Here is a 99,520-nt window from a genome sequence, read left to right on the forward strand (position 1 = left end):
AGATGAAGCCTTCCAACACCACAATGCGGAAGCTGCCATCCTCAATCGCCTGCTCGGGCACAATCACGCGGCTGGTGACAAAACCGGCATTGCGGTAACGCAGTTCGATATCGTTGGCGATCTTGAAAGCATCGGCAACACTGATTTCCTTGCCGATCAGCGCCGCATGGCCAGCCTGCAATTCGCCGGCCGAAAACGCCGTGGCACCCTGGATTTCAACTTTCTTGAGAACAAAATTCACCTTGTCGGCACCGGCCGGCGCTTCCGCTGCCGGGGCTTGCGGCACGGCGATGCGGCCACCCAGGGTGGAGGGCGCCACCATCAGTGGCTGCGGCGCAGCGCGACCGGCTTCGGCACCAGATGGCAATTGCGCCGGCACCTGCTGCGCCTGCACCGGCAGGGCGGCAAGCAACAGCGCCAATCCCGCTGCGCTTAGGGCTGGGCCGGAATGCCGACCAGCACTCAGGATATCAAGGATCCGATAGAGTGCGTCGCTGCGGTTCGGTTGCGCAAATTTCATACTAGCCCCAAGCCCTGAATTCTGCAGCAAGCGCCTTGTGCCACACGGTACGATTTGAAGCACTTCCCCCCGGATAACCCACCCGACCGGCAGAATTGCCTCATCCGCAGCCACGCAGACGCTATGCACGCATCTTTGTCCTTCTGTTTAATCGCATAGCTTCCGGCCCTATACAAGCAAAATGCGTTTTGACAGGCAGCGTCATGTTTTATTAAGCCTTTGATTTTGCTGAACTACGTCACATTTTGGCACAATTCTCAGGTGCTAGTGGCGCCAGAGGCAATACGGCCTTCAGTTGTATGCCGAGCAGTAAAAGACAAAATTAGCGGAAAATTGGGATTTATTTCCAATCCGGCCAAAAGGCCACCAAATAGAGGTAGCAGACATAGCCGGCTTGAGCCGGCTTTCCCTGGCAATATGCCGCAGCCGACAGCTTTGCGAGTGATTATCACTCACTCTATACTCAGCCTGCATAACGACTCAGGGTTCATACCGTTTCGGGGAGAGGCTGCATGGCGCGCCGGTCTGTATTTCGTTTCTTCGCCGGCCTGCTGGCCGTATTGCTGGCCCTGGCCAGCCCGGCCGCTTTCACTCCGGCAAAAGCACAGATCACCGATTCGGATCGCCAGGCGGTACTGAACGGCTATGCCGATATCGCCCAGGCGATGTATGGCGACAGCCTGGCGCAAGCGCGCCGGCTGCTCGGCGCGGTGGAACGGCTGGTGGCAAAACCCTCGGAAGCCACCCTGGCAGCAGCGCGCCAGGCCTGGATCGCCGCCCGCGAACCCTATCAGCAGACCGAAGTGTTCCGTTTCGGCAACCCAATCGTTGACGAATGGGAAGGCCGTGTGAATGCCTGGCCGCTGGATGAAGGGCTGATTGATTACGTCGATGCCGGGCGCTATGGCGAAAGCTCGGATGCCAATCCCTGGTATGCCGCCAATATCATTGCCAATCCAAAGCTGACCATCGGCGGCAAGAAAGTGGATACCAGCCGCATCACCTGGCGCACCCTGCGCGGCCTACAGGAAGCCGGCGGCGTGGAGGCCAATGTGGCCACCGGCTATCATGCCATTGAATTCCTGCTCTGGGGCCAGGATCTGAACGGCACCGGCCCCGGCGCCGGCCAGCGCCCCTGGACCGATTATGCCAGCGGCAGCGCCTGCACCCATCCGCCCTGCGAACGCCGCGCCGCCTATCTGCTCACTGCCAGCCGCCTGCTGGTGGATGACCTGGCCTGGATGCTGCCGCAATGGGCGGCGGACGGCGCTGCCCGGCGCAACTTGCTGGCCGATCCCCAGGCCGGCATCGCCGCCATTGTCACCGGCATCGGCAGCCTGGCCTATGGCGAGCTGGCCGGCGAGCGCATGAAGCTGGGCCTGCTGCTGCACGATCCCGAGGAGGAGCATGACTGCTTCTCGGATAATACCCACAACTCGCATTACTATGACGTGGTGGGCATGGTGGCGGTGTATCATGGCCGCTATGGCAAACTCAGCCTGCCCGGCCTGGGCAGCCTGGTGCAGAAGGCCGCGCCGGCGCTGGATGCCGAGATGCGCGCCAAGCTGGCGGCCAGCCTGGCCGCCCTGAGCAAGCTGAAACAGCGCGCCGAAACCACCGAGCGTTACGACCAGATGCTGGCCGAAGGCAATGCCGAGGGCGCCGCCGTGATTGAGGCCGCCATCGCGGCATTGACCGACCAGACCCGCAGCCTGGAACGGATCAGCGCCGCCTTGCAGCTTGGCAAGGTGAAGTTCGAGGGTTCCGACAGCCTGGATGCGCCCGACAAAGTGGGCAAGAAGCCGTGATCCGATGCCTCACAATTGGCCTTGCCATCGCCCTTCTGCTCGCGCCATCGCTTGCGGCGGCAGATGACGAAACCCGGCCGGGCGGCGCCGCCACCAGCAAGGGGCCGCGCAATCGCAGCGCCTTTTCCAACCCATCCGGCAACATGTCGTTTGAGCGCCAGCTGGATTTCAAGGTGGGTGATGGCGTGTTCCGCAAATTGTGGGTGGCGGCGCCAGCTTCCACCCGCTCGTCGGATGGGCTTGGCCCGCTATTCAATGCCCGCGCCTGCCAGGCCTGTCATCTCAAGGACGGGCGCGGCCGCCCGCCTGCCGCAGGTGAAACGCCGGCCTCGCTGCTCTTTGCCCTGGGCAGCGCCGATGGCAAGCCCGACCCGGTTTATGGCGGCCAGTTGCAGACTTTCGGCATCCAGGGCCATGCCGCCGAGGCCAGCCTGCAGATTGAATATCAGCCGCTGCCGGTAACGCTGGCGGATGGTGAAACCATCACATTGCGCCGGCCGGTTTATCATTTTAGCGATTTCGCCTATGGCGCCATCGACACGGCCACCCGCTTCTCGCCACGTATCGCGCCGCCGATGATCGGTGTTGGCCTGCTGGAACTGATCCTGGAAGCCGATATCCTGGCCCGCGCTGATCCGGATGACCGCGACAATGATGGCATTCGCGGCATAACCCGCAAAGTGTGGAGCGCCGCCGAACAACGCGAAATGCTGGGCCGCTTCGGCTGGAAAAACGGCGCCGCCACCATCGCCGACCAGACCGCCAATGCCTTCTTCAACGATATGGGCCTGTCCACCGACTTGCACCGCGACGGCTTTGGCGATTGCACCCCGGCCCAGGCCGCCTGCCGCAGCGCGCCGCATGGCGTGGAAGCGGCCGACGATGTGGAAGTACCGCGCAAGCTGTTTGACCTCACGGTCTTTTACGCCCGCAATCTGGCAGTGCCGACACGCGAGAATAGCCGCGCCGCCGATGTGCAACGGGGCCAGAAGCTGTTTGGTGGAATCGGCTGTGCCGCCTGCCATGTGCCGCGCCAGGTGACCGGCAGCCATCCCGATCGGCCGGAACTCTCCAACCAGGTGATCTGGCCTTATACCGACCTGCTGCTGCATGACATGGGCGACGACCTGGCTGATGGCGGCAAGGATGGCCGGCTGTGGCGCACACCGCCGCTTTGGGGCCTGGGGCTGACGAAGCGCGTCAATGACCATGAATTCATGCTGCATGATGGCCGCGCCGATGGCATCCTGGAAGCCATCCTGTGGCATGGCGGCGAAGCGGCGGCGGCACGCCAGCGCGTTATCGGCCTGAGCAAGCCGGATCGTGCCGCTTTGCTCAGTTTCCTCAATTCGCTCTGACGCCGGAGGCCATCATGCGCCGCTGCCTGCTTGTTGCCGCCACCCTGTTTGTGATGTTTGCCAGCCCGGCCCGCGCCGCGCCGGATTACACCGCGCTCAACCAGGCGGCCGTGCAGGCGCATATCCTGCCGCGTTATGCCGCGCTCAGCGCCGCCACGGCAAAATTCGCCAGCATTGCGGCCGCCGGCTGTGCCGACCGCCTGGCCTGGCAGGCCGGCTGGGCCGAGGCGATGCGGGCCTGGCAGGGCGTGCAGCATCTGCGTTTTGGCCCGGTGCTGCTGTTCAACCGCTATCAGCGCTTTGCCTTCTGGCCCGATGCGCGCAACAGCATGCCGCGCCAGCTGAATGAAATCTTCGCTACCAAACGCCTGCCGGATTTTGCCATCGGCAGCATCGCCGTGCAGGGCCTTTCGGCGCTGGAACGTAATCTGTTTGACGCCACCGAGGCAGCCAAGCTGAATAGCGACGTGTTCCGCTGCGCCTGGGCGCAGGCAGCGGCACAAAACTTGGCCGAGATGGCCACGGCGATCGAGCAGGATTGGCGCAGCGGCCGGCATTATGCCGCGCAGTTTGTTGCCGCCAAGGGCGATCTGGTGGCCTTTGCCGGGCCGCAGGAAGCAACGCAGGAATTGTTCAAGGCGCTCTATGGTGCCATCGAGCTGGTGGCCGATCACAAGCTGGCTCGGCCGCTGGGCAAGGGTGGCCGCGATGCCCGGCCGATGGCAGCCGAACATTGGCGCAGCGGGCTTTCCGGCGCCGCCATCGGTGCCAATATCGCCGCTGCGCGTGAGCTTTATGCCAGCTTTGCGCCGCAGCTTGCCGATGCCGGCCTGCGCGGCGATTTGCAGCGCCGCTTTGACGATCTGGCGCAGCGTAGCGCCGGGCTTGATCTTGACCGCGACATAACCGATGCGCCGCGCCGCCCGGAACTGGAAAAACTGCGTGCCGATCTGCTGGCGCTGAAAACCCAGCTGGGCGAACGCCTGGCCCCGGCGCTGGGCCTACAGATCGGCTTCAACGCCCTGGATGGTGATTGAGCATGCCAAGCACCAGCCGCCGCCACCTGCTGCTTGGTTTTGCCACGCTGCCGCTCTGGCCCGGCATGGCACAGGCCGCGCCTTCTGCCGCATCGCCCGCCGCATTGCTGGGCTGTGGCCGCGATGCGGCGGGCGATGCCGTATTTGGCCTGGATGCGGCCGGCGAGATTATCTGGCGCCAGGCGCTGCCGGGGCGCGGCCATGGCATGGCGGTGGCACCTGATGGCAGCTTTGCGCTGATCGCGGCACGGCGCCCCGGGCGCTGGCTGCTGCGCATTGATCTGCACCAGCCACAAACGCCGCCGCAACTCTGGCCCTGCGACGACCTGGCCTATGGCGGCCATGTGGTGTTTCTCGATGCAACGCGCGTGGCGCTGAGCGCCAGCGATGCCGAGGGTTATGGCTGCATCGCCGTGCTGGATGCCGCAAGCGGCGGGCGCATCGCCTTGTGGCCAACAGATGGCATTGATCCGCATGAATTGCTGTCGCTGCCAGGCGGCATCCTGGCGCTGGCCAATGGCGGCGATGCTGCCGAGGCCAGTTGCCTGGTGCGGCTGGATGCCACCAGCGGCGCCATCCTGGCCCGCATTGAAGCGCCACCAAAACTGCACCGCCTCAGCCTGCGCCACATGGCGGCTTTGCCTGATGGCAGCATTGCCGTGGCAGCCCAGGATCGCGGCGGCGCCGAAGCCGGCATGCCGCTGCTGGCGCTGTGGCAGCCAGATGAGCGGCTGCACTGGATCGATCTGGGCCAGAGCCAGGGCGATTTGCGCGGCTATTGCGGCGCTATTGCCGCCCAGGATACGCGGCTCTGCCTGACCTCACCGCAGGGCGGCGTGGCCTTGCTGCATCCCGGCTCAAGCCGTATTGACGCCGCCGACCTGTGCGGTGTGGCACCGCTGGGGCCGGGCTTCATGCTCAGCGGCGGGCGCGGCGACCTGATCCTGCCCGATGGCAGCCGGCGGCATCATGCCGTGGCTTGGGACAATCACCTGAAGGCCGTATGATCCGACACAGGCTTTGGCGCCGCCTCGGCCCGGATATCAGCCGCCGTGCGGCCGCGGCCATCCGGCGCCCAACCCGGCGGACCGAACAGATAGCCAAAACGCTCACGCCAATTGCGCGCCTGCGCCAGGTCGCGCCCGATCTCGATCCATTCATGGCAGGCGATGACCAGCGGATTGAAACTGCCGAGATTCTTCACGATGCCATAGCGGCAGGGTTCGTCATCACGCTCGGCGGCAAAAGTGCCGAATAGCCGGTCCCAGATGATGAAGATGCCGGCATAATTGCGATCCAGATAGGCCGGGTTGGTGGCGTGATGCACACGATGATGCGATGGCGTGTTGAACAGCCATTCCAGCCAGCGCGGCAGGCGCCGCAGCTGTTCGGTATGAATCCAGAATTGATAGACCAGGCTGACGCCTTTCTGGAACACGATCAAAGCCGGCGGAAAACCCAGCAAGGCCAGCGGCAGCCAGACAATCCAGGTCAGCGCCAGGTTGCCGGTCCAGGTCTGCCGCAGGGCGGTGGAGAGATTGTAATGCTGCGAGGAATGGTGATTGACATGCGCCGCCCACCAGATGCGGTGTTCATGGCTCAGGCGGTGAAACCAGTAATAGGCCAAATCCTCGGCAAACAGCAAAGCCAGCCAGGTCCAGGCATTAAACGGCAGGTCAAACAGCCGCACGGCATAACAGGCTTGCAACGCCGCCCAGACCAGGCCGGCAAACAGCAACCCCTGCACCAGATTGACCAGCCCCATCAGCAGCGACGCGGCGGTGTCCTTCAACTCATAGGCATCCATGCCGCGCCAGCGCGCCAGCAGCACTTCTAGCGCCGCCAGGGCGATGAAGGCCGGAATCGCCAGCACCACCGGATCAGGCAAGGCGGGATCAGGCAGGGTGGTATTCATGCCGCCAACCTCTGCTGCCAGGATAATGCCACAGCCAGCGGCAGCAGCAGGGCCACCACCTGGCCGCCCGGGCCGCGCGTGGCCAGGTGCAGCCGGGCGCGGCCATCGGGCAGGGTTTCAACATGATACCGGATCACCTCGCCGGGCTTCAGCGGCCGCGCCGCCAGCCGCGCCCCGGCGGGAAAAACCAGTGCCAGCCTTCCGGCCCGATCAACGGCGATGGCGCCAGCGCCATCCTCCGCCACCACAATCTCCGCTGGCGCAAAACCCAGTTCCGGTTGTGCAAGCAGGCGCTGCGCGGTTTCGCCATCGGCCAAGCAGGCGCGGCGCCGCCCGCCGGTCAGCCAAACCAGAACGAGGATCAGCATGATGCCGGCAACCGGCAGGGTGGGATCAAGCGGCAGGTCCATGCTGCAATTATGGCGAAAATTGGATATTTCGTCATCAGGCCGGGCAGCATGGCCAATTCGAATCGGCTCGGCTTGGCTTGCCCGGCCAAAGCTGCTATGCCCAAATCATGCCTCAGCAAGCCACCCGAATCGCGCCCTCGATCCTGTCTGCGGATTTTGCCAAACTTGGCGCCGAAATTGCCGCCATTGATGCCGCCGGCGCGGATTACATCCATATCGACGTGATGGATGGGCATTTTGTGCCCAACCTGACAATCGGCCCGGCCGTGGTGAAAGCCCTTCGCCCGCATAGCGCCAAGGTGTTTGACGCACATCTGATGATTTCGCCGGTGGATGCCTTTGTGCCGCTTTTTGCCGAGGCCGGCGCCGATATCATCACGGTGCATCCCGAAGCCGGCGCACATGTGCATCGCACGCTGCAACTGATCAAGTCGCTGGGCAAGAAGGCCGGCCTGTCGCTCAATCCCGGCACCCCGGTGGAAACCGCGCTGGCGGTGCTGGATATGCTCGACCTGGTGCTGGTGATGAGTGTGAATCCAGGTTTCGGCGGCCAGGCTTTCATCCCGAGCCAGCTTGAGAAGGTGAAGCGGCTGCGCCAGGCCATCGATGCTTCCGGGCGCCAGATCGACCTTGAAATTGATGGCGGCATCAATGAGGAAACGGCGCGCCAGGCGGTGGCGGCCGGTGCCGATGTGCTGGTGGCCGGCACCGCCGGCTTCAAGGGCGGGCCGGAGCATTACGCCGAGAATATCCGCCGCCTGCGCGCAGCCTGACATGACGGCCAAACCGGCCGCAAACCGCCGCAACGATACGCCACGGCCCGGCCTGGTGGAGCGTGCGGCGACAAAGATCGGCGCGCTGTGGTATGGCTCGCCGCTTTACCGCCTGACCCTGCCGCGCCGCGCGCCGCTGGAATTCCCCATCCTGCCGGACGATCCCTGGCCCGGCCTGGCGGCCCGCGCCGACCGGCTGTTTCAGGGCCGCTTTGCCTTTGCCGGGCTTGAGGTGGTGTCGCCCCATGCCGCGCCCTGGGATGCGGATGTGGACAGCCTGAATGCCGAACCGGCCAGCATTGCCGCCTGGGCCGCCGAATTGCATGGCTTTGCCTGGCTGCGTGACTTTGCCGCCCAGGGCGGCGACATGGCGCAGCGCATGAGCCGCAGCCTGGTGCAGCATTGGATCGAGCGCCATACCCAGTGGCAGCCGCGCGCCTGGGCCGCGCCGGTGATCGGCCGGCGCCTGACCGCCTGGCTCAATGCCGGGCATTTCCTGCTGCGCGACAGTGAAGCCAGTTTTGCCCATGACCTGCTGCTCAGCGTGGCGCGCCAGGCGGCACATCTCGGCCGCGTGGCGCCGCGTGTAGCTGATCCGGCGGCGCGTGCCGAAGCGCTGCTGGGCCTGGTCTACGCCGCCGAAAGCCTGCCCGGCGGGGCCGAGCGCTGGCCGCGCGCGCTGGAAAAGCTGATCCTGGCCTGGGAAGCGCAATTACTGCCCGATGGTGGCCATGTTTCGCGCTGCCCAAGCCGGCTTTTTGCCATGTTCCGCGATGTGGTGGCGTTGCAGCGTTATCTCAGCGCCGGCCATCCGGAGCGGCTCAGCCTGATGCCGCTGATGGACCGCATGGCGCCGATGCTGCGCTTTTTCCGCCATGGCGATGGTGGCCTGGCGCTGTTCCATGGCGGCGAGGAAGAAGCGGCCGGGGCGCTCGACCATGCCCTGGCGCTGTCGGAATCGCTGATCCAGGGCAAACATGGCAAGCCGCCCGCCTCCTCGGCCGCTTCCGGCTATGAACGGCTGGCGCCGCGCCGCGCCCTGCTGCTGCTGGATACCGGCGCACCGCCGCCCAGCCATGCCGGCCGGCCACATGCGGCGCCTTTGGCCTTTGAATTCAGCCATGGCAAGGATCGCCTGATCGTCAATTGCGGTGCGGCACGGCGCCTGGGCGGCGATTGGGCCGAGGCTTTGTCCGGCCCGGCCGCGCATGCCACGCTGGGCATTGAACATGCCCGCCCGGCGCCGCATTTCACGGTGCGGCTGCAACGCCATGAACAGGATGGCCATGCCTGGGTGGAAGCCGAGCATGATGGCTGGCAGGCGGCTTTTGGCCTGCTGCATAAACGCCGGCTCTATCTGGCGGCAGCGGGCGACGACCTGCGCGGCGAGGATTTGCTGGAAGGCGGTGCGCCCGATCAACCACGCGGCTTCACTCTGCGCTTCCACCTGCATCCTTCGGTGCATGCCTCGCTGATCGGCGCCGGTGATACCGTGTTGCTCAAGACCGGCTCGGGCCAGGGCTGGCGCTGGCGCGGCCAGGGCGGCCTGGTGCGGCTGGAGGATAGTGTCTATCTCGGCCAAGGCGGCGAATTGCGCCGCAGCCAGCAGATTGTGATGGCCGGCTCTGCCGCCGGGCTGCCGGTGCAGCTCAAATGGGCCTTGTCGAAGATTCCGGCCTGATCCATGCAGATCATCCCGGTGGCGCAGCAACGCTCGATGCCCTGGAAAAACGGCCAGGGCGTAAGCTGGCATATCGCGGTGGATCCCGATGGCGCCGGCTTTGAGGATTTTGCCTGGCGCGTCAGCCGCGCCGCCATCATGCGCGACGCCGCCTTCTCCGCCTTTGCCGATACCGAACGCTGGATCACCCTGATCCAGGGTGAAGGCTGCGCCCTGCGCTTTGGCGATGGCGGCGCGCTGATGCTGCGCAAACCCTTTGTGCCAATGCGTTTTGACGGCGCGCGCGCCGCTACCTGCAAACTCTCGGCCGGGCCCTGCACTGTGCTGAATGTGATGGCGCGGCGTGGCCGCGCTGAGGCCGATGTGGCGGTGGTGGCGGCGCCGGGCGACCTGCCGCCGGAAATCGGCGATGCGGCGCGCGACGGCAATCTGATCCTGGTGCGGCTGGATGCCACCCGGGTGCTCCGGGTGCGTTTTAGTTAGCTCAGCCCATCCGTTTAGAATAAATTCCCGGCATAGATACACCCTTAAAGGGTTTATTCAGTCATGCCAACCATCGATCTCAACGACAAAATCCAGCGCAAGCAAACCCTGCTCGACACTGCAATCAACGATGAAACCGTGCTGATGGATGTTCAGAAGGATGAATATTACGGGCTGGACGACATCGCCTCGGCGGTATGGCATTTGCTGGCGCAGCCAACCACGGCGGCACAGATCATCACCATATTGATCCAGCGTTATGATGGCGAGCCGGAGATCATCCGCCGCGATACCCTGGCCTTGTTGCAAAACATGGCCGAGCGTGACCTGCTGGACCTTGGCTGATTTTATTGATTGCCGCCTTCGATCCAGCGCAGGAAGGCGCCGACATGCAGGCCGCGATTGAGCACGGCGCCATATTCGCCAAAGCCGATGGCTGCCGCATCCGTGGGCCAATCCGCCATCAATCGCTGCATGCGATCCAGGTCCAGCACCCGCGCGGCCAGCGGCGATGCCCGCAGCGCCGCCAGCATTGCCACGCTGTGTTCACGTTGCAAGGTCATGCGGTGCAGAAAGTCGGCGCTTTGCAGGCCGCGCCGGGTTTCGTTCAGCACCTGTGGCGGCAAGCGATCAGCCAGCACACGGCGGGCGAGCCAGCGGCTGGTGCCGTGGCGCAGATACTGCTCGTCCGGCACGGCAAAGCAGTATTCCAGCAGATCGATATCAGCCGTGGGATCGCGTAATTCCAGCCCCAGCATTTCGCCCAGCGGCGCCAGAATCGGCGGCAAAGTCTGGATCCGGCTGAGCCAGCGCCGCCGCATGGTTTCGGTGTCGCCATCATAATCATGCCCCAGCGCCAGGCCGCGCTGATCGATGCCGGTTGCGGCTGCAAAATCCGGGTGGATGGCGCTGTTTTGCCGAGCATCGGGCAGGGGCAGGCCGCGTTGCCGATCCAGCCAGTGCTGTGCGGCGGGCGATAGCAGCGGCCGCAGCGCATGGCGGTAGAGCAACTTGGCCATGCCAATGCCGCTCTGCCGGTGCAGCGCGGCAATCTCACGCCCAAGCCGCAGCCAGCGGCCATTCCGCGCCCAGCCGGCCAAGCCGCTGGTGCCATCCCAAGTCAGCGTCAAGTTGCCGAAATTGCCGGTCAGGATGGCATTGGCACCCAAGGCGCGCGCCTGATCGAATAACGGCCCGAACCAGCCAATATTCATAATGTTGCGCGCCGGCATGCCGAGCGCCAGGAAAAGCTGCTGCGGATTGTGATCCAGCCGGTGCAACGCCGCCGATGTCAGGCCCTGCCAACGCATATTGGGATGCAGCGCGGCAACCGATTGTGCCGCCGGCCGCTCGTCGCTGATCTGATGTGGCGCTTGCCGCCGCGCCACGCCATCCGGCGGCGCCATGGTGAGCACATGCACCGGCTGGCCGGGGCGCAGCCGGGCGGCAGTGGCCGCCACCGCGCCGGAATCCAGCCCGCCACTCAACTGGCAGACCAACGGATCGAGGCCAGTCATCTGCCGCCGCACCGCCTGATCCAGCAGCGCGCGGGCTTCTTCCACATAATCCTGATCCTGCCGATGCCGGATGCGGCGGCGCCAATCCGGCTGCCAGTATTGCTGCACTTTTGTATGGCCCGAGGGATCAACCAGCAGCGCGCAGGCCGCCGGCACGCGGCGGATCGCGGTATAAAGCGTGGCATCGACTTCCGGCACCACATCGCAGAGCAGGGCGGCCAGATAATTTTCGTCCAGGTCACGCTTCAGGCCGGGCAAGGCCAGCAAAGCCCGCAAGCTGGAGGAAAAGACCAGCCCGCCAGCCAGCCGGGCATAAAACACCGTGTTCAGCCCAAGCTGATCGCCGGCCAGCAGCAAGTGTTGCGCGGCCTCATCCCAGCAGGCCAGGGCAAAGCGGCCGCGCAGTTTTGCCAAAGCCGGGATGCCTTGGCGCCGCACCAGTTCAAGCAGCAGGGCAGATTCGTCCGCTGCCAGCGCCGTTGCTTCGTGCCGCCAATCCTCGGCATTGTCGAGGCGGCCCTCCCAGCCGAGCCACGCGCCGCCTGCCTGCCAAAAATTTGCCGCAGAAGATGCCACCGGACCAGCCTGGATAACCCGCCGACCGGTGAAATGACGAGAGAATTGCTGGAATTGCGCGCTGAAACCGGAATCTGCAGTCGCATGTGGCGCGAAATAACCGATAAATCCCTTCACGGCCCGGATTTTGGCATCATCATGCCCACATGCCGCATCAGGAAGACTGGCAGATCACGGTATCATCCCCGCTGCCGCAATTGGTGATCGCGGTATGGCCGGTGATGCCATATTGGCTCAAGCGGGGTGTATGCCATTTGGGTCGCGGCGCGGCACTAAACGGCACGCCAACGGCCTGCCGGGTTTTTTCAGGCATGCTGTCTTGAATGTTTTTAAGCATGGCAGCACCATTAAGTTATACGGTACATACAAATGTATATTAATTATCGATCTTATTCAAGATTATCCGCCTCCAGGTAGCCGAGCCGGCGCATCATGGCGCCCTGGCTTGCTGCCAACAGATCGGCCTGCCGCGGGGTCAGCCAGTCACGCCAGCCGCCGGCACGGCCAGTGCGGAAAAACCGCACGCCTTTTGGCTGGCCGCCATCAAAGCCATGGCGGGCTTCGGCCTGCTGCAAAACACCAAAATCCGTGGCTGCCACGGCCCGTTCAAGATCGGCCTGGTCATGCGGGATGCCGGCATAAAGTGCCGCGCGGCGCAGGCTGCCCAGCGGGTCGGCCAGCATGTCCTCATAGCGCAACAGGCAGCATGGCCGGCCCGGCGCCTCCAGCCAGCTCTGCACATGGCCGCCCCAGGAGGACAGGCGCTGCGGCAGATTGAAGCGCGCCCGGTCTGGCCGCCCCAGCAGCAGGCCAGCCGGATTACACAGGCTGTTCACGGCGGCATCCAGCGGCTGTACGGCAAAATGCGCCCAGGAAACCGCCACGTCACGCGGATCGCGCACGATGTAGAATGTGCCCAGCGTCACCTCGGGCGGAAATAACGGCTCGCCGCCGGCTGTATGCGTCCAGGCATCATGCACCTTGCGGAAAAGCGGCCGCGTTGCCTGCTGCGCCAGCATGCGATAGGCCACGGGGCGCAAAGCCTCCAGTTCCGCCAGGCTGAGATCGCTGCTTTCCACATCCAGGGCTTCTTCCAGATCGTAAAGCTGGCTGGCATTAGGCGCAAAACCGTTATTGGCATCAGACGGCAAGGCCTTGTCCGGATGCAACAGGGCGGCGAGCGCCAGCCGCAGCCAGGTATTGCCGGATTTGGGGTAGGAGGCGATCCAGTAGAAGCCGCTCATGGCGCCATCTGCCGCAGGATGGTGGCTATGCTGCGTTCCATCCCGCCGGCTTCATGCGCGTGCTGAAGCAGCCAGCAGCCGCCCGGCACAGCCGCCAGCGCCGCAAGTGCCGGCAGCAATTGGGCTGAAAGGCCAAACCGCACCATGATGCCATTGCGGTATAAATCCTGCCCCAGCCGTATCACCGCCTCCGCCCCGTGCAGGCGACGCAGGCCGCCATCAGTAGTTTCCGGGCTGAGATGAAAAATCGCCTTGAGCGGCAAAGGCGCCGCCTGAAACGCGGCCTCGACCGGCAGATGGAATTTGTCCAATGCCTGGCGGCTGCGCTCCATGCCATCGGTGGGCGCTGCAATGCGCTGCATGGCATCACGCCACAGCTTCAGGCGCGGAAAGGCCGGCAGCACCTGCGGGCCGCCCTGTGCGGAGAAATCCACCACGGTCACATCATCCGCCAGCACGGCAAAGCCGCGCTGCATCAGGCTGGCAGCCAGTGTGGATTTGCCCATGCCGGACGGGCCGGCAAAGGCCACGGCCGCATCGCCCATCCGCACACAACTGGCATGCAGCGGCAGCAGGCCGCGGCGATAACAGATGATGCCAAATACAGTGCCAAACAGAAACACCCGAATATCCGGCGCGGCGTGGTCGAGCACGGGATCAATGACAACCTGGCGCCCCTGGCCATCGATCAGATAATTGGCCACACCCGGCATCGCGAAACGACAGCTCTTGTCGGCAGCCACTTGCAGAAATGGCCGGTCCAGAATCAGATCGTCCAGTCGCTCGGGCACCGGCCCCAGCGTGATGCGCAGATCCGGCGCCCGGTCATCGCCGCGCCAGGGCCGCAGATCAGGTAGCGGCAACGCACTCGCCACACGCCAGCCACATAGCAGGTAATCGTTTTCCACCGCTTTCATTCACAAGACCGTATCTCAACGATTGAGGAGCGCTCCGATTCTCCATCATCAGTAGCGCCAACGCGGGTATTTCAGAAGGCTTTGCGCTGCGGCAGCGCATGAAGGGATGAATGGGACTGGTAGCTCGCGCCCCCATTTGATTACAACAGTATTCAATGCTTCAGTTTTTATAATTTATTGTATAGATATTAATATTATTGTATTCAATTACATGAATACATATGTAATTATCGCAATGGTTTAAATTAATATTTGCAATACACCAGATTTTTTGCTGTCATTCCCAACACAATACTTAGGGCAGAGCCAAAAAAGGCTGCCTTGTGCGGAGGGGATGACATGACAGATCCATTTATCGGAGAAATCCGGATCAATGCCTTCGACTATGCGCCAAACGGCTGGGCCAGTTGCAACGGGCAATCGCTGCCGATCCGGCAGAACGCAGCCCTATATTCCTTGATCGCCCCCTATTTCGGGCATGACACAAATAACTTCAATTTACCGGACCTGCGCGGCCGTTCGCCGCTGGGCTATGCCACCAATGCCACCACCCTGAACGGATTGACGCAATACGCCATGGGCGCCAAGGGCGGCACCGAAACGGTAACGCTGACAACAGCGCAATTTCCCGCCCACACGCATCAATTGACTGCCAACAAGGCAGCCGGCAACAGCGTGAATCCGGCAGGCTGCGTCTACGCGCAGAGCAGCGTGAATATCTATGCCCCAGCAACATCCAGCAGTGTGGCGGCACTGAACAACGCCACCATATCGAGCGTCGGCGGCAACGCAGCGCATAGCAACATGCAGCCTTACCTAGTGCTCAACTTCTGCATTGCATTGCTCGGCTATTACCCGCCACGCCAATAACGGCCCGGCTTTCACGACCGATGCGAAACACTAACTGACCAAGCGCGGGAGGGATGCGAAATGGATTCCTATATTGGCGAAATCAAACTCTGGCCGATTCCCAGATTGCCTGTAGGCTGGCTCTGGTGTGATGGCAGCAGCCTGGCGATCAGCAGCTATCAAGCGCTGTACGCTTTGCTCGGCGTTCGGTATGGCGGCGATGGCCGCAGCAATTTCAACTTGCCCGATTTACGCAACCGGGTGCCGCTGCATATGGGCACCGGCACGGGTACCAATGGCAGCTTGCCGGCCACAAATTACATCATCGGACAGAATGGCGGCGCAACATCGGTCACTTTGCAAGCCAGCCAGATTCCGACCCATAATCATCAGCTTTTCGCCACCACCAGCAACGCCATCGCCACCATTCCGGGCGATACATTCACCCTGGCGCAATCCGATGCCACGGTCAGCCCTTACGCGCTGGAAAGCGCCACAGGCAAAGCCTTCAGCTTCGCCGATGCGGCGTTGCAAGCAGCGGGCGGCAACCAGCCGCATAACAACATCATGCCCAGCCGCACACTGAATTACATCATCTGCAACCAGGGCACTTTTCCAGTTCGGCCAACCTGATCCGGGAGCAAAAGAATGGACCCCTTTATCGGCGAAATCCGCATTTTTGCTTTCAACTATCCGCCCCAAGACTGGTGCTTTTGCAATGGTGTGCTGCTGAACGGGCAGCAATTCCCGGCGCTTTACTCGCTGATCGGCACGCTCTATGGCGGGGATGCCAAGCAGCAAACCTTCAATGTGCCCAACCTGCAATCGCAACTCGCGATGGGGGCTGCCACGATGTCTAATAGCGGATATTCCAATCTCAACCAGTTTTCGGGCAGTGAATCCGTAACATTGACCCTGGCGCAAACCCCCGTTCATGACCATGCCATGGCCGGCGAAATCCAGGGCCAGGCCGTCAATCAGACCAACAAGCCGGGCGCCAATGTGGTGCCCGGCCTGGTGGTGATCAACAACAAGGCCAGCACGGCCTTTTACAATGCGCAGCCTGATACGCTCCTATCGCCGCAGGCGATTTCGGTTTTCGGCGGCAACAGCCCGCATGAAAACCGGCAGCCTTTCATGGCACTGAACTTCTGCATCTGCACCCAGGGTATTTACCCGGATTTCGAAACCTGAGACTTGCTGGCAGGCATGGTGTTTAACCCATCTGGGCTTGATCTGCTGGGGCTAAATTTTCGGCCGGAAACACCAGCAGATGCCGGCTTCATCCAGCAGCTTTATGCCGAAATGCGCTGGCAGGAACTGGCCCAGGTGGCCTGGCCGAATGAGCACAAGCTGTTATTCCTGGCGCAGCAATGCGCGGCGCAGCGCCAGCATTATGCCCGCGCCTATTACGATGCCGAATTCCTGGTGATCGAGCGTGCCGATACTGCCATCGGCCGGCTTTATCTCTATCGCGGCGCGCCGCAGGATATCAGGATCATCGATATCGGCCTGTTGCTGGCACAGCGCAATCAGGGCCTGGGGCGCCATATCCTGGAAGCCGTGTTTGCTGAGGCACGCGCCACCGGCCGCAGCGTCAGCATACATGTTGAAATCTTCAACCCGGCGCGGCGGCTATATGACCGCCTCGGCTTTGTTGAAACCGGCGAGCATGGGCCATATCGGCTGATGCAGTGGCGCGCCGATCAGTTGAACACCGCCTGATAGCGATAACTGCCATCCGGCTTGTCGCCCACCGGCACAATGAACATCTCCGCCTCCCAGCCGCTGGCGGCATGGCGCAGCAGGTAATTACCCTGTGGGCAAAACACCCCCTGCCCACCTTCAAAAAACAGCGAGAAAGGCTCGCGCAGCTTGCCCGGAAAATCGCGCACCTTCTGCGCCCTAATTTCGGATAGCCGAATTTCCACTGCAGGCTGCTCATCAATTATGATCTGGAAATTGCCGCCCGCCATGGGATGAAATTCGTCAACAGTAAGAATACCCATGTATTCACCCCCTCACGTCCCAATTTCATGCAGTAATTATTATACTATATACTTAATTCTCAAATACAAATCGAAACGGCATCACTGCGCGGCACAATCCGCTTCCAGCCGCGCCGCGCAGAACTTGAATTCCGGAATCTTGCCAAAGGGATCAAGCTGCGGATTGGTCAGCATGTTGGCCGGCGCCTCGTGGAAGGCAAACGGGATGAACAGATTGCCCGGCGCAATATCGCGGTCGGCGCGGGCCTTGAGGCTAATCGTGCCACGCCTTGTGCTCACCTTCACCCGGGCTCCCGGCGCCAGGCCAAGCTGTTGCAGGTCGTGCGGGTTGACCAGCGCCACCGGTTCCGGCTCCAGCGCATCCAGCGTGTTGGCGCGGCGCGTCATGGCGCCGGTATGCCAATGTTCCAGCAACCGCCCGGTGGAGAGCACCATGGGGTATTCCGCATCGGGCAATTCAGCCGGCGGCGTCACCTTGGCCGGCACCAGGCGGGCGCGCCCGCTGGCAGTGGGGAAACCCTCGCCGAACAGAATGTCCTGGCCCAGCGGATAGGTGATGGCGCCCTGTGCCTCCAGCCCCGCCCAGGTGATGCCGGCCAGCGACGGCATGGCGGCGGCCATCTCGGCGTAAATCTCGCTAGGCTGGGTATAGCGCCAATCCAGCCCCAGGCGTCGCGCCAGTTCCTGGATCAGGTGCCAATCCTGCCGCGCCTGGCCGGGCGGATCGAGCGCAGCGCGGGCCATCTGTACGCGGCGATCTGTGTTGGTGAAACTGCCGGTCTTTTCCGGCAGCGCGCTGGCCGGCAGGATAACATCGGCAAACATCGCCGTTTCGGTGAGGAAGATATCCTGCACCACCAGATGCTGGAGCTGCGCCAAAGCCTCACGCGCATGGCCCAGATCGGGATCGGACATGGCCGGGTTTTCACCCATGATATACATGCCGGAAATCTGCCCGGCGCGGATGGCGTTGATGATCTCCACCACCGTCAGGCCGCGCTTCGGATCAAGTGCCACGCCCCAGAGCTGCTCGAACCGCGCCCGGATAGCCGGGTCTTCCACCGATTGGTAATCCGGCAGCACCATTGGTATCAGGCCGGCATCGGAAGCGCCCTGCACGTTATTCTGGCCGCGCAGCGGATGCAGCCCGGCGCCGGGCCGGCCGACCTGGCCGGTGATCAGCGCCAGCGCAATCAGGCAGCGCGCATTATCGGTGCCATGTACATGCTGCGACACGCCCATGCCCCAGAAGATCAGCGAGCCTTTCGCCTTGGCATAAAGCCGCGCCACAGCGCGCAAGGTTTCCGGCGTTATGCCGCAAAGTGGCGCCATGGCTTCAGGCGTTGCCGCGCGCACCGCCTCGGCCAGATCGGGAAAGCCATCAACAAAACGCTGGATATAGGCCGGGTTGGTCAACTCCTCCTGCACGATGACATGCAGCAGCGCATTGAGCAAAGCCACGTCGCTGCCCGGCTTGAAGCGCAGCATATGGCTGGCAAAACGCGCCAGCGCCTGGCCGCGCGGGTCCATCACGATCAGCCTGGCGCCCTGCTGCCGCACCGCCTGCTTGATGAAGGTGGCGGCGACCGGATGATTCTGCGTCGGGTTGGCGCCGATCACGATGATCACATCGGCCTCGCCCGCCGCCGCAAACGGCGCTGTCACCGCCGCCGAGCCGATGCCTTCCATCAGCGCCGCCACCGAAGAGGCATGGCAGAGCCGGGTACAATGATCCACGTTGTTGGTGCCAAAGCCGGTGCGCACCAGCTTCTGGAACAGATAGGCTTCCTCGTTTGAGCCCTTGGCCGAGCCGAAACCGGCCAGCGCGCCGCCGCCGCGTGTATCACGGATCTGCCGGAGGCCTTCCGCCGCCCGCGCCAGAGCCTCATCCCAGCTTGCGGCGCGAAAATGTGTGTAGGGATTGGCCGGATCGATCACATCATCGGCGCGTTTGGGCGCATCCTCGCGCCGGATCAGTGGCATGGTCAGGCGCTGCGGGTGATGCGCGTAGTCAAAGCCGAAACGGCCCTTCACACAGAGCCGGCCACGATTGGCCGGGCCATCACGGCCGCTGACATACTGCACCCGGTTATCCTTGACATGCAGGGTCAGCTGGCAGCCCACACCGCAATAGGGGCAGAGCGTGTCCACCTTCTGCTCGGCCTTGGCCACGCCCTGCCCGGCGGCATCCACCAGGCTGGCCGGCAGCAGCGCCCCGGTGGGGCAGGCCTGCACGCACTCGCCGCAGCCGACACAGGTGGATTGCCCCATCGCATCAGCAAAATCGAACACCACGCGGGCATCCTTGCCACGATAGGCGATGCCGATCACATCATTGCCCTGCACCTCGCGGCAGGCGCGCTGGCACAGGCCGCATTGGATACAGGCATCAAGCTGCACAATCATGGCCGGATGGCTGCGATCCGCCTCCGGCTGCGCCACCCGACGTGGCGGAAAGCGGCTGGCTTGCAGATCGAGCCGGTCGGCCCAATGCCAGAATTTGCTATCGGCATCGGGTGCGGTCTGCCGTGCCGGCTGATCCGCCAGCAGTAATTCAAAGACCAGCCGGCGCGCGGTTTGGGCGCGCTCGCCGGCGCTGCTCACCTCCATGCCTTCGGCCGGCTGGCGCTTGCAGGCAGCCGCCAGCACACGCTCGCCCTTGATCTCCACCATGCAGGCGCGGCAATTGCCGTCTGGCCGGTAATCCGGCGCCGGCAGATGGCAGAGATGCGGGATTTCCGTGCCCAGCCTTTGCGCCACCTGCCAGATGCTTTCGCCCGGCTGGGCCGTCACCTCTGCACCATCAAGCCGGAAGCGGATCATCGGAAATGCTCCAGCACGCCCAGCAACGGGTTCGGTGCCGCCTGACCCAGACCGCAGATCGACGCATCGCGCATCACCTGGGCCAGACCGCGCAAGGCGGCCTCATCCCAATCCGGTGCCTGCATCAAAGCGGCGGCTTTCTCGGTGCCAACGCGGCAGGGCGTGCATTGGCCGCAGGATTCATGGCGGAAAAACCGCATCAGATTCAGCGCTGCCGCCCGCATGTCATCCTGTTGCGACAGCACAATCACCGCTGCCGAGCCGATGAAACAGCCATATTTCTCCAATGTGCCGAAATCGAGCGGAATATCGGCCAGATGCGCCGGCAGAATGCCGCCGGAGGCACCGCCCGGCAGATAGGCACGCAACACATGGCCCGGCGCCATGCCGCCGCAATATTCCTCGATCAGCTCATTCAGTGTGATGCCGGCCGGCGCCAGCTTCACGCCCGGCAACCGCACCCGGCCGGAGACTGAATAACTGCGCAAGCCCTTGCCGCCATGGCGACCATGCGACGCCCACCAGGCGGCGCCCTGGTCGAGAATCGCCGGCACCCAGTAGAGCGTTTCAACATTGTTGATCAAGGTCGGTCGGCCCCACAGCCCAACCTCGGCCGGATAAGGCGGCTTGTGGCGCGGCAGGCCGCGCTTGCCTTCGATGCTTTCCAGCATCGCCGATTCCTCGCCGCAGATATACGCCCCGGCGCCGCGCCGCACTTCAACATGCAGGCCATCCAGCAGCCCGGCGGCGCGCAAGGCGGCAAGCTCGGCGGTGATCACATCATGCAGAGCCGGATATTCATCGCGCAGATAGATGTAAACCGCCGCAGGCTCGATCACCGCCGCGGCGATCAGCAAACCTTCCAGAAAACCATGTGGATCGGTTTCGAGATAATAGCGGTCCTTCAGCGTGCCGGGCTCGCCTTCATCGCCATTCACCGCCAGATAACGCGGCCCCGGCTGCTGGCGCAGCAGGCGCCATTTGCGGCCGGTGGGGAAACCGGCACCGCCCAAGCCGCGCAAGCCGGCCTGCTCCAGCGTGGCAATAACATCCTCCACCAGTAGCGAACCCTCACGCAACCGGCGCAGCACGCCATAGCCGCCCTCGGCCAGATAGGCCGCCAACGCCTTGTAACGCGGCAGCACCGGCGCGGCATCGCCGGCCTGGCGCGCGGCGCGCAAGGCTTCCAGGCTGGCCGGCGCAAACACATTCTTGCCCAGCGCCACGGCCGGCGCGCGATCACATTGCCCCATGCAGGGCACCCGCACCACGCGGCAAGCGGGATCATTCTCCGCCGCCAGTTGCTGCGCCAGATCATCCGCCCCCGCCATGCAGCAGGACAGGCTGTCGCATACCCGAAGGGTCAGGCGCGGCGGCGGCGCTTCGCCCGCATCCACAATGTCAAAATGCGCATAAAAGCTGGCGGTTTCATACACCTCAACCAAAGGCAGGTTCATCACCTCGGCCAAAGCCACCAGCAAGCCGGCCGGCAGATGGCCGCGCGCATCCTGGATCACATGCAGGTATTCGATCAGCAGGTCGCGGCGCAACAGCGCCGCCCCCAGCAAAGCCTGCAACGCTGCTGCATCTTCCGGGCTGGCCTGCCGCCCACGCGGCAGCGCGCGGCCCTCATGACGTTGGCCTTGATGGCGTTTGGCGGCAATCTGCGGCAGCGGCGGGTTCATCCCGGCAGCTTAAACAGCCGCCGCCGGGGCAGCAATGTTTTAGCTAGACCGGCGCAATATCGGCGCCCAGGCCGCGCATCAGGCCAACAAAGCCGGGGAAGCTGGTATCGATCATGCCAACATCATCAACGCTGACGCCCTGTTCGGCGGCGAGGCCGAGCACCAAGGCCGACATGGCGATGCGATGATCCAGTTCGGTGGCAACAGCCGCGCCGCCTTTTGGCGGTTTGCCATTGCCGCGCAGGATCAGGCCATCCTCCAGTTCCTCCAGCGCCACGCCATTGGCGGCCAGCGCACGCGCCATGGCGGCCAGACGGTCGCTTTCCTTGACGCGCAATTCCTTGGCGCCGCGCACCACGGTTTCACCCGCGGCACAGGCGGCAGCCACAAACAGGATCGGATATTCATCGATCATGCTGGGGGCGCGCTCGGGCGGCACGGTGATGCCCTTGAGCCGCGAATGCCGCGCTGTGATATCGGCCACCTGCTCGCCGCCCTGGTCGCGGATATTGCCATAGCTGATATCGCCGCCCATCTCGCGCAGACTGTCGATCAGGCCGATGCGCAGCGGGTTGATGCCCACGCCGGTCACCGTCACCTCGGCGCCCGGCACAATCAGCGCCGCCACCAGCGGGAAAGCCGCCGAGGACGGATCGCCCGGCACGTCGATGCGGCTTGGCTTCAATTCCGGCTGGCCGACCAGCGAAATGATGCGACCACCCTGCTTGGTGCTTTCCACCATCACCTCGGCGCCGAAATGCCGCAGCAGGTTTTCGGTATGGTCGCGCGTCGCCTCGCGTTCGATCACCCGGGTGATGCCGGGTGCGTTCAGCCCGGCCAGCAAAATGGCGGATTTCACCTGCGCCGAAGCCACCGGCAATTCATATTCGATCGGCAGCGGATGCGCGCTGCCCACCACAGCCATCGGCAGCCGGCCGCCCTGGCGGCCATGAAAGGCGGCGCCGATGCGGCTGAGCGGCTCAACCACGCGGCCCATCGGGCGGCGGCGCAGCGAGGCATCGCCGGTGAACACGGCTGTAAAAGGATGGCTGGCCACCAGGCCCATCACCAGCCGGGCGCCGGTGCCGGCATTGCCCATATCCAGCACATCGGCCGGCTCGGCAAAACCGCCAACGCCAACGCCGCGCACCTTCCAATGGCCCTCGCCCAAACGTTCGACCTCGGCGCCCATGGCGCGCATGGCGGCGGCGGTGCGCAGCACGTCCTCGCCCTCCAGCAGGCCGGTCACTTCGGTTTCGCCCACCGCCAGGGCACCGAAGATCAGCGCCCGGTGCGAAATCGACTTGTCGCCCGGCACCGCCAGGTTGCCGGCGAGTGGTTTTCCGGGGCTGCTCTGGTGTGGACGGGGTGTGCTGGCGGCAGTCATACGGCAAACTTCCGGGCCGGCCGGAGCAGATTCGCGCCGCGACTGGCAAATCAAGGGTTGACAGGGCGCGCTTCTTTAACACAATCGCGCCGCCCTGACCACGGCGACGGTCAGGCCCATGCAATGCCCTTCGGCACCAAGCCCAGGGCTTCAGGAGATTATTTGGAATGGCGAAACCGGAATGGGGCACTAAGCGCCGCTGCCTGAGCTGCAGCGCCGCGTTCTACGATATGCAGAAGAGCCCGATCCTGTGCCCGAAATGCGGCACCGAATTCAATCCGGAAACGGTGGTGAAGTCGCGCCGTCCGGCCAAGGTCGAAGAAAAGGCCAAGGTGGTGCCGAAGGTTGCCGTGGTGCCGGATGAAATCGTTGACGGCGAGGTCGAGGATGGCGATTTGCCTGACGATTTCCTTGCTGAAGAGGACGATCTGGAAGGCGATAACGTGGCCGAGGAAATCGATGTCGATCCGGTCGCGGATGGCGAGGAAGAGCGCTGATCCAACGCGGCTAAATGCCTGCCGGACCAGCATGAATCGGCCCGGCAGGCGATCTTGATTTTCCTCTGCATGAAACCCTTGCAAAGCCCAGGTCTTGGCCTTATGGTCCGCGCCCGCTGGTCAAGGTAAACCAACCAAGATCAGAGGGTACGGTAAGGGGCCATAGCTCAGCTGGGAGAGCGCCTGCATGGCATGCAGGAGGTCAGCGGTTCGATCCCGCTTGGCTCCACCAACCGCTTCCGATATCGGAAAACCTGTCGATATGCGAAGAACCCGCTGCAAGGCGGGTTTTTTCATGCCTGGGCTTTACCGGCCAGCGCTGGCCGCTTCCAAGGCGCAATGGCCGAGCAGCATGGCCACCGCCCCATCCGGCCCGGCCAGCGGTAGCAGCAGGGTTTCCACCTGTAGGAAACCACGCGCCGGCTCCCAGAAGGCATCGCCGTTATTCTGCAACGGCTCGCCTCGCCGGCTGACTGCCGCATAGGCCTGCTCAAAAGCCCGCGCCACATCGGGCAGCAAGGCCTCGCTCAGCGTTTTGCCGCCGATCTCGCCGCCCATGATATAGCGCATGCCGGTGCCGGCCAGGCGATAGCGAAAGCCAAGCCGGCCAGTGGGCAGCGGGTCGACATCGACCAGGAAAACATTGGGCAGGAAATCCAGCATGTCGGACGGATCGATATCAGCCCGCCCGGGCAGCCTGGTGCCAACCGCCGCGCGCTTTGCCAGCCAATAGCGCCAGATCGCCTGGCCACCGGCAGTGCGCGGTGCGATCTGCCAACTGGATATCACCCGATCCGGGCAAAGACAGCTTGCGGTTTCCATGTTGGAAGCATAGCCGCCGGATCAGAAGAAGCACAACAGACCGTAACAACGGCCGAGGAATTCCCGGAACAGCCAGTAGAGCAGCAGGTCGCCGGCCAGACAGAGCAGCAGGAAGGGCAGCAAGACCCAGAGCAGGAAACGGCGCAGCGCGTGCCGGGTCAGGCGCGGCGCCGGGATCACGTAGCCGTGAACAGGTTCAGGGCCGCGCCAACGCGACGGCAGTCGAATCCAAGCCATGATAATGGTTATAAGATATTCGGCTATAGGAGGAACAGGCTGCAATGGAAGCCAGGCCCTATCCAGGCGACGGTGAGCAGATCCGGGATGCCAAACCGACGGATTGCCAGAATCTGGCGATCCGGCAATTGCTGGAATACTGGCTGGCGCAGCGCGGCAGCCGGCGCTTTCCCGCCCGCGCCGACCTTGATCCGTTGCAGATGCGCTATGCCCTGGGCAACATCGTGCTGTTTGAACGGCTGCCGGAACCAGCTGCCGCCGAGCCAAGATACCGCTTCCGCCTAGTCGGCAGCGACATTGCCACCCGGGCCGGCTATGATGCCACCAGCAAGGTGCTGAACGACCTGCCGCCAAGCGACTATCGGCGACTGATCCTGGCCCGCCTGACCGCACTGACCGCAGATCCGGCGCCATTGCTGATCCGCAATGCCGATTGTTATGACGACCGCTGGTATGATTACGAGGCGCTCTGGCTGCCACTGGCGAAGACGTGGACATGTTTATGGCCGGGCAGATTTTTTCCGAGGAACCACCCGCACGTTATTTGTGATGCCCGATAGCAAAGCCGCCAGCATAACATTGCTGCCCTGCACCGAGCCGGCCACCTGGGCTGCTGCGCAGGCGGCTTTGCGGCTGGAAACCCTGGAGCAATGCTGGGCCTATGGCACGGCCGTGGCGCAGGTTTCGCGCACCCGGCCGGAACGCTGGCTAATTCAGGCCGGCGGGCAGGAAATCGGCCTGGTGCAGGCTTTCCGGCGTGATTTCGCCGGCCTGTTCAGCCTGGTGCGCATCCTGCGCGGCCCGCTTTTCCGCCCCGGCCTTGATCCAGCCTTGCGCCAGGCCGCCCTGGCGGCGGTGCGGACGCAGTATCGCGGCCAACGCCGGCTGTTATGGTGGCTGCCGGAACTGCCCGGCGGCAGCGAGGCCGAAGCCCTGATGCAGCGGCTGGGCCTGGCGCAGATGATAACCGGCTGGAGTTCTGTGCGGCTGGACCTGACACCGCCGCCCAATGCCCTGCGCAGCCATCTGGATGGCAAATGGCGCAATGCGCTGAAAGCCGCCGAGCGCAGCCCGCTGCTGATCGCGGAAAGCAGCGATCCGGCACAATTTGACGCCGTGATGCGGGCGCATGACGTGCAGCGAATCGAAAAACGCTTTCTTGGCCCCGATGGCGCCTTCTACCGCGCTTTTGCCGCCGCCGCCGATCCCGCCCATGGCGAACAGGCGCATCTGTTCACCGCCAGCATCGGCAACCGCCCGGTGGCCGGCATGCTGCTGCTGCGCCATGGCCGTGGCGCCACCTATGCCGCCGGCTGGAGCGGCGAAGCCGGTCGCCTGCTGCGCGCACATCACCGCCTGCTGTGGCATGGCCTGCTGACGCTGAAAGCGCGCGGCGTGCAGCATTTTGACCTGGGCGGCGCCAATACCGAAGAGGGCGCCGGGGTGGCGCGATTCAAGCTGGGGCTGAATGGCGAGGTATTCACGCTCGCCGGCAGCTATTTCTAGCTGAATTGTGACAGTCAATCGAGTGTGACCCCCGCAACACGCGGCCTAAAAAATCACCAGAGGGGTCAATTTCTTCTTGCATCGGGGGGGAAATGGTCCCATACCCCCCTCTCGAAGACTGTTTGGAAAGTGGCGAATGGCCGCCGGTTGCTGTTTAGCATTGACCGGCCGGTACCACGGGGCTTTCCCAACAGTCTTTCTGCCGTCGGAGTTATCCGGGTTTCCGGATGGCCCGGTTTTTTCTAGATGGTGGAGAGACCAGACAATGACCAAGAACGCCGCCGCGCCCAAGCCGGCCCTGTACGAAGTTGCGGTTCAGCCCGAGGCCGCCGCCGAGGAAGAGCATTTCATCAACAAGGATGGCATGCGTTATGCCGGCCAGCATCTGATCATTGATCTGTGGGGCGGCAAGAATCTCGACAATCTGGCCCTGGTGAAGCAGACGCTGACCGAAGCGGTGGAAGCCATTGGCGCCACCCTGCTGAACATCGACCTGCATCACTTCGAGCCGAATGGCGGCATCTCGGGCGTGGCCGTGTTGGCCGAGAGCCACATGTCGATCCATTCCTGGCCGGAAAAGGGCTATGCCGCGCTTGACGTGTTTGTCTGCGGCGATTGCCAGCCGGCGAAGGCGATCCCGGTGCTGCGCCGCGCCTTCCTGCCCGACAATATCCAATGCACCGAACTGAAGCGGGGTTTGATTCTGTGACCAAGTGGTTTAACGAAACGCTCTATTCCGGTTTCCGGCAGAGCCACGAGATCAAGGAAGTCCTCTTCGAGGGCAAGTCGCAATACCAGAAGGTGACGGTGTTCGAGAGCGCCCGTTACGGCCGCATCCTGGGCCTTGACGGTGTGGTTCAGTGCACCGAGGGCGACGAGTTCGTCTATCACGAGATGCTGACCCATCTGCCGATGCTGGCGCATGGCAAGGTGCGCGACGTGCTGATCATCGGCGGCGGCGACGGCGGCATCCTTGAGGAAGTGCTGAAGCATAAGGGCGTGCGCCGCGCCACCATGGTCGAGATCGACGATGTGGTGATCGACGTGTCGAAGAAGTTCCTGTCGTCAATCTGCGGCAAGGCCTTCAACGACAAGCGCACCAACCTGATCGTTGGCGACGGCGCCGCCTGGGTGCGCGACACCGAGGAACGCTACGACCTGATCATCGTCGACCGGCCCGACCCGGTCGGCCCGGCCACCGTGCTGTTCAGCGCCGAGTTCTACAAGAACTGCAAGCGTGTGATGAAGCCGGGCGCCATCCTGGTGGCGCAGAATGGCGTGCCGCACATGCAGGGCCCGGAACTGACCGATGCCGTGAAGCTGTTCCAGAAGATCTGGAAGAAGTCTGGCTCGTATCTGGCCGTGGTGCCGACCTATGTCTGCGGCTTCATGTCGCTGACCTGGGCGTCTGACCAGGACATCACCAAGGTGCCGGCCAAGACCGTGGCGGCGCGCTTCAAGCGGGCCGGCCTGAAGAAGCTGCGCTACTACAACCCGGATATCGCCACCGGTGCCTTTGCGCTGCCGAATTTTGTGCGCCAGCTCATCCCGGGCATGAAGCCCTATTGAGCCAGACGCCACGAGCGTGTTGAATGACGGCGGCCGGGCAACCGGCCGCCGTTTTTTTGTTGCTGAAGGGGGACCGGTGGGCGCGCAGAGCGAGGAAGCCAAGCTGCCGCAGGGCTGGCACAATTACTACACCGAGAAGCGCATCACGCATCAATGGCTGCAAGTGCATCTGATGCGTGACCTGCCGGTGCAGCATGTGGTGGAGATCGGGCCGCATCTCGGCGTGGTCAGCGCCTTGCTGGCCACCGCCGGCTATCGTGTCACCACAGTGGATATTGAAGCCCGCGCCGCCGGCATCGGCGTGGAGCGTCATATCACCGCCGATATCCGCCATATCGACAGCGCTGCATTGCCCGGCGATGCCGATGTCATTCTTTGCTGCGAAACGCTGGAGCATATCCCCTGGGCCGAAACCGGCGCCGTGCTGAACAAGCTGGCGGCAACGCGGATTCCCTGGCTGGTGCTGTCAGTACCCTATGAAGGTACCCAGATCGGCTTCAATTTCTACTGGAACCGCTATACCGCGCGGCGCCGCAGCTTTTTCCGCAAATTCCGCTCGCGCAAGGATTTCCCAGCCACCGACCCGCATGACTGGCATACCCATAAATGGGAAGTCGGCTTCAAGGGCTACAGCGTCGAGGCGCTGGAGGCGCATCTGCGCCAGCATGGCTGGCAGCCGGAACGGCGTGAATTCACCGATGGTTGCCGCTCGATCTTCCTGGTCTGCCGCAATCGCACCACCTGATCGTCATGCCAGCGCATGACGATCAGGCGTAGTGCCTTAGCCGCGCAGCACGGCGCCGCAAGCCTTGGCGGCGGCGGCAACGATCTTCTGGCCCACGGCATCGATTTCTGCATCCGTCAATGTGCGTTCGCGCGGCTCCAGCCGCACCGAAAGCGCCACCGACTTTTTGCCCGGCTCGATGCCGGTGCCGGCAAACACGTCAAATACCGCAACACGAGCGATAAGCGCCTTCTCGGCACCGCGCACGGCGCGCGTGAGCGTATCCGCCGCCACCGCCTGATCGACGATGAAGGCGAAGTCGCGCTCGACAGCGGGGAATTCAGACAGTTTGAGCGCCGGCTTGGAGCGGCCTGCCTTGCCGCGTGCCGCCGGCACACGATCCAGAAACACTTCAAAGCCGACCAGCGGCCCCTTGGCATCCAATGCCTTGAGCACACGCGGATGCAATTCGCCGAATTGCGCCAGCACGGTTTTGGGGCCTAGCCGCAGCGTGCCGGAGCGGCCGGGGTGATACCAGCCCGGCGCACCATCCATCACTTGCAGGCTTTCCACCGGCAGGCCGGCAGCCGCCAGCGCCGCAATGGCATCGGCCTTGGCATCATAGGCATCCACGGCGCGCGGCTTTTCGCGCCAATGGCGTGGACCGCTCTGGCCGCGCCTGATGCCGGTGGCAACAAAAGCCTGGCCCTCCGGCGTGGCATCGGCGAATTGCGGCCCAACCTCGAACAAGGCCAGATCGTTGAAGCCGCGATCCATGTTGCGTCGCGCCGCCGCCACCAGTCCGGGCAGGATCGATGGCCGCATCGCATCCATATCGGCGCTGATCGGATTGACCAACAGCAGATCGGCGCCGCCGCCGCCAAACAGCACCGCCTCCTCGCGTTTGATGAAGGAATAGGTCACTGCCTCCACCAGCCCGCGCGCGGCAATGGCGCGCCGGGTCTGGCGCAGGCGGCGCTGCGCCGCATTCACTGCCGGCAGCGGCACAGCGCGCAACGGCGGCAACGGCTCGGCCGGGATATGCTCAAAACCGGCCAAGCGGGCAATCTCTTCCACCAGATCGGCTTCGCCATCGATATCCGGGCGCCAGGACGGCACATCAACCTGGATCAGCGCGCCGTCATCCTTCACGCCGAAGCCGAGCGCAGCCAGCAATTCGGCCTGTCGCTGGCGCGGCAGATCGAAGCCGACCAGACCGAGCAGGCGGCCCGGGCGCAACGCCACGCGCTTCTGCCAGGCCGGTTCCTGGCCGGCAATCACCAGTTCGGAAGCCTCGCCGCCGCAAAGCTGCTGGATCAGCCGGGTGGCGATCTCGGCGCCATCGAGCAGGAAGGCCGGATCAACGCCGCGCTCAAACCGATGCCGCGCATCGGAATGGATACCCAGCTTGCGGCCGGTCTTGGCGGTGCGTTCCGGGTCGAACCAGGCGCATTCCAGAAACACATTCACGGTTTCCGCCGAGCAGCCGGAATGTTCGCCGCCCATCACGCCGCCAATGCCTTCCGGCCCGGCCGCATCGGCGATCACCGTCATGGTGTCGTCGAGGGTATATTCCTTGCCATCCAGCGCCAGCAGCTTTTCGCCCGGGCTTGCCAGCCGGGCCACGATATCGCCCTGCACCTTGTCGGCATCGAACACATGCAGCGGGCGGCCGAGATCATAGGTGATGTAGTTGGTGACATCGACCAGGGCCGAGATCGGACGCAGGCCGATGGCCTTGAGCCGGCGTTGCAGCCAGACCGGCGACGGGCCGTTCTTAACATTGCGGATCAGGCGGCCGACAAATTGCGCGCAGGCATCCTGGGCCTCGGCCGGCAATTCGCGCCGCACCTTGATCGGGCTGGCAAAGCTGCCCGGCACCTTGCTGGTATCCAGCGGCTTGAGCGTGCCGAGGCCGGCAGCGGCGAGATCGCGGGCAATGCCGCGCACGCCCAGGCAATCACCGCGATTGGGCGTCAGCTTGATCTCGATCACCGGATCGTCGAGGCCGATCACGGAGGCGAATGGCACACCAACCGGCGTATCCGCTGGCAGGTCGATGATGCCCTCGTGGTCATCCGACAGGCCCATTTCGCGTTCCGAACACAGCATGCCGTTGGACGCCACGCCACGGATGGTGGCGGCCTTGAGCAGCAGGTCGATGCCGGGAACGGTGGAGCCCACGGGCGCGAACACGCCGATTATGCCGGCGCGCGCATTCGGTGCGCCGCACACCACCTGCATGGTTTCAGCACCAGCGCCGGTTTCCACCACGCAGACGCGCAGCTTGTCGGCATTGGGATGCGGCTCGGCCTTGACCACGCGGCCGGTGACGAAGGGCTTGTAGAGCGCCGCCGGGTCGGTGATGCCTTCCACTTCCAGGCCGAGCGCGGTGAGCTTTTCGGCAATGGTATCGAGCGGGGCGGTGGTCTCAAGATGATCCTTGAGCCAGGACAACGTGAATTTCATCTGGCAATCCCCTGGCCAAGAGACGGCATGTCGAGCGGCAGGAAGCCGTAATGCTTCAGCCAGCGCAGGTCGGAATCAAAAAACGCGCGCAAATCAGGGATGCCGTATTTCAGCATCGCGATGCGATCAATACCCATGCCCCAGGCAAAGCCCTGCCATTCATTCGGATCGAGGCCGCAATGCTCCAGCACCTTGCGATGCACCATGCCGCAGCCGAGGATTTCCAGCCAGTCATCGCCTTCGCCGACGCGCAATTCGCCGCCCTTGCGGCTGCAATTGATATCCACCTCGGCGCCCGGTTCCACAAACGGGAAATAGCTCGGGCGGAAACGCATTTTCACATTGTCGGTTTCGAAGAACGCCTTGCAGAATTCCACCAGCACGCCCTTGAGATGGCCCATATGCGTGCTGCGGTCGATCACCAGACCTTCGATCTGGTGAAACATCGGCGTATGGGTCATGTCATAGTCGCTGCGATAGGTGCGGCCCGGCACAGCGATGCGATAGGGCGGCGGTCCGGCACGCATGGTGCGAATCTGCACCGGCGAGGTATGCGTGCGCAGCACGATCTCGTCGCGATCCGGTGCGTTGGGCAGATAGAAAGTATCCTGCATCTGCCGCGCCGGATGCGCCGGCGGCATGTTCAGTGCGGTGAAATTATGGAAGCCGTCTTCAATATCCGGCCCCTCGGCGATGGTGAAACCCATGCCGGCAAAGATTTCGGTGATTTCATCCACCACCTGGCTGATCGGATGGATGCGGCCCTGCGCTTCGGCGCCTTCATTCAATGGCAGCGTCATATCCAGCGTTTCGGCAGCCAGGCGGGCATTGATTGCCGCATCCTGCAACACATTGCGACGCGCCTCGATGGCGCCGGATAGACTGTCCTTGATGGCATTGAGCTGCGCCGCGCGCGCCTTGCGCTCGTCTGGCGCCAGGCTGCCCAGCTCTTTCAGCGCGGCACTGAGCCAGCCCTTTTTGCCCAGCACATCGATGCGCGCCTGTTCCAGCGCCTCGGGCGCGGTTGCCTCGATCACGGCGCGCTCGGCGGCGGCGGCAAGGCTGGCAATATCGGTCATGGCATCACCTGTTGATGGGAATCGGATAAATCAAAGCTGCGGCGCAAATACAAAAAGGGGGCCGTTGGGTAACGGCCCCCTGATCGCATGCGTCGATACTGTATTCGAGTGCGAGCCGGTCAGGCCGCCTGGGCGGGAAGCGCGGCCTTGGCCTGCTCCACCAGGGCGGTGAAAGCCTCAGGCTGCGTCACGGCGAGATCGGCGAGCACCTTGCGGTCCACCTCGATGCCGGCCAGCTTGAGGCCGTTGATAAATCGACCGTAGGTCAGGCCCTGCTCACGCACAGCGGCGTTGATACGCTGGATCCACAGCGCGCGGAAATCACGCTTGCGGGCGCGACGGTCGCGATACGCATAGCGCATCGCATGTTCGACCTTCTCGATCGCAACGCGGAAGGCACTATTGCCACGGCCACGGAAACCCTTCGCGGCCTTGATGATTTTCTTATGCTTGGCATGAGCGGCTACGCCGCGCTTAACACGAGCCATTTCAGCGCCTCCTTAACCGGCGAGCCAGTATTTGCGGATCTTGCGGGCATCACCCTCAAACACCATCTCGGTGCCGCGATGCTCACGGATCTGCTTATTGGTGCGCTTGATCATGCCGTGCCGCTTGCCCGCCTGGGCGCGCTTCACTTTTCCGGTGGCGGTCAGCTTGAAACGCTTCTTCGCCCCGCTCTTGGTCTTCAACTTGGGCATTTTGCGATAACCTCCGATAAGGAAGAATGACATTCTAGGCAGACACGGCAGCCCTAATAGCCGGAACGCCCGATAGAGGCGCGGGTTTTAGCGGCCATTGCCGGCAATTGCAAGGCAGCAAAACCTGCCTTGGCGCAGTTATCGCCGGCTATGTTGCCGCAGGGCATCAGGGGCTGAGTCGTTAACGATCCAGGCCCTGGGCGCCAGCGGCTCGCTTTGCCCCCCTCTTTGGGCGGATCATCGCGCCCGAGTCTCGGCCCGGAAAAATCAATATCTTGAGAATCAGCGCCAAACCGGGCCGGCCGAACCGGCCGACCAGGCCGGGCTTGTGGATAAGGCAGCGCGATTCCGCCCGTTTAGCAGGCTGCATAGATTCTATGCATAAAAATAATTCCTTGCATTTCAATATTTTATCTCTATTTGTAGAGTGTGGCAAACAGGCCGTGTAGCTAAAATGTCACACCCTAGTTTTCGCACTTGCAAAAGCCGGATGGGCGGGTAGTATCCCCGGGTTCGCGGCCTCCCGCCGGGAAGCTCCCGCACCAAATCCGCTACCATGTCGCAGCACTATACACTGCGGCTGGGGGTGGATTTTCGCCCGGTCAAGGATGATCGTGTTAACCAAAGATTGTCGAACGATGTTGAACGCCTCTTTCTCGCAGCTCGACCTGGTAGAACCGATTCAGCGCGCCCTGGCAGCCGAAAAGCACCAGGCGCCGACGGCCATCCAGGCCAAAGCCATCCCTCACCTGCTCCAGGGCCGAGACCTGCTCGGCCAGGCGGAAGCGGGTGCTGGCAAGACCGTCGCTTTCACGCTGCCGATCTTGCAGCATCTCTCGATCGACCGGCACCCGGCCGGGGCGCGCAAGGCGCGTGCCCTGGTGCTGACGCCGGCGCGTGAGCGTGTCACCCATATCCACGAAAGCTTCCGCGCTTATGGCCGCTTTGTGCGCCTGAGCCAGGCCACCGTGTATGAAGGCCCCGGCAAGGCCGCGCAGGCGCAGGCTTTGGCGCGCGGCATTGATATTGTGATCGGCACCCCCGGCCGCGTGGTGGAACTGATTAATGCCGGCCAGCTTGAACTGAACAAGCTGGAAATCCTGGTGCTGGATGAAGCGGATCGCATGCTCGATCTCGGCCTCACCGCCGAGTTGAAGGCGATTTTTGAAGCCGCGCCGAGCGAACGCCAGACCATCGTGTTTGCCACCACACTGCCGGCCGAGATCAAGCAGCTGGCCGATAGCCTGCTGACCGATCCGGTCACCGTGTGGGCCAATCCGCCGGCGCCGCGCCTGATCACCACGGCACAATCCGCCCGTATCCGCGAACTGGAAGCGCGCCGCCGCGTGCGTGACCTGTTACCCGAGCGTATTGCCGGCCGCCGCTGATCCGGCGGCCCAAAGACACAAGGCTGCCCGGGCGATGAGCGGCAAATTACGCCTTTCCATCGTTGGCTATGGCATCATGGGCGAGCGCCTGCTGCGTGCGGCGCTCGATCATGCTGCCGATTTTGTCTCAATCAGTGGTGTGTGGGACCCCTCAGCCGATGCCATGGCGCGGCTGGGGCGAGACTTGCCGCAGGTGAAGCAGGCGCAGTCTGCCGCCGCCTTGCTGGACAATGCCGATGTGCTCTATGTCGCCTCGCCGCCGGCCAGCCATCTCGGTTATGTCGGCGCCGCACTTGATCGTGGCCTGGCGGTGTTCTGCGAGAAGCCCTTCGCCATCGATGTGGCCGAAGCCCAGGCTTTCCTGGATCAGCACGGCCCGCGGACCAGCCGCATTGCGGTGAATTTCCCCTTTGCTTCCTCGCTGGGCGTGCAGCAACTGCGCGCCTGGCTGGCCGAGGATGCTATCGGCCAGCCTGAACGACTCGCCATCGAAGTCGGCTTCGCACATTGGCCACGGCCCTGGCAGATGGATGCCGAAAGCTGGCTTGACCGCCGGCAGCAGGGCGGCTTTGTCCGCGAAGTTGTATCGCATTTCCTGTTCCTGGCCTCGCGACTCGGCGGCCAGCTCGAATTGCTGCCCGGCCATCAAGTCAGCTATCCGCAAGCCGACCTGAGTGAGCGCAGCCTGAGCGCCAGCCTGCGCGCCGGCGATTTGCCGCTGAGCTTGCAGGGTGCTGTGGGCAGCACCGACAAGCCAGACCATAACCTGTTCACCCTGACCGGGCCGCGCGGCGCCATCCGGTTGCGTGACTGGGCGGTTGCCGAACGCCAGGATGCCGCCGGCCATTGGCAGCCGGCGCCCGATGCCATGCCCAACGAGAAGGCGCGGCCACTGGTTTTGCGCCACCAGCTTGAAAAACTGGCCCGCCTGAGCCGGGGCGAAGCCGAAACCGGTTTTCCGCTGGCCAGCGCAGCCGAGGCATTTGCCGTGCAGCGAGTGGTAGAGACCCTGCTGAAGGGCTGAGCAAAGCCTATTTTTACTTCACGCTTGCGCCACCTCGCCGCCGCCGCCAGACTACGACAGGGGGCAACGAATCGGCGGCAGAATGAACGACGACCACGACCGGCCCGGATGGCGCGACCGCTTACGTGCCTGGTGGCATGGCGAGAGCCAGGGCTTCGGCCCCGAAGTGCAGGATTTCCGCTCATCGACACAGCCGCAAGCGCAGCCTGTGGATGACAATCCCGCCCCTGTCACTGACGATACAATCCCCAATATTGCGATTTGGTCGCCGCGCCGCCAGCAGATTGTGCAATTGCTGTTTGGCGAAGGTATTCACCAGCCTGGCGGTGAAGCCCAGCTCCGCGCCATGACCGCGCCGCTTGGCCTCAACCCCAATATGTCGGTGACTGAACTGGGCTGCGGCCTGGGTGGCATGACCCGGCTGCTGGCGCGTGACGGCATCTGGGTGGATGCCTATGAACCCGATCAGGCGCTGAGTGAAGCCGCCCTGACCCTGGCACGGCGCGAGGGCATCAAGCAGCGCACCAATATCAAACATGCCCTGCTCGACGACATCCAGTTCAAACGCCGCAGCCTGGATGCCGTGCTGTCCAAGGAAGGCCTGATGAGCGTGCAGGACAAGCGCCTGCTGCTGACCAAGCTGCGCGCCGCCATGAAGCCGGGCGGACAGCTGATGTTCACCGACTTCCTGCTCACCGGGCCGGAAGGCAGCCGGGTTTATGAAGTGTGGCTGGAACGCGAGCCGGTGAAGCCGGTGCTGCTGACGCCGGATGATTTACAGGCCGAACTTGAAGGCCTCGGCTTCACCATCATGTTCATGGAAGACGTGACCGAGGAATACAAGGCCGGGGTGATCGATGCCTTCGCCCGCTATGCCGCCGATATCAAATTACGCGGTTCCGAGGTGACGGATAACGAACGCGACTGGGTGATTGCCGAGGGCGAACATTGGGCAATCCGCATCAGTGCCATGGATGCCCATATCATCCGGCTGTATCGCTGCTTCTGCCGCGTGCTGGATTAACGCAAAAAGGCCGCCCGGGGGCGGCCTTTTCGGTATCCGACAGGTTCAGGCGCTTAATGCAGCTTGGCCTTCACATCGGCAATGGCGCGTTCGGTCTGTGCGGCAGCGGCCGGCCCCTGCAACTTTTCGCGCAGGATGGTGCTGGCAGCATTCACCGCCATGTCCACGGCAGCATCACGCACTTCGCGCAAGGCAGTCTGCTCGGCCTGGGCGATTTTCTGCTCGGCCTGGAGACGACGGCGCTCCAGGCTGGCAGTGAGATCGGCCTTGGCGGCCTCGGCGATGCGCTTGGCTTCGGCTTGCGCCGCCGCCACGATGTCCTCGGCTTCCTTCATCGCATTGCGCTGCTTGCGCTGGTATTCGGCAAACAGATGCTGCGCCTCGCGATGCAGCTTCTCCGCCTCTTCCAGCTCGCGCTTGATCTTCTCGGCCCGCTCATCCAGCGACCGGGACAACTGGCCCGGCACCTTCAGATAAAACAGGAAGCCGAAGAAGATAACGAAGGCGACCAGGACCCAGAAACTCGAATCTTGCAACATCCGATTTCTCCTGGGTTAGCCGGCCGCGCCGGTGAGCTTGGCGACGATATCGCGGGCGGTGGCATCAGCCACGCCCGAGAGCTGAGCCAGGGCAGCGTCCTTGCTGGCCAGGATGCGGGTTTCCGCAGCCTTGGTGGCAGAGACCAGCTCGGCGTCGATCTTGGCCCGCTCGGCGGCAGCATCCGCTGCCAGCCGGGCGCGCATTTCGCCGCCGATGCCTTGTGCCTTGGCGCGGGCCGCAGCCAGCGCCGCCTCATACTCCGCGATCGCCGTCTCGGTCTCGCGCTTCAGCCGCGCCGCTTCTTCGAGGTCATGGTCCAGGCGCCGCTTGCGCTCGTCCATCACACCCGCCACGCGCGGCAGCGCCACCTTGGCCATCAGCACATAGAGCACGGCGAATGTAATCGCCAGCCATACAAGCTGCGGCAGGAATGTGGCTGTATCGAGCTGAGGCATCTAATGGCTCAGGTGAACAGGATCAGCAGCGCGATCAGCAGCGCGAAGATGCCGAGCGCTTCGGTCACGGCGAAGCCGAGCATCAGGTTGCCGAACAGCTTCGGGGCAGCGCCCGGATTGCGCAGCGCGCCGTTGAGGAAGTTGGCGAAGATCAGACCCACGCCGATCGCCGCGCCACCCATGCCGATAGCAGCAATGCCGGCGCCGATCATCTTTGCAGCAGCGAGATCCATATTACTCATCCTTTCAGGGTTGGTTTACGCTTAAGGGTTCAGAGGGCAAGCAGCACCGGACTTAGTGGTGCTCCATGTTGACGGCTTCGCTCAGATACAGGCAGGTCAGGATCGCAAAGACATAGGCCTGTAGGAAAGCGATCAGGAATTCCAGCGCGGTGAGCGCAATCACCATTGCCAACGGCAGGATGCCGCCGATTGCACTGTAGCCACCTGCACCGACCATCGCGACGATGAAGCCGGCAAACACCTTGAGCGTGGTGTGGCCCGCCAGCATGTTGGCGCAGAGACGCAACGACAGCGAGATCGGGCGCGAGAGATACGAGATGATCTCGATCGGCACGATGATCGGGGCCAGCGCCACCGGCACGCCGGCCGGCAGGAAATGGGTGAAGAAGTGGATGCCGTTGCGGGCAATGGCGATCACCGTCACGCCCAGGAACACCACCATGGCCATCACGAAGGTGACGATGATGTGGCTGGTGACGGTGAAGCTGTAGGGCACCATGCCGAGCATGTTGCACATCAGCACAAACATGAAGATCGAGAAGATGAACGGGAAATACTGCCGGCCATTGGCGCCGACATTGTCGCGCACCATGTTGGCGACGAATTCATAGGACAGCTCGGCGACGCTTTGCAGCCGGCCCGGCACCAGGCTGCGCTCGCGCATGCCATAAACCATCAGCAGCGTGGCGGCGGCCACCGCCAGCACCATGAACAGCGAGGCATTGGTGAACGAGACTGCGGTCAGGCTGCCGCCTTCACCGCACAGCGCGATGCACTTGATCTTGAATTGGTCGAGCGGGCTGGCTGCCACGGTCACTTCCCCTTCTCATTGCTGCCATCCTGGCCGGCGGCTTCCCGGTTCATCGCCATGCCGGTGCGGATTGCGGTCCACATCGCGGCGGCGACGCCCAGCAGGGCAAAGCCGACAATCCCGAATGGCGCCGAATTCAGCCAGCGGTCAACCCACCAGCCGATGAATACCGACACCCCGACCGACGCCACCATCTCAATCGCCAGCGACCAGGCCCGGCCAAGTGAGCGGCGCGAACCAATGGCCGCCGCTTCCTGTTCGGCTTGCCGGCGAGCCTTGCCGCCTTTGCGCTCCTCGGCCTGGCTTATCGCCTGGTCGAGACGGGCAAGGGCTGCATGCTCGTCTTTCCCTGGATCAGGTCGGTCTGTCTCGGCCATAGGCATACATGCTCCGGCGCGACTCCCGGCCTGTGCCGTGGAAAGCGGCCGCACCATAGGAACCAGCCCCGCCAGCGTCAAGCCGGGCCGGTTTTCGGCTTTAATTAAGAAACATTCTTAGTTGCCAAATCAAGCCCCTCATAAATTTATGTTTTTATGGAGCTAACAGGCGCCAGTATGATTTCCATATCGCAGATTCTGGGTTAGCAGCCAGTGACGGCATAGCCGAAACTGCGACAATCTGCCACAGAGCGTGCATCTGAGAGGGCGCCGGATCACCGAACGATCACGATCTTGCCGTTATACGGGCAGTGTCGCCATGCCGTTTGCAGAACATGTTGACGGGGTGCAACTTTGCTATACATGTCCGGAGGCATATGTTAACAAAATCGCATTCCGTTAACATATGGAAGCCGACATGTTAAAGTCGACCTATGCGCCACCTCGCCTGCCACCGTCGGTCGATCTGGAAACGGTGCCGATTTTAAAGGCTCTTGCCAACGCCAACCGGGCCTTGGCCGAATTGAAAGGCCGGGCAGCAACCATTCCCAACCAAGGTATCCTGATTGACACCCTAGCCCTGCAAGAAGCGAAGGCATCCTCCGAGATCGAAAATATCGTAACCACGCAGGATGAACTATTTCAGGCCGACCTGTTCCCAGAAGGACCACAATCGGCAGCCGCCAAGGAAGTGGCGCTGTATCGCGACGCCATTAAGCTCGGCCTCAACCGCATGCGTGCGACAGGAGATGTGATTGCCAACAACACTCTGATCGAGATGTTTCGGTTGCTCAAGGGGCGGAATGACGGTTTCCGGGTGTTGCCCGGAACCGCCCTAAAAAACGACCGCACCGGCGATATCGTCTATGTGCCGCCACAAGACGCGAACAACATCACGGCGCTGATGACGGCCTTGGAGCGCTTCATCAATGAAGATGACTCCTGCCCACTGGACCCACTCATCAAAATGGCTCTAATTCATCACCAATTCGAGAGCATCCACCCCTTCCCGGACGGCAATGGCCGCATCGGACGCATGCTCAATGTGCTTTATCTCACGCGCACCAGCCTATTGGAAATCCCTATTCTGTATCTCAGCCGCCATATCACCCAAACCAAGGGGGACTATTATCAACTGTTGCAATCGGTTCGCGATACCAATGGCACACCGGCAGCTTGGGAAGCCTGGGTGCTCTACATGCTGGAAGCCGTGACCGGTACGGCAAAAATCACCCTTGGCCTTGTCGAGGGTATTCGTGAACAGATGGCTTCGGCAAAGCATCGGATGCGCCGGGAATTGCCTAAAATCTATTCCCAGGACCTGCTGAACAACTTGTTCCGCCACCCCTACACACGGATCGAATTTGTGGTGCAGGATTTGGGCGTGACCCGCCAGACGGCGGCTAAATATCTCGATACCCTGGCCGAACGCGAATTTGTGCAAAAATTCCCGACCGGGCGGCATAATTACTATATCAACTTGCCTCTGGTCCGGCTGTTCATGGACGTTTCTGGCGGCAAGTAAGCCAGCCTGAACGGCAGCCTCAGCCCTCGCGCTCGGCTTTGCGGAAAAAGTCGTTCAGGCTGCCGAATGGCTCGGCATCGGCCAAAGCCGTGAAGCTGCCCGGCCCGGCCACTTCGCGGGCGGCGCGCAGGAAGCCGCCCCAGGCGGCGCGGGCAAAGGCCGAGCCGACACTGATACGGCGCACACCGAGCGCGGCAATCTCGGCCACGCTGAGGCCGATGGGCGACGAAACCAGCAGATTGACCGGCTTGGGCGCCACCGCCTGCACTACGCGGCTAATCTGACCGGCATCACGCAGGCCGGGAGCATACAGCACATCGGCGCCCGCCTCGGCAAAGGCCGGCAGGCGGCGCAACACTTCCGCCTCGGCCTCAGGATGCCCCACCAGGAAGGCTTCGCAACGGGCGGTGAGCAGCACACCGCTGCCCTTCAGCGCCTCGGCCGCAGCGGCGATACGCTCCACCGCCAACGTATGATCATAAAGCGGCGCGGCGGCATCACCGGTATTATCCTCGATCGACAGGCCGGCCACCCCGGTGGCGGCACAGAGCCGCACACTATCGGCCACACCTGCCGGGTCATGGGCATAACCCGATTCATAATCGGCATTCACCGGCAGCGGCGTGGCGCGCACCAATTCGCCGATATGCGCCAGCATGGCATCGCGCGGCACCGCCCAATCGGTATCCGGCAGGCCGCGCGAAAACGCGAAGCCGGCCGAACTGCTGGCCAATGCCTTGAAACCCAAGCCAGCCAGCAGCATGGCCGAACCGATATCCCATGGATTGGGGATGACAAAACAACCCTGCCGGTGCAGGGCCTGGAAGGCAGCGCGGCGTTGCTCGATGCTGGTTTCGTCCATGGTCGGGCCTCTTTCGGCTCAGGGCGGCGGCAGATCACGCGGCAACGTGGCACAGGCATACATCGCCACATCCGGCGCCACATTGATCGGCTTGTCGGCATCGACGAAGCGGTCGTAATCATACACCGTCATGCCCAGCACCGCCGCAGCCGTGCCATCGGCATCGGCCACAGGCAGAATCAGGCGGTGGCAGACTTTCTCCACCGCATTGCCCGGCGCAATCGGCCGCCAGCTATATTGCAAAGCCGGCAGGCGCAGCACCTGGCGATAACGCTCGCCCACCACGGCGGCGTTGGCCGCACCCATCACCTGTTGCAGGCTGCGACCGGCCAGGCCGAAACCCCAGGCCTCATTCACCGCCTCGCCGGCCAGGTTGCAGACAAAATCGCCCTGGCCATCATCCCAGCGGTAAATCCAGAGATACGGCAGGCATTCGCGCATCGCCAGTGGATCAATCTTGCTGCGTGGTGCCAGCAAAGCGTCGCGGCGCTGCGCCGCCCAATGACGCAGAAACTGCCGCAGCCGACTATCCGACAGCACCGGCCAGGTGCCAGGCGGCTGCATGATCACATTGCTGCCGGCCTCAGGCATCGGGGGCCGTAGCGGGCAGGCTGGCGCAAGGATAGAAGGTGCTGAACAGAGTTGGTGCCTCACTGGGGCCGGTTGGCAATGCATCGCGTGAATGGTCATAGACAAACTGCGTCATGCCCATTACGCCATAGGCTGCGCCGGCATCATCGCATAGCGGCAGCATCAGGCGCTGCGCCAGTTTGCTGGCGCCGGTCTTGGGGGTGATGCCGGTGCGGCCATGGATCAGCGCCGGCTCGCGCGCTGCGCGTAGCAGCCGTTCGCGCACCAGATCGCCATCGCCGGCGCCCCACAAATCCACTGGCCGGCCGCCAATGATCGAATGGCCCCAGGCATCGCGGATATTCTCGCCCGCCAGGGTGCAGACCAGATCATTACCATTATCGGCGATGCGGAAAATCCAGAAATCCGGCAGGCAGGGCTTGATCAGCGCCGGATCGAGCCGGCTGCGTGGCGGCGGTCGCAGGCCGTCGCGCCACAGCGCCCATTGCCGCAGCAGCAGGCGCTGGCGCGCATCGCGCAGATCAGGCCAAATGCCGGGCGGCGCGGTCTCCTGCTTCAGGGCGCAGCCTCCGCATGTTCGCCACAGATGCGACAGGCCGGATCGCGCTTCAGCCGCACACTGCGCATTTCGCCGCGCAACGCATCATACAGCAGCAGCCGGCCCGACAGGCTGTCACCCAGCCCGGTGATTTCCTTGATCACTTCCAGCGCCTGCAAACTGCCCATCACACCGCCCAGCGCACCAAGCACACCGGCTTCGGCACAGGCCGGCACACTGCCCGGCGGCGGCGGTTCGGGGAAAACGCAGCGATAGCAGGGATGCGGCGCGCCGAGATGCGATTTGAAGGTGGAGAGCTGGCCGTCAAAGCGCAGCATCGCCGCTGTCACCAGGGTTTTGCCAAGCCGATGGCAGGTGTCGCTGACCAGAAAGCGGGTGTCAAAATTGTCACTGCCATCGGCCACGATATCGTAGCCTTGCAGCACATCAGCGATATTGCCGGCATCCAGCCGCAGACTATGCTCAATCACCCGCACATGCGGATTGAGTTCGGCCAAAGCCACGGCGGCGCTTTCGGTTTTAAGCTGGCCGATGCGGCTGCTGCCATGCAGCACCTGGCGCTGCAAATTGCTGAGCGACACCCGGTCATCATCCACAATGCCCAGCGTGCCGATGCCGGCAGCGGCAAGATACAGCGCCAGCGGCGACCCCAGGCCACCGGCGCCGATCACCAGCACACGGGCGCGTTTCAGCGCCTGCTGCCCGGCACCGCCCACTTCCGGCAGGATGATATGGCGCGCATAACGCTCCAGTTCTGCCGGCGAGAAGGCAGCCATGCGGTTACAGCCCGTCGAACAAGGCGGTGGAGAGATAACGCTCGGCGAAGGACGGGATGATCGCCACCACGGTTTTGCCGGCCATATCGGCACGGCCGGCCACTTCCAAAGCCGCCGCCATCGCCGCACCCGACGAAATGCCGCCCGGAATGCCTTCCAGCCTGGCCATCTGACGCGCCGTCTCAAACGCAGTTTCATTGCCGATGGTGATGATCTCGTCAATCAACGCAGTATCCAGGTTGCCCGGAATGAAGCCGGCGCCGATACCCTGGATTTTGTGCGGGCCGGGGCGGCCGCCGGAAATCACCGGGCTGTCCTCCGGCTCCACCGCCACCATGCGCAAGCCGGGCTTGCGCGGCTTCAGCACGCTGCCGATACCGCTCAGCGTGCCGCCAGTGCCAACGCCGGAAATCACCACATCCACGGCGCCCTGGGTATCGGCCCAGATCTCCTCGGCGGTGGTGGCACGATGAATCGCCGGGTTGGCCGGGTTATCAAATTGCTGCGGCATCACTGCGCCAGGAATTTCCTTGAGCAACTCCTCGGCGCGCGCCACGGCGCCGCGCATGCCCTGGCCCGGCGGGGTCAATTCGATCTCGGCGCCAAGATACTTGAGCATCTTGCGGCGCTCCATCGACATGCTTTCCGGCATCACCAGGATCAGGCGATAACCCTTCGCGGCGGCAACAAAGGCCAGCGCGATGCCGGTATTGCCCGAGGTCGGCTCAACGATGGTGTTGCCCGGCGCCAGCTTGCCGGCGCCCTCCAGCGCCTCGATCATCGCGATGCCGATACGATCCTTCACCGAAGCCAGCGGATTGAAGAATTCCAGCTTGGCCAGGATGGTGGCCTTGGCACCTGCCTCGGCCGCCAGGCGGTTGATCCGCACCAGCGGCGTGGCGCCGATGGTCTCGACAATGGAATTGTAGATGCGACCGCGCGGCGCGTTGGAAACGGAGGGAGCAACCATGATTTTTCCCGGCCTTTGCTTGTCGTTATGAATCAGATGGCGAAATTGTCTGCGCCCTCAAGCGGCGCGTCAATGCCCTGAACCTGCGCCCGGTTGCACAGGTCTTCCAGTGTGATGCGATCAATCCGTTCCATGATCACCACCTGGCATTCATCCCAGATCGGCTGCACCGTGCGGCGGCCCAGTTCGGAACCGGCCAGCATCGGCTCTTCGCCATCAGCATCCAGTTCAGAAACAATACGCACCACCTCGCCCACCGTGATGCGGCGGCGTTCACGCGCCAGGGTGTAGCCGCCACGCGGGCCGCGCACACCCTTCAGCACACCATTGCGCACCAGATGCTGCATCACCTGTTCAAGATAGCGCTGCGGCACGCCCTGCCTTGCGGCAATATCCTTGGATTGCACCGGCTCGGGCCGGGCATGAAAGGCGATATCCACCACCGCTTCCAGCGCATGCATGGTGCGTCGGGTACATTTCAACATAACGTCAGCCTCCAGTCTGGGCGGCCAGCCCGGTCGAGCCGAAGCCACCGGCGCCGCGTTCCGTCGCATCAAGATCGGCCACTGCCTGCCATTGCACGCGGGCATGGCGCGCCACCACCATCTGCGCGATGCGTTCGCCGCGATTGATGGTGAAGGCAGCCTGGCCGTGATTGATCAGCACCACCCCCACCTCGCCGCGATAATCCGCATCGATGGTGCCGGGCGCATTCAGCACGGTGAGGCCATGTTTCAGCGCCAGGCCGGAGCGCGGCCGCACCTGGGCCTCAAAACCCGCCGGCAAAGCCAGCGCCAGGCCGGTGGGCACCAGGCGGCGTTCGCCCGGCGCCAGCACAATCGGCTCGGCGATGGCGGCCAGCAGGTCTAGCCCGGCCGATTCCAGCGTGGCATAGGCCGGCAAAGGCAGGTCGGCGCCATGCGGCAGGCGCCGCACCGCCACGGTTACATCGTCACTCATGATTTTCCGTTCCATTAAAAAACGCCGCCACATGCTCGGCCAGCCGTTCGGCCACCGCCTGCTTGCTCATGCGCGGCCAATCCGCCACACCGTCCTTGGTCACCAGATGGATGGTGTTGTCGTCACCGCCGAAAGTGCCGCTGGCCGGGCTGGCATCATTGGCCAGAATCCAGTCGCAGCCTTTCTTGGCCAGTTTCGCCTTGGCGTATTCCACCACCTGTTCGGTTTCGGCGGCAAAGCCGATCACCAGTTTGGGCCGGCGTTTGGCATCGGTGGTGGCGATGGCGCGCAGGATATCCGGATTTTCCGCCAGTTGCAGGATGGGCGCCAGTTCACCACTTTTTTTCAGCTTCTGATCGGCTGCCACCGCGACACGCCAATCGGCCACGGCAGCGGCAAAGATGGCGCAATCCGCCGGCAGATTGAGGAAGCAGGCCGAAAACATGTCGCGCGCCGCTTCCACATGAATGGTTTTCACGCCGGGCGGATCGGGCAGGTTGACCGGGCCGCTGACCAGGATCACTTCGGCCCCGGCAGCCGCCAGCGCAGCGGCAATGGCATGGCCCTGTTTGCCCGAAGAACGATTGGCGATATAGCGCACCGGGTCTATCGGCTCATGCGTCGGGCCGGAGGTGACGATGATCTTGCGGCCTTTCAGCGGCAACGGCCGGGCAAAAAACGCCTCGGCTGCGGCCACGATCTCGGCCGGCTCGCTCATACGGCCGGGGCCATATTCGTTGCAGGCCATATCGCCATCCACCGGGCCGATAAAGCCGATACCATCGCTGCGCAACCGGGCTACGTTGCGCTGGGTGGCCGGGTGCAGCCACATGCGCACATTCATTGCCGGCGCCACCAGCACCGGCTTGTCGGTGGCCAGCAGCACGGTGGCGGCCAGGTCATCCGCCAGGCCATTGGCCATGCGCGCCAGCAGGTCGGCGCTGGCCGGTGCCACCAGCAGCAGGTCGGCGTCACGCGAAAGCTGGATATGGCCCATCTCGGCTTCGTCGGTGAGCGAGAAAAGATCGCCATAGACCTTGTCACCCGACAGGGCGGCCACCGAGAGCGGGGTGACAAATTGCGGCGCCGAGCGGCTCAGCACGCAGCGCACGCTGGCGCCACGTTCACGCAGGCGGCGGATCAGTTCCAGCGCCTTGAAGGCGGCAATGCCGCCCGATATGACCAGGAGGATTCGTTTTCCGTTCAGCACGCGGCCTTCACCAGAAATTACGGGGGCTTGGTGTGCAAAAACCTAACGAAGCCGCCCCGTCCTCACAAGCCTTAATGTGAAATTATACGTGCTGGCCGCCGTTTATGTGAATTTCGGCGCCATTCACATAGGATGAAGTGGGCGTGCAGAGGAAATATATCGTCGAGGCCACTTCCTCGGGCTTGCCCAGGCGGTGCATCGGGATTTCACGCTCAACGATCTCGCTGGTGCCGGGCGAGAGAATCGCGGTGTCGATCTCGCCCGGCGCGATGGCATTGACGCGGATGCCATGGGCGCCGAATTCGGAAGCCATCTCGCGGGTCAGGGCGGCCAAAGCCGCCTTGGACGTGGCATAGGCCATGCCGGCAAAGGGATGCACCCGGCTGCCGGCAATCGAGGTGACATTGACGATGGAGCCCTGCGCCGCCTTCAACTCGTTGAAGAAACCCTTGGCCAGCAGCATCACCGAGAACAGGTTGACGTTATAAACCTGCTGCAACGTGGCCAGATCGGTCCCCAACACGCCAAGGCGGCTGCCGCCCGGCCCTTTGGGCGAGATACCGGCATTATTGACCAGCGCATCCAGCTTGCCGCCGGGCAGGCGATCGCGCAATTCCTCGATGGCAGCCGGCAGTTTGGCGATATCGGCCAGATCCATCTGCACATGGCTTTCGGCACCGCCCTCCCAGGGGCAATGTTCGGAAAAAGCCTGCCGCGACACGGTCAACACCTTCCAGCCGGCGGCGGAAAAGCGTTTGACGGTGGCGTGGCCAATGCCTCGGCTGGCGCCGGTGAGAAGCAGAGTGCGGGGTCTGTCGGACATAGGCTTAAGTTAGAGCGGTTCGCAACCAGAGGCCAGCCCCCCGGCTCAGGAACCACCTTTCGTCTTGGTTGCCGCGCCAAGCTGGTTGTTGATGTAATATTCATCACGCGGGAACAGATCGGCATTCACGCCGGCGCCGGTATCGAGCTGCGGCGCCCGCAGCACGGCCTGGTGGAACAACCGCTCGGCATGGCCGGTATCGATGCCGGCTGCGGCAAAATGGCGCCGCGCCGCTTCGCTGCCAAACACGGCGCGTAGCCGGTCATGGTCGATATCGAGCTGGTGGCGCGAGCCGATCAGCACCGGAAATGGCTGCAACATCGCCACATGCGGGAATACCGCGGCAAAGGTGGCAACACTGCGCGCCGTCGGCCCCCATTGCACATAGATGCCGTCATCCGCCAGCGCGGCCAGCACCATCTGCATGAATTCGCGCGAATAGAGCAGCCCGCTATGGGATGATTCGGGCAGGATGGCATCGGCCTGGATCACGTTATAACGCCGCTCGGCGGCAAAGATGGCACGGCGGCCATCGCCCACCACAAACTCATACCGTGGATCACGCAGCAGCCCGGCAATCGCCGAATCCGGTTCCAGCACAGCAAAATCGCGCAGCACCTGGAAAACCGGGCCAACCAGTTCCACCACCCGCACCCGCTGGGTGGCCGGATTGACCCCGGCGGCGAATGGCGTGCCGCCGCTGCCCGAACCGATCACCAGCACATCGGCGGGCGCTGGATGCAGCAACGGGCCAACCGCGCCAAGAAACGCATGTTCCACCATGAAGGGCCATTTTGACTGGGTGAAACCCTGGATGAAAAACGGACTGGCAGCGCCGTTTTCATTGAGCCGGAACAGCGCCAGGCCGGAGCGATCCTCGGCCACCAGGATTTCATGCTGTTCGGCGGCCTGATGCAGTCGCGCCCAGAATTGCGTATTGCCGGGAAACAGCGCCAGCGCCACGGCCAGCACAGCGGCCAGGCCGGCGGCAAAGCGCCAGGCGCCGGGCTGGCGCTCGCGCCAGGCGGCATAGGCCCAGTACAGCAGCAGCAAAACCGCCAGCAGGGCGATGAATTTCAGCGTGCCGGCAGTGCCAAGCCAATGCAACGCCACCAGCCCGGTAGCCAGCGAACCTGCGGCATTGCCCAGGATATTCGCCACCTGCACAGCGGCGACGCGCCAGCCAAGCCGGCTCAGATCGGTTTGCACCGCCTGCTGTGCGAGTGGAAACGAGATGCCGAGCAGCAGCGAAGGCGGCGCCACCAGCAGCACGGTGACCACCAGTGCAGCAAAAAGCGGCGTGCCGTAATGCCGCGTGGTTTCAGCGGCAAGCAGGCTTTCCCACCAGACGGCGCCGGCCAGCCAGTAGACCAGCCAGATCGAGCCCAGGGCATAGAGCGTGGCCAAGGCCTGCACGGCAAAGAAGGCGGCGCGGGTATCGCGCAGCCGCTTGAGCCACAGCGCCCCCAGCACCATGCCCAGGCCATCCGCCAGCAGGAAACTGCCCAGGATAGTGGCAAAGCTATAGGCCGTGTATTGCGCCACCACGCCGGCCACACGCACCCAGAGGATTTCCAGCGCCACGATGGCAAAGCCGGATACAAAGACCAGCAAAGCCCAGATACCGAAGCCGAAGCCGCGTGTGGCAATCGCGGCGGGTGCTGTTGCTGCCAGGGCCGGCGCCGCAGCTTTCCCCGCAGGCTCCAGGCGCCACAGCAGCAGGCCGATGGCGGCGGCAAGCAGATTGAACAGCGCCGCGACCCGCAGGCTGTTCTCATAACCCAGCGTGCCGATCAGCCACCAGCCGCCGAGCAGCGCGCCCAGGCCGGCGCCCAGCGTGTTGAGGCCATAGAGCCAGCCGATACGTGGCGCCGCTTCAGCCAGGCTGTTGATCGCCGCCTTGGCCAACAAGGGCAGCGAGGCGCCCATCAGCATGGTGGGGATCAGAATGCCGCCGAAGCAGACCGCGAAGATGCCCCAGCGATTGGGTACCAGCGGGCCGATCACCTGCACCACAAAGTCATAGAGAAACGGCCGGCTGAGCAGGCCGAAAATGCCGATGCCGATCTCACACAGCACAAAGCCGATCAATGCCGCCCGCATGCCGAGGCGATCCGTCACCGCGCCGGCGGCCAGGCTGCCCAGGCCAAGGCCAAGCAGGAAAGCGCCCACCACCAGCGCCGCCGTCACCGAATCCGAGCCGGCAAACAGCCCAAGCATACGCTGCCAGACAATCTGATCGATCAGGGCGGCAAAGCCGGAAAGAAAAAAGGCGAGACACAGACCGAGGAAAGCCAAACGCTGCGAGGCGGCACCAACCGCAAATGACATTTTATTCCCCCACGACACATATTTATTGAATCTTTACACGCAGGGGTGGCTTCCACGCCAGCAGAAATGCCACATTGCCGCCCAAATTGGCGGCCAAAGCTGCCGGACAAAAAAAGCGCTCAGAAAAACACGCATACTGGAGGCGCGCATGAGCGAGCCCTATACGATTGGTATCGAAGAGGAATACTTCCTCGCTGAAACCGTCAGTAAAAACACCATCTCGCGCATGCCCAAGGCGCTGATCCGGCGTTTCCGGGGTGCGCTTGGCGATCAGGTGACGCCGGAATTGCTGCAATCGCAGATCGAGGTTGGCACTCCGGTCTGTGCCTCGCTGGCCGAAGCGCGCCAGGCATTGCGGCGCTATCGCCGGGCACTGGCCGAGGCGGCGGCGGAATTCGATATGCAGGTTTTTGCCGCCGGCACCCATCCGCTTGCAGTGTGGTCGGAACAATTGCCCACCGACAAGCCGCGCTATCACAAGCTGGCCAATGACCTGAAATTCCTTGCCCGGCGCAACATGCTGTGCGGCCTGCATGTGCATGTGGAGGTGAAAGACCCGCATGTGCGCATCGATGTGATGAACCGCATGCTGCCCTTCCTGCCGGTTCTGCTCGGCCTCAGCACGTCGTCGCCCTTCTGGAGCAAGACACCGACCGGGCTGATGGGCTATCGCCTCGCCGCCTATGATGAATTGCCGCGCACCGGGATACCGGATTTTTTCGTCAATCTGGCCGACTATAACGGCTATGTCGATACGCTGGTGGCGGCCGGCGTGATCGAGGATGCCAGCCATATCTGGTGGGCGATCCGGCCCAGCCTGCGTTTCCCGACGCTGGAATTGCGCGTCGCCGATTCCTGCACCCATCTGGAGGATACGCTGTGCATCGCCGCGCTCTATCGCTGCCTGGTGCGTTGCCTGCGGCGCCGGCCGGATTTGAACGGCACCTGGCGCAACCATACAAGGCTGCTGATCGAGGAAAACCGCTGGCGCGCCCAGCGTTATGGCACCAAAGCCGGCCAGATCGATTTTGACAACCGCACCATCCTGCCTTTTGCCGATGTGGTGAACAATCTGCTGGCCCTGGTGGCCGAGGATGCCGCGGCGCTGGATTGTGAGCAGGAAGTAACCCACGCCCGCACCATCCTGGCGCGCGGCACCAGCGCAGCGCAGCAGATGGCGCTCTATCGCCAACGCCGCAGCGAAGGCAAAAGCCGCATCGAGGCCTTGCGCGATGTGGTCGGCTGGCTGGCGGAGACGACGCGGGCCTAGCGCTTGCGGAAACGCGCCGCGAAGAAGCCGTCGATGCCGCCATGTTCGGGCCAGTGGCACGGCAGGCAGCGCAGGCTGCCCGCGGCATCGATCAGTGCTGCCGGCAGGCCGAGTTCGGCGGGCTGGATCGGCATTGCCTCCAGCTCCGGCTGGGCCAGCAGCCAGTCGCGCTGTGCCTCGCCTTCCTCCGGCTCCAGCGAGCAGGTGGCATAGACCAGCAGGCCGCCGGGCTTGAGCAGCGTGATCGCATGTTGCAGCAGGCGGCGCTGCAAGGCAGTGAGCGCCGCCAGATCACTTTCCTGCTTCAGATAGGGCAATTCCGGATGGCGCCGGATTGTGCCGGTGGCGGAACAGGGCGCATCCACCAGCACACCATCCAGCAGCAGGCCGGCTTCCGCCTGCCAGACCGTGGCATCGGCGGTGCGCACCTGGGCCTTGAGGCCGAGCCGGGCCAGATTCTGCTTCAGCCGCTGCAAACGTGGCTCGGAACGATCAATGGCAAAGACTTCGGCGCCAAGGCTGAGCAATTGCGCCGTCTTGCCGCCCGGCGCGGCGCAGAGATCGGCGATCTGCCGGCCGGCCAGATCAGCGCCGAATAACCGCGCCGGCAAAGCCGCTGCGGCATCCTGCACCCACCATTCGGCAGGCTGATCGGCAAAGCCGGGCAGGCTTTCCACCGCGCCGCCGGCCAGCCGGCGCAGGCTGCCGCTGGGTAGCAGCACGGCATTAAGCGGTTCGGCCCAGGTGGCGGCACGCCCCGGCTTGGTGCTGATATCCAGCGCCGCCTCGGCCTGATGCGCGGTCATGATCGCCTGCGCCAGATCGGCGCCATAAGCCGCTTCCCAGCGCCGCCGCAGCCAGACCGGCGTATTGAGCCGCGCGGCATCCTGGCCGGCAATGATGGCGGCGCCTTCGCGCCCGGCGCGGCGCAGCACGGCATTGACCAGGCCGCGCGCCTTGGACCCAGCCGGCAGCAATTCCACCGCGCTGGAAACCGCAGCATGCGGCGGCGTATCCAGAAACAGCAATTCGCACAGGCCGAGCCGCAAGGCCTGCAACGGCAGGCCCTTGGGCCAGATTTTCACAAAACCCTTGAGCACGGCATCAACCTGGCCCAGGCGGCGCAGGCAGGTGGCAACCAGGCGGCGCACAAAGGCGCGGTCGCGATCAGCCAGGCGGGCAAAGCCCAGGCCCGGCTCATGCATGGCTTCGTCAAGCGCACGGTGGCGGCGCAGCACGGCGTCCAGCAGGTCGGCGGCTACACGGCGGGGATTAAGGTCGGTCATGGCCGCTGTTCTAAAGTTATTTTGCGCTATAGTCGATGCACAGGTGAGAAGGGAACAGCCATGAGCATGCTGACCAAGGCCGAGGCGGAAGCGATCCTGAAGCAGAATTTTGCGCCCTGGATCAACGACCTCAATCTGCGCTTTGAGACATTGGAAAAGGGCCGCGTGGTGCTGCGGCTGCCGAATAACCCGCGCCTCAACCGCCTGGGCGGCGTGCTCTGCGGCCAGGCATTGATGGCGGTGGCCGATACCGCCATGGTGTTTGCTGTTTCCACCGCCCAGGCCGGCTTTTCCGATATGGCGACGGTGAACCAGAATACCAGCTTCTTCCGCGCCGCCGTGGATAGCGATGTGCTATGCGATGCCCGCGTGGTGCGCATGGGCCGCTCGCTGGCCTTTGGCGACGTGCTGTTCACCACGCTGGGCAACGACGCACCAATTGCCCAGGCCACGCTGACCTATGCCCTGCTGGCGCCGCGCAAATAGGCCGCTGGCTTCAAATCGTGTGCAGGAAGCCGACAAAGATGAAATCGACCCGATCTGGCACCTCGCCGGCAAACGGCACTGCCAGGCGGTAAAGCTGGCCATAGCGGCCCTCGGCATGGCGGAAACGCCCTTCGCTATACCAGGGCCGGCCGGTTTCGACGATGCGGCGATAATGCGCCGTCACTTCATTATGCAGCACCAGCACACCAGGTTCGTCGATGAAGCGGCCCTTGGCGCCATAGCCACGCGCCTGCACCACATCATCACCTTCCAGTCGGATACGGAAACGCGGCCCGCCATCCGGCGCGGCGCCGTGCACCACCTCATTCACGATCAGCCAGGCCAGGGCGCGGCCGAGCCGGCGCGGATCAAACGCATCGCGCGGCGGCGGCCTGGCATCATCCTGCCGCAATTCACGCCAGTGATCGTAAAGCGGCAGCAGACCAGGATGGCCGATTGTGGCGCGAAACCCGTCACTGTCTGCGCTGCCTGCCATGTGCTAGCCGCCAGGCAGACCGGCGTGATCCAGCGCCACGGTGCGGCTGGCCGGAAAATGCAGCAGCATCCGCGTGCCCTGGCCCAATTCGCTTTGCAAGGCGGCGCTGCCCTGATGTGCTTCGACATAGGCGCGCACCAGCGCCAGCCCCAGGCCAACACCGCCATATTGCCGGCTGCGCGCCGCCTCGGCCTGCTCAAACGGCGCGAAGATGCGTTCACGGTCGGCAGCCGCGATGCCGATGCCATCATCCTGCACCCAAACCGTGATACCGCCCGGATTGGGCGCCGCATCGCTCAAACAGGCACCCACACAAACCTGACCCTGCGGGCCGGAGAATTTCACCGCATTGCCGATCAGGTTGAGCAGCATCTGGCGAAACAGCCGGACATCGCCACAGAGCAAAGGCAAGTCCTCAGGGATCTCGGCACGCAGCTTTTTGCCGCTGGCAGCCGGCGCCGAAGCGCTGAGCCGGATACAGATGGCGGCGGTTTCCGCCACATCGATATCGGTTTCATGCAGGCCGATACGATTGACCTCAACCCGGGCGAGATCGAGGATGTCATCGATGATGCCGAGCAGATGCGTGGCGCTGGAATGGATGTCGCTGATGTATTCGTCGTATTTCGGCGATTGCGGACCATAGAGCTTCTGCCGCACGATATCGGAAAAGCCGATCACGGCATTCAGCGGCGTGCGCAATTCATGGCTCATATTGGCCAGGAAGCTGGATTTGGCGCGGCTGGCGCGTTCGGCAGCATCGCGGGCGCGGGTCACTTCCGCCACCAGTTCCTCCAGCCGCCGCTTCTGCTGTTCCAGCGTTTCGGTGGCGGCATATTGTTCGCTGATATCGAGCAGCAGCAAAGCCGTATCACCATGCGGCGTGTGGCGTTGCAATGGCCGCACCCAGCGGCCCGCAGCGGTGCGCAACGGGGCCAGGCCCTGGCCGTGCAAAGCTGCCTCGATGGCGTCGGGCGCCAGGCCACCTTCTGCCAGCAATGGCGCCAATACAGTGCCGGGCCGCAGCTTAGCCGTATCCAGGCGCAGCAGATCAGCAAATTTTCGGTTCCATTGTGTCACCCTGCCCTCGGCATCGGTGAACACAAAGGCTTCGGCGCTTTCGGCCACGTCCAGCAAGGCGGCACGCGCCGCGCGGGTGCGTTCCAGCAAGTCGCGATTCTCGCCACGCAGGCGCCGGTTGCGCGCGATCATGCCATGCACGATACGACTGGAAACCATCATCGCCAGCACATAGACCAGCGCCATGGCGCTCAAGGCGTAATAGGTCGGCTCATCGCGCAAGAAAAACACCACCACATAGGGCAACACAGTGCAGATCACAAAGGCCGCGGCTGCCGCCGGCATGGAGGCCAATGTGGTGGCGGCGCCCGATACCATGCCGGCCGCCACGGTGAGCAGGAATATCTGCCGCGCCGGATCCAGCTGATCGAGAATGATGGCGCCAACACCCCACAGACTGCCGCCAAGGATGGCCGAGGCAAAAGCCTGGCGGCGGCGGAAGCGCAACCGGGCTGCATGTTGCTGTGATGTGCGTTGCGGCAGCGCAAGCGGCGGCATGGCCGCACGGCGGGCCTGGCGCTGGCTGGCCAGCCACCAGCCGGCCAGCATGGTACCGGCATAGGCGGTTTGCGCCAGCCACCAGCCGCCGATCAACGGCAGCGACAAATCCGGCATCAGGGTGATCGCGGTGATCGAGGCGATGGCCAGGGTGACGGCGGCATTCAGCGGCACAGTCTGGCGATAACTGGTGAAAAGCGGGTCGCCGCCTTCTTCGGGGCGGGCAGCGGAATTGCCGATGCCGTTGCTGCCCATCGCGCCATCACCAGCCGTTGATACGATCCCATTCGGCAATCACCCTGCCATCGCCGGGCTGGCCCGACACAACGTAATAACGATCATACATCGCCGCCGTCATGCAGGAATGATTCGGCAGCACGCGCAGCCGGCTACCCACCGGGAAACGCTCAAACGGCAGCGCGGCAGCCGTTTCAGCCGGGCCGGCCGGGCCGATCAGGCCATGTTCCTGATGCACATCCACCACCGCCAGGCCGGGCAGCGGCAGCGCGCCGCCGGGCAGGCAGACCAAGCCATAGCCGGTATGCGGCCGATGCTCGTTGGCGCCGATATCCTTGGACAGCGCCAAGCCGCCGGCATCGATCAGCAGATGATTGCGGCCACGATGCCGGCCGGTGACGGAAGCCAGCACCGACACGGCAATATCATCCATGGCGCAGGTGCCAAGCCCGGCCTGGAACAGATCAAAGAACACGTAATTGCCCGGCCGCATCTCGGTGATGCCGGGCAGCTTCTCGGCAAACAGCGCGGTGGGCGTGGAGCCGACCGAAACGATGCCGCAGGCATGGCCGGCCTGGCGCAGCCGCTCGGCGGCACGCACCACGCCAGCGCGCTCGGCTTCGGCTATGGCAATGATCTCGGCAGCACCATGAGCGTGATAGGAATGCCCGGCATGGGTCAGCACCCCGGCCAAAACGGCGCCCGGCTGGTTCAGGGCCGCAGCCAGCGGCAGCAGGCTTTCGGCATCGGGCGCAATGCCGGCGCGGCCCAGACCGGTATCGATCTTGATCAGCACACGGAAGGTAACGCCGAGTTCCTGGCCTTTGGCGGCGATGGCCTGGGCCGTGGCCACATCATCGGTGATCAGCTTGAGATCAATACCGCCAGCCGAGCTATCACCACCTTGGCGCATGATCGCGGCAGCCTGGGCCAGCTTGGCCGGCACGATGCCGACGGCATAAAGAATATCGGTGAAACCGGCAGCAGCGAAATACGCCGCTTCCGCCAGGGTGGAAACCGTTACCGGCCCGGCCTCACCGCCATGCGCCAAAGCCGCAATCCGCGCCGATTTTGCGGTTTTCAGATGCGGTCTGAGCCGCACGCCAAGCGCCGAGGCGCGTTCGCGCATGCGGATGAGATTCCGCTCCAGGCGGGCAAGGTCAAGAATCAGGCTGGGCGTCGGCAGGTCATCGAGTGTCATGCCGATAGTCTAAACTTTTTCCCGGCTGGGCGCATAGCGCTCAAGTAATGCAGCAAACCGCATTGGCCGGTCGAAATAATAGCCCTGGCCAAGATCGCAGCCCATGCTGCGCAAAGCCGCCGCCTGATCTTCAGTCTCCACCCCCTCGGCCACCACAACCAAGCCCAGGTCATGGCCCAGATCGATGATGGCGCGCACCATATGCGCCACGGCGGCATCCTGCTCGGCACCTTGCAGAAAGCTGCGATCGATCTTCAGCACCGCAGCCGGCAGTGAGGTAAGATAGCTCAGGCTGGAATAGCCGGTGCCAAAATCGTCCAGCGCGATGCGCGCCCCGGCAGCCACCAGGCGCTCCAGATCGGTGCGGGCGCCATGAACATCCACCAGCGCCACACTTTCGGTCACTTCCAGCGTGAGCGGGCGCGGCAGGCCGCTGGCCTTGATCATCTCGGCCACCATCGGCACAAAATCGGCGCGTTCAAATTGCCGGGTGGAAACATTCACCGCCAGTTCGATATCCAGCTCGGCAGCCAACAAGGCGGCGCGCAGCCGCAAAGCCTCACGCAAGGCCCATAGCCCAACCTCATGGATCAGGCCGCTTTGTTCCAGCAGCGGGATGAATTCGCCCGGCGCCACCATGCCCCGGCTGGGATGATGCCAGCGCAGCAAGGCTTCCGCCTTGGCCACGCGGCCGGTATCAAGGTTTATGATCGGCTGGCAGAATAATTCAAATTCACCGCGCGCCACGGCCTGGCGCAGATCGGCGATCAGCGCCACGCGGCGCTCGGTCTCGCTCTGCATTTCCGGGGTGAAGAAACGCCACGAGCCGCGTTCGCTGGTCTTGGCGGCATACATCGCCGTATCCGCCATGCGCATCAGGTCGTTCGGGTCGCTGGCATCATTCGGAAACACGGTCACGCCGATACTGGCCGAAAGCGGCACCAGCCGGCCTTCCAGTTCATAAGGCTGGGCCAGTGCTGTGCGTAATTTCTCGATCACCGCCGGCACGGCCTCTGGCGCCATGTTGGGCAGCAAAACGGCAAATTCATCGCCGCCCAGGCGGCCCACCGTGTCGCTGGCCCGCAGCGCGCCCTGTAGCCGGCTGGCCACTTCCTGCAACAAGGCATCGCCGGCCAGATGGCCCAGCGTGTCATTCACTTCCTTGAAGTGATCAAGATCGAGCAGCAGCACGGCACCACCCACCGGCACACCGCCCGCTTCAGTATCGCCACGGTGCCGCTGCGCCAGGCGTGCTGCCTGGTCGATGCGATCCAGCAGCAGGCGGCGGTTCGGCAGCCTGGTCAGGGCATCATAATCCGCCTGCCAGCGCACCAAAGCCTCGGCATTCTTGCGATCCGTGATATCGATGAACATGGCGATATAGCCACTGGCCGCCACATCATCGGCATCACGCAGGCGCGTGATAGACAGCCATTCACAATAGATGGCGCCATCCCGGCGGCGATTCCAGACCTCGCCCTGCCATTCGCCGGCCCGTTCGATGGCGGCCCACATGTCAACATAGAAATCGCGGCCCTGGCGACCCGAGGAGAGCAGCGCCGGGTTGCGGCCGGTCACCTCGTCGGCGCTATAGCCGGTAACCCGTTCAAAGGCCGGGTTGACATGCAGGATGATGTTATCGGCATTGGTCACCATGATGGCCTGGGGTGATTTTTCGAACACCACGCCGGCCTGGCTCAGGCGCTGCTCGGCGATTTTGCGCGCATCAATGTCGCTATGCGTGCCGATGACCCGCAGCGGCAGGCCGTTGATATCGCGCTCCACCACGGCGCCGCGGTCGAGCACCCATTTGTAGCGGCCGTCGCGGCATAGCAGGCGGTGTTCGCATTCGTAATTCGGGCTGCGGCCTTGCAGGTGATCCTGCAAGGCAATGCGCACCCGCGCCATATCCTGCGGATGCACCAGCTTTTCCCAGGTCGACAATTCACCCGCCAGCTCGCCCGGCAGATAACCCAGCATGCTCATCCAGCGGTCACTGAACAGCACCCGGCCGCTGGGATAATCCCAATCCCAGATGCCATCCTGATTGCCGACAAAGGCCAGGCCGAGCCGTTCCTCGCGCTCGCGCAACTGGCTCTGGCGCTGCACCAGGGCATCGACCATGCGGTTGAGCCCTTGCCCGATGCGGCGCAATTCACGCGGCCCGGCGGCCGGCGCACGCATGCGGTCGTCACCCTGGCGTACCAGATCGGCAACATGGGCCAGCTTTTCCAGCGGCTTGTAGAGCCGCCGGCCGAGCAGCCAGGCGCCCAAAGCGGCCACCAGCAGCACGCCAAGATCAACACTGATATCGCGCAGCAATTGCTGCCGCGCCGGCAGCAGGGCGGCGGCTTCCGGTTCGCTCACCACCACCAGCCAATCCGCTTTGGCAACATGCGCCAGACCAAGGATCGTGCCATCGGCAACACCCTGGCGGGCGGCATGGCTGCGCCAGTAGCTCGCGGCTTCAGGCAGATGCGTGCCGATCAGGCCGCGCTGGCCGTGGCTGGCCAGGGCAACATGGCCCGAGCGGGTCAATACCAGGCCGCCGATGCCGGGCAGGTCAGGCATCTGCAATGCCAGGCGCTGCGGATCGAGGCCCAACACCAGGGCACCGGCAATCGGCTCCGCTTCATCCAACGCGCCCACCCCAAGCGGTACCGCCAAGGCAATATTGGGGCGTCCGGTGGTTGCGCCGGTCGGGTTCGGCTCGCCAACGGTGAAACCCGGCCGCACCAGCAGACGCTGCAAGTAAAGCTCTGGCTTGACGTTGACCCTACCACCCTGCGGCATGGCCAGGGCGCTGCAAACCACACGGCCATCACGATTAACGGTCACCAGATTGGTGAAGCGCAGCAAAAAGAACATCGCATCGTCGAACACCTCCCGGCAGCGATCCGGCTGCAATGCCGCAACCTCGCCGCTCAATGCCAGGCGGTTGAGCATGACCTCGCTTTCGCCGAGAAAATCATTCAGCCGCCCGGCGGTGACCTGAGCGGCGTAGCCCAGCAATTCCACACGATCAGCGGTGATGCGGCGGTAATCGCCATAGGCGGCCAAGCCATGCAAGGCTATTAATGGTAGCATTATCACGCCAACCAACACCGCTAGGTGGGTGCGGATCGAAAGGCTGTTGCGGCACAGGCTGCCGAGCTGTTCTGCAAATACAAGCAATTTCATGGCCCCACCTACCCTGCCATAAGCCGACAATACATTGATTTGAGTCATTTTGGCGCCATAAAGCAGTTTCCGCCCGGCCATGCCCCGGGTTTTGCGGAATCTGCTGCCGCCTCCTTGACAGCGCGCCCGGTCGCGCCTAGGTATCTGGCGCTCTCCTAGGGAGAGTGCTAACAATTCGGGTTCACTACAGTTATTTCAATAACTTAAGCGAATTCCGGCTTGTGGGCCAAGAATTTTGACCCCCTCGGGCCGCCGGCCCGATCGATATCGAGATGGAGGATCGCATGAAGTTTCGTCCGTTGCACGACCGCGTGGTGGTGAAGCGCATTGAGGAAGAGGCGCGTACCGCCGGTGGCATCATCATTCCGGATACCGCCAAGGAAAAGCCGATGCAGGGCGACGTGATCGCCGTTGGCCCGGGCGCCCGTGGCGATGATGGCAAGCTGGTGCCGCTGGACGTGAAGGCCGGTGACCGCGTGCTGTTCGGCAAGTGGTCCGGCACCGAAGTCAAGATCGATGGCGAAGACCTTCTGATCATGAAGGAATCCGACATCATGGGCGTGATCGAAGGTTCCGCCAAGAAGTCGGCCAAGGCCGCCTGAATTAACCCAGTCTGTTAGGAGAAACAATTATGGCTGCTAAAGACGTTCGCTTCGGCTCCGACGCTCGCGACAAGATGCTGCGCGGCGTGGACATCCTCGCCAATGCCGTGAAGGTTACCCTGGGTCCGAAGGGCCGCAATGTGGTGATCGACAAGGCTTTCGGTGCGCCCCGCATCACCAAGGACGGCGTCACCGTCGCCAAGGAGATCGAACTTTCCGACAAGTTCGAGAATATGGGCGCGCAGATGGTGCGCGAAGTTGCTTCCAAGGCCAATGACCAGGCCGGCGACGGCACCACCACCGCCACCGTGCTGGCCCAGGCCATCGTGCGCGAAGGCGCCAAGGCCGTTGCCGCCGGCATGAACCCGATGGACCTGAAGCGCGGCATTGATCTGGCCGTCGAAAAGGTGGTCGAGGACGTGAAGGCGCGCTCCAAGAAGATCGCTGGCACCAAGGAAATCGCCCAGGTTGGCACCATCTCCGCCAATGGCGACAGCGAGATCGGCGCCATGATCGCCAAGGCGATGGAAAAGGTTGGCAACGAGGGTGTGATCACCGTCGAGGAAGCCAAGAGCCTGGAAACCGAGCTGGATGTCGTGGAAGGCATGCAGTTCGACCGTGGCTACCTGTCGCCGTATTTCATCACCAATGCCGAGAAGATGATCTGCGACATGGAAAACCCGTACATTCTTCTCCATGAGAAGAAGCTGTCGGGCCTGCAAGCCATGCTGCCGGTGCTGGAAGCCGTGGTGCAGACCGGTCGTCCGCTGCTGATCATCGCCGAAGACGTGGAAGGCGAAGCCCTCGCCACCCTGGTGGTGAACAAGCTGCGCGGTGGCCTCAAGGTTGCCGCCGTGAAGGCCCCGGGCTTCGGCGACCGCCGCAAGGCGATGCTGGAAGATCTGGCGATCCTGACCGGTGGTCAGCTGATCTCCGAGGATCTCGGCATCAAGCTGGAGACCGTGACCCTTGCCATGCTGGGCACCGCCAAGAAGGTGACCATCGACAAGGAAAACACCACCGTTGTCGGCGGCGCCGGCAAGAAGAAGGACATCGAAGCCCGTGTGGCCCAGATCAAGGCGCAGATCGAGGAAACCTCCTCGGACTACGACCGCGAGAAGCTGCAGGAGCGTCTGGCCAAGCTGGCTGGCGGCGTGGCCGTCATCAAGGTCGGCGGCGCCACCGAGGTTGAGGTGAAGGAGAAGAAGGATCGCGTTGACGATGCTCTCCATGCCACCCGCGCCGCGGTTGAGGAAGGCATTGTGCCGGGCGGCGGTACCGCCCTGCTGTATGCCATCCGCGCCATCGAGAAGGTGAAGGTGGAGAATGCCGACCAGAAGCATGGCGTGGAAATCATCCGCCGCGCCCTGCAGGCTCCGGTGCGCCAGATCGCCGAGAATGCCGGCGTTGACGGTGCCGTGGTTGCCGGCAAGCTTTTGGAAAGCAAGGAAGTGAACTGGGGCTTCAACGCCCAGACCGAAGAATACACCGACCTGGTGAAGGCCGGTGTGATCGATCCGGCCAAGGTTGTGCGTGTGGCCCTGCAGGGCGCCGCCAGCGTTGCCGGCCTGCTCATCACCACCGAGGCGATGGTTGCCGACAAGCCGGAGCCGAAGTCGGCTGGCGGCGGCATGCCGGCCGGCGGCGGCATGGGCGGCATGGGCGGCATGGGTGGCATGGACTTCTAAGTCCAACCACTCCGCTCTGGAGACAGGGAAAGGTCCGGTGGCAACACCGGGCCTTTTCTTTTGCCCGCAGCACTGCAAGCATGCCGGCCATGAAGCAACGCTACGAAGACATCCTGGCTTTTATCGAGGTGGTGCAGGCCGGCAGTTTCACCGCCGCCGGGCTGCGGCTTGGCCTGGCGAAATCGGTGGTCAGCGACCGGGTACGGCAGCTAGAGAATGCGCTGGGCGCCGAGCTTCTGCGCCGTACCACGCGGCAGGTGACGCCGACCGAGCGCGGGCGCGACCTGTTCGACGCGCTGGCGCCGCTGACCGCCGGTGTGGCGCAGGTGCTGGATGATGCGGCGCGCAAGGATGGCCCGCTGACCGGGCGGCTGCGGCTGACCGCGCCGATCAGTTTCGGCGTGGCCTATCTCACCCCGGTGATCACCCGCTTTGCCCAGGCGCATCCGCATCTGGAAATCGCGCTGGATTTTGATGATCGCGCGGTGGATATCATCGGCGCCGGCTATGATCTGGCGCTGCGCATCGGCCGCTTAGGCGATTCGGCGCTGATGGCGCGCAAACTCTGCGACAGCGAGCGCGTGGTCTGTTGCAGCCCCGGCTATGCCAGGCAGCATGGCCTGCCGCACAGCCTGGCCGATCTGGCCGGCCATGCCAGCATCGATTATGCCAATGCCCATGCCAGCCGGCTCTGGCGCTTTGAGCCGGAACAGCCGGGCGGCGAGCCGCGCGTGGTGGAAACCCGCAGCCGCCTGGTGGTGAATAACGGCGAGGCGATGCGCGATATGGCGATAGCCGGCCTGGGCCTGATCGTGCTGCCGCGTTTCATCCTGGCAGAAGCGCTGCATAGCGGCGCGCTGATCGAAGTGCTGCCCGGCATCCGCCCGCTGCCGGATGCGATTTACGCCGTGTATCCGCCGGCGCGCCACCTGCCGCGCAAATGCCGCGCCCTGATCGACCATCTCGCCGCCGCCTTTGCCGGCACACCGCCCTGGATGGCGCCGGCGCCGAAAAGCACCAAGGCAAGGCGGAAAGATAAAAGCTGATTGTTCGTGATTGCCGGACAGTAGGTCCGGAACAAGCCGGCTAATGCGCCGCGCGGTCTTTGCGTAGGGTCTGTTCACCGGCAAGCAACGCCGAACGGAAACAGCCCAGAGACACGCAAAGGATCACGATCATGACCAAGAGCTTCACCTATAACCGCCTCGACAAGAACAATGCCACCGTGCTGCTGGTGGACCATCAGGCCGGCCTGCTCTCGCTGGTGCGCGACATCGACCCCGACAAGTTCCGCAACAATGTGCTGGCACTGGCCGACCTGGCCAAATTCTTCAACCTGCCGACCATCCTGACCACCAGCTTCGAGAATGGCCCGAACGGCCCGCTGATGCCGGAACTGAAAGAAATGTTTCCCGATGCGCCCTATATCGCCCGCCCGGGCAATATCAACGCCTGGGACAACGAGGATTTTGTCAAGGCCGTGAAGGCCACCGGCAAGAAGCAGCTGCTCATCGCCGGCGTAGTCACCGAAGTCTGCGTCGCCTTCCCGGCGCTCTCGGCCCTGGAAGAGGAATTTGAGGTGTTTGTGGTGACCGATGCTTCCGGCACCTTCAACGAGATTGCCCAGCAATCAGCCTGGAACCGCATGAGCCAGGCCGGTGCGCAATTGATGAACTGGTTTGCCGTGGCCTGTGAACTGCATCGCGACTGGCGCAACGACATCGAGGGCCTGGGCAAGCTGCTGGCGGATCACATCCCGGATTACAAGAACCTGATGACCAGCTTCGCCGCCAATAGCCGCAAATAATCTCCCGAAAGCAACGGCACGAAAAGGCGAGGGCGCGGGCACCAGCTTGCGCCCGCGCTTTTTCGTGCCGGCTATTTCAGCCGGCCGACTTCGGCAATCTTACGCTGACCAGGAGGCCGGCAGGCACCGCCATCGACAATTCGATACTGCCGCGATGCGCCAGGAATACATCGCGGGCGATGGTGAGGCCCAGGCCGGTGCCGCCGGTTTCGCGGTTGCGTGAACTTTCCAGCCGCGTGAAGGGCCGGAAGGCGGTTTCCACCTGATCGGCCGGAATGCCGGGGCCATCATCGGCAACGGTGATGATGATGCAATCCGCCGCATCATGCAGGCCAACCCGCACATGATCGGCGAACTTGCAGCCATTATCGATCAGATTGGCAAAAGCGCGGCGGATCGCCACCGGCTGGCAGATCAGGCCGGCATGATCCGGGCCATCATAGCTGACGGCATGGCCGGCATCGGCGGCGGTATCACACAGGCTGATCAGCATGGCAGCCAGATCGGCGGCGCTGCGTGGCTCGTCCTTCAACTGGTTGCTGGCGAAGGTCAGCGTGGCGCTCATCATGGTTTCCATATCGTCGATATCCGACAATAATTGGCGGCGCTGTTCCTGATCCGGCAGGTATTCGGCAAATAGCCGCAGCCGGGTCAGCGGCGTGCGCAGATCATGCGATATCGCGGCAATCATTTGCAGGCGGTCGTCGACGAAGCGCTTCAGGCGCAATTGCATGGCGTTGAAAGAACTGCCGATCGCCTGCAATTCCGGCGCATTGAAATTGCCGACCAGGCTGAGTTCACGGTCGCGGCCAAGCTTTTCCGCCGCCGCAGCCAGATCGTCCAGCGGCTTCACCACGCCGCGCGCCACCCAGATTGAGAGCAGGCCGATCATCACCACGGCAAAAAGCGGCAACAGCACGTTGCGGATCATGCGCACGGTTTCCTGTCCGTCGCTTTTGGGTGTCACCAGCAGCCAGTCTTGCGGCCCGATGCGAAAGGCAATGCGCAAATCGCTGCTCAGCATGTTGCTGCGCCTTTCATCCAGCACATCCGCCATCACAATCGGCAGCGGTGGCAGGATGATCACCAGCGGGCGCGGCGAATATTCCGGATCGTCCAGATCATCCGCCATCAGCAACACATCCTGCGGTGCCAGGGCCAGCGTGGCGGCGATCTGCAGGTGCAAGTCTGCAAAGGCGCCGAGCCGTGAGCCATGGCGGAAATCCGGCTCGGCGCTCAGGGATGTGATATCAAGCCAGCGCCGTACCGGCAAATCGCGCAAGGCCGCCGGCCGCTCGGCCGCCGACACGGCCAAACTGCGGTCACGCATATCGGCCAGATTGGCCAGCAGCCAGTCGCGGTCAAAAAACATGATTTCCGGCGGGCGGATCACCAGCGGCAGCAGTTTGTCGACAGCCTTCACCGCCAGCAGGCCACCAATGATGACCAGCCCGATGCGCGGCGCCAGGCGCAGGCGCGACCAGAATGGTAGCTTCATGCTCCTGGCCTCACAGCATGGCATCCTGCAACAGCCTGACCGGCGCAGTGAAAAAATAACCCTCATTGCGGATTGTCTTGATGAAGGCTGGGTCCTGCGGATTGGCCTCGATCTTGCGGCGCAAGCGGCTGATCTGCACATCGATGCTGCGATCATAGGCCTGGGTCATCCGGCCATGCGCCAGATCAAGCAACTGGTCGCGGGTCAGGGCGCGCTGCGGATGCTCCAGAAAAGCCAGCAGCAGGTCAAATTCGCCGCTGGTCAGATCAGTCAGCGCACCGCCCGGCGATGTGAGGGTGCGCCGGCTGGCATTGAGCTGCCAGCCACCAAATTCGTAGACAGCTACAGTGGGCCGCTCGGCATTGATGCTGACGGCGCCGAGCCGGCGGGTCACGGCGCGGATACGCGCCAGCAATTCGCGTGGGTTGAACGGTTTCACCACATAATCATCGGCGCCGATCTCCAGGCCGATGATGCGGTCGGTATCGCCGCTCATCGCGGTCAGCAGGATGATCGGCACGGCACTCTGCGCCCGCATGCGGCGGCAGAGCGACAGGCCATCCTCACCCGGCATCATGATATCCAGCACAATCACATCGATGCGGGCCGCCTCGCAAACCGCAAACATGGCGCGGCCATCGCCGGCCTGGCTGACTTTCAGCCCGTGATCGGTCAGGAAACGCGCCAGCATGGCGCGGATGCGGTGATCGTCGTCAACTATCAGAACATGGGTGCTGGGCTGGGTGGTCACGGCTTTCTCCAATGCCGCCAGTATAGCAGCTTGGCCCGGGCCAGCACCCGGCTGGCAACATTCTGAAACATATCGATACAGGGCCGAAACCCGCCCGGCCACCGCAATGGCTAGGGTGCGCCATCCCGCCGCTGTGCGGTTTGCCAGAAAAGAGCCTCCTGCCCATGAAAAACACTATGCTTCCCCCCGCCTCGCAGTTCCTGTCACGCATCCTGCCTTTTGCTGCCGCTTTATGGGTTTTGTCTTTTGCCGCAGCCGCGCAGCAGCCCAATGCACAGGCCAATGCTCTGGCCGGGCAGGCAGCGGAGAAAAAGGACTGGGATATCCGGCTCGGCGCCGGCGCCATGTTCCAGCCGGATTACGAGGGCAGCGACGATTACGAAGTGGCGCCTTTGCCTTTCCTGATGGTGAATTATCGCGACCTGGTATTCCTGCGCGGCCCGATGCTGGGCGTGAACGCCTTCACCTGGCAGGGGCCACGCCCCTCCGACAAGCTGCAAGCCGGGCCTTTGCTGCGCTACCAGATGGGCCGCGATGATGGCGATAATGATGCGCTGCGCGGCCTGGGCGATATCGATGCCGGCGCCGAAATCGGCGGCTTCATCAATTATCGCATCGGATCATGGTCCACCGGCCTGACCGTGTTCCACGATGCCAGCGGCGCCCATGATGGCTGGACCGCCAAGCTCAGCGGCGGCTACATGCATAGCTTCGGCCCCAAGCTGCGCGCCCGCTCGGAAGTATCCGCCACCTGGGCCGACGAGAATTACACCCAGAGCTTCTTCGGCATCACCGCCGCACAGGCGCAGCGCAGCGGCCTCAGGCAATACACCCCCGAAGCCGGGTTCAAGGATGTCAGCCTGTCGCTTGATCTGGATTACAGCCTGACCCAGCATTGGGGCCTCACTGGCCGGGTTGGCTACAAGCGCCTGCTCGGCGATGCCGCCAGCAGCCCACTGGTTGAGGATAAGGGCTCGGCCGACCAGTTCAGCACCGGCCTGATTCTCAGCTACAAATTCTGAACCATCACAGGGGCGGGCGTTTTGCCAGTTGGCCCGAACGCCCTACCTTGTTATCCACCAGCAGCATCTCAAGGATAGTCCAGCCATGCCGGCCGCCCCAGCCTCAGCCAGTCGCCGTTTCAGCATCGCCGCGCTGATCCTGCTACTGCTGTTGGCCCTGGCTGATATCGCCTGGCTGCTGACCGCCACCGGCTGGCTCTATCGGCCGCAACTGGGCGCTTTGCTCAATCCGGCCCCGGTGCTGTGGGCCGCCATCAGCTTTTACCTGCTGTACTGGTTTGGGCTGTGCCTGTTTGTGCTGCGCCCGGCCCTGGCGGCCGGCTCGGCCTGGCTGGCTTGTGGCCTGGGCGCCGCCTTTGGCCTGGTGGCCTATGGCACTTATGATCTGACCAATCAGGCCACCATCGTCGGCTGGCCGGCACTGGTCACTTTCATTGACATGGCCTGGGGCAGCCTGCTCAGCGCCACCAGCTGCGGCCTGGCCTGCGCGCTGGCGCAACGCTTCACGGCAAACCGAGCCAATCCTCAACTCTGAGGCCTTCAACGCGGCTGAATTCACGCAAATTGCCGGTGACAACCACCAGCCCGCGGCTGCGCGCATGGCCGGCAATCATCAGATCATACGGGCCGATCACACTGCCCTGGCGTTCTAGCCGGCTGCGGATATCGGCAAAATGCATGGCGGCTTCGGCATCAAAGGCCAGCACTTCAAGCCGTTCGGCAAAATGCTCCACCTGCTGGCGATGATGCAGCGGTCGCGCCGAGCGTTCGGCGCCGTAGAGCAATTCACCCAATGTCACCACCGAGATGCATAAAGCTTCGGCTTCCTGATTGAACCGCAAGCGGGCGCTGGCCGGTCGTTCACGCAGCACACGGATGCAGATATCGGTATCCAGCATGTAGCGCAGCATCAGAAGTCATCACGTTGCTGCATTACCGGCTGCTGCCGCTCCGGCAGATCAATGCCGGGAGCGTCAAAAAAATCATCCCAGGCGCAACTGGCCGGCACAATCAGCCGCTTCACGCCTTGTTTCAGCACCAGAACATCCTGAACCTCGGCCGGAAATGCCACGTCTCGTGGCAACCGCAAAGCCTGGCTACGATTTGATTGGAATAGTTTGGTTCGTGTGGGCATCGCTCGATCTCCTGAAGCAGCGTGAGGATATACATTATGTATATCCCAGTTTTGACTGAAAGCAATAAATATATTTTATATATTGCTTATTTAAGTAAAATATGAAATAAAGAGGCCATGGAAAGTTTTGCAGCCCTGGCCGACCCGACGCGGCGGCAGATCATCGAATTGCTTGGCCCCGGCCCACTGCCGGCCGGTGCCATCGCGGCACATTTTGAACTCTCCGCCCCGGCGGTTTCGCAGCATCTGAAAGTGCTGCGCCAGGCCGGGCTGGTGAGCCAGCGGGTGGATGCGCAGCGCCGCATCTATGCGCTGAACCAGGCCGGCTTTGGCGAGATGGAGGCCTGGCTTGGCCGGGTGCGGCAATTCTGGGGCCCAAGGCTCGACGCATTGCAAGCTGAACTGGAAAAGGACCAGAACCGATGAATGCCATGACGCAGACCAGCGATTACGGCGAAGTGCTTGAATCCGGCGCGGTGCGTTTCACCCGCCTGCTGCCGGGGCCGGCGGAACGGATCTGGGCTTATCTGACGCAATCCGAATTGCGCGCCACCTGGCTTGCCGCCGGGCCGATGGATCTACGCATCGGCGGCGCGGTGGAACTGGAATTCTGGAACGGCAAGCTGGGCGCGGAGCCGGAAACCCCGCCGGCGGATTATGCCAAATATGAAGGCAGCAAATTACTGGGCCATATCACCCGGCTGGAGCCGCCGCATCTGCTGGCCTTCACCTGGGGCGAAGATGGCAGCGGCTGTAAAGCCAGCGATGCGCAGTCGGAAGTGACCTTTGAATTGCGGCCCGAGGGCGAGAAAATCCGCCTGGTGCTGACCCATCGCCGGCTTGGCGGGCGCGATGCCATGCTCAGTGTTTCCGGCGGCTGGCACACCCATCTGGATACGCTGGTGGAACGCGCCTATGGCCGTGTGCCCGACAGTTTCTGGCGCCGCTATCTGCCGCTCAACCAGTACTACGACCGGCTGCTGCCCTAGAGCGGTTCATATTCATATGGAAGCACTTGCGCCTTGGCGATTTTGCGTTTTGCGGAGGAGCCCGGCGCTGGGCGTAGTGGGACTACGGCCAAGCCGGGCGACGCGCGCAAAACGCAAAATCGCCCGGCCCCTTCGGGGTTGCGCCTGGAGGCGGCATCCGCGTCGTCGAAACGCTTGCAGGTACCACAAGGTACCTGCTGCGCGCTTCTCCTATCGGCCTACCGCCTCCAGACGCAACGCAGGTGCTTCCATATGAATATGAACCGCTCTAATCCTGCATCACCTGCGTGGCGGGGAAATACAGCGCCGCCCGGGTGCCGGCCGGCTGCTGTCCTGGCAGCATCTGGCTGATGCTGAGCCGGCCGCCATGCAGTTCCACCAGCATCTTGGTGATCGACAGGCCAAGCCCGGCGCCACCCCGGCGCCGGGTATAGACATCACTGGCAATGCCGAAGGGTTCCAGCACCTGGGCCAGCCTTTCGGCATCGATGCCCGGGCCATTGTCGCAAACACTGATCGCGGTGCCGACCACATCCTGCTCCACCCGCACCAGGATGCTGCCATCTTCGGGCGTATATTTCACCGCATTGCTGAGCAAGTTGAGCAGCATCTGGCGCAGGCCGCGCCGATCCGCCAGCAGGCTGGCATCGGGCGGCGCCTCAACCCGCAGATCAAGATGATTCGCCGCCACGGCGCCCTGCACCAGCCGCAAACATTCCTCGATCAGCGGCAGCAGCGAAACGACCTCGCGATGCAGGCGATATTTGCCGATTTCCAATGCTGAAAAATCCAGGATGTCATTGACCAGGCTGAGCAGATGCCCGGCGCTTTCAACAATCAGGTTGCCATATTCACGGTATTTGCCATGGCCGAGCGGGCCGTTGATTTCCAGCGCGATCATTTCGGCAAAGCCGATGATGCCGTTCAGCGGCGTGCGCAATTCATGGCTCATATTGGCCAGGAACAGGCTTTTGCTACGGGCTGATTCGGCCGCCTGTTCCAGTGCATGCTGTAGGCGTGCTTCACGTTCGTGATGATGGCGGATATCGCGGTAGAAAGCCGTCAGCACCGCATGTTCATCCAGCTCGATACGACGCGCACTGACTTCCACTGGCAGCAGCACGCCACTGCTGTGGTGCAGCATGGCGCCGGCTGCCACCAGACGGTCGCCATGGCTGCCGGCCTCAAACAAGGCCACCAGTCCACCGCCCAGCCCGGCCGGATGCAGTTCACTTTCCAACCGGCCGATCAGGCTGGCCGGGGCGCAGCCGATCAATTCACCGGCCGCCGCATTGGCGTCCAGAATCCGCCCATTCACCATATCCACCATCAGGATCGCATCCGGGCTACCCTCCATGATGGCGCGATGTTTACGTTCGGATGCAATCGTCTTGGCTTGTGCCGCACGCCGCGCCGATACATCGCGCAGCACCGCAATGATCACCGGCTCGCCGCCCTGCTGTGCCTTCAGGATCGAAGCTTCGGCGGGAAACAGGCTGCCATCGCGCCGCATGCCGGTAACTTCGCGGCGGCCATGCATCATATAGGCAGTGGCCGGCGCCTGCTCGAAACGCGCCACATGATGCTGGTGCGCCGCGCGTGCGCCAAGCGGGATCAGGGTTTCAAGAGGCTGGCCGACAATCTCCTCGCGGCTATAGCCGAACACCGCTTCGGCCATGCGGTTGAAATCCAGAATACGCTGATCCATGGCGATGGTGACAACGGCCTCCGGAATGAAGGCCAGCAGGCTGTCCTGAATATTGTTCATTTCTGGCAGGTGTTCATGCAGCGGCGTCTTGGCGCAGGCCGTCGCGGCTGGATGCATCGAAGAAAGCGACTAACTGGGTGAGTTGTGCGGCCTGATCCGACAAGGTGGCAGTGGCGGCGCTGTTTTCCTCCACCAAAGCCGAGTTGCGCTGGGTAAGCTGATCGAGCGCAGCGATGGCGGTGTTCACTTCTTCCAGCCCCTGGGCCTGTTCACGGCTGGCCCGGGCAATTTCCGTAACGATCAGCGCCACACGGTCGCTGGCGCTGTTGATCTCAGCCAGGGTGTCGCCGCTGCGGCGCACATATTGTACACCGGCCTTAACCTGCTGGTCGGTCTCGTTGATAAGCCCTTTTATATCCTTGGAAGCGCTGGCGGCGCGCTGGGCCAGGGCGCGCACTTCCTGCGCCACAACAGCGAAGCCCTTGCCCGCCTCGCCGGCACGCGCGGCTTCCACGCTGGCATTCAACGCCAGCAGGTTGGTCTGAAAGGCGATCTCGTCAATCAGGCCAACAATGCCGACAATGCGATGCGACCCGCCCTCGATACGATCCATCGCCGCCACCGCTTCGCGCACAATCTCGCCGCCACGCTGCGCCGCATTCCGTGCCGTCGAACTCAGCTCACTCACCATTTGTGCATTCTCGGCATTCTGCCGCACTGTATCGGTCAGCAGGGCCAGGGCGGCGGCGGTCTGTTCCAGTGTTGCCGCCTGGCTTTCGGTGCGCGAGGCCAGATCGCGGCCCCCTTCCGCCAGTTCGCCGGCTGCCGCTTCCAGCGCGGCGCTGCTCTGGGTGAGCCGGCCAGCCACATCACGCAGCACCTGCACCGTGGTGCCGGTATGCTGCATCAACAGGCCGAACTCCCCGGCATAACCCTGTTCAACCCGCTGAGCCAGATTGCCGCGCGCCAGCCCGGCCATGATGCGGCTGAGGCTTTGCAACACGGCGGCGGTGGCACCAACCACCTCGTTGATGCCTTGCGACAGGCCCAGCATGAAACCCTGCTTGCCTTCCAGCGGCAGCCGCTTGCCAAGATCACCGGCAGCCGCGGCCGAAACCAACTCGACGATTTCCGCCTCCAGCCGCACACCTTCATCGGCGCGCTGGCGCATACTCTCTCGTGCCCTATTGATGATCTCGGCCCCGCGGCGGAAATTGCCCACCATGCCGGTTTCGATAAATGGCCGGTAATACTGCCCTTCGGCGGCCAGGGTCAGCGACGCCCCAGACTCGCGCAAATAGGCGTCGGTCAGGTCCAACAGCCGATTGACTGCGATGAGCGCCGGTGCATTTTCGCCATAATCGCCCACATGCAGCACGCGGGCGGAGAGATCGCCACGGGCCGCGCGGCCGCATATTTCAGCCACCGCAGCCATAGCGGCACGCTGCTGCCGCGCCCTGCGTCCGAATATCAGCATGCCGCGCTTCCCCCGTGTGATTTTGTCATTGCACGGCCAGGCCCAGTACAAACTGGTCATAACCCTGGCCGCACTCGGCCATTGCCGCATCCAGCCGCGCCAGGCTGGTCTGCAAGCCAGCTTTACGGTCGCCAACGGCTTCCAGTCGCAACAGGTCGCGGTAGAGCGGTTCGATGGCGGCCAGCGCAGCGCGCTGTGGCTTGCGCCGGTTGGAATGATACCCATCGATCTCGCCAGCCAGGGTGTAGCTCGGCGTCACATGCGCCAGCACCCAATAGTAATCGCCGTTCTTGGCCATGTTCTTGACATAGGCGAACACCTCACGGCCGGATTGGATACGCTGCCAGAGCAACGCGAAAATCGCGCGCGGCATATCCGGGTGGCGCACAATGGCATGCGGCTGGCCCAACACCTCGCGTTCGCTGTAAAGCCCGACGCTGCAAAATACGTCGTTGACATAAACCAGCCGGCCCTTCAGGTCGGTTTTTGACACGATAATGTCGTCGGCGTTGAAAAAGCGCTCCTGCAATGTCGGTTCTGGGCGTTTCATGAACAGCCTTTTCCTGGCAATGGCCGTGAGTAAGAATGAAGAGCTGTGGTTATGCCTGCGCAATTAATGCGCTTTTATTATTTTGTCCGCTCCCTGCGCTTATCATTTCAGACATCGCGATATTGCAAAATATTAGTATTGAAATATCCTCTATATTAAAGTTAAAATATTTATATTATTGATCTTAAATTCCACACAAGCCAATTTCACCGCTGAAAAATACCCCATAATACTTACCACATATCCAGATTCGTGTTAAATAAGGACTTCTTAACAATATTTTATCCTTATTTTTCCACTTTATGTCGCCTACGGATTTATTATATATTTAAAAGAAATGCAGCCTTGGTAACCATAAAAAGAACAGTGACCATGTCTCCGCCAAAAGCCTTGCTGATTGGTTTTACCGAGCAGCTAACCGCCGAGCTGACGGCCCTGCTGACCGAAGCAGAATTTGAGGCAATCGCCGCCAACCGCAGCGATATCACCTACGGTTTTCTATCCGAAAGCCTGTACCATTCAGTGCTGGTATATCTACCAACAGATACGCAGGGCGCCTTTGAGATCCTGGCCAATCTGCGCAACCACGCTGACATACCGGTGATTGCCATTAACGAGGCCGGCGGCAGCGCCAACCGCATCCGCGCCCTGGAAGCCGGCGCCAATGACGTGCTGAGCCTGCCGCTGGATCAAGCCGAATTGCTGGCGCGGCTGCATAGCCTGCTGCGCCGCTGCTATAGCTGCACCAAGATTGGCCGGCTGTGTTATGGCGATATCATCATTGATCAGGTGGAACAGAGTTTCCGCCACCGCACCCGAAATGTGCCATTGTCACGCATGGAAATGCGGCTGCTACGCCGGCTGGCCCAGGCGGACCAAAACACCGTCAGCACCGAAACCCTGCTGAAAGACCTGTGGGGTATGGATAGCGACAGCCGGCGCCAGTCATTGCGCGTGCTGATCCGGCAATTGCGCAACAAGATTGAAACCGACCCGCAGAATCCGAGCTTCCTGCTTAATGACCACGGCGTCGGCTACCGCCTGCGCCGGCTGTAGTTTCACCAGGCCGCTTCCAGCAGGCCGATGATATCCTGCACGCCCTGGATCGGCCGTGGATTGGTGCGCACCCAGAGATTTTCCATGGCGCCTTCGGCGATCTTGCCGAATTGAGTTTTATCCACTTTGAGATCGCGCAGCCGCCCGGGCTGGCCGAGCTGTGCAATCAGGTCCGCCACAGCGGCCGCTGCATCGCCATCGGCGCGGCCCAGCGCCGCCGCAATACGCGCCTGCTGCGGCGCGGTGTGGGGCAGATTGTAGCGCATCACCTGCGGCAGCATGATGCAGGAGGTGTGGCCATGGCTCATGCCGGTGACGGCGCCCAGGCTGTGGCCGATGCCGTGGCTGGCGCCATAGGGCACGCGCAGGATGCCGAAGCCCGAGAGCCAGGCGGCTTGCAGGCATTCCAGCCGCGCCGCCATATCCGCTGCGTCACGCTGGCTTTGCGGCAGCGCCTGCGCAAACAGCCTGAGCGCATGCAGCGAGGTGGCCTCGATCAGCGTCGAGGGCTGGATCGAGCAGATGCCTTCCACCGCATGATCGATGGCGCGGATGGCGGTGGATAACCATAACCATTGCGGGGTATGCACGGTCACGGCTGGGTCGAGAATTACAGCGGCAGCGCCGATCTCGCGCCCGACATAACCATGCTTGATCTGCCGCGCCGGATCGGTGCAGCCGCCGAAATTAGAGAATTCCGCTGCCGAAAGCGTGGTGGACAACACAATCTGGCGCATTGGCGGCGGCTTGATTGCCGGCATGAAGCGGCTGCCATCGGGATTGGCGCGCAGGTGATAATCGTCTAGCTGCTCGGGTCGCGTCAGGTCATGCGCCAGCACAATCAGCGCCACCTTCACGGTATCAATCGCAGTGCCGCCGCCGAAGGTCAGGATCAGATCGGGCCGGGCAGCGCGGATCGCCTCGGCGCAGGCAATCACACTCGGGCGCGGCGTATGCTCGCGGCATTCATCAAAAGTGCCAACATGGCGCGGCCCCAGCGCCTGGCGGATTTTCTCCACCGCATCGGTCTGCCGGTTCAGCGTTTTGCTGGTGACGATGAAAATCCGGCTGGCGCCGCGCCGATCAGCTTCTTCCAGCACCGCCTCGGCGGCCGGCTTGCCCCAGATCACCCGGTCTTGCGCCAGGAATTCATGTATGCCCGCATTCATGCGGTGCCTCCCCGTCAGTTTCGCTGCCCTGACGGGGAGTATGGCCGGATCAGTCGACCTGCTTCAACACCTTGGCGAGGATGCCGAAGATCTCGTCGATATGGCCCTTGTTGAGGATCAGCGGCGGCGACAGCGCGATGGTGTCGCCGGTCAGCCGCGCCATCAGGCCCTGTTCAAAGCATTTCACAAACACCTCGTAGCCGCGCTTGGTCGGCGCATTCTCACGCGGCGCCAGTTCGATGGCTGCCATGATGCCGATATTGCGGATATCGATCACATGCGGCAGGCCCTTCAGGCTATGCGCGGCGTCTTCCCAATAGGGCGTCAGGGCGGCGGCATTCTCGAAGATGCCTTCATCACGATACACATCCAGCGTGGCCAAGCCGGCGGCGCAGGCCAGGGCATGGGCGGAATAGGTATAGCCGTGGAACAGCTCGATCATATGCTCCGGCCCCTGCATGAAGGCATCATGCACATGCTTGCGGGTGAACACGGCGGCAGCCGGCACAGCGGCATTGGTCAGCCCCTTGGCGGTGGTCATCAGATCGGGGATGACGCCGAAGGTTTCAGCCGCGAATGCCGTGCCGGTGCGGCCGAAGCCGGTGATAACCTCATCAAAGATCAGCAGGATGCCATGCTTGTCGCAAATCTGCCGCAGCTTCTGCAAATAGCCCTTGGGCGGCGGCAGCACTCCGGTGGAGCCGGCCACCGGTTCGACAATCACGGCGGCGATGGTGCTGGCATCATGCAAAGCCACAATCCGCTCCAGATCGTCGGCCAGATGCGCGCCCCAATCCGGCAGACCCTTGGAAAACGCCATGTCCTTCAAGGAATGGGTATGCGGCAGGTGATCCACGCCGGCCAGCATCGGGCCGAATACCTTGCGGTTGGAGACAATGCCGCCAACCGAAATGCCGCCAAAACCGACGCCGTGATAACCACGTTCGCGGCCGATCAGCCGGGTGCGGGCGCCCTCGCCGCGCGCCCGATGATAGGCCAGCGCGATCTTGAGCGCGGTATCCACCGCTTCCGAGCCGGAATTGGCGAAGAACACATGCTTGAGATCGCCGGGCGCCAGATGCGCCAGCCGGGCGGCGAACTCAAATGCCTTGGGATGGCCCATCTGGAAGGTGGGGGCAAAATCCATCTCCGCCGCCTGCTTCTGGATCGCATCCACAATCGGCTGGCGGCAATGGCCGGCATTGACACACCACAGGCCGGCCGAGCCATCAATCACCTGGCGGCCGTCATGCGTGGTGTAATGCATGTCCTTGGCGCCGACCAGCAGGCGCGGATTGGCCTTGAACTGCCGGTTGGCGGTGAATGGCATCCACCAGGATTCCAGGTCGTTGGGTACGGCGGCAGACTGGCCCATGGCGGCTCTCCTTGAGGCATAAACGCGATGCCGGAGTCTCGGCTGAAGCGGCGTCGGAAACAACGCTTTTATGCTTGGCCTAAGTGCTTGATATTGATATGGCAACGCAAACACCGTTAAATATATTCAACAGCGAAACAGCGACGCGGCAGGATGATGGATAGTGAGATCGATATTGGCGGCCGGCTCAAGCTGGTGCGCCTGCAGCGCAAGCTGTCACAGCGCGAACTGGCGCGCCGCGCTGGCGTGACCAATGCCACCGTGTCGTTGATTGAGGCCAACCGGGTCAATCCATCAGTCGGCGCGCTCAAGCGCGTGCTGGATGGCCTGCCGATGAGCCTGGCGGAGTTTTTTGCCTTGGAAAGCCCGGCCCCGCGCAAGGCGTTTTATGACGCCGAGGAGTTGGTGCAGGTCGGCAAGGGCAAGATCAGCTATCGCCAGGTCGGCGCCGACCTGTCCGGCCGCGCCTTGCAGATCCTGGTGGAACGCTATGCACCCGGCGCCGATACCGGCCGCGTGCTGTTGCGCCATGAAGGCGAGGAAGGCGGCGTGGTGCTGGCCGGCCGCATCGAGGTGACCGTAGCCGGCCAGAGCCGCCTGCTCGGCCCCGGCGACGCCTATTATTTCGAAAGCCAGCAGCCGCACCGGTTTCGCAATATCGGCCCGGAGCCATGCGAAATCATTAGCGCCTGCACGCCACCCAGTTTTTAGGGCGCATCACGCTCCGGCAGCTGCCACGGCAACAATCTCGATCATGTCGCCTTCTTCCAGCGTGGCGCCGATACAGGCACGCTGCGGCGGGTTGGCCTGATCCACCCAGTCGAGCCAGACCGCGTTCATCGCCGGCTTCAGCGCCATATCGGTGATATACACCGTGGCCGAGACGAGCCGCGACTTGTCGCTGCCGGCCTCGGCCAATTGGCGATCCAGATTGGCCAGGGCTTCACGCGCCTGCCGCGTCATATCCAGCTCGTAGGTATCGGCGGTGGCCACGGTGAAAACGAAGCCGTTATAAACCGTGGTGCGCGAACGGCCCGCCGCCTCGCTGGGAAAACGTGTGATCGGCAACATCTGCTGGCGCTCCCTCAGCCCGGCCCGAGCATTTGGCCGGGCAACCAGGTGACCAAGCCGGGAATGAAAAAGATCAAGGCAATCGCCACCACCATCAGAATGAAGAATGGCAAGGCGACCTTGGCGATATAGGTGATCTGATGCCCGGTCATGCCTTGCAGCACAAACAGGTTGAAGCCGACCGGCGGCGTGATCTGCGCCATTTCCACCACCAGCACCACAAAGATGCCGAACCAGATCAGGTCGATGCCGGCGCGTTCGATCATCGGCAACACCACTGCCATGGTCAGCACCACCATCGAGATGCCATCCAGGAAGCAGCCGAGCACAATGTAGAACACCATCAGCACAATGATCAGCATGGCCGGGCTGAAGCCCATGCTGCTGATCCAATCCGCCAGATGGCGCGGCAGGCCGGTGAAACCCATCGCCAGGGTGAGGAAGGCGGCGCCGGCCAGAATCAGGCCGATCATGCAGGATAGCCGCGTGGCGCCGAGCAGGCTATCCAGGAAGGTTTTCATATTCAGGCTGCCCTGGGCGGCCGAAATCACCAGCGCACCAACCACGCCCAATGCCGCTGCCTCGGTGGCGGTGGCAAAGCCGGTATAGATCGAGCCGAGCACGGCCAGGATCAGGCCGACCGTGGGCAGCAGATGGCGCGAGGCCCAGAGTTTCTCGACAAAATTATAGCGCTCGGTGGGCAACGGGATCTTGCCCGGATTGAGCAGTGACCAGACCACGATATAGCCCATGAACAGCACTGCCAGCAGGATGCCGGGGATCACACCGGCAATGAACAGCTTGGCAATCGAGACTTCCGCCGCCACGCCATACACAATCATGATCAGCGAAGGCGGGATCAGCAGGCCGAGCGTGCCGGCACCGGCCAGGCTGCCGATCACGATATTCTCCGGATAGCCGCGCTGGCGCAATTCCGGGATGCTCATCTTGCCGATCGTGGCACAGGTGGCGGCCGAGGAGCCGGAAACGGCGGCAAAGATGGTGCAGCCGATCACGTTGGTATGCACCAGGCGGCCGGGCAGCTTGGTCATCCACGGCGCCAGGCCACGGAACATGTCTTCCGACAACCGGGTGCGGAACAGGATTTCACCCATCCAGATGAACATCGGCAACGCGGTCAGCGTCCAACTGGTGCTGGAGCCGAAGATGGTGGTCATCATCGCATCGCCCACCGGGCGGCTGGTGAACAGCATCATGGCGAGCCAGCCGCAGGCCACCAGGCCAAGGCCGATCCACAGGCCGGTGGCCAGGATGGCAAACAGCGCGATGATAAGGAAAACTGAAATCAGGATCTGATCCATGCGGGCTTACTCCGTGCGCGCCAGTTCGGCGGGGGTATCGTCGAGCGGCTTGCCGCGCAGCACGAGGAAAAATTCCTCCACCATGGCGATGAACAGCACAACACTGCCGATGGCAAAGCCAAGCTGCGGAATCCACAGCGGCGTGGCATCGTTGGACGTGGAGATATCGTTGAACTTCCAGCTCCACCACACCATCTTGCAGGCATAGAAGGCGAAAAAGCCCGATACCGCGATGCCAAGTGCAATGCACCACAATTCTAGGCCGCGCCGGGTGGCGCCGGTGAACCGCTTCAGGATCAACGTAACGCGGATATGTTCGCCATGGGAGAAGGTATGCGCCAGTGCCAGGAAAGTGGCCGAGCCCATGCAATAGCCGGCATAAGCATCAATACCACGGATATAGAAATTGAACTGGCGGCCCAGAATGCTGAGCAGGATCGCTATCAGCAGCGCAACCATGAAAAAGCCGGCAAGCCAGCCGCAGGCCCTGTATAGCAGATCGAGTGGCGAACGCATCGCAAGCAACCTTTGTTATTGTCCCCCGGAAACAATTCGGGCGGGGTTTCCCCCGCCCGCTTGCTGAAGATGATTACATCTTCTTGAAAGCATCCACGATGGCCTTGCCATCGGCACCGGCCTTCTTGACCCACTCTTCGGTCATGGTGGCGCCAACCTTCTGGAACCCGGCCTTGAGCGCATCCGACGGCGGCACCACCTTCATGCCACCCTTGACCAAGGCCGCCTTGGAATCCTCGGTCTCGACCTGAGCCGCAGCGAAGCCGCGCGTCTCGGCAGCTGCAGCGGCATCCATAACCGCCTTCTGCGTAGCGGCATCCAGCTTCTTGAAGGCATCGTTGTTCACGAATACCAGATTCTTCGGCAGCCAGGCCTGGGTGTCGTAGAAATGGGTCATGCTTTCCCAGGCCTTGATGTCGCGGCCGGTGGAACCCGAGGTGATCATGGTGACGATCACGCCGGTGGCCATCGCCTGGGCCAGTTCGGCCTGCTGCACCGTCACCGGCTGCGCGCCAACCAGTTCGGCGATGCGCGAGGTGGCCGGGCTGTAGGCGCGATATTTCAGGCCCTTCAGGTCCTCAATGGTATTGAGTTCCTTCTGCTTGGTGTAGATGCCCTGCGGCGGCCACGGCACAGCATACAGCGCGATCATGCCCTGCTCGGTCAGCTTCTTCTCGATCACCGGTTTCTGGGCTTTCCACAATTTGGCCGAATCGGCGAAGCTGGTGGCCAGGAACGGCACGCCATCGGCGCCGAAAACGGCGATTTCATTCTCCACATTCACCATCAGCACTTCGCCGATCTGCGCCTGGCCGGTCTGCACCGCGCGCTTGATTTCCGGCGCCTTGAACAGCGACGCGCCCGGGTGAATGGTGATTTCCAGCTTGCCGCCCGACAGCTTCTTCACATCCTCGGCGAACTGCACAAGGTTCTTGGTGTGGAAGTTGCCGGCCGGGTAGGCGCCCGGCAGATCCCACTTGGTCTGCGCCTGGGCGGTCGCGGCGGCAGCCACCATGATGGCGCTGACGGCGACGGTCTTCAGCAGAGTGCGACGAAGCATGTGACAATATCTCCCCATGTCAAACGGCGGCCAACACCGCCGGAAGGACGCAGTTTGTCATTCTCAGGCGCAGATTGGCAAGACATCGGGTGCAAAAACTGGGCTGCCGCTTTTTATGGCAGTGCAGCAATCATATTAAGCGCCGTCAGCACGGCATCGCGGGTGAAGGGTTTATCCAGCACCGGGCGGCCCAGATCGCGTATTTCCGCCGCCCCGGCCTGGCTGAATGTGTCGCCGGTGATGAAGATGAAGCGCCGCGCCAGGGCCGGGCGTTCCGCCTCCAGCCGGCGCAGCAAGGCGCGGCCATCCAGCCCCGGCATGCGCAGGTCGCTCAGCACAACGTCATATTCCTGCGCCAGCGCCAGCTGCAACGCCGCCTGGCCATCGGCGGCCAGGTCCACCCGGTGGCCGGCGCGGCTGAGCAGATCGCGCAGCAATTCCGCCACTTCGGCATCGTCATCGGCCACCAGCAGGCGCAGCCCGCCCACCAGCGGCTGCTGCGGCTCGGCCGGGAAATCGGCAGTCTCCGGCATGGCGCTTTCCAGCGGCAGGCGAATGGTGAAACAGGCACCGCCCGGCTTGCCATGCAGGCCGGGATTTTCCTCCACCATCAGGCTGCCGCCATGGGTTTCAACAATGCCGATGGAAACCGACAGGCCGATCCCGGTGCCGCTGCCGGCCGGCTTGGTGGTGAAAAACGGCTCGAAGATACGGCGGCGCAATTCCGCCGGCACGCCTGGACCGTTATCGGCAATCACAATCTCGGCCCAGCGGCCATCCACGCTCGGCAGGGTCTGAATGCTCAGGATACGCGGCGCCGGCCAGTCGCTGAGCGCCTGCTGCGCATTCACCAGCAGGTTGGTCAGCACCTGGCCCAACTGGTCGCCATCGGCCTGCAACTGCGGCAGCGGGCCAAAATTTTCACGTCGCACATCGATGCCAGCGCTGCGCAGGCTGTAATCCAGCAAGGCCAGGGCATCATCCAGCAGCGCTTCAATATCCACCGCGCCGCGTCGCGGATGGCGCTGCCGTGCCATGGCCAGAAAGGTGCGCACGATGCGGGCGCAGCGTGCCGCCGCCTGCTCGATCTTGGCGGCCCGACCGGCCAGGCCGGCCAGAGCGGCGCCCTCTTCGGCCGCCTCACGCAGCATCAGCGATTGCCCCACCACGATGGAAAGCGGGTTGTTCAATTCATGCGCCACGCCGGCCAGCAGCGAACCCAGCGCCGAAAGTTTTTCGCTTTGATAGAGCGCGTCACGCTGGCGCAAAATCTCGGCTTCCGAGCGTTTGCGTTCGGTGATGTCGCCCAGTGAGCCGCCGATGCGCAGCGCGCGGCCATTGCTGTCACGATCCACCGCCGCCGTGGTGCGCACCCAGCGTTCCACACCATCGGCGCGCCGCATGCGGTATTCCAGCACGATGTTATCGGCTTCGCCGCGCAGCAGCCGGCGCGTGCCTTCCTGCAACGCAGCCAGATCGTCGGCATGCACAAAGGCCTGCCAGGCGGTCAGATCGTTGCCCAGATCGCGCTGCTTGCGGCCCACAATCTCTTCCAGCCGCTCGGAATAATACGCTGTGCCGTTGACCAGATCCCATTCGAAGATGCCATCCTCGGCGCCGCGCACGGCCAGCCGGTAGCGATTCTCGCTACGCCGCAAAGCCGCCTCGGTGGCCTTGCGGTCGGAAATATCGCGCAAAAACGCCGCCAGCAAGCGATGCGGCCCGCGCCGCACTTCCGTAACGGTCAATTCCACCGGGAAACGATCGCCATTGCCGCGCTGACCCTCGGTCTCGATGCGGCGGCCGATAACCCGATGCGGCTCGCCGCCGGCATAACGCTGCATGCCGGCCTCATGCGCGCCACGCAGATGGCGCGGCACGATCAGGTCGCCAATCGGCTGACCCAGGGCGGCGGCGCGGGCGCGGCCAAAGATACGCTCGGCAGCGGGATTGAATTCCAGCACCAAGCCGCCGGCATCGGTGATGATCATGGCATCCAGCGAGGCCGCCAGCAAAGGCCGCAGCCGTTCCAGTTCTGCTTCCAGCAGATCGGCGGGAAATTCAGCCGCTGGCATTGCTGTCAAACAGGTAGCCGGCACCATGCACGGTCTTGAGCACCACCGGATGCGCCGGATCGGCCTCGATCTTGCGCCGCAGCCGGGCGATGCGGATATCAATCGAGCGATCAAACGGCTCCCATTGACCGTGATGCGCCAGATCCAGCAACTGGTCGCGGCTCAGCACCCGGTCGGGATGCGCGGCAAAGGTTTTGAGCAGATCGAACTCCATCGCGGTAAGTGGGATTTCCAGGCCGCCGGCATCGCAGAGTTTGCGACTGCCGAGATGCAGCAGGCGGCTGCCAAAGCGCACGGTATCGCCGGGCTGCGGCTGCGGCTGCTGTTGCGGCGGCATGCCGGCCGGCTTCACACGGCGCAGCACGGTGCGGATGCGGGCGCGTAATTCACGCAGGTCAAACGGCTTGGCCACATAATCATCGGCGCCAACCTCCAGGCCGACCACACGATCCACCACGGCGGCTTCGGCGGTCAGCATGATGATGCCCAGGGCATTACCCTGCGGCTGACCGCGCAGCCAGCGCGCCAGGCTCAGGCCATCCTCGCCCGGCATGTTGATATCCAGCAGGATCAGGTCGGCGCCCTGCTCGGCCAGCAGGCGGCGGCAGGCGGCGGCGCTTTCCGCCAGCCGCACGGCAAAGCCATGGCCGCAAAGATAGTCGCGCAGCATCTCGCGGATGCCAGGCTCATCCTCCACCACGATGATCTCTGCTTCGGCCATGCGACAATCGATAACGGGCAAGGCCGGTGCGGATCAAGCGGCTTGTTGCATATCACGCGCCGCCGCCATCATCGCGCCGGCCAAAGCCTGATAGGCCGCACCCCAGGCCGCGCTTTGCGCCGGGGTGAAATCCGGCCCGAAAGCTTCCTCCAGGGTGCCCAGCAAGGCGCTGCCCACCAGGGCATAATGGTTTTCCTGCACGCCATAGCCAACATGGCGGCGCGCCAGCATGCGCACTTCCTCCAGGATGGTATCGAGCTTGTGCAGCGCGCCAACCACAAAGGTGAGCGCACTCATCAGCTTGGCTCCCTGGGCGCGCAGGTCGCCCTTGAACAGCGGCCGCAGGCTGGGATCAAGCGCAAACAGGCGCTCATAGAAGATCTGCGCCGCCTGCTCGCGGATCGGCAGCACTTGCGCAAAACTCTGCTGCACCAGGGCGATCTGTTCGGGGGTCATGAATTTGTCTCCGGCTTTGGTGTGTCTGCTGGGCCGGGTTTATGCCGCAAGGCCGTTTCTGCCTTATGTCCATAATTGTTTCATTTGTTTCAGCCCGGCGCCGCATTACACTCCGGGCGGTCCAGGGCGCCGATTCGGGTGGGGAGCGACATGACCGTTAACGGCAAGGTAACAACGCCCGAGGCCACGGCCAGCCTGCGCGCCCGGCTTTCCTGGGCGATGTTTGATTGGGCCAACCAGCCCTATTTCACCGTGATCACCACCTTCATCTTCGTGCCCTATTTCACCTCGCAGGTGGTGGGCAATTCGGTGCAGGGGCAATCGCTATGGGCCTTCACCCAGGCGGCGGCCGGGGCCGTGGTGGCTTTGGGCGCCCCCTTCCTGGGCGCCATCGCCGATGCCGGCGGCCGCCGCAAACCCTGGCTGCTCGGTTTCCAGGTAATGCTGGCGCTGGCCTGCACCCTGCTGTGGCTGGCCCAGCCGGGCAGGCCGGAAGTGCTGTGGCTGGTGCTGCTGGCGCTGGCGCTGGCCAATATCAGCGCCGAATATTCCATCGTGTTCAACAATGCGCTGCTGCCCGGCCTGGTACCGCCCGGCCGCATGGGCCGGCTCAGCGGTTTCGGCTGGGGCATGGGTTATACCGGCGGCCTGATCGCGCTGTTTGCCGTGCTGATCGTATCGCGACCGGAACTGGTCGGCATCACACCGCCCGCGGGCGAGGCCCTGCTCGGATTGCGGCGCGACAGTTTCGAGGCCGAGCGCATCATCGGCCCCGCCACCCTGATCTGGCTGCTGCTGTTTTCACTGCCGATGTTCCTGTTCACACCGGATCGGCCGGGCAGCGGCAAGCCGCTGGGCCAAGTGGTGCGCGAGGGTGTGTTGCGGCTGGTGGAGACCGTGGCGCATCTGCGCCAGCATAAAAACACTTTGCGTTTCCTGATCGCCTATATGCTGTATTTCGACGGCCTCAATGCCGTGATCGCCTTCGGCGGGGTTTATGCCGCCGGGATTTTCGGCTGGGGCACCACAGAGCTTGGCCTGTTCGGCATCGCGCTCACCGTGATCGCCGCGCCCAGTGTGATGGCGGCCGGCATACTGGATGATCGCATCGGCTCCAAACGCACGGTGCAGCTTGCCATCCTGCTGGTGGGCGCCGGTGCGCTGGGCATCCTGTCGATCACCGCCGATACGGTATTGTTCGGCATCGGCATTACGCCCAAAGCCCCGGGTATGGGCGCCTTCACTTCCACCGGCGAGCAGGTGTTTTTTGCCTGCGCCGTCCTGCTCGGCCTCGGCATGGGGCCGATGCAGGCCGCCAGCCGCACCATGGTGGCGCGTCTGGCACCGCCCGACATGCTGGCGGAATTCTACGGCATGTTCTCGCTTTCGGGCCGCGCCACCAGCTTCCTGGCGCCGCTGCTGATCGGCTTTGCCACCGCCGCCTTCGCCTCGCAGCGCGTGGCGGCGGTGATTGTGCTGATCTTCCTGGCGGCAGGCTTCATCCTGCTCTGGCGCGTGGCCGAACCGAAACGGTAAACAGCTGGCTACGCGCTGCGCGCCGCCACCGGCGCACGCAGACCGGCCACGTTGCCGGCAGCCTGGGCGCGTTCGTCATCCAGCATGTAGTCCCGCGTGATCGGCAGGGTTTCCACCTGGCGCGTAAGCTGAAGCTGGAACACCATATGGCCGGCATGGCGGAAGGTGACTTCCGAGCCGGCGAGATAAAATTCCCACATGCGGCAGAAGCGCTCGTCGTAGAGTTCCTTGGCCTTGTCCCATTGCGCCAGAAAGCGCTCGCGCCAATGCCGCAAGGTCTCGGCATAATGCAGCCGCAGGATTTCAGCGTCGGTCAGATACAGGCCAGACTTCTCGATCACCGGCAGCACTTCCGACAGGGCCGGGCAATAGCCGCCCGGGAAAATGTATTTGCGGATGAAGCCGGCAGTGCTGCCCGGCCCGTCACTGCGGCCGATGGCATGCAGCAAGGCCACGCCATCCGGTGCTAGCAGGCGATTCACCGTCTGGAAAAAGGCGGGAAAATGCGGCACGCCGACATGCTCGAACATGCCCACCGAGACGATACGGTCAAACGGGCCTTGCAGCGAGCGATAGTCGCGCAGCTCGAATGTTACCCGGTCGCTCAGGCCCATATCGCGGGCGCGCTGGGTGGCGATGCGGTGCTGCTCTTCCGACAGCGTGACGCCGAGCACTTCAACGCCATAATGCTGCGCCAGATACAGCGCCATGCCGCCCCAGCCCGAGCCGATATCCAGCACACGCTGGCCCGGCTGCAAGCGCAGCTTGGCGGCAATATGGCGCTTCTTGGCCAGTTGCGCCTGTTCCAGCGTGGTTTCCGGGGTCGGGAAATAGGCGCAGGAATATTGTTTGTCGGTATCCAGGAACAGGTCGTAGAGCCGGCCATCCAGATCATAATGATGCTGCACCCGGCGCTTGGAGGCATCGGCATCGTTCCATTGATGCCACCATTTCAACAGCCGGTCATAGAGCATGATGGCGCCGGAAAACGGCAGCGGCGCCGTGCCCATGTTACGCAGCATCAGGTCCATGAAATCATACAGCGTGCCGCGCTCGATGGTGAGCCGGCCGTCCATATAGGCTTCGCCGGCTTCCAGATTGGCATTCAGCGCCAGCCGCCATTCGGTGCCGGCATCATGCACCCGGATCACCACACCGGGTTCCTGGTTGCTGCCGCCGTAATGCTGGCTGCGGCCCTTATGATCGATGAAAGTGAGACTGCCGGTTTTGATGACGCGACGGAATATTTGCTGCAACAGCATGTGAAAATCTCCCTCCAGCCCGCGGCCCCTGGTTACGTGGCCGTTGGCGATCTACAGAGAAAAACCCCACCCGATAGGTTGCTATAGTGGGGCGGCTCGCTGTCGCAGACAAGAGGGGTATTGCAGGGCCGGAAACACAGCGCTTGGCTGTGGTGGGTGAAAATTCAGTCAGTCTGAAATCAGCCCGGCCAGTTATCGGCCCAGGCGATGCCCTGGCGCTGCATCATGCGCTGGAAGGCCGGGCGCGGATAGGTAGCACCGGCAATGCGCTTGAGCTTGGGCCAATGCCACATCGGCCGCGTCATGAAGCGGCTCCAGCGCATCAGCATGGTGAGGTAGATATCCAGCAGCGAGAAACCGCCGGCCAGCATCGTGTCACCGCCCGGCAGGCCCTCCTCCAGCACCTGGAAGGCGCGCTGCAATTCTGCATCGGCTGCCGCCTTCAGCGCCGCCTGGCCGGCAGCATCGCTGAATTTCCAATCCGGGTGGAACCAGTCGATAAACGCCACCTGCGGCGTGTTGGTCATGAAGGTGAGCCATTGCAGGCACAGGGCGCGCTGGCGGCCATCGCTCGGCATCAGGCCCGCCTCGGGATGCCGCTCGGCCAAGTATTGGCAGATCGCGGCAGTCTCGAACAGGGCAAAATCGCCATCCAGCAAAACCGGAATGCGGCCATTCGGATTGAGACGGCGATAGGCTTCGCCATGATGCTGCCGGCCAGCCACATCCACGGTCAGCAATTCATAGGGCGCGCCGATTTCCTCTAGCACCGCCTGCGGCGCCATCGCGGCGGAACCCGGGGCAAAATAAAGCCGATACATCGCCGCGCTCCTGTGCTGGCTCAGTGGCGGAAATGCCGCATGCCGGTGAACACCATGGCCAGGCCGGCCTTGTCGGCGGCATCGATCACTTCCTGGTCGCGGATCGAACCGCCCGGCTGGATCACGGCAGTAGCACCGGCTTCCACCAGCACTTCCAGGCCATCGGCAAACGGGAAGAAGGCATCAGAGGCGGCTACGCTGCCCTGGGTCAGCGCGCCGTCCAACCCGGCCGCCCTGGCCGAATCCTGCGCCTTGCGATAAGCGATGCGGGCGGCATCCACCCGGCTCATCTGGCCGGCGCCGATACCCACTGTGGCGCCCTGCTTGGCGTAAACAATGGTGTTGGATTTGACATGCTTGCCAACGCGGAAGGCAAACAGCATGTCGGCCAGTTCCTGCGCCGTCGGCGCGCGCTTGGTCACCACTTTCAGATCAGCGGCAACGATGCGGCCGGCATCGCGGGTCTGAACCAGATAGCCACCGGCCACCGATTTGACGAACCAGCCCGGCGCCACCGGATCAGCCATGCCGCCGGTCAGCAGCAGGCGCAAATTCTTCTTCCTGCCGAGCAACTCGATGGCATCATCATCGGCTTCGGGCGCCACGATCACCTCGGTGAAGATGCTGCCGATCTTCTCGGCGGTGACGCGATCAAGCCGGCGGTTCATTGCCACGATGCCGCCAAAGGCCGAAACTGGATCACAGCGCAACGCCGCATCCCAGGCGGCGCCGAGCGTGTCGGCGCTGGCCACGCCGCAGGGATTGGCATGTTTGATGATGGCGATGGTCGGCTGGTCGCTGAATTCCGACACCAGCTCAAAAGCTGCATCGGTATCGTTGAGATTGTTGTAGCTGAGTTCCTTGCCCTGCAACTGCCGCGCCGTGGCCACGCCCGGGCGCCGGTCGGCCGAGACATAGAAGGCGGCCTGCTGATGCGGATTTTCGCCATAGCGCAGGCTCTGCTTGCGTTCGGCCGACAGCAGCAAGGTGGGCGGGAAAGCCTCGCCATTCTGGCGCGCAAACCAGGTGGCGATCATGCTGTCATAGGCGCCGGTATGGGCATAGGCCTTGGCCGCCAGGCGGCGGCGCAGGGCTAGATCGGTGGCGCCGGCATTGGCTTGCAGGCTGTCCAGCACCGCGCCGTAATCCGCCACATCCACCACCACGGCGACGAAGCCGTGATTCTTCGCCGCCGAACGGATCATCGCCGGGCCGCCGATATCGATATTCTCGATGCAGGTGGCGAAATCGGCGCCCTTGGCCACCGTGGCGGCGAAGGGATAGAGATTCACCACCACCAGATCGATCGGCGGAATGCCATGGCGCTGCATCGCCGCCACATGCTCCTCGGCATCGCGCAAAGCCAGGATGCCGCCATGGATGGTGGGGTGCAACGTCTTGACGCGGCCATCCATCATCTCGGGGAAGCCGGTATGCTCGGCCACCTCGGTCACCGCCACGCCGGCATCTTTCAGCGCCTTGTAGGTGCCGCCGGTGGAGAGCAGTTCGATGCCCTGGGCGGCCAGCGCGCGGCCGAATTCAACCAGCCCGGTCTTGTCGGAAACGGAGAGCAAAGCGCGGCGAATAGGGACAATATCGGTCATTCGGGGGGCCTGGAGCTGAGGGGGATGGGCGCGCGGCGTATAGCACGCGGCGGCGGCGCGGCCAAGACTGCTAAAATTCTGCCAAATTTCAAGGGCTTGCAGACATTTGTGCGAGGCGCCGATCCGTGCTAGACGAACTGCCCATGCAATCCTACCTCGAATTCGAGAAGCCGCTCGCCGAACTGGAAACCAAGATCGCCGAGCTCAAGCAACTGGTCGATGCCGGCAATACCGACATCGCCGATGAGCTGGTGAAGCTGGAATCCAAGGCTGCCCAGCAATTGCAGGCAACCTATGCCCGGCTGACGCCATGGCAGAAAACCCAGGTGGCGCGCCACCAGGACCGGCCGCATTTTGCCGATTACGTGGCCGGGCTGATCCAGGAATATGTGCCGCTTTCCGGCGACCGCGCCTTTGCCGATGATGCCGCGATCCAGGGCGGCCTGGGCCGTTTCCGTGGCCGCGCCGTCGTGGTGATCGGGCATGAAAAGGGCCGTGGCACCGAAGGCCGCGTGAAGCATAATTTCGGCATGGCCAAGCCCGAAGGTTATCGCAAGGCGATCCGCCTGATGCGGCTGGCCGAGCGCTTCCGCCTGCCGGTGCTGACCCTGGTGGATACCTCGGGCGCCTTCCCGGGCGTGGCCGCCGAGGAACGCGGCCAAGCCGAGGCGATTGCCCGCGCCATCGATTGCTGCCTGGATATCCGCGTGCCGCTGGTTTCCGCCATTGTCGGCGAAGGCGGCTCGGGTGGCGCCGTGGCTTTGGCCGCCGCCAACCGGGTGTTGATGTTTGAACATGCGGTCTATTCGGTGATCAGCCCGGAAGGCTGCGCCGCGATCCTGTGGAATACCGGCGACAAGGCGCAGGACGCCGCCGAGGCGCTCAAGCTCACCGCCGCCGACCTGGCCAAGCTCAAGGTGGTGGATGAAGTGGTGAAGGAACCGGTCGGCGGCGCGCATCGCAATGCCAAGGCCGCGATCCAGGCGCTCGGCGATGCCCTGGAAGCCCAGCTCAAGGGCCTGGCCGGCCAAGAACCCGGCGCCCTGCGCGAACAGCGCCGCCGCAAATTCCTCGATATCGGCAGCGTCGGGCTTTAAGCCCAGGCTTAACGCTGCCGCAAGGCTGCCAGCACCGTTGCCATAGGCAGCAGCAGGTTCAGGTTCACGGTCAAATGACCAACGCCAATCTACCTATGCGGCCAAAATCCTTACAAAAAAATCCGCATATCCGCCGGACGCAAAAATAAACCCGGCGGCATGGTGTCCGCCGGGTCCGAACCTGGAGGGGTTCTGTCAGTGCAAAACGGTCAGAGCATCTCGGCGCGGATCTGCTGGCGCAGGATGTCGATCGGCTTGAGCTGGCCTTCCACCTGGAAATGCCAGAACACCCAGCCATTGCAGGCCGAAGCGCCCTGCACATGGGCACCCATCTTGTGGATCGAGCCGGCGGCATCGGCGGCGGCCAGGCTGCCATCGGCGCGCACCCGGGCGGTGTAGCGCCGGCTCGGATCGGTCAGCACCGTGCCGGGCGGCAGCAGGCCGCGCTCCACCACCGCGCCAAACGGCACCCGCGGTTCGTCCTTCTTCGAGCGGGTCATTTCGAGATCATCCGGCGCCGCCGGCTGCACAATGCCGATGCGGCGCTCGGCGGCGCGGGCATAGGTCTGCTCGCGTTCCAGGCCGATCCAGCGCCGGCCCAGCCGCTTGGCCACCGCGCCGGTGGTGCCGGAGCCGAAAAACGGATCAAGCACCACATCGCCGGGTTTGGTGGAACTGAGTAGCACACGATGCAGCAGGGCTTCCGGCTTCTGGGTCGGATGCGTCTTGGCGCCATCCTCGCCGCGCAGGCGCTCGCCGCCGCCGCAGATCGGGATGGTCCAATCGGAGCGCATCTGCAAATCGTCGTTCAGCGCCTTCATGGCCTCGTAGTTGAAGGTGTATTTCGCATCCTTCGACTTGGCGCACCAGATCAGTGTTTCATGCGCGTTGGTAAAGCGCCGGCCCTTGAAATTGGGCATCGGGTTGCTTTTGCGCCAGATCACATCATTCAGCATCCAGAAGCCGAGATCCTGCAACTGCGCGCCAACGCGGAAGATATTGTGGTAGCTGCCGATCACCCACAGCGTGCCATTGGGCTTGAGCAGCCGGTGCGCCGCCTGCAACCAAGCTTTGGAGAAAGTGTCGTAATCGGCAAAAGACGCGAACTTGTCCCAGGCATCGTCAACCGCATCCACCACACTGTCATTCGGGCGGCGCAGCTCGCCGGCAAGCTGAAGATTGTAGGGCGGGTCGGCAAAGATGCAGTCGATGCTGCCGGCCGGCAGGCTGTTCATCGCGGCGATGCAATCGCCGAGCAGGATACGGTCCAGCGGCAGGTCGGGATGCGGCCCTTCCGGCTCACGCGCCGGGCCAAGCTGCTTCAGCCGGGTGCGGCCCAGCTTGCGGCCGGCATCCGGGCCGGCAACGGAAACCAGGCGGAGATGGCCTTTGCGGGCGGGCTTGGGGCTGTCCAGGCGGGTCGTGGCCATGTCGGGTCCGTTTTTTATGAGTGACCCGTAAGCAATTAGATTCATTGAACTAATTAATAGTTAACGGGCACTTTAACGGGTCCGAACCAGGACCAAATCCCACATTTAGGGGCGCCAGGGTGCCAGGGGCGCAAAGGATAGCCGATGGTGCGGCGTGGCGCCGGCCACAGCCAGGCCATCCTGATGCGCTTTTGTGCCGTAACCCTTATTTTTTTCCCAGGCATAGGCCGGATAGCGCAGATGCAGCTTCCGCATCGCCCGGTCGCGGACCACCTTGGCGATGATGGAAGCGGCGGCGATCGACAGACTGAGCGCATCGCCATCCACCAGGGCGGCGGCTTCGCAGGGCAGGCCCTTAGGGCAGTGTTTGCCATCGATCAGCGCAAAGCCGGGCCGGCGCGGCAGGGCCAGCACGGCGCGGCGCATCGCCAGCAGGCTGGCGCCCAGGATGTTGTGCTGCGCGATTTCCGCCACGCTGGCGGCGCCGATGCCGATCTCTGCCACATCCTGCAAGGCGGCAAACAGCGCCTCGCGGCGGGCTTCGTTCAGGGCCTTGGAATCGTCGATACCGCTGGGCAGGCGGGCCGGATCAAGGATCACGGCGGCCGCCACCACCGGCCCGGCCCAGGGGCCGCGGCCGGCTTCGTCGACGCCGCAAAGCGGCCGCGCCGGATCTGGCGCGCGGCCCTGTTCGGGCGCGAAACTTGGGATCGGTTTTAACTGCCCCGGCTTTGCCATGATCGCGGATTATATCTAATGTTTGGCAGCGTAAAAAAGCCAACCAGGAGAAACATCGGTGTCGAGCAATCCCCAGATCAGCAGCGTGCATGAAGACGGCGAGATCATCACCCGCCGCGACGGCGAGGTTTTTGTCATCGGCATCAACCGCCCGGCCAAGTATAACGGCTTCACGCCCAAGATGCTGAAGGAACTGGCCGCCGCCTATACCGCTTTCGAGCAGGATGCCGGCGCCCGCGTGGCTTTGCTTTATGCCGAGGGCAAACATTTCACCGCCGGGCTGGACCTGCCCAAGGTGGCGCCATTCATGGGCGAGCGGAACCTGCTGGTGGATCCGGGCCAGATCGACCCCTGCAACAATGTAGCGCCGTTCCGCACCAAGCCGGTGGTGGCCGCCGTGCAGGGCATCACCTACACGCTGGGCATCGAATTGATGCTGGCCGCCGATATGGTGGTGGCCGCCAGCGATTGCCGTTTCAGCCAGCTTGAAGTGAAGCGCGGCATCATGGCCACCGGCGGCGCCACCATCCGCATGGTGGAGCGCGCCGGCTGGGGCAATGCCATGCGCTATCTGCTGACCGGCGACGAATTCAATTGTGATGTGGCTTTGCGCTACGGTTTCATCCAGGAAGTGGTGGCGCCGGGCGAGCAATATGCCGTGGCGATGGATTTGTGCAAACGTATCGCCGCCCAGGCGCCGCTGGCGGTTTCCGCCACGCTGCGCAACGCCCGCCTGGCGGTGGAGGACAGCCCGGCCGCCGCCGTGCGCGATTTCCACCCGACTCAGAAAGTGCTGATGGCTTCCGAGGATGTGAAAGAGGGCGTGGCCAGCTTCGTCGAGCGCCGCGCCGCCGCCTTCAAGGGCCGCTAGGAGTATTGCCATGCGCCGCCATTTCCTTGCCCTCTGCCTGCTGATGCTGCTGCCGTTTTCGGCTGCGGCGCAAATCTTCATGTCGCCCGACGAGGCGAAGCAGCTGGGGGCGCAGGAGCATCCAAAAGTGCTCAAGGAATTCGGCGGCGCCTTTGACGATCCGGAAATCGGCGCCTATGTCGCCAGCATTGCGGGGCGGCTGGCCGGGCAATCCGGCCTGCCGGCGGGTGATTTTCATTTCACCGTGCTGAACAGCCCGGTGGTGAATGCCTTCGCCCTGCCCGGCGGCTATGTCTACATTACCCGCGGCACCCTGGCCCTGGCCAATAACGAGGCCGAGGCCGGCGCCGTGCTGGGGCATGAAATCGGCCATGTGGTGGCCAAACATTCCGAGCAGCGTTACGACAAGTCGATCTTCACCAATCTGGGCGTGGCGGGCGCTTCGATCCTGGGTTCGATCTTTCTGGGTCAGGGCGCCGGCGAGGTGATCGGCCAATTGGGCGGCGCGGCGGGTGGCGCCTATCTGGCCGGCTTCAGCCGCGAGAATGAATTTGAGGCCGACCTGATCGGGCTGCAATTGCTCGGCCGCGTCGGCTATGCGCCGGATGCGGCTGCCGGCTTCCTGCAATCGCTGTCGGATTACAGCGAACTTGAAACCAAGGCGGCAGGCCAGGCCGGACGCGACCGCACTATGGACCTGTTCGCCACCCATCCGCGCGGCCCGGATCGGGTGCAGGCCGCCATCGAGGCTGCGCGCAGCCAGCCGGCGCATCCGATCTATCGCCGCGATGAATATCTCGACCGCATCAACGGCCTGATCTATGGCGACGATCCAAAAGAGGGTGTGGTGCGCGGCACCAGTTTCACCCATCCCGGCCTGCGCCTGGCTTTCTCGGTGCCAGAGGGCTGGCGCATCAGCAATTCATCCGATGCCGTTGTGGCGCGCAGCCCGGCCAGCAATGCCGGCAGCGCCAGCCTGCAATTTGATATCGAGCGCGACAAGCGCAAGGTGCAGGCTTCACGCGGCGCACTGGATTACCTGACCCGTATCTGGCTGCCCAAGCAGCGCCTGAGCAATGCCGAGGCGATCCAGGTCGGCGGCATGCCGGGCGCCACCGCGCGGGCCCGGGTGCAGACCAAGGATGGCAGCACGGTGGATGCGCGTTTTGTCGCCGTGGGTTTCCCCACCGATGACATCCTGCGTTTTGTGCTGCTGGCGCCGCCGCGCCTGCTGCCTCAGGTGGAAGCGGAGGTAATCCGCGCCGTCAACACTGTGCGCCATCTCTCCGCCGAGGAAGCCGCCAGGGTGCAGCCCTTGCGCCTCAAGGTGATCACGGCGCAAAGCGGCGACACGATTGAGAGCCTGGCCCAGCGCATGCCGCCCGGGCGCTTTCAGGTCGAGCGTTTCCGCGTGCTGAACGGCTACCGCGATGGCGAGACCGTACAGCCGGGCCAGCGGGTGAAACTGGTACAGTAAGGAATAACTGGATAATTAGTTGACTTTGGCAAGTATTGGCCGCAGCATCCAGGCAGGGAATGCCGGGATGTGAGGCCAAGACAATGACCAATGCCGCCTTTGACCAGGATGTTGCCGCTTTGCGGCGCTTCAATCGGCTCTATACGCAGCGCATCGGTGTGCTCAAGCCGGGCCTGCATGACAGCCGCTTTTCGCTGACCGAAGCCCGCCTGCTCTATGAACTGGCCAACCGCGACGGCCTGAGCGCCGGTCAGCTTTGCCAGGAACTTGGCCTGGATGCCGGCTATGTCAGCCGTATGCTGCGCGGTTTTGAACGCGACGGCCTGCTCAAGCGCCGCGCCGATGCCAGCGACAAGCGCCGCAGCCTGCTGACGCTGACCGCCGCCGGCCGCAAGGCCTATGCGCCGCTGGATGCTGCCTCGCGCAACGAGATCGGCGCCCTGCTCAAACCCTTGGGCGAGGCTGGCCGCGAACGGCTGATGCAGGCGGTGCATGGCATGGAAAATCTGCTGCGGCTTGATCCGGCCGCTGCCGCCACGGCGATCAGCTTGCGGCCGCATCGCCCGGGCGATATCGGCTGGGTGATCAGCCGCCATGGCGCGGTGTATGCCGAGGAATTCGGCTGGGATATCAGCTTCGAAGCCTTGGTGGCCGAGATCGGCGCCGGCTTCCTGAAAAACTTCGATCCCGAACGCGAGGCCGGCTGGATCGCCGAAAAGGATGGCGAGCGGGTCGGCTCGGTTTTTGTGGTGCAGCAGAGCCGTACCGTGGCCAAGCTGCGCCTGCTGCTGGTGGAACCGGCAGCGCGCGGCCATGGCCTGGGCCACCGCCTGGTGGCGACCTGCGAGGCGTTTGCCCGCGAGAAAGGCTATCGCAAGATGGTGCTGTGGACCAATGCCAACCTGCTGGATGCGCGCCGCATCTACCAGCGCGGCGGCTACAGCCTGGTGAAATCCGAGCCGCATCACAGTTTCGGCCATGACCTGATCGGCGAATATTGGGAAAAGAAACTGTGAAACCCTGGCTGCCGGGCCTGGCCGCCGCCAGCATCGGCGTGCAGGTCGGCGCCGCCATGGTGGCCACCCGCCTGGTGGTGGATCAGGCCGGGCCGGGCTCGTTGGCCATGCTGCGGTATGCCATCGGCCTGCTCTGCCTGCTGCCGATAATCGCCGCCTTGCGCGCCTGGCCAAGCTTTGCCCGCCGCGATGTGCTGCCCATCGCGCTGCTCGGCATCGGGCAATTTGCGCTCCTGATCGCCTTGCTGAATTTTGGCCTGGCACGGGTGCCGGCCGGGCGCGCGGCGCTGATCTTTGCCGCCTTCCCGCTGCTTACCATGCTGGTAGCGGCGGCCAGCGGCCATGAAGCGCTGACCTGGCGCAAAAGCCTGGGCGTGCTGCTCAGTTTCCTCGGCGTCGGCATCGCGCTGTCGGAAAAGCTGCTGACCGATCTGGCGCCGGCACAAAGCCTGGATGGCTGGATCGGCGAACTGGCAGTGCTGGCCGCTGCTTTCTGCGGCGCGGTATGCAGTGTCTATACCCGGCCCTATATCGCGCGTTATGGCGCCCTGCCGGTGGGCGCCTGGGCGATGGCGGCTTCGGTGGGTTTCCTGGCATTGCTGGCCCTGAATGAAGGCTATTTTGCCAATCCCTGGCGTTTTGACGCAGAAGCCTGGTGGGTGATCGGTTTCATCGGCCTGTCCAGCGGCATCGGCTATGGCGTGTGGCTGTGGGCCCTGCGCCACGGCACGCCCACCCGCATCACACAATTTCTCTCACTCAGCCCGGTCACGGCGGCCCTGCTCGGCGTGGTCTGGCTTGGCGAAAACCTCACCCTGCCCTTGCTGCTCGGCCTGGGCGCCGTGCTGCTGGGGCTGCGGGTGGCGCAGGCGCCGCAACCGGGGCAGACTGCCAGTAACAAGATGTCGGGAAGCAAAACATGAGCATGAACGCACCGCTGATGCAGCCATTGCCGGATTACCGGCGCTATCCGGAAGCCGAGATGATAGCGCGGGCCGCGGCGTTTCATGCCGACATCCGCCGCCGCCGTACTTTACGCGATTTTTCGCCTGAGCCGGTGCCGCGCGCCGTGATCGAGGCCGCCTTGCTGGCCGCCGGCACCGCGCCATCCGGTGCCAACCAGCAGCCGTGGCATTATTGCGTCATCACCGATCCGGCGCTGAAACGCCAGGTGCGCGAAGGCGCCGAGGCCGAGGAGCGCGAATTCTATGCCGGCCGCGCCTCGCCGGAATGGCTGGAAGCCCTGGCGCCGCTTGGCACCGATGCCAACAAGCCCTTCCTGGAAACCGCGCCACTGCTGATTGCGATTTTTGCCCAGCGTTATGGCCTGCTGCCCGATGGTGGCCGGCGCAAACATTATTATGTGCCGGAATCAGTGGGTATCAGCACCGGTTTCCTGATTGCAGCTTTGCATCATGCCGGCCTGGCCACCCTGACCCACACGCCCAGCCCGATGAATTTCCTCAACAAGCTGTGCGGCCGGCCGGAAGCCGAAAAACCCTATATCCTGCTGGTGGTGGGCTATCCGGCGGAAGGCGCCGAAGTGCCGGTGCATGGCGGGATAAAAAAGCCGCTTGCGGATTTCACCAGCTGGAAATGATCATGCCTCGTGCAGATCAAGCGCCACCGGGGCAAGCTGATCGGCAAGATGGCGCGCTAATTGGGCGCGGCTTTTGGCATTGCGCAGAATGCGCTCATCCTCGGGATTGCTGAGAAAGCCGGTTTCGATCAGCACGCTGGGAATACGCGGCGAGCGCAGCACGGCGAAATTGGCGGTGCGCATCGGATTATCCAGCAGCCGCACTTTGTTGCCGACGCCGTCGACAATGCGGCGCTTGGCGCTGAGCGAGGCATTGTGGCTGTGGCGCCGCGCCAGATCGAGCAGGATGGCCGAGGTTTCGCGGTCGGTGCCGCGCAGATCAAGGCCATACACCGCATCAACACGGTTTTCGCGCTCGGCGAGCGCATTGGCGAATTTGTCGGAAGCGCGATCCGAACGGCTATAGGCGGAAAGCCCGCGCGCACCACGATTCGGCGCCGCATCGGCATGCACCGAGACAAACAGATCGGCATTATGCTTGTGCGCCACCGCCACCCGGGTCGGCAGGGCAAGATATTCGTCGCCATCGCGGGTCAGCAGCACCTTGATATCCTTGCGCTTGGCCAGGATGTCGCGGATCTGACGGCAGATCGACAGCGTGATGTCCTTTTCCTCGGTGCCGGAAACCCCGATGGCGCCGGGATCGCGACCGCCATGGCCGGGATCAAGCACCAGCACGGCAGGTGGCCGTGGTGCAGGCTTAGATGCCGGCTTGGATGCGGGGCGGGGCGGATTGGCCTTGGCGGTCTGCTGCGCCAGCACATCGGCCAGCGGCGTGCCGAGCATCAGCCCGCCGCCGAGACTGCCGAGAATGTAGCGTATGGCCAAGCGCCGGTTGATCATCTGCCCCAAAATCCATGCAGCCGATTCGCCAAACGAATCGACTCTTGCGCCGGGCAGACGATAGCCAGCCAGCGATTCCGCGACAAGCTATCTTTGCGAAAAGCCGTCACTTAACAAAGGGTAAAGGGAAATTCTTAATCTACGGTAAAGCGCGCCCGCACATCATAGCGATTACCCTTCACCCAGCCTTCGATCAGTTTTTCCAGCGCGCCATTGGGCTTTTCCGGCAGCATGATCTTGAGCTTGATATACTGGTCGCCGCGCGTGTCGTCGCGGCGCGGCAGGCCACGGCCCTTGAGCCGCAGCATGGTGCCCGAGGATGCCCCCTTGGGTACACCTACCGCCACCATGCCATCCACCGTCGGCACCGCGATCTTGGCGCCGAGCACGGCTTCATCCAGCGTGATGGGCAATTCCACATGCACATCCTCGCCCTGCCGGGTGAAAAAATCATGCGGCAGGATTTTCACCTCGATCAGCGCATCACCGGCCACGCCGCCGAGCCGGCCGGCCTCGCCCTGGCCCTTGAGCCGGATCGGCTGACCATCATTGATACCGGCCGGAATCGCCACATCAAGCTGCTTGCCGCCCGGCATGGTGACGCGCCGCTTGCAGCCGCGAGCCGCATCCACAAAACCGATTTCGATGGTGTAATGCCGATCCGCGCCACGCATCGGCTGCGGCCCGGCGCGGCCGGCCCCGGCACCAGCCCCGGCCTTGCCGCCGCGCATGGCGCCGAAAATCTCGTCCAGAAAATCCTCGCCACTCTGGCTGGCGCCGCCAAACGGCCCGCGCGCCCCAGCACCGGCACCCCCGGCACGGCCACGACCGCCAAAGCCGCCGCCACCGAAGCCGCCGCCAAAATTGGCAGCGCGCGGCTGGCCGGCGGCATCGATCTCGCCGCGATCAAATTTGCCGCGCTTGTCGGGGTCGCCAACAATATCATAGGCCGCCGACACTTCCTTGAACCGCTCCTCGATCTTGGGTGCGTTCGGATTGCGGTCGGGATGCAGCTCCTTGGCCAGCTTGCGATAGGCCTTCTTGATATCGTCCTGGCTCGCCGTGCGGCCAACGCCGAGCACACTATAGGGGTCACGCATGACAGATCACTTTCAACGCGGGCTCAGCAGGCGCTGGGCCAGATCGGCGGCATCGTCGCGCTGGCGGTCGGGCATCGCCCGGGCCAGCTCGGCGGCTGCCTGCTCGGCTTGCATATTGCCATTTTGCGCCGCGACGCGCAGCCATGCCAGCGCCCTGATGCGATCTGGCGGCAAGCCCTTGCCATCGCGGTATAACAGCCCCAGCCGGCCCTGCGCCTCGGCATTGCCCTGCTGCGCCAGCGGCAGCCAGCGCCCCAAAGCAGTGAAATAATCGGCTTTTTCATAAGCCTGCTGCGCCACCTGCATCGGATCCGGCGCCGGCATGGCCGGCGCGGCGGCAATCGCCGGGCCGGGTTCTTCGCTACGCCCGAACAGCCAGCCGAACAAACCGCCCGACTCGACGGGCGGCGGTGGCGGTGGCGGCGGCGGTGGCACCAACACTACAGCCGGGGGCGAGGGCGGGGCCGGCACTGGGGCAGGCACTGGCGCTGGGATTGGGGCTGGGATTGGGGCTGGGACTGGTGACGCAACATCCGGCGGGGTTGGGGCCGGCGATTCCGGCGTAATCATGCGGCGGCCAGGCAACTGCGCCGGATCAGGCCGGGTTGAGATTGCAGATGGCGTAGCGACCCGGCTGGGCGCCGGCTGGGATGCAGCAACCGGTGTGGCGGCAAGCTGAACCGCATCGTCGCGCGCCACAGGCCGGGCTTCGGTTGCGTCCGCAGCTGGGGTCGCCCCCGCAACCGGTGGCGTCGGCTGGGCGGCAGGCAGCACCGGCACGGTGCCGCGCGGCTTCATCACCAGGATCGACAGGCGCTCCAGCGCATCAGGCTGGCCGGCCTTGGCGGCATTGTTATACCAGCCCAGCGCCGAGGCCGAGTCGGCAGGCATGCCCAGGCCGAGTTCGTGCATCAGGCCCAGATTATATTGTGCCACGGCATGGCCCTGGCGGGCGGCGGCCTCAAACCATTTGCGCGCCTCGGCGTAATCCAGCTTGACGCCTTCACCATTGAGATACAGCGCCGCCAGATTGGCCTGGGCGCGGGCAAAGCCAAGTTCGGCAGCGGCACGATACCAGCGCAGGGCTGCGGCCATATCCACCGGCACGCCCCGGCCCCAGCGATACAGATGGCCCATATTGCGCATCGCCGCCGCATCGCCGGCTTCCGCCAGCGGGCGCCATTGCGCCGCCGCCGCGGCATAATCTCCCGCTTCAAAGGCGGCAACGCCGGCTGCAAAATCGGCCCGCGCCGGAGCGGCCGGCAGCAGCAGGATCAGCGCG

Annotated in this window: 101 protein-coding genes and 1 tRNA gene; 42 read left to right on the forward strand and 60 right to left on the reverse strand. The window is 63.4% G+C overall.

Annotated elements, in window-relative coordinates; genetic code table 11:
- Positions 1 to 412, reverse strand: a 412-nt coding sequence (locus KBB36_RS07085; RefSeq protein WP_290978272.1) for a POTRA domain-containing protein, incomplete at its 3' end; no start/stop codon positions are given.
- A gap of 620 nt (positions 413 to 1,032) precedes the next feature.
- On the opposite strand from KBB36_RS07085, the gene KBB36_RS07090 reads away from it, so the two are divergent.
- Genes KBB36_RS07090 through KBB36_RS07105 form a run of 4 tightly spaced genes read left to right on the forward strand, consistent with a single transcriptional unit; the run spans position 1,033 to position 5,730 of the window.
- Positions 1,033 to 2,328, forward strand: coding sequence for an imelysin family protein (locus KBB36_RS07090; protein ID WP_290978273.1), 1,296 nt, complete (start codon positions 1,033 to 1,035; stop codon positions 2,326 to 2,328).
- Positions 2,325 to 3,686 carry a di-heme oxidoredictase family protein gene (locus tag KBB36_RS07095; protein ID WP_290978274.1) on the forward strand — a complete coding sequence of 454 codons (1,362 nt, stop codon included), beginning with the start codon at positions 2,325 to 2,327 and terminating at the stop codon, positions 3,684 to 3,686. The genes KBB36_RS07090 and KBB36_RS07095 overlap by 4 nt, the downstream gene beginning before the upstream one ends.
- 14 nt (positions 3,687 to 3,700) lie before the next feature.
- On the forward strand, positions 3,701 to 4,723 hold the full coding sequence (locus KBB36_RS07100) for an imelysin family protein (RefSeq protein ID WP_290978275.1): 1,023 nt from the start codon (positions 3,701 to 3,703) through the stop codon (positions 4,721 to 4,723).
- Positions 4,724 to 4,725: 2 nt separating this feature from the next.
- Positions 4,726 to 5,730: a DUF1513 domain-containing protein gene (locus tag KBB36_RS07105; protein ID WP_290978276.1), complete on the forward strand. Its 1,005-nt coding sequence runs from the start codon at positions 4,726 to 4,728 to the stop codon at positions 5,728 to 5,730.
- Here the strand turns inward: KBB36_RS07105 and KBB36_RS07110 are convergent.
- Positions 5,712 to 6,638 carry a sterol desaturase family protein gene (locus tag KBB36_RS07110; protein ID WP_290978277.1) on the reverse strand — a complete coding sequence of 309 codons (927 nt, stop codon included), beginning with the start codon at positions 6,636 to 6,638 and terminating at the stop codon, positions 5,712 to 5,714. The two genes, KBB36_RS07105 and KBB36_RS07110, sit on opposite strands and share 19 nt — an antisense overlap.
- Positions 6,635 to 7,048 carry a hypothetical protein gene (locus KBB36_RS07115; RefSeq protein ID WP_290978278.1) on the reverse strand — a complete coding sequence of 138 codons (414 nt, stop codon included), beginning with the start codon at positions 7,046 to 7,048 and terminating at the stop codon, positions 6,635 to 6,637. Before KBB36_RS07115 ends, KBB36_RS07110 begins: the two co-directional genes overlap by 4 nt.
- A 107-nt stretch (positions 7,049 to 7,155) precedes the next feature.
- Here KBB36_RS07115 and rpe point away from each other — a divergent pair, with 107 nt between their 5' ends.
- From rpe to KBB36_RS07135, 4 genes are all read left to right on the forward strand, one after another.
- On the forward strand, positions 7,156 to 7,821 hold the full coding sequence (rpe, locus tag KBB36_RS07120) for a ribulose-phosphate 3-epimerase (protein WP_290978279.1): 666 nt from the start codon (positions 7,156 to 7,158) through the stop codon (positions 7,819 to 7,821).
- A gap of 1 nt (position 7,822) precedes the next feature.
- Positions 7,823 to 9,502, forward strand: a complete 1,680-nt coding sequence (locus KBB36_RS07125) for a heparinase II/III family protein (protein WP_290978280.1) — start codon at positions 7,823 to 7,825, stop codon at positions 9,500 to 9,502.
- A gap of 3 nt (positions 9,503 to 9,505) precedes the next feature.
- The gene (locus KBB36_RS07130) at positions 9,506 to 9,985 is read left to right on the forward strand and encodes a HutD family protein (RefSeq protein WP_290978281.1); all 480 of its coding nucleotides are present in this window, start codon (positions 9,506 to 9,508) and stop codon (positions 9,983 to 9,985) included.
- A 63-nt stretch (positions 9,986 to 10,048) separates the two neighbouring features.
- A complete protein-coding gene (locus tag KBB36_RS07135; RefSeq protein WP_290978282.1) occupies positions 10,049 to 10,330 on the forward strand; it encodes a PqqD family protein in 282 nt (93 codons plus the stop codon).
- Positions 10,331 to 10,332: 2 nt separating this feature from the next.
- On the opposite strand, the gene KBB36_RS07140 is transcribed toward KBB36_RS07135, so the two are convergent.
- From KBB36_RS07140 to KBB36_RS07150, 3 genes are all read right to left on the reverse strand, one after another.
- Positions 10,333 to 12,078: an asparagine synthase-related protein gene (locus KBB36_RS07140; protein ID WP_290978283.1), complete on the reverse strand. Its 1,746-nt coding sequence runs from the start codon at positions 12,076 to 12,078 to the stop codon at positions 10,333 to 10,335.
- Between the two features lie 389 nt (positions 12,079 to 12,467).
- The gene (locus KBB36_RS07145; protein ID WP_290978284.1) at positions 12,468 to 13,322 is read right to left on the reverse strand and encodes a sulfotransferase domain-containing protein; all 855 of its coding nucleotides are present in this window, start codon (positions 13,320 to 13,322) and stop codon (positions 12,468 to 12,470) included.
- A complete protein-coding gene (locus tag KBB36_RS07150; RefSeq protein WP_290978285.1) occupies positions 13,319 to 14,239 on the reverse strand; it encodes a hypothetical protein in 921 nt (306 codons plus the stop codon). Before KBB36_RS07150 ends, KBB36_RS07145 begins: the two co-directional genes overlap by 4 nt.
- Positions 14,240 to 14,491: 252 nt before the next feature.
- Here KBB36_RS07150 and KBB36_RS07155 point away from each other — a divergent pair, with 252 nt between their 5' ends.
- Genes KBB36_RS07155 through KBB36_RS07170 form a run of 4 tightly spaced genes read left to right on the forward strand, consistent with a single transcriptional unit; the run spans position 14,492 to position 16,813 of the window.
- Positions 14,492 to 15,109, forward strand: a complete 618-nt coding sequence (locus KBB36_RS07155) for a tail fiber protein (protein WP_290978286.1) — start codon at positions 14,492 to 14,494, stop codon at positions 15,107 to 15,109.
- A gap of 60 nt (positions 15,110 to 15,169) precedes the next feature.
- Complete coding sequence (locus tag KBB36_RS07160; protein ID WP_290978287.1) at positions 15,170 to 15,721, forward strand: tail fiber protein; 552 nt, start codon at positions 15,170 to 15,172, stop codon at positions 15,719 to 15,721.
- 15 nt (positions 15,722 to 15,736) lie between these two features.
- Positions 15,737 to 16,282: a tail fiber protein gene (locus tag KBB36_RS07165; protein WP_290978288.1), complete on the forward strand. Its 546-nt coding sequence runs from the start codon at positions 15,737 to 15,739 to the stop codon at positions 16,280 to 16,282.
- 15 nt (positions 16,283 to 16,297) lie between these two features.
- Positions 16,298 to 16,813, forward strand: coding sequence for a GNAT family N-acetyltransferase (locus tag KBB36_RS07170; protein WP_290978289.1), 516 nt, complete (start codon positions 16,298 to 16,300; stop codon positions 16,811 to 16,813).
- Here the strand turns inward: KBB36_RS07170 and KBB36_RS07175 are convergent.
- From KBB36_RS07175 to aroA, 4 genes are all read right to left on the reverse strand, one after another.
- Positions 16,795 to 17,097, reverse strand: a complete 303-nt coding sequence (locus KBB36_RS07175; RefSeq protein ID WP_290978290.1) for a hypothetical protein — start codon at positions 17,095 to 17,097, stop codon at positions 16,795 to 16,797. The two genes, KBB36_RS07170 and KBB36_RS07175, sit on opposite strands and share 19 nt — an antisense overlap.
- Positions 17,098 to 17,178: 81 nt before the next feature.
- Positions 17,179 to 19,920, reverse strand: a complete 2,742-nt coding sequence (fdhF, locus tag KBB36_RS07180; protein WP_290978291.1) for a formate dehydrogenase subunit alpha — start codon at positions 19,918 to 19,920, stop codon at positions 17,179 to 17,181.
- Complete coding sequence (locus KBB36_RS07185; RefSeq protein WP_290978292.1) at positions 19,917 to 21,605, reverse strand: NADH-ubiquinone oxidoreductase-F iron-sulfur binding region domain-containing protein; 1,689 nt, start codon at positions 21,603 to 21,605, stop codon at positions 19,917 to 19,919. The genes fdhF and KBB36_RS07185 overlap by 4 nt, the downstream gene beginning before the upstream one ends.
- 43 nt (positions 21,606 to 21,648) lie before the next feature.
- Complete coding sequence (gene aroA, locus KBB36_RS07190) at positions 21,649 to 22,992, reverse strand: 3-phosphoshikimate 1-carboxyvinyltransferase (protein WP_290978293.1); 1,344 nt, start codon at positions 22,990 to 22,992, stop codon at positions 21,649 to 21,651.
- A 167-nt stretch (positions 22,993 to 23,159) separates the two neighbouring features.
- On the opposite strand from aroA, the gene KBB36_RS07195 reads away from it, so the two are divergent.
- Together KBB36_RS07195 and KBB36_RS07200 are read left to right on the forward strand one after the other, a co-directional pair.
- Complete coding sequence (locus KBB36_RS07195; protein ID WP_290978294.1) at positions 23,160 to 23,489, forward strand: TIGR02300 family protein; 330 nt, start codon at positions 23,160 to 23,162, stop codon at positions 23,487 to 23,489.
- A 156-nt stretch (positions 23,490 to 23,645) separates the two neighbouring features.
- Positions 23,646 to 23,721: transfer RNA gene (locus KBB36_RS07200), tRNA-Ala, on the forward strand.
- A 74-nt stretch (positions 23,722 to 23,795) separates the two neighbouring features.
- Here the strand turns inward: KBB36_RS07200 and KBB36_RS07205 are convergent.
- Together KBB36_RS07205 and KBB36_RS07210 are read right to left on the reverse strand one after the other, a co-directional pair.
- Positions 23,796 to 24,311: a PAS domain-containing protein gene (locus tag KBB36_RS07205; protein ID WP_290978295.1), complete on the reverse strand. Its 516-nt coding sequence runs from the start codon at positions 24,309 to 24,311 to the stop codon at positions 23,796 to 23,798.
- A gap of 21 nt (positions 24,312 to 24,332) precedes the next feature.
- Positions 24,333 to 24,548 carry a hypothetical protein gene (locus tag KBB36_RS07210; RefSeq protein ID WP_290978296.1) on the reverse strand — a complete coding sequence of 72 codons (216 nt, stop codon included), beginning with the start codon at positions 24,546 to 24,548 and terminating at the stop codon, positions 24,333 to 24,335.
- Between the two features lie 44 nt (positions 24,549 to 24,592).
- Between KBB36_RS07210 and KBB36_RS07215 the strand changes: the two genes are divergently transcribed.
- From KBB36_RS07215 to KBB36_RS07235, 5 genes are all read left to right on the forward strand, one after another.
- Positions 24,593 to 25,108 (forward strand): PAS domain-containing protein, encoded by a 516-nt coding sequence (locus KBB36_RS07215; RefSeq protein ID WP_290978297.1) that lies wholly within the window; start codon positions 24,593 to 24,595, stop codon positions 25,106 to 25,108.
- On the forward strand, positions 25,098 to 26,054 hold the full coding sequence (locus tag KBB36_RS07220; RefSeq protein WP_290978298.1) for a GNAT family N-acetyltransferase: 957 nt from the start codon (positions 25,098 to 25,100) through the stop codon (positions 26,052 to 26,054). Before KBB36_RS07215 ends, KBB36_RS07220 begins: the two co-directional genes overlap by 11 nt.
- Positions 26,055 to 26,319: 265 nt before the next feature.
- Entirely contained in the window at positions 26,320 to 26,763 is a 444-nt protein-coding gene (gene speD, locus KBB36_RS07225; RefSeq protein ID WP_290978299.1) for an adenosylmethionine decarboxylase, read from the forward strand.
- Entirely contained in the window at positions 26,760 to 27,623 is an 864-nt protein-coding gene (gene speE, locus KBB36_RS07230) for a polyamine aminopropyltransferase (RefSeq protein WP_290978300.1), read from the forward strand. The genes speD and speE overlap by 4 nt, the downstream gene beginning before the upstream one ends.
- Before the next feature lie 76 nt (positions 27,624 to 27,699).
- Complete coding sequence (locus tag KBB36_RS07235) at positions 27,700 to 28,368, forward strand: bifunctional 2-polyprenyl-6-hydroxyphenol methylase/3-demethylubiquinol 3-O-methyltransferase UbiG (RefSeq protein WP_290978301.1); 669 nt, start codon at positions 27,700 to 27,702, stop codon at positions 28,366 to 28,368.
- 36 nt (positions 28,369 to 28,404) lie between these two features.
- Here the strand turns inward: KBB36_RS07235 and pheT are convergent, their stop codons facing one another.
- The 4 genes from pheT to rpmI form a co-directional block, all read right to left on the reverse strand.
- On the reverse strand, positions 28,405 to 30,816 hold the full coding sequence (pheT, locus tag KBB36_RS07240) for a phenylalanine--tRNA ligase subunit beta (protein ID WP_290978302.1): 2,412 nt from the start codon (positions 30,814 to 30,816) through the stop codon (positions 28,405 to 28,407).
- Positions 30,813 to 31,895: a phenylalanine--tRNA ligase subunit alpha gene (pheS, locus tag KBB36_RS07245; RefSeq protein ID WP_290978303.1), complete on the reverse strand. Its 1,083-nt coding sequence runs from the start codon at positions 31,893 to 31,895 to the stop codon at positions 30,813 to 30,815. The genes pheT and pheS overlap by 4 nt, the downstream gene beginning before the upstream one ends.
- A gap of 119 nt (positions 31,896 to 32,014) precedes the next feature.
- Complete coding sequence (gene rplT / locus KBB36_RS07250) at positions 32,015 to 32,383, reverse strand: 50S ribosomal protein L20 (RefSeq protein ID WP_290978304.1); 369 nt, start codon at positions 32,381 to 32,383, stop codon at positions 32,015 to 32,017.
- Positions 32,384 to 32,395: 12 nt separating this feature from the next.
- Positions 32,396 to 32,593, reverse strand: a complete 198-nt coding sequence (gene rpmI / locus KBB36_RS07255) for a 50S ribosomal protein L35 (protein WP_290978305.1) — start codon at positions 32,591 to 32,593, stop codon at positions 32,396 to 32,398.
- 638 nt (positions 32,594 to 33,231) lie between these two features.
- On the opposite strand from rpmI, the gene KBB36_RS07260 reads away from it, so the two are divergent.
- The 3 genes from KBB36_RS07260 to KBB36_RS07270 all read left to right on the forward strand — a co-directional run bounded on the left by KBB36_RS07260 (position 33,232) and on the right by KBB36_RS07270 (position 36,029).
- Entirely contained in the window at positions 33,232 to 33,981 is a 750-nt protein-coding gene (locus tag KBB36_RS07260) for a DEAD/DEAH box helicase (protein WP_290978306.1), read from the forward strand.
- Positions 33,982 to 34,015: 34 nt separating this feature from the next.
- Positions 34,016 to 35,005, forward strand: a complete 990-nt coding sequence (locus KBB36_RS07265; protein WP_290978307.1) for a Gfo/Idh/MocA family oxidoreductase — start codon at positions 34,016 to 34,018, stop codon at positions 35,003 to 35,005.
- 82 nt (positions 35,006 to 35,087) lie between these two features.
- The gene (locus KBB36_RS07270; protein ID WP_290978308.1) at positions 35,088 to 36,029 is read left to right on the forward strand and encodes a methyltransferase domain-containing protein; all 942 of its coding nucleotides are present in this window, start codon (positions 35,088 to 35,090) and stop codon (positions 36,027 to 36,029) included.
- Positions 36,030 to 36,082: 53 nt separating this feature from the next.
- Here KBB36_RS07270 and KBB36_RS07275 read toward each other — a convergent pair whose 3' ends face one another.
- The 5 genes from KBB36_RS07275 to KBB36_RS07295 all read right to left on the reverse strand — a co-directional run bounded on the left by KBB36_RS07275 (position 36,083) and on the right by KBB36_RS07295 (position 38,454).
- Complete coding sequence (locus tag KBB36_RS07275; protein ID WP_290978309.1) at positions 36,083 to 36,568, reverse strand: F0F1 ATP synthase subunit B; 486 nt, start codon at positions 36,566 to 36,568, stop codon at positions 36,083 to 36,085.
- Positions 36,569 to 36,583: 15 nt separating this feature from the next.
- Positions 36,584 to 37,024, reverse strand: a complete 441-nt coding sequence (locus tag KBB36_RS07280; RefSeq protein ID WP_290978310.1) for a F0F1 ATP synthase subunit B' — start codon at positions 37,022 to 37,024, stop codon at positions 36,584 to 36,586.
- Positions 37,025 to 37,032: 8 nt separating this feature from the next.
- On the reverse strand, positions 37,033 to 37,257 hold the full coding sequence (locus KBB36_RS07285; protein WP_290978311.1) for a F0F1 ATP synthase subunit C: 225 nt from the start codon (positions 37,255 to 37,257) through the stop codon (positions 37,033 to 37,035).
- Positions 37,258 to 37,318: 61 nt separating this feature from the next.
- A complete protein-coding gene (locus KBB36_RS07290) occupies positions 37,319 to 38,083 on the reverse strand; it encodes a F0F1 ATP synthase subunit A (RefSeq protein WP_290978312.1) in 765 nt (254 codons plus the stop codon).
- The gene (locus KBB36_RS07295; RefSeq protein ID WP_290978313.1) at positions 38,080 to 38,454 is read right to left on the reverse strand and encodes an AtpZ/AtpI family protein; all 375 of its coding nucleotides are present in this window, start codon (positions 38,452 to 38,454) and stop codon (positions 38,080 to 38,082) included. The genes KBB36_RS07290 and KBB36_RS07295 overlap by 4 nt, the downstream gene beginning before the upstream one ends.
- A 418-nt stretch (positions 38,455 to 38,872) precedes the next feature.
- Between KBB36_RS07295 and KBB36_RS07300 the strand changes: the two genes are divergently transcribed.
- A complete protein-coding gene (locus KBB36_RS07300) occupies positions 38,873 to 39,979 on the forward strand; it encodes a Fic family protein (RefSeq protein ID WP_290978314.1) in 1,107 nt (368 codons plus the stop codon).
- A 19-nt stretch (positions 39,980 to 39,998) separates the two neighbouring features.
- On the opposite strand, the gene KBB36_RS07305 is transcribed toward KBB36_RS07300, so the two are convergent.
- From KBB36_RS07305 to KBB36_RS07350, 10 genes are all read right to left on the reverse strand, one after another.
- Positions 39,999 to 40,841 carry an isocitrate lyase/phosphoenolpyruvate mutase family protein gene (locus KBB36_RS07305; protein ID WP_290978315.1) on the reverse strand — a complete coding sequence of 281 codons (843 nt, stop codon included), beginning with the start codon at positions 40,839 to 40,841 and terminating at the stop codon, positions 39,999 to 40,001.
- Positions 40,842 to 40,859: 18 nt separating this feature from the next.
- Positions 40,860 to 41,405, reverse strand: a complete 546-nt coding sequence (locus tag KBB36_RS07310; RefSeq protein WP_290978316.1) for a PAS domain-containing protein — start codon at positions 41,403 to 41,405, stop codon at positions 40,860 to 40,862.
- Positions 41,406 to 41,424: 19 nt separating this feature from the next.
- Positions 41,425 to 42,027 carry a PAS domain-containing protein gene (locus KBB36_RS07315; RefSeq protein ID WP_366933174.1) on the reverse strand — a complete coding sequence of 201 codons (603 nt, stop codon included), beginning with the start codon at positions 42,025 to 42,027 and terminating at the stop codon, positions 41,425 to 41,427.
- Complete coding sequence (gene moeB / locus KBB36_RS07320; protein ID WP_290978317.1) at positions 41,988 to 42,767, reverse strand: molybdopterin-synthase adenylyltransferase MoeB; 780 nt, start codon at positions 42,765 to 42,767, stop codon at positions 41,988 to 41,990. The genes KBB36_RS07315 and moeB overlap by 40 nt, the downstream gene beginning before the upstream one ends.
- Positions 42,768 to 42,771: 4 nt before the next feature.
- Positions 42,772 to 43,737 carry a cysteine synthase A gene (cysK, locus tag KBB36_RS07325; protein WP_290978318.1) on the reverse strand — a complete coding sequence of 322 codons (966 nt, stop codon included), beginning with the start codon at positions 43,735 to 43,737 and terminating at the stop codon, positions 42,772 to 42,774.
- A gap of 32 nt (positions 43,738 to 43,769) precedes the next feature.
- Complete coding sequence (locus tag KBB36_RS07330) at positions 43,770 to 44,222, reverse strand: Rrf2 family transcriptional regulator (RefSeq protein WP_290978319.1); 453 nt, start codon at positions 44,220 to 44,222, stop codon at positions 43,770 to 43,772.
- 4 nt (positions 44,223 to 44,226) lie between these two features.
- Entirely contained in the window at positions 44,227 to 44,697 is a 471-nt protein-coding gene (dut, locus tag KBB36_RS07335) for a dUTP diphosphatase (RefSeq protein ID WP_290978320.1), read from the reverse strand.
- Positions 44,690 to 45,907 (reverse strand): bifunctional phosphopantothenoylcysteine decarboxylase/phosphopantothenate--cysteine ligase CoaBC, encoded by a 1,218-nt coding sequence (gene coaBC / locus KBB36_RS07340; protein WP_290978321.1) that lies wholly within the window; start codon positions 45,905 to 45,907, stop codon positions 44,690 to 44,692. The genes dut and coaBC overlap by 8 nt, the downstream gene beginning before the upstream one ends.
- 82 nt (positions 45,908 to 45,989) lie before the next feature.
- On the reverse strand, positions 45,990 to 46,730 hold the full coding sequence (locus tag KBB36_RS07345) for an SDR family oxidoreductase (RefSeq protein WP_290978322.1): 741 nt from the start codon (positions 46,728 to 46,730) through the stop codon (positions 45,990 to 45,992).
- A gap of 45 nt (positions 46,731 to 46,775) precedes the next feature.
- Complete coding sequence (locus KBB36_RS07350) at positions 46,776 to 49,061, reverse strand: fused MFS/spermidine synthase (protein WP_290978323.1); 2,286 nt, start codon at positions 49,059 to 49,061, stop codon at positions 46,776 to 46,778.
- 148 nt (positions 49,062 to 49,209) lie between these two features.
- Here KBB36_RS07350 and KBB36_RS07355 point away from each other — a divergent pair, with 148 nt between their 5' ends.
- The gene (locus tag KBB36_RS07355; RefSeq protein WP_290978324.1) at positions 49,210 to 50,331 is read left to right on the forward strand and encodes a carboxylate-amine ligase; all 1,122 of its coding nucleotides are present in this window, start codon (positions 49,210 to 49,212) and stop codon (positions 50,329 to 50,331) included.
- Here KBB36_RS07355 and KBB36_RS07360 read toward each other — a convergent pair.
- Positions 50,328 to 51,617, reverse strand: coding sequence for a transcription antitermination factor NusB (locus tag KBB36_RS07360; protein WP_290978325.1), 1,290 nt, complete (start codon positions 51,615 to 51,617; stop codon positions 50,328 to 50,330). The genes KBB36_RS07355 and KBB36_RS07360 overlap by 4 nt on opposite strands.
- Before the next feature lie 60 nt (positions 51,618 to 51,677).
- On the opposite strand from KBB36_RS07360, the gene KBB36_RS07365 reads away from it, so the two are divergent.
- Positions 51,678 to 52,103, forward strand: coding sequence for a PaaI family thioesterase (locus KBB36_RS07365; protein ID WP_290978326.1), 426 nt, complete (start codon positions 51,678 to 51,680; stop codon positions 52,101 to 52,103).
- A 10-nt stretch (positions 52,104 to 52,113) separates the two neighbouring features.
- Here the strand turns inward: KBB36_RS07365 and KBB36_RS07370 are convergent, their stop codons facing one another.
- The 4 genes from KBB36_RS07370 to KBB36_RS07385 are packed head-to-tail and all read right to left on the reverse strand — an operon-like array spanning position 52,114 to position 58,795.
- Positions 52,114 to 52,599 (reverse strand): hypothetical protein, encoded by a 486-nt coding sequence (locus tag KBB36_RS07370; protein WP_290978327.1) that lies wholly within the window; start codon positions 52,597 to 52,599, stop codon positions 52,114 to 52,116.
- Positions 52,600 to 52,602: 3 nt separating this feature from the next.
- Positions 52,603 to 54,432 carry an ATP-binding protein gene (locus tag KBB36_RS07375; protein WP_290978328.1) on the reverse strand — a complete coding sequence of 610 codons (1,830 nt, stop codon included), beginning with the start codon at positions 54,430 to 54,432 and terminating at the stop codon, positions 52,603 to 52,605.
- Between the two features lie 7 nt (positions 54,433 to 54,439).
- Positions 54,440 to 55,615, reverse strand: coding sequence for an alanine racemase (locus tag KBB36_RS07380; RefSeq protein WP_290978329.1), 1,176 nt, complete (start codon positions 55,613 to 55,615; stop codon positions 54,440 to 54,442).
- 9 nt (positions 55,616 to 55,624) lie between these two features.
- The gene (locus tag KBB36_RS07385) at positions 55,625 to 58,795 is read right to left on the reverse strand and encodes an EAL domain-containing protein (protein WP_290978330.1); all 3,171 of its coding nucleotides are present in this window, start codon (positions 58,793 to 58,795) and stop codon (positions 55,625 to 55,627) included.
- A gap of 284 nt (positions 58,796 to 59,079) precedes the next feature.
- Here KBB36_RS07385 and groES point away from each other — a divergent pair, with 284 nt between their 5' ends.
- The 4 genes from groES (at position 59,080) to ycaC (ending at position 62,892) form a co-directional block, all read left to right on the forward strand.
- The gene (groES, locus tag KBB36_RS07390) at positions 59,080 to 59,397 is read left to right on the forward strand and encodes a co-chaperone GroES (protein WP_290978331.1); all 318 of its coding nucleotides are present in this window, start codon (positions 59,080 to 59,082) and stop codon (positions 59,395 to 59,397) included.
- Between the two features lie 29 nt (positions 59,398 to 59,426).
- Entirely contained in the window at positions 59,427 to 61,085 is a 1,659-nt protein-coding gene (gene groL / locus KBB36_RS07395) for a chaperonin GroEL (RefSeq protein ID WP_290978332.1), read from the forward strand.
- A gap of 89 nt (positions 61,086 to 61,174) precedes the next feature.
- Complete coding sequence (locus KBB36_RS07400) at positions 61,175 to 62,131, forward strand: LysR family transcriptional regulator (RefSeq protein WP_290978333.1); 957 nt, start codon at positions 61,175 to 61,177, stop codon at positions 62,129 to 62,131.
- Between the two features lie 131 nt (positions 62,132 to 62,262).
- The gene (gene ycaC / locus KBB36_RS07405) at positions 62,263 to 62,892 is read left to right on the forward strand and encodes an isochorismate family cysteine hydrolase YcaC (RefSeq protein WP_290978334.1); all 630 of its coding nucleotides are present in this window, start codon (positions 62,263 to 62,265) and stop codon (positions 62,890 to 62,892) included.
- Between the two features lie 76 nt (positions 62,893 to 62,968).
- Here the strand turns inward: ycaC and KBB36_RS07410 are convergent, their stop codons facing one another.
- Together KBB36_RS07410 and KBB36_RS07415 are read right to left on the reverse strand one after the other, a co-directional pair.
- A complete protein-coding gene (locus KBB36_RS07410) occupies positions 62,969 to 64,390 on the reverse strand; it encodes an ATP-binding protein (RefSeq protein ID WP_290978335.1) in 1,422 nt (473 codons plus the stop codon).
- Positions 64,391 to 64,400: 10 nt separating this feature from the next.
- Positions 64,401 to 65,141, reverse strand: coding sequence for a response regulator (locus tag KBB36_RS07415; protein ID WP_290978336.1), 741 nt, complete (start codon positions 65,139 to 65,141; stop codon positions 64,401 to 64,403).
- Positions 65,142 to 65,317: 176 nt separating this feature from the next.
- On the opposite strand from KBB36_RS07415, the gene KBB36_RS07420 reads away from it, so the two are divergent.
- Positions 65,318 to 66,163 carry a MipA/OmpV family protein gene (locus KBB36_RS07420; RefSeq protein WP_290978337.1) on the forward strand — a complete coding sequence of 282 codons (846 nt, stop codon included), beginning with the start codon at positions 65,318 to 65,320 and terminating at the stop codon, positions 66,161 to 66,163.
- An 85-nt stretch (positions 66,164 to 66,248) separates the two neighbouring features.
- Complete coding sequence (locus KBB36_RS07425; protein ID WP_290978338.1) at positions 66,249 to 66,698, forward strand: DUF2177 family protein; 450 nt, start codon at positions 66,249 to 66,251, stop codon at positions 66,696 to 66,698.
- Here the strand turns inward: KBB36_RS07425 and vapC are convergent.
- On the reverse strand, positions 66,667 to 67,074 hold the full coding sequence (gene vapC / locus KBB36_RS07430) for a tRNA(fMet)-specific endonuclease VapC (protein ID WP_290978339.1): 408 nt from the start codon (positions 67,072 to 67,074) through the stop codon (positions 66,667 to 66,669). The two genes, KBB36_RS07425 and vapC, sit on opposite strands and share 32 nt — an antisense overlap.
- Complete coding sequence (vapB, locus tag KBB36_RS07435) at positions 67,074 to 67,298, reverse strand: type II toxin-antitoxin system VapB family antitoxin (RefSeq protein ID WP_290978340.1); 225 nt, start codon at positions 67,296 to 67,298, stop codon at positions 67,074 to 67,076. The genes vapC and vapB overlap by 1 nt, the downstream gene beginning before the upstream one ends.
- A gap of 117 nt (positions 67,299 to 67,415) precedes the next feature.
- Here vapB and KBB36_RS07440 point away from each other — a divergent pair, with 117 nt between their 5' ends.
- Together KBB36_RS07440 and KBB36_RS07445 are read left to right on the forward strand one after the other, a co-directional pair.
- Positions 67,416 to 67,724: a metalloregulator ArsR/SmtB family transcription factor gene (locus KBB36_RS07440; RefSeq protein WP_290978341.1), complete on the forward strand. Its 309-nt coding sequence runs from the start codon at positions 67,416 to 67,418 to the stop codon at positions 67,722 to 67,724.
- 5 nt (positions 67,725 to 67,729) lie between these two features.
- Complete coding sequence (locus KBB36_RS07445; RefSeq protein ID WP_290978342.1) at positions 67,730 to 68,287, forward strand: SRPBCC family protein; 558 nt, start codon at positions 67,730 to 67,732, stop codon at positions 68,285 to 68,287.
- A gap of 268 nt (positions 68,288 to 68,555) precedes the next feature.
- Here KBB36_RS07445 and KBB36_RS07450 read toward each other — a convergent pair whose 3' ends face one another.
- The 3 genes from KBB36_RS07450 to KBB36_RS07460 are packed head-to-tail and all read right to left on the reverse strand — an operon-like array spanning position 68,556 to position 72,022.
- Positions 68,556 to 70,055, reverse strand: a complete 1,500-nt coding sequence (locus KBB36_RS07450; protein ID WP_290978343.1) for a PAS domain S-box protein — start codon at positions 70,053 to 70,055, stop codon at positions 68,556 to 68,558.
- 13 nt (positions 70,056 to 70,068) lie between these two features.
- Positions 70,069 to 71,472: a methyl-accepting chemotaxis protein gene (locus tag KBB36_RS07455; RefSeq protein ID WP_290978344.1), complete on the reverse strand. Its 1,404-nt coding sequence runs from the start codon at positions 71,470 to 71,472 to the stop codon at positions 70,069 to 70,071.
- A gap of 25 nt (positions 71,473 to 71,497) precedes the next feature.
- Positions 71,498 to 72,022: a PAS domain-containing protein gene (locus KBB36_RS07460; protein ID WP_290978345.1), complete on the reverse strand. Its 525-nt coding sequence runs from the start codon at positions 72,020 to 72,022 to the stop codon at positions 71,498 to 71,500.
- 372 nt (positions 72,023 to 72,394) lie between these two features.
- Between KBB36_RS07460 and KBB36_RS07465 the strand changes: the two genes are divergently transcribed.
- Positions 72,395 to 73,078: a response regulator transcription factor gene (locus tag KBB36_RS07465; protein ID WP_290978346.1), complete on the forward strand. Its 684-nt coding sequence runs from the start codon at positions 72,395 to 72,397 to the stop codon at positions 73,076 to 73,078.
- A gap of 2 nt (positions 73,079 to 73,080) precedes the next feature.
- Here KBB36_RS07465 and KBB36_RS07470 read toward each other — a convergent pair whose 3' ends face one another.
- Together KBB36_RS07470 and KBB36_RS07475 are read right to left on the reverse strand one after the other, a co-directional pair.
- Positions 73,081 to 74,247, reverse strand: a complete 1,167-nt coding sequence (locus KBB36_RS07470) for an iron-containing alcohol dehydrogenase (RefSeq protein WP_290978347.1) — start codon at positions 74,245 to 74,247, stop codon at positions 73,081 to 73,083.
- A 49-nt stretch (positions 74,248 to 74,296) separates the two neighbouring features.
- A complete protein-coding gene (locus KBB36_RS07475; RefSeq protein ID WP_290978348.1) occupies positions 74,297 to 75,622 on the reverse strand; it encodes an aspartate aminotransferase family protein in 1,326 nt (441 codons plus the stop codon).
- A 156-nt stretch (positions 75,623 to 75,778) separates the two neighbouring features.
- On the opposite strand from KBB36_RS07475, the gene KBB36_RS07480 reads away from it, so the two are divergent.
- Positions 75,779 to 76,333, forward strand: coding sequence for a cupin domain-containing protein (locus KBB36_RS07480; protein WP_366933175.1), 555 nt, complete (start codon positions 75,779 to 75,781; stop codon positions 76,331 to 76,333).
- A gap of 6 nt (positions 76,334 to 76,339) precedes the next feature.
- Here KBB36_RS07480 and KBB36_RS07485 read toward each other — a convergent pair whose 3' ends face one another.
- The 7 genes from KBB36_RS07485 to KBB36_RS07515 all read right to left on the reverse strand — a co-directional run bounded on the left by KBB36_RS07485 (position 76,340) and on the right by KBB36_RS07515 (position 82,843).
- Positions 76,340 to 76,693, reverse strand: coding sequence for a RidA family protein (locus KBB36_RS07485; protein WP_290978350.1), 354 nt, complete (start codon positions 76,691 to 76,693; stop codon positions 76,340 to 76,342).
- A 14-nt stretch (positions 76,694 to 76,707) separates the two neighbouring features.
- Positions 76,708 to 78,015: a TRAP transporter large permease subunit gene (locus KBB36_RS07490; protein ID WP_290978351.1), complete on the reverse strand. Its 1,308-nt coding sequence runs from the start codon at positions 78,013 to 78,015 to the stop codon at positions 76,708 to 76,710.
- 6 nt (positions 78,016 to 78,021) lie between these two features.
- Positions 78,022 to 78,531, reverse strand: a complete 510-nt coding sequence (locus KBB36_RS07495) for a TRAP transporter small permease (RefSeq protein WP_290978352.1) — start codon at positions 78,529 to 78,531, stop codon at positions 78,022 to 78,024.
- Positions 78,532 to 78,604: 73 nt separating this feature from the next.
- The gene (locus tag KBB36_RS07500; protein ID WP_290978353.1) at positions 78,605 to 79,591 is read right to left on the reverse strand and encodes a TRAP transporter substrate-binding protein; all 987 of its coding nucleotides are present in this window, start codon (positions 79,589 to 79,591) and stop codon (positions 78,605 to 78,607) included.
- Positions 79,592 to 79,704: 113 nt separating this feature from the next.
- A complete protein-coding gene (locus tag KBB36_RS07505; protein WP_290978371.1) occupies positions 79,705 to 81,666 on the reverse strand; it encodes a PAS domain S-box protein in 1,962 nt (653 codons plus the stop codon).
- The gene (locus tag KBB36_RS07510) at positions 81,653 to 82,387 is read right to left on the reverse strand and encodes a response regulator (protein ID WP_290978354.1); all 735 of its coding nucleotides are present in this window, start codon (positions 82,385 to 82,387) and stop codon (positions 81,653 to 81,655) included. Before KBB36_RS07510 ends, KBB36_RS07505 begins: the two co-directional genes overlap by 14 nt.
- A 33-nt stretch (positions 82,388 to 82,420) precedes the next feature.
- On the reverse strand, positions 82,421 to 82,843 hold the full coding sequence (locus KBB36_RS07515) for a globin family protein (protein ID WP_290978355.1): 423 nt from the start codon (positions 82,841 to 82,843) through the stop codon (positions 82,421 to 82,423).
- A gap of 150 nt (positions 82,844 to 82,993) precedes the next feature.
- On the opposite strand from KBB36_RS07515, the gene KBB36_RS07520 reads away from it, so the two are divergent.
- Positions 82,994 to 84,379, forward strand: coding sequence for an MFS transporter (locus KBB36_RS07520; RefSeq protein ID WP_290978356.1), 1,386 nt, complete (start codon positions 82,994 to 82,996; stop codon positions 84,377 to 84,379).
- 8 nt (positions 84,380 to 84,387) lie between these two features.
- Here KBB36_RS07520 and KBB36_RS07525 read toward each other — a convergent pair whose 3' ends face one another.
- From KBB36_RS07525 to purH, 3 genes are all read right to left on the reverse strand, one after another.
- Positions 84,388 to 85,641 carry a cyclopropane-fatty-acyl-phospholipid synthase family protein gene (locus KBB36_RS07525; RefSeq protein WP_290978357.1) on the reverse strand — a complete coding sequence of 418 codons (1,254 nt, stop codon included), beginning with the start codon at positions 85,639 to 85,641 and terminating at the stop codon, positions 84,388 to 84,390.
- 179 nt (positions 85,642 to 85,820) lie between these two features.
- Complete coding sequence (locus tag KBB36_RS07530) at positions 85,821 to 86,462, reverse strand: glutathione S-transferase family protein (protein WP_290978358.1); 642 nt, start codon at positions 86,460 to 86,462, stop codon at positions 85,821 to 85,823.
- A 20-nt stretch (positions 86,463 to 86,482) separates the two neighbouring features.
- A complete protein-coding gene (gene purH, locus KBB36_RS07535; RefSeq protein ID WP_290978359.1) occupies positions 86,483 to 88,066 on the reverse strand; it encodes a bifunctional phosphoribosylaminoimidazolecarboxamide formyltransferase/IMP cyclohydrolase in 1,584 nt (527 codons plus the stop codon).
- A gap of 143 nt (positions 88,067 to 88,209) precedes the next feature.
- On the opposite strand from purH, the gene KBB36_RS07540 reads away from it, so the two are divergent.
- The gene (locus tag KBB36_RS07540; RefSeq protein WP_290978360.1) at positions 88,210 to 89,163 is read left to right on the forward strand and encodes an acetyl-CoA carboxylase carboxyltransferase subunit alpha; all 954 of its coding nucleotides are present in this window, start codon (positions 88,210 to 88,212) and stop codon (positions 89,161 to 89,163) included.
- Between the two features lie 209 nt (positions 89,164 to 89,372).
- On the opposite strand, the gene KBB36_RS07545 is transcribed toward KBB36_RS07540, so the two are convergent.
- Together KBB36_RS07545 and KBB36_RS07550 are read right to left on the reverse strand one after the other, a co-directional pair.
- The gene (locus KBB36_RS07545; protein ID WP_290978372.1) at positions 89,373 to 90,398 is read right to left on the reverse strand and encodes a site-specific DNA-methyltransferase; all 1,026 of its coding nucleotides are present in this window, start codon (positions 90,396 to 90,398) and stop codon (positions 89,373 to 89,375) included.
- A gap of 300 nt (positions 90,399 to 90,698) precedes the next feature.
- On the reverse strand, positions 90,699 to 91,331 hold the full coding sequence (locus tag KBB36_RS07550; protein ID WP_290978361.1) for a ribonuclease HII: 633 nt from the start codon (positions 91,329 to 91,331) through the stop codon (positions 90,699 to 90,701).
- 58 nt (positions 91,332 to 91,389) lie between these two features.
- On the opposite strand from KBB36_RS07550, the gene KBB36_RS07555 reads away from it, so the two are divergent.
- From KBB36_RS07555 to KBB36_RS07575, 5 genes are all read left to right on the forward strand, one after another.
- Positions 91,390 to 92,202: a crotonase/enoyl-CoA hydratase family protein gene (locus KBB36_RS07555; protein WP_290978362.1), complete on the forward strand. Its 813-nt coding sequence runs from the start codon at positions 91,390 to 91,392 to the stop codon at positions 92,200 to 92,202.
- Positions 92,203 to 92,212: 10 nt separating this feature from the next.
- Entirely contained in the window at positions 92,213 to 93,679 is a 1,467-nt protein-coding gene (locus tag KBB36_RS07560) for a M48 family metalloprotease (protein WP_290978363.1), read from the forward strand.
- An 83-nt stretch (positions 93,680 to 93,762) separates the two neighbouring features.
- Entirely contained in the window at positions 93,763 to 94,695 is a 933-nt protein-coding gene (locus tag KBB36_RS07565; RefSeq protein WP_290978364.1) for a helix-turn-helix domain-containing GNAT family N-acetyltransferase, read from the forward strand.
- Positions 94,692 to 95,618, forward strand: a complete 927-nt coding sequence (locus tag KBB36_RS07570) for a DMT family transporter (RefSeq protein WP_290978365.1) — start codon at positions 94,692 to 94,694, stop codon at positions 95,616 to 95,618. Before KBB36_RS07565 ends, KBB36_RS07570 begins: the two co-directional genes overlap by 4 nt.
- Positions 95,615 to 96,295: a nitroreductase family protein gene (locus KBB36_RS07575; RefSeq protein ID WP_290978366.1), complete on the forward strand. Its 681-nt coding sequence runs from the start codon at positions 95,615 to 95,617 to the stop codon at positions 96,293 to 96,295. Before KBB36_RS07570 ends, KBB36_RS07575 begins: the two co-directional genes overlap by 4 nt.
- Here KBB36_RS07575 and KBB36_RS07580 read toward each other — a convergent pair whose 3' ends face one another.
- The 3 genes from KBB36_RS07580 to KBB36_RS07590 all read right to left on the reverse strand — a co-directional run.
- The gene (locus tag KBB36_RS07580; RefSeq protein ID WP_290978367.1) at positions 96,296 to 97,138 is read right to left on the reverse strand and encodes an N-acetylmuramoyl-L-alanine amidase; all 843 of its coding nucleotides are present in this window, start codon (positions 97,136 to 97,138) and stop codon (positions 96,296 to 96,298) included.
- Positions 97,139 to 97,272: 134 nt separating this feature from the next.
- Positions 97,273 to 98,238, reverse strand: coding sequence for a DnaJ C-terminal domain-containing protein (locus KBB36_RS07585; RefSeq protein WP_290978368.1), 966 nt, complete (start codon positions 98,236 to 98,238; stop codon positions 97,273 to 97,275).
- 12 nt (positions 98,239 to 98,250) lie between these two features.
- The coding region (locus tag KBB36_RS07590; RefSeq protein WP_290978369.1) for a hypothetical protein at positions 98,251 to 99,520 on the reverse strand (1,270 nt) is incomplete at its 5' end.

Source organism: Ferrovibrio sp. (genome assembly GCF_017994015.1).
Taxonomy (GTDB): domain Bacteria; phylum Pseudomonadota; class Alphaproteobacteria; order Ferrovibrionales; family Ferrovibrionaceae; genus Ferrovibrio.

Excerpts from the sequence above, each read along its gene's own strand:
- KBB36_RS07090 (WP_290978273.1), top strand. The coding sequence starts at position 1,033 with ATGGCGCGCCGGTCTGTATTTCGTTTCTTCGCCGGCCTGCTGGCCGTA.
- KBB36_RS07100 (WP_290978275.1), top strand. The coding sequence starts at position 3,701 with ATGCGCCGCTGCCTGCTTGTTGCCGCCACCCTGTTTGTGATGTTTGCC.
- KBB36_RS07105 (WP_290978276.1), top strand. The coding sequence starts at position 4,726 with ATGCCAAGCACCAGCCGCCGCCACCTGCTGCTTGGTTTTGCCACGCTG.
- KBB36_RS07110 (WP_290978277.1), bottom strand. The coding sequence starts at position 6,638 with ATGAATACCACCCTGCCTGATCCCGCCTTGCCTGATCCGGTGGTGCTG.
- KBB36_RS07115 (WP_290978278.1), bottom strand. The coding sequence starts at position 7,048 with ATGGACCTGCCGCTTGATCCCACCCTGCCGGTTGCCGGCATCATGCTG.
- rpe (WP_290978279.1), top strand. The coding sequence starts at position 7,156 with ATGCCTCAGCAAGCCACCCGAATCGCGCCCTCGATCCTGTCTGCGGAT.
- KBB36_RS07125 (WP_290978280.1), top strand. The coding sequence starts at position 7,823 with ATGACGGCCAAACCGGCCGCAAACCGCCGCAACGATACGCCACGGCCC.
- KBB36_RS07130 (WP_290978281.1), top strand. The coding sequence starts at position 9,506 with ATGCAGATCATCCCGGTGGCGCAGCAACGCTCGATGCCCTGGAAAAAC.
- KBB36_RS07135 (WP_290978282.1), top strand. The coding sequence starts at position 10,049 with ATGCCAACCATCGATCTCAACGACAAAATCCAGCGCAAGCAAACCCTG.
- KBB36_RS07145 (WP_290978284.1), bottom strand. The coding sequence starts at position 13,322 with ATGAGCGGCTTCTACTGGATCGCCTCCTACCCCAAATCCGGCAATACC.
- KBB36_RS07150 (WP_290978285.1), bottom strand. The coding sequence starts at position 14,239 with ATGAAAGCGGTGGAAAACGATTACCTGCTATGTGGCTGGCGTGTGGCG.
- KBB36_RS07160 (WP_290978287.1), top strand. The coding sequence starts at position 15,170 with ATGGATTCCTATATTGGCGAAATCAAACTCTGGCCGATTCCCAGATTG.
- KBB36_RS07165 (WP_290978288.1), top strand. The coding sequence starts at position 15,737 with ATGGACCCCTTTATCGGCGAAATCCGCATTTTTGCTTTCAACTATCCG.
- KBB36_RS07170 (WP_290978289.1), top strand. The coding sequence starts at position 16,298 with ATGGTGTTTAACCCATCTGGGCTTGATCTGCTGGGGCTAAATTTTCGG.
- KBB36_RS07175 (WP_290978290.1), bottom strand. The coding sequence starts at position 17,097 with ATGGGTATTCTTACTGTTGACGAATTTCATCCCATGGCGGGCGGCAAT.
- fdhF (WP_290978291.1), bottom strand. The coding sequence starts at position 19,920 with ATGATCCGCTTCCGGCTTGATGGTGCAGAGGTGACGGCCCAGCCGGGC.
- KBB36_RS07185 (WP_290978292.1), bottom strand. The coding sequence starts at position 21,605 with ATGAACCCGCCGCTGCCGCAGATTGCCGCCAAACGCCATCAAGGCCAA.
- aroA (WP_290978293.1), bottom strand. The coding sequence starts at position 22,992 with ATGACTGCCGCCAGCACACCCCGTCCACACCAGAGCAGCCCCGGAAAA.
- KBB36_RS07195 (WP_290978294.1), top strand. The coding sequence starts at position 23,160 with ATGGCGAAACCGGAATGGGGCACTAAGCGCCGCTGCCTGAGCTGCAGC.
- KBB36_RS07205 (WP_290978295.1), bottom strand. The coding sequence starts at position 24,311 with ATGGAAACCGCAAGCTGTCTTTGCCCGGATCGGGTGATATCCAGTTGG.
- KBB36_RS07210 (WP_290978296.1), bottom strand. The coding sequence starts at position 24,548 with ATGGCTTGGATTCGACTGCCGTCGCGTTGGCGCGGCCCTGAACCTGTT.
- KBB36_RS07215 (WP_290978297.1), top strand. The coding sequence starts at position 24,593 with ATGGAAGCCAGGCCCTATCCAGGCGACGGTGAGCAGATCCGGGATGCC.
- KBB36_RS07220 (WP_290978298.1), top strand. The coding sequence starts at position 25,098 with ATGCCCGATAGCAAAGCCGCCAGCATAACATTGCTGCCCTGCACCGAG.
- speD (WP_290978299.1), top strand. The coding sequence starts at position 26,320 with ATGACCAAGAACGCCGCCGCGCCCAAGCCGGCCCTGTACGAAGTTGCG.
- pheT (WP_290978302.1), bottom strand. The coding sequence starts at position 30,816 with ATGAAATTCACGTTGTCCTGGCTCAAGGATCATCTTGAGACCACCGCC.
- pheS (WP_290978303.1), bottom strand. The coding sequence starts at position 31,895 with ATGACCGATATTGCCAGCCTTGCCGCCGCCGCCGAGCGCGCCGTGATC.
- rplT (WP_290978304.1), bottom strand. The coding sequence starts at position 32,383 with ATGGCTCGTGTTAAGCGCGGCGTAGCCGCTCATGCCAAGCATAAGAAA.
- rpmI (WP_290978305.1), bottom strand. The coding sequence starts at position 32,593 with ATGCCCAAGTTGAAGACCAAGAGCGGGGCGAAGAAGCGTTTCAAGCTG.
- KBB36_RS07260 (WP_290978306.1), top strand. The coding sequence starts at position 33,232 with ATGTTGAACGCCTCTTTCTCGCAGCTCGACCTGGTAGAACCGATTCAG.
- KBB36_RS07265 (WP_290978307.1), top strand. The coding sequence starts at position 34,016 with ATGAGCGGCAAATTACGCCTTTCCATCGTTGGCTATGGCATCATGGGC.
- KBB36_RS07270 (WP_290978308.1), top strand. The coding sequence starts at position 35,088 with ATGAACGACGACCACGACCGGCCCGGATGGCGCGACCGCTTACGTGCC.
- KBB36_RS07275 (WP_290978309.1), bottom strand. The coding sequence starts at position 36,568 with ATGTTGCAAGATTCGAGTTTCTGGGTCCTGGTCGCCTTCGTTATCTTC.
- KBB36_RS07280 (WP_290978310.1), bottom strand. The coding sequence starts at position 37,024 with ATGCCTCAGCTCGATACAGCCACATTCCTGCCGCAGCTTGTATGGCTG.
- KBB36_RS07285 (WP_290978311.1), bottom strand. The coding sequence starts at position 37,257 with ATGGATCTCGCTGCTGCAAAGATGATCGGCGCCGGCATTGCTGCTATC.
- KBB36_RS07295 (WP_290978313.1), bottom strand. The coding sequence starts at position 38,454 with ATGGCCGAGACAGACCGACCTGATCCAGGGAAAGACGAGCATGCAGCC.
- KBB36_RS07300 (WP_290978314.1), top strand. The coding sequence starts at position 38,873 with ATGTTAAAGTCGACCTATGCGCCACCTCGCCTGCCACCGTCGGTCGAT.
- KBB36_RS07305 (WP_290978315.1), bottom strand. The coding sequence starts at position 40,841 with ATGGACGAAACCAGCATCGAGCAACGCCGCGCTGCCTTCCAGGCCCTG.
- KBB36_RS07310 (WP_290978316.1), bottom strand. The coding sequence starts at position 41,405 with ATGCAGCCGCCTGGCACCTGGCCGGTGCTGTCGGATAGTCGGCTGCGG.
- moeB (WP_290978317.1), bottom strand. The coding sequence starts at position 42,767 with ATGGCTGCCTTCTCGCCGGCAGAACTGGAGCGTTATGCGCGCCATATC.
- cysK (WP_290978318.1), bottom strand. The coding sequence starts at position 43,737 with ATGGTTGCTCCCTCCGTTTCCAACGCGCCGCGCGGTCGCATCTACAAT.
- KBB36_RS07330 (WP_290978319.1), bottom strand. The coding sequence starts at position 44,222 with ATGTTGAAATGTACCCGACGCACCATGCATGCGCTGGAAGCGGTGGTG.
- dut (WP_290978320.1), bottom strand. The coding sequence starts at position 44,697 with ATGAGTGACGATGTAACCGTGGCGGTGCGGCGCCTGCCGCATGGCGCC.
- KBB36_RS07345 (WP_290978322.1), bottom strand. The coding sequence starts at position 46,730 with ATGTCCGACAGACCCCGCACTCTGCTTCTCACCGGCGCCAGCCGAGGC.
- KBB36_RS07350 (WP_290978323.1), bottom strand. The coding sequence starts at position 49,061 with ATGTCATTTGCGGTTGGTGCCGCCTCGCAGCGTTTGGCTTTCCTCGGT.
- KBB36_RS07355 (WP_290978324.1), top strand. The coding sequence starts at position 49,210 with ATGAGCGAGCCCTATACGATTGGTATCGAAGAGGAATACTTCCTCGCT.
- KBB36_RS07360 (WP_290978325.1), bottom strand. The coding sequence starts at position 51,617 with ATGACCGACCTTAATCCCCGCCGTGTAGCCGCCGACCTGCTGGACGCC.
- KBB36_RS07365 (WP_290978326.1), top strand. The coding sequence starts at position 51,678 with ATGAGCATGCTGACCAAGGCCGAGGCGGAAGCGATCCTGAAGCAGAAT.
- KBB36_RS07370 (WP_290978327.1), bottom strand. The coding sequence starts at position 52,599 with ATGGCAGGCAGCGCAGACAGTGACGGGTTTCGCGCCACAATCGGCCAT.
- KBB36_RS07375 (WP_290978328.1), bottom strand. The coding sequence starts at position 54,432 with ATGGGCAGCAACGGCATCGGCAATTCCGCTGCCCGCCCCGAAGAAGGC.
- KBB36_RS07380 (WP_290978329.1), bottom strand. The coding sequence starts at position 55,615 with ATGACACTCGATGACCTGCCGACGCCCAGCCTGATTCTTGACCTTGCC.
- KBB36_RS07385 (WP_290978330.1), bottom strand. The coding sequence starts at position 58,795 with ATGAAATTGCTTGTATTTGCAGAACAGCTCGGCAGCCTGTGCCGCAAC.
- groES (WP_290978331.1), top strand. The coding sequence starts at position 59,080 with ATGAAGTTTCGTCCGTTGCACGACCGCGTGGTGGTGAAGCGCATTGAG.
- groL (WP_290978332.1), top strand. The coding sequence starts at position 59,427 with ATGGCTGCTAAAGACGTTCGCTTCGGCTCCGACGCTCGCGACAAGATG.
- KBB36_RS07400 (WP_290978333.1), top strand. The coding sequence starts at position 61,175 with ATGAAGCAACGCTACGAAGACATCCTGGCTTTTATCGAGGTGGTGCAG.
- ycaC (WP_290978334.1), top strand. The coding sequence starts at position 62,263 with ATGACCAAGAGCTTCACCTATAACCGCCTCGACAAGAACAATGCCACC.
- KBB36_RS07410 (WP_290978335.1), bottom strand. The coding sequence starts at position 64,390 with ATGAAGCTACCATTCTGGTCGCGCCTGCGCCTGGCGCCGCGCATCGGG.
- KBB36_RS07420 (WP_290978337.1), top strand. The coding sequence starts at position 65,318 with ATGCTTCCCCCCGCCTCGCAGTTCCTGTCACGCATCCTGCCTTTTGCT.
- KBB36_RS07425 (WP_290978338.1), top strand. The coding sequence starts at position 66,249 with ATGCCGGCCGCCCCAGCCTCAGCCAGTCGCCGTTTCAGCATCGCCGCG.
- vapC (WP_290978339.1), bottom strand. The coding sequence starts at position 67,074 with ATGCTGCGCTACATGCTGGATACCGATATCTGCATCCGTGTGCTGCGT.
- vapB (WP_290978340.1), bottom strand. The coding sequence starts at position 67,298 with ATGCCCACACGAACCAAACTATTCCAATCAAATCGTAGCCAGGCTTTG.
- KBB36_RS07440 (WP_290978341.1), top strand. The coding sequence starts at position 67,416 with ATGGAAAGTTTTGCAGCCCTGGCCGACCCGACGCGGCGGCAGATCATC.
- KBB36_RS07445 (WP_290978342.1), top strand. The coding sequence starts at position 67,730 with ATGACGCAGACCAGCGATTACGGCGAAGTGCTTGAATCCGGCGCGGTG.
- KBB36_RS07450 (WP_290978343.1), bottom strand. The coding sequence starts at position 70,055 with ATGAACAATATTCAGGACAGCCTGCTGGCCTTCATTCCGGAGGCCGTT.
- KBB36_RS07455 (WP_290978344.1), bottom strand. The coding sequence starts at position 71,472 with ATGCTGATATTCGGACGCAGGGCGCGGCAGCAGCGTGCCGCTATGGCT.
- KBB36_RS07460 (WP_290978345.1), bottom strand. The coding sequence starts at position 72,022 with ATGAAACGCCCAGAACCGACATTGCAGGAGCGCTTTTTCAACGCCGAC.
- KBB36_RS07465 (WP_290978346.1), top strand. The coding sequence starts at position 72,395 with ATGTCTCCGCCAAAAGCCTTGCTGATTGGTTTTACCGAGCAGCTAACC.
- KBB36_RS07470 (WP_290978347.1), bottom strand. The coding sequence starts at position 74,247 with ATGAATGCGGGCATACATGAATTCCTGGCGCAAGACCGGGTGATCTGG.
- KBB36_RS07475 (WP_290978348.1), bottom strand. The coding sequence starts at position 75,622 with ATGGGCCAGTCTGCCGCCGTACCCAACGACCTGGAATCCTGGTGGATG.
- KBB36_RS07480 (WP_366933175.1), top strand. The coding sequence starts at position 75,779 with ATGGATAGTGAGATCGATATTGGCGGCCGGCTCAAGCTGGTGCGCCTG.
- KBB36_RS07485 (WP_290978350.1), bottom strand. The coding sequence starts at position 76,693 with ATGTTGCCGATCACACGTTTTCCCAGCGAGGCGGCGGGCCGTTCGCGC.
- KBB36_RS07490 (WP_290978351.1), bottom strand. The coding sequence starts at position 78,015 with ATGGATCAGATCCTGATTTCAGTTTTCCTTATCATCGCGCTGTTTGCC.
- KBB36_RS07495 (WP_290978352.1), bottom strand. The coding sequence starts at position 78,531 with ATGCGTTCGCCACTCGATCTGCTATACAGGGCCTGCGGCTGGCTTGCC.
- KBB36_RS07500 (WP_290978353.1), bottom strand. The coding sequence starts at position 79,591 with ATGCTTCGTCGCACTCTGCTGAAGACCGTCGCCGTCAGCGCCATCATG.
- KBB36_RS07505 (WP_290978371.1), bottom strand. The coding sequence starts at position 81,666 with ATGCCAGCGGCTGAATTTCCCGCCGATCTGCTGGAAGCAGAACTGGAA.
- KBB36_RS07510 (WP_290978354.1), bottom strand. The coding sequence starts at position 82,387 with ATGGCCGAAGCAGAGATCATCGTGGTGGAGGATGAGCCTGGCATCCGC.
- KBB36_RS07515 (WP_290978355.1), bottom strand. The coding sequence starts at position 82,843 with ATGACCCCCGAACAGATCGCCCTGGTGCAGCAGAGTTTTGCGCAAGTG.
- KBB36_RS07520 (WP_290978356.1), top strand. The coding sequence starts at position 82,994 with ATGACCGTTAACGGCAAGGTAACAACGCCCGAGGCCACGGCCAGCCTG.
- KBB36_RS07525 (WP_290978357.1), bottom strand. The coding sequence starts at position 85,641 with ATGCTGTTGCAGCAAATATTCCGTCGCGTCATCAAAACCGGCAGTCTC.
- KBB36_RS07530 (WP_290978358.1), bottom strand. The coding sequence starts at position 86,462 with ATGTATCGGCTTTATTTTGCCCCGGGTTCCGCCGCGATGGCGCCGCAG.
- purH (WP_290978359.1), bottom strand. The coding sequence starts at position 88,066 with ATGACCGATATTGTCCCTATTCGCCGCGCTTTGCTCTCCGTTTCCGAC.
- KBB36_RS07540 (WP_290978360.1), top strand. The coding sequence starts at position 88,210 with ATGCAATCCTACCTCGAATTCGAGAAGCCGCTCGCCGAACTGGAAACC.
- KBB36_RS07545 (WP_290978372.1), bottom strand. The coding sequence starts at position 90,398 with ATGAACAGCCTGCCGGCCGGCAGCATCGACTGCATCTTTGCCGACCCG.
- KBB36_RS07550 (WP_290978361.1), bottom strand. The coding sequence starts at position 91,331 with ATGGCAAAGCCGGGGCAGTTAAAACCGATCCCAAGTTTCGCGCCCGAA.
- KBB36_RS07560 (WP_290978363.1), top strand. The coding sequence starts at position 92,213 with ATGCGCCGCCATTTCCTTGCCCTCTGCCTGCTGATGCTGCTGCCGTTT.
- KBB36_RS07565 (WP_290978364.1), top strand. The coding sequence starts at position 93,763 with ATGACCAATGCCGCCTTTGACCAGGATGTTGCCGCTTTGCGGCGCTTC.
- KBB36_RS07575 (WP_290978366.1), top strand. The coding sequence starts at position 95,615 with ATGAGCATGAACGCACCGCTGATGCAGCCATTGCCGGATTACCGGCGC.
- KBB36_RS07580 (WP_290978367.1), bottom strand. The coding sequence starts at position 97,138 with ATGATCAACCGGCGCTTGGCCATACGCTACATTCTCGGCAGTCTCGGC.
- KBB36_RS07585 (WP_290978368.1), bottom strand. The coding sequence starts at position 98,238 with ATGCGTGACCCCTATAGTGTGCTCGGCGTTGGCCGCACGGCGAGCCAG.